Annotated in this window: 73 protein-coding genes, 1 tRNA gene, 1 other RNA gene, 1 pseudogene and 1 riboswitch (1 of these 77 running past the window's edge); of the genes and pseudogenes, 28 read left to right on the forward strand and 48 right to left on the reverse strand. The window is 63.3% G+C overall.

Features of this window, described 5'->3' with window-relative positions:
* The 3 genes from BN1121_RS03685 to argA form a co-directional block, all read right to left on the reverse strand.
* Positions 1 to 222: the 5' portion of an LTA synthase family protein gene (locus BN1121_RS03685; RefSeq protein ID WP_005360857.1), read on the reverse strand. The gene continues 2,016 nt to the left of window position 1, outside the view; 222 of the gene's 2,238 nt are visible here — the first part of the coding sequence; the start codon lies at positions 220 to 222; its stop codon lies off the left edge, out of view.
* A 117-nt stretch (positions 223 to 339) separates the two neighbouring features.
* On the reverse strand, positions 340 to 1,692 hold the full coding sequence (gene lysC, locus BN1121_RS03690) for a lysine-sensitive aspartokinase 3 (protein ID WP_005360859.1): 1,353 nt from the start codon (positions 1,690 to 1,692) through the stop codon (positions 340 to 342).
* Between the two features lie 82 nt (positions 1,693 to 1,774).
* Positions 1,775 to 1,964, reverse strand: a riboswitch (Lysine riboswitch).
* A 110-nt stretch (positions 1,965 to 2,074) separates the two neighbouring features.
* Positions 2,075 to 3,403 (reverse strand): amino-acid N-acetyltransferase, encoded by a 1,329-nt coding sequence (argA, locus tag BN1121_RS03695; protein ID WP_005360861.1) that lies wholly within the window; start codon positions 3,401 to 3,403, stop codon positions 2,075 to 2,077.
* Between the two features lie 146 nt (positions 3,404 to 3,549).
* Between argA and BN1121_RS03700 the strand changes: the two genes are divergently transcribed.
* Positions 3,550 to 3,903, forward strand: a complete 354-nt coding sequence (locus BN1121_RS03700; RefSeq protein ID WP_005360863.1) for a hypothetical protein — start codon at positions 3,550 to 3,552, stop codon at positions 3,901 to 3,903.
* Between the two features lie 67 nt (positions 3,904 to 3,970).
* Positions 3,971 to 4,606, forward strand: coding sequence for a peptide-methionine (S)-S-oxide reductase MsrA (msrA, locus tag BN1121_RS03705; protein ID WP_005360866.1), 636 nt, complete (start codon positions 3,971 to 3,973; stop codon positions 4,604 to 4,606).
* A gap of 185 nt (positions 4,607 to 4,791) precedes the next feature.
* Here msrA and BN1121_RS03710 read toward each other — a convergent pair whose 3' ends face one another.
* The 3 genes from BN1121_RS03710 to BN1121_RS03720 are packed head-to-tail and all read right to left on the reverse strand — an operon-like array spanning position 4,792 to position 5,994.
* Positions 4,792 to 5,127, reverse strand: a complete 336-nt coding sequence (locus BN1121_RS03710) for a DUF3802 family protein (RefSeq protein WP_005360870.1) — start codon at positions 5,125 to 5,127, stop codon at positions 4,792 to 4,794.
* Positions 5,128 to 5,161: 34 nt separating this feature from the next.
* On the reverse strand, positions 5,162 to 5,647 hold the full coding sequence (locus BN1121_RS03715) for a GNAT family N-acetyltransferase (RefSeq protein WP_043158159.1): 486 nt from the start codon (positions 5,645 to 5,647) through the stop codon (positions 5,162 to 5,164).
* Positions 5,641 to 5,994: an MmcQ/YjbR family DNA-binding protein gene (locus BN1121_RS03720; RefSeq protein WP_043158166.1), complete on the reverse strand. Its 354-nt coding sequence runs from the start codon at positions 5,992 to 5,994 to the stop codon at positions 5,641 to 5,643. The genes BN1121_RS03715 and BN1121_RS03720 overlap by 7 nt, the downstream gene beginning before the upstream one ends.
* 69 nt (positions 5,995 to 6,063) lie before the next feature.
* Between BN1121_RS03720 and BN1121_RS03725 the strand changes: the two genes are divergently transcribed.
* Entirely contained in the window at positions 6,064 to 6,846 is a 783-nt protein-coding gene (locus tag BN1121_RS03725; RefSeq protein ID WP_005360883.1) for an alpha/beta fold hydrolase, read from the forward strand.
* A gap of 53 nt (positions 6,847 to 6,899) precedes the next feature.
* Positions 6,900 to 8,222, forward strand: coding sequence for a GAF domain-containing sensor histidine kinase (locus BN1121_RS03730; RefSeq protein ID WP_005360888.1), 1,323 nt, complete (start codon positions 6,900 to 6,902; stop codon positions 8,220 to 8,222).
* A gap of 64 nt (positions 8,223 to 8,286) precedes the next feature.
* On the opposite strand, the gene BN1121_RS03735 is transcribed toward BN1121_RS03730, so the two are convergent.
* From BN1121_RS03735 to BN1121_RS03745, 3 genes are read right to left on the reverse strand one after another with little or no spacing between them, the layout of a single operon-like run.
* A complete protein-coding gene (locus BN1121_RS03735) occupies positions 8,287 to 9,336 on the reverse strand; it encodes a lipocalin-like domain-containing protein (protein ID WP_005360891.1) in 1,050 nt (349 codons plus the stop codon).
* Positions 9,333 to 11,753, reverse strand: coding sequence for an FtsX-like permease family protein (locus BN1121_RS03740; RefSeq protein ID WP_043597273.1), 2,421 nt, complete (start codon positions 11,751 to 11,753; stop codon positions 9,333 to 9,335). Before BN1121_RS03740 ends, BN1121_RS03735 begins: the two co-directional genes overlap by 4 nt.
* Complete coding sequence (locus BN1121_RS03745) at positions 11,750 to 12,418, reverse strand: ABC transporter ATP-binding protein (RefSeq protein WP_005358359.1); 669 nt, start codon at positions 12,416 to 12,418, stop codon at positions 11,750 to 11,752. The genes BN1121_RS03740 and BN1121_RS03745 overlap by 4 nt, the downstream gene beginning before the upstream one ends.
* Before the next feature lie 142 nt (positions 12,419 to 12,560).
* Between BN1121_RS03745 and BN1121_RS03750 the strand changes: the two genes are divergently transcribed.
* Together BN1121_RS03750 and nhaD are read left to right on the forward strand one after the other, a co-directional pair.
* Positions 12,561 to 13,028, forward strand: a complete 468-nt coding sequence (locus tag BN1121_RS03750) for a DUF4357 domain-containing protein (RefSeq protein ID WP_043157990.1) — start codon at positions 12,561 to 12,563, stop codon at positions 13,026 to 13,028.
* A gap of 125 nt (positions 13,029 to 13,153) precedes the next feature.
* Positions 13,154 to 14,587: a sodium:proton antiporter NhaD gene (gene nhaD / locus BN1121_RS03755; RefSeq protein WP_005358353.1), complete on the forward strand. Its 1,434-nt coding sequence runs from the start codon at positions 13,154 to 13,156 to the stop codon at positions 14,585 to 14,587.
* Here nhaD and BN1121_RS03760 read toward each other — a convergent pair.
* The 4 genes from BN1121_RS03760 to BN1121_RS03775 form a co-directional block, all read right to left on the reverse strand.
* Positions 14,568 to 16,199 (reverse strand): 6-pyruvoyl-tetrahydropterin synthase-related protein, encoded by a 1,632-nt coding sequence (locus tag BN1121_RS03760; RefSeq protein WP_005358350.1) that lies wholly within the window; start codon positions 16,197 to 16,199, stop codon positions 14,568 to 14,570. The two genes, nhaD and BN1121_RS03760, sit on opposite strands and share 20 nt — an antisense overlap.
* A gap of 51 nt (positions 16,200 to 16,250) precedes the next feature.
* The gene (locus tag BN1121_RS03765) at positions 16,251 to 17,438 is read right to left on the reverse strand and encodes a Bcr/CflA family multidrug efflux MFS transporter (RefSeq protein WP_005358346.1); all 1,188 of its coding nucleotides are present in this window, start codon (positions 17,436 to 17,438) and stop codon (positions 16,251 to 16,253) included.
* 32 nt (positions 17,439 to 17,470) lie between these two features.
* Positions 17,471 to 17,998, reverse strand: a complete 528-nt coding sequence (locus BN1121_RS03770) for a YqhA family protein (RefSeq protein ID WP_005358343.1) — start codon at positions 17,996 to 17,998, stop codon at positions 17,471 to 17,473.
* Positions 17,999 to 18,082: 84 nt separating this feature from the next.
* The gene (locus BN1121_RS03775) at positions 18,083 to 19,084 is read right to left on the reverse strand and encodes an L-threonylcarbamoyladenylate synthase (protein WP_005358341.1); all 1,002 of its coding nucleotides are present in this window, start codon (positions 19,082 to 19,084) and stop codon (positions 18,083 to 18,085) included.
* 96 nt (positions 19,085 to 19,180) lie between these two features.
* On the opposite strand from BN1121_RS03775, the gene BN1121_RS03780 reads away from it, so the two are divergent.
* On the forward strand, positions 19,181 to 20,077 hold the full coding sequence (locus BN1121_RS03780; RefSeq protein WP_005358339.1) for a LysR family transcriptional regulator: 897 nt from the start codon (positions 19,181 to 19,183) through the stop codon (positions 20,075 to 20,077).
* A gap of 5 nt (positions 20,078 to 20,082) precedes the next feature.
* Here BN1121_RS03780 and cyoE read toward each other — a convergent pair whose 3' ends face one another.
* Genes cyoE through BN1121_RS03800 form a run of 4 tightly spaced genes read right to left on the reverse strand, consistent with a single transcriptional unit; the run spans position 20,083 to position 23,057 of the window.
* Positions 20,083 to 20,982 carry a heme o synthase gene (cyoE, locus tag BN1121_RS03785; protein ID WP_156139390.1) on the reverse strand — a complete coding sequence of 300 codons (900 nt, stop codon included), beginning with the start codon at positions 20,980 to 20,982 and terminating at the stop codon, positions 20,083 to 20,085.
* Positions 20,982 to 21,947, reverse strand: coding sequence for a COX15/CtaA family protein (locus BN1121_RS03790; protein ID WP_005358329.1), 966 nt, complete (start codon positions 21,945 to 21,947; stop codon positions 20,982 to 20,984). Before BN1121_RS03790 ends, cyoE begins: the two co-directional genes overlap by 1 nt.
* Positions 21,944 to 22,411 (reverse strand): hypothetical protein, encoded by a 468-nt coding sequence (locus BN1121_RS03795; protein ID WP_005358327.1) that lies wholly within the window; start codon positions 22,409 to 22,411, stop codon positions 21,944 to 21,946. The genes BN1121_RS03790 and BN1121_RS03795 overlap by 4 nt, the downstream gene beginning before the upstream one ends.
* Positions 22,404 to 23,057, reverse strand: coding sequence for an SURF1 family protein (locus BN1121_RS03800; protein ID WP_231552994.1), 654 nt, complete (start codon positions 23,055 to 23,057; stop codon positions 22,404 to 22,406). Before BN1121_RS03800 ends, BN1121_RS03795 begins: the two co-directional genes overlap by 8 nt.
* 80 nt (positions 23,058 to 23,137) lie before the next feature.
* Between BN1121_RS03800 and BN1121_RS03805 the strand changes: the two genes are divergently transcribed.
* The gene (locus BN1121_RS03805) at positions 23,138 to 23,338 is read left to right on the forward strand and encodes a DUF2909 family protein (RefSeq protein ID WP_005358322.1); all 201 of its coding nucleotides are present in this window, start codon (positions 23,138 to 23,140) and stop codon (positions 23,336 to 23,338) included.
* 20 nt (positions 23,339 to 23,358) lie between these two features.
* On the opposite strand, the gene BN1121_RS03810 is transcribed toward BN1121_RS03805, so the two are convergent.
* Genes BN1121_RS03810 through coxB form a run of 4 tightly spaced genes read right to left on the reverse strand, consistent with a single transcriptional unit; the run spans position 23,359 to position 27,489 of the window.
* Entirely contained in the window at positions 23,359 to 24,228 is an 870-nt protein-coding gene (locus BN1121_RS03810) for a cytochrome c oxidase subunit 3 (RefSeq protein ID WP_005358319.1), read from the reverse strand.
* On the reverse strand, positions 24,225 to 24,764 hold the full coding sequence (locus BN1121_RS03815; protein WP_005358316.1) for a cytochrome c oxidase assembly protein: 540 nt from the start codon (positions 24,762 to 24,764) through the stop codon (positions 24,225 to 24,227). The genes BN1121_RS03810 and BN1121_RS03815 overlap by 4 nt, the downstream gene beginning before the upstream one ends.
* Before the next feature lie 4 nt (positions 24,765 to 24,768).
* Complete coding sequence (gene ctaD, locus BN1121_RS03820) at positions 24,769 to 26,343, reverse strand: cytochrome c oxidase subunit I (RefSeq protein ID WP_005358314.1); 1,575 nt, start codon at positions 26,341 to 26,343, stop codon at positions 24,769 to 24,771.
* 9 nt (positions 26,344 to 26,352) lie between these two features.
* Complete coding sequence (gene coxB, locus BN1121_RS03825) at positions 26,353 to 27,489, reverse strand: cytochrome c oxidase subunit II (protein WP_043157982.1); 1,137 nt, start codon at positions 27,487 to 27,489, stop codon at positions 26,353 to 26,355.
* A 337-nt stretch (positions 27,490 to 27,826) separates the two neighbouring features.
* Between coxB and BN1121_RS03830 the strand changes: the two genes are divergently transcribed.
* Complete coding sequence (locus BN1121_RS03830; protein ID WP_005358310.1) at positions 27,827 to 28,426, forward strand: Yip1 family protein; 600 nt, start codon at positions 27,827 to 27,829, stop codon at positions 28,424 to 28,426.
* A 173-nt stretch (positions 28,427 to 28,599) separates the two neighbouring features.
* On the opposite strand, the gene BN1121_RS03835 is transcribed toward BN1121_RS03830, so the two are convergent.
* Both BN1121_RS03835 and BN1121_RS03840 read right to left on the reverse strand, forming a co-directional pair.
* Positions 28,600 to 28,675 (reverse strand) — tRNA-Thr (locus tag BN1121_RS03835).
* Between the two features lie 89 nt (positions 28,676 to 28,764).
* Entirely contained in the window at positions 28,765 to 29,520 is a 756-nt protein-coding gene (locus tag BN1121_RS03840) for a phosphatase (protein WP_005358307.1), read from the reverse strand.
* Positions 29,521 to 29,709: 189 nt separating this feature from the next.
* Between BN1121_RS03840 and ylqF the strand changes: the two genes are divergently transcribed.
* Complete coding sequence (ylqF, locus tag BN1121_RS03845) at positions 29,710 to 30,648, forward strand: ribosome biogenesis GTPase YlqF (RefSeq protein ID WP_005358305.1); 939 nt, start codon at positions 29,710 to 29,712, stop codon at positions 30,646 to 30,648.
* A gap of 28 nt (positions 30,649 to 30,676) precedes the next feature.
* Here ylqF and BN1121_RS03850 read toward each other — a convergent pair whose 3' ends face one another.
* From BN1121_RS03850 to dinG, 3 genes are all read right to left on the reverse strand, one after another.
* Positions 30,677 to 31,573 (reverse strand): histone deacetylase family protein, encoded by an 897-nt coding sequence (locus BN1121_RS03850; protein WP_005358302.1) that lies wholly within the window; start codon positions 31,571 to 31,573, stop codon positions 30,677 to 30,679.
* 37 nt (positions 31,574 to 31,610) lie between these two features.
* On the reverse strand, positions 31,611 to 32,270 hold the full coding sequence (locus BN1121_RS03855; protein WP_005358299.1) for a YccT family protein: 660 nt from the start codon (positions 32,268 to 32,270) through the stop codon (positions 31,611 to 31,613).
* A 109-nt stretch (positions 32,271 to 32,379) separates the two neighbouring features.
* Entirely contained in the window at positions 32,380 to 34,452 is a 2,073-nt protein-coding gene (gene dinG, locus BN1121_RS03860; RefSeq protein WP_005358298.1) for an ATP-dependent DNA helicase DinG, read from the reverse strand.
* Between the two features lie 396 nt (positions 34,453 to 34,848).
* Between dinG and BN1121_RS03865 the strand changes: the two genes are divergently transcribed.
* Positions 34,849 to 35,880, forward strand: coding sequence for a porin (locus BN1121_RS03865; RefSeq protein ID WP_005358297.1), 1,032 nt, complete (start codon positions 34,849 to 34,851; stop codon positions 35,878 to 35,880).
* A 293-nt stretch (positions 35,881 to 36,173) separates the two neighbouring features.
* Here BN1121_RS03865 and BN1121_RS03870 read toward each other — a convergent pair whose 3' ends face one another.
* Complete coding sequence (locus tag BN1121_RS03870) at positions 36,174 to 37,688, reverse strand: HD domain-containing phosphohydrolase (protein WP_005358290.1); 1,515 nt, start codon at positions 37,686 to 37,688, stop codon at positions 36,174 to 36,176.
* 291 nt (positions 37,689 to 37,979) lie between these two features.
* Between BN1121_RS03870 and BN1121_RS03875 the strand changes: the two genes are divergently transcribed.
* Together BN1121_RS03875 and BN1121_RS03880 are read left to right on the forward strand one after the other, a co-directional pair.
* The gene (locus BN1121_RS03875; RefSeq protein ID WP_005358287.1) at positions 37,980 to 39,647 is read left to right on the forward strand and encodes a methyl-accepting chemotaxis protein; all 1,668 of its coding nucleotides are present in this window, start codon (positions 37,980 to 37,982) and stop codon (positions 39,645 to 39,647) included.
* Between the two features lie 98 nt (positions 39,648 to 39,745).
* Positions 39,746 to 40,972, forward strand: coding sequence for an ROK family protein (locus tag BN1121_RS03880; protein WP_043157980.1), 1,227 nt, complete (start codon positions 39,746 to 39,748; stop codon positions 40,970 to 40,972).
* Here BN1121_RS03880 and amrS read toward each other — a convergent pair.
* On the reverse strand, positions 40,959 to 42,026 hold the full coding sequence (amrS, locus tag BN1121_RS03885; RefSeq protein WP_043597284.1) for an AmmeMemoRadiSam system radical SAM enzyme: 1,068 nt from the start codon (positions 42,024 to 42,026) through the stop codon (positions 40,959 to 40,961). The two genes, BN1121_RS03880 and amrS, sit on opposite strands and share 14 nt — an antisense overlap.
* Before the next feature lie 53 nt (positions 42,027 to 42,079).
* Here amrS and amrB point away from each other — a divergent pair, with 53 nt between their 5' ends.
* Together amrB and amrA are read left to right on the forward strand one after the other, a co-directional pair.
* On the forward strand, positions 42,080 to 42,859 hold the full coding sequence (gene amrB / locus BN1121_RS03890; RefSeq protein WP_005358282.1) for an AmmeMemoRadiSam system protein B: 780 nt from the start codon (positions 42,080 to 42,082) through the stop codon (positions 42,857 to 42,859).
* Complete coding sequence (gene amrA, locus BN1121_RS03895; protein ID WP_005361431.1) at positions 42,837 to 43,436, forward strand: AmmeMemoRadiSam system protein A; 600 nt, start codon at positions 42,837 to 42,839, stop codon at positions 43,434 to 43,436. Before amrB ends, amrA begins: the two co-directional genes overlap by 23 nt.
* Positions 43,437 to 43,482: 46 nt before the next feature.
* On the opposite strand, the gene pflB is transcribed toward amrA, so the two are convergent.
* From pflB to sugE, 4 genes are all read right to left on the reverse strand, one after another.
* Entirely contained in the window at positions 43,483 to 45,765 is a 2,283-nt protein-coding gene (gene pflB, locus BN1121_RS03900) for a formate C-acetyltransferase (RefSeq protein ID WP_005361433.1), read from the reverse strand.
* A gap of 42 nt (positions 45,766 to 45,807) precedes the next feature.
* On the reverse strand, positions 45,808 to 46,656 hold the full coding sequence (gene focA, locus BN1121_RS03905) for a formate transporter FocA (RefSeq protein ID WP_005361436.1): 849 nt from the start codon (positions 46,654 to 46,656) through the stop codon (positions 45,808 to 45,810).
* A 365-nt stretch (positions 46,657 to 47,021) separates the two neighbouring features.
* The gene (gene ycaO / locus BN1121_RS03910) at positions 47,022 to 48,782 is read right to left on the reverse strand and encodes a 30S ribosomal protein S12 methylthiotransferase accessory factor YcaO (protein WP_005361439.1); all 1,761 of its coding nucleotides are present in this window, start codon (positions 48,780 to 48,782) and stop codon (positions 47,022 to 47,024) included.
* A 127-nt stretch (positions 48,783 to 48,909) separates the two neighbouring features.
* Complete coding sequence (sugE, locus tag BN1121_RS03915; protein WP_043158179.1) at positions 48,910 to 49,227, reverse strand: quaternary ammonium compound efflux SMR transporter SugE; 318 nt, start codon at positions 49,225 to 49,227, stop codon at positions 48,910 to 48,912.
* A gap of 312 nt (positions 49,228 to 49,539) precedes the next feature.
* On the opposite strand from sugE, the gene asd reads away from it, so the two are divergent.
* Positions 49,540 to 50,655, forward strand: a complete 1,116-nt coding sequence (asd, locus tag BN1121_RS03920) for an aspartate-semialdehyde dehydrogenase (RefSeq protein WP_005361446.1) — start codon at positions 49,540 to 49,542, stop codon at positions 50,653 to 50,655.
* A gap of 87 nt (positions 50,656 to 50,742) precedes the next feature.
* Here the strand turns inward: asd and BN1121_RS03925 are convergent, their stop codons facing one another.
* The 9 genes from BN1121_RS03925 to BN1121_RS03965 form a co-directional block, all read right to left on the reverse strand.
* Positions 50,743 to 51,336: an acetate uptake transporter gene (locus BN1121_RS03925; protein ID WP_005361448.1), complete on the reverse strand. Its 594-nt coding sequence runs from the start codon at positions 51,334 to 51,336 to the stop codon at positions 50,743 to 50,745.
* Between the two features lie 183 nt (positions 51,337 to 51,519).
* Positions 51,520 to 54,354, reverse strand: coding sequence for a DUF748 domain-containing protein (locus BN1121_RS03930; protein WP_005361451.1), 2,835 nt, complete (start codon positions 54,352 to 54,354; stop codon positions 51,520 to 51,522).
* Positions 54,355 to 54,382: 28 nt separating this feature from the next.
* Positions 54,383 to 55,144, reverse strand: coding sequence for a substrate-binding periplasmic protein (locus BN1121_RS03935; RefSeq protein ID WP_005361454.1), 762 nt, complete (start codon positions 55,142 to 55,144; stop codon positions 54,383 to 54,385).
* A 36-nt stretch (positions 55,145 to 55,180) separates the two neighbouring features.
* On the reverse strand, positions 55,181 to 55,576 hold the full coding sequence (locus BN1121_RS03940; protein ID WP_005361457.1) for a MerR family transcriptional regulator: 396 nt from the start codon (positions 55,574 to 55,576) through the stop codon (positions 55,181 to 55,183).
* On the reverse strand, positions 55,573 to 56,487 hold the full coding sequence (locus tag BN1121_RS03945) for a hydroxymethylglutaryl-CoA lyase (protein WP_005361460.1): 915 nt from the start codon (positions 56,485 to 56,487) through the stop codon (positions 55,573 to 55,575). The genes BN1121_RS03940 and BN1121_RS03945 overlap by 4 nt, the downstream gene beginning before the upstream one ends.
* The gene (locus BN1121_RS03950) at positions 56,488 to 58,398 is read right to left on the reverse strand and encodes an acetyl/propionyl/methylcrotonyl-CoA carboxylase subunit alpha (RefSeq protein ID WP_043597287.1); all 1,911 of its coding nucleotides are present in this window, start codon (positions 58,396 to 58,398) and stop codon (positions 56,488 to 56,490) included.
* Positions 58,395 to 59,213, reverse strand: coding sequence for an enoyl-CoA hydratase-related protein (locus BN1121_RS03955; RefSeq protein ID WP_005361856.1), 819 nt, complete (start codon positions 59,211 to 59,213; stop codon positions 58,395 to 58,397). The genes BN1121_RS03950 and BN1121_RS03955 overlap by 4 nt, the downstream gene beginning before the upstream one ends.
* A 10-nt stretch (positions 59,214 to 59,223) precedes the next feature.
* On the reverse strand, positions 59,224 to 60,822 hold the full coding sequence (locus BN1121_RS03960) for a carboxyl transferase domain-containing protein (protein ID WP_005361858.1): 1,599 nt from the start codon (positions 60,820 to 60,822) through the stop codon (positions 59,224 to 59,226).
* Entirely contained in the window at positions 60,822 to 61,958 is a 1,137-nt protein-coding gene (locus BN1121_RS03965) for an isovaleryl-CoA dehydrogenase (RefSeq protein ID WP_005361871.1), read from the reverse strand. The genes BN1121_RS03960 and BN1121_RS03965 overlap by 1 nt, the downstream gene beginning before the upstream one ends.
* 155 nt (positions 61,959 to 62,113) lie before the next feature.
* On the opposite strand from BN1121_RS03965, the gene BN1121_RS03970 reads away from it, so the two are divergent.
* The 9 genes from BN1121_RS03970 to ffs all read left to right on the forward strand — a co-directional run bounded on the left by BN1121_RS03970 (position 62,114) and on the right by ffs (position 71,172).
* Complete coding sequence (locus BN1121_RS03970; protein WP_005361877.1) at positions 62,114 to 63,628, forward strand: CoA-acylating methylmalonate-semialdehyde dehydrogenase; 1,515 nt, start codon at positions 62,114 to 62,116, stop codon at positions 63,626 to 63,628.
* A gap of 9 nt (positions 63,629 to 63,637) precedes the next feature.
* A complete protein-coding gene (locus BN1121_RS03975; RefSeq protein ID WP_043597293.1) occupies positions 63,638 to 64,795 on the forward strand; it encodes an acyl-CoA dehydrogenase family protein in 1,158 nt (385 codons plus the stop codon).
* Positions 64,796 to 64,805: 10 nt separating this feature from the next.
* Complete coding sequence (locus BN1121_RS03980) at positions 64,806 to 65,576, forward strand: enoyl-CoA hydratase (RefSeq protein ID WP_043597334.1); 771 nt, start codon at positions 64,806 to 64,808, stop codon at positions 65,574 to 65,576.
* Positions 65,577 to 65,591: 15 nt separating this feature from the next.
* On the forward strand, positions 65,592 to 66,698 hold the full coding sequence (locus BN1121_RS03985) for an enoyl-CoA hydratase/isomerase family protein (protein WP_005361894.1): 1,107 nt from the start codon (positions 65,592 to 65,594) through the stop codon (positions 66,696 to 66,698).
* 9 nt (positions 66,699 to 66,707) lie between these two features.
* Entirely contained in the window at positions 66,708 to 67,604 is an 897-nt protein-coding gene (mmsB, locus tag BN1121_RS03990) for a 3-hydroxyisobutyrate dehydrogenase (RefSeq protein WP_005361896.1), read from the forward strand.
* A gap of 2 nt (positions 67,605 to 67,606) precedes the next feature.
* Positions 67,607 to 68,362, forward strand: coding sequence for an SDR family oxidoreductase (locus BN1121_RS03995; RefSeq protein ID WP_005361897.1), 756 nt, complete (start codon positions 67,607 to 67,609; stop codon positions 68,360 to 68,362).
* A gap of 310 nt (positions 68,363 to 68,672) precedes the next feature.
* The gene (locus BN1121_RS04000; RefSeq protein WP_005361899.1) at positions 68,673 to 70,109 is read left to right on the forward strand and encodes a basic amino acid/polyamine antiporter; all 1,437 of its coding nucleotides are present in this window, start codon (positions 68,673 to 68,675) and stop codon (positions 70,107 to 70,109) included.
* 59 nt (positions 70,110 to 70,168) lie between these two features.
* Positions 70,169 to 70,957 (forward strand): sulfite exporter TauE/SafE family protein, encoded by a 789-nt coding sequence (locus BN1121_RS04005; protein WP_043597296.1) that lies wholly within the window; start codon positions 70,169 to 70,171, stop codon positions 70,955 to 70,957.
* A 118-nt stretch (positions 70,958 to 71,075) separates the two neighbouring features.
* An RNA gene (gene ffs, locus BN1121_RS19195) (signal recognition particle sRNA small type) lies at positions 71,076 to 71,172 on the forward strand.
* A gap of 151 nt (positions 71,173 to 71,323) precedes the next feature.
* Here ffs and BN1121_RS04010 read toward each other — a convergent pair.
* The 3 genes from BN1121_RS04010 to BN1121_RS04020 all read right to left on the reverse strand — a co-directional run bounded on the left by BN1121_RS04010 (position 71,324) and on the right by BN1121_RS04020 (position 74,650).
* Positions 71,324 to 72,499, reverse strand: coding sequence for a winged helix-turn-helix domain-containing protein (locus BN1121_RS04010; protein WP_043597299.1), 1,176 nt, complete (start codon positions 72,497 to 72,499; stop codon positions 71,324 to 71,326).
* A gap of 100 nt (positions 72,500 to 72,599) precedes the next feature.
* On the reverse strand, positions 72,600 to 73,589 hold the full coding sequence (locus BN1121_RS04015; RefSeq protein ID WP_043597303.1) for a DUF2955 domain-containing protein: 990 nt from the start codon (positions 73,587 to 73,589) through the stop codon (positions 72,600 to 72,602).
* The gene (locus tag BN1121_RS04020) at positions 73,586 to 74,650 is read right to left on the reverse strand and encodes an HlyD family secretion protein (RefSeq protein ID WP_005361555.1); all 1,065 of its coding nucleotides are present in this window, start codon (positions 74,648 to 74,650) and stop codon (positions 73,586 to 73,588) included. The genes BN1121_RS04015 and BN1121_RS04020 overlap by 4 nt, the downstream gene beginning before the upstream one ends.
* Before the next feature lie 108 nt (positions 74,651 to 74,758).
* Between BN1121_RS04020 and BN1121_RS04025 the strand changes: the two genes are divergently transcribed.
* Positions 74,759 to 75,655, forward strand: coding sequence for a LysR substrate-binding domain-containing protein (locus BN1121_RS04025; protein WP_005361557.1), 897 nt, complete (start codon positions 74,759 to 74,761; stop codon positions 75,653 to 75,655).
* 51 nt (positions 75,656 to 75,706) lie between these two features.
* Here the strand turns inward: BN1121_RS04025 and BN1121_RS04030 are convergent, their stop codons facing one another.
* The 4 genes from BN1121_RS04030 to BN1121_RS04045 form a co-directional block, all read right to left on the reverse strand.
* A complete protein-coding gene (locus BN1121_RS04030; RefSeq protein ID WP_005361559.1) occupies positions 75,707 to 76,693 on the reverse strand; it encodes an alcohol dehydrogenase catalytic domain-containing protein in 987 nt (328 codons plus the stop codon).
* Between the two features lie 54 nt (positions 76,694 to 76,747).
* Positions 76,748 to 77,854, reverse strand: a complete 1,107-nt coding sequence (locus BN1121_RS04035) for an alkene reductase (RefSeq protein ID WP_005361561.1) — start codon at positions 77,852 to 77,854, stop codon at positions 76,748 to 76,750.
* A gap of 139 nt (positions 77,855 to 77,993) precedes the next feature.
* On the reverse strand, positions 77,994 to 78,776 hold the full coding sequence (locus BN1121_RS04040; protein ID WP_005361562.1) for a hypothetical protein: 783 nt from the start codon (positions 78,774 to 78,776) through the stop codon (positions 77,994 to 77,996).
* Positions 78,773 to 80,071, reverse strand: a complete 1,299-nt coding sequence (locus BN1121_RS04045; RefSeq protein ID WP_005361564.1) for a sphingomyelin phosphodiesterase — start codon at positions 80,069 to 80,071, stop codon at positions 78,773 to 78,775. The genes BN1121_RS04040 and BN1121_RS04045 overlap by 4 nt, the downstream gene beginning before the upstream one ends.
* 412 nt (positions 80,072 to 80,483) lie before the next feature.
* Between BN1121_RS04045 and ydiJ the strand changes: the two genes are divergently transcribed.
* On the forward strand, positions 80,484 to 83,531 hold the full coding sequence (gene ydiJ, locus BN1121_RS04050) for a D-2-hydroxyglutarate dehydrogenase YdiJ (protein WP_005361566.1): 3,048 nt from the start codon (positions 80,484 to 80,486) through the stop codon (positions 83,529 to 83,531).
* Positions 83,531 to 83,744: pseudogene (locus tag BN1121_RS19900) on the forward strand (hypothetical protein); the annotation flags it as partial. The gene ydiJ and the pseudogene BN1121_RS19900, both read left to right, overlap by 1 nt.

Raw genomic sequence — 83,744 nt, forward strand, 5'->3', positions numbered from 1 at the left:
CACCACATACATGCCGCGCTCATCGCTCTTGTAGAGTAAGGACGCCTGCTCGAGACGAGCCACCTGAAGGGTACCGCTGTGAAAATCGATGGGCTCGAAACGGTTCAGCACGGCGTCGAGGCGCAGCCAGGGAAGCAGCAGGGCAAAGAGGAGCAACCCCCACAGCAGATGCAGCAGGAGTCGTCGCCTGTCGGCGTGATGAGTGGCAAACAGAGACCTCATGTGGCCCTATCCTTGAGCAACGGGAGTGGCCGATGGTGCGGCCAACTCCCTCTTGTTGTCAATTTTATGACCAGAAAATGAAGATCTGATTAACAGTTGATGGCGAAATCGAATGATTTAGCCGAGCAGACCCTGATGTAGCCGGTTGACCACGGCGGCGGCCTCTTCTTCGCCCACCAGGAAGCAGAGGTTGTGGGCGCTGGCCCCATAACAGATCATGCGAATGTTGTGATCCTGCAGGGTGGCGAAGACCTGGCTGCCCACACCATTGACCTCGCTCATGCGATTGCCGATGAGGGCCACCAGGGCGAGCCCGCTCTCTACCTTGACCTTGCACAGCTCGCCGAGCTCGGCCAGCACCTTGTCGCTCAGGGTCGCCTCCCCGTTGCTCTGGCTGCCGGTGTGATCCAGGGTGAGGGAGACGCTCACCTCTGAGGTGGTGATGAGATCCACCGAGATGCGGTGACGTGCCAAGATGCCAAATACCTCGGCCAGGAACCCGTAAGCGTGGAACATGTTGGGGCTGTGCAGCGTTACCAGCACCTGGTTGCGGCGCAGGGCCACGGCCCGAAACAGGGGGCTGCTGCGGGTGGTGGCGCGGATCCAGGTGCCCCCGGCGGCCGGCTCCCGGCTCGAGCCGACGAACACTGGAATGTCTCGGCGCACCGCCGGTTGCAGGGTCGAGGGGTGCAGCACCTTGGCGCCGAAGGTGGCCATCTCGGCCGCCTCGGCGAAGCTGATTTCGGGGATGGGTCTGGCCCGGGTCACCAGGCGCGGATCCGTGGTGTAGATGCCGGGGACATCGGTCCAGATCTCTATGCTGCTGGCATCGAGTGCCTCGCCGAGCAGGGCTGCGCTGTAATCAGAGCCGCCACGCCCCAGGGTGGTGGTGCGACCATGCTCATCGGAGCCGATAAAGCCCTGGGTGACCAGGATGGTATCGCCGAGCAGGGGGGCTATCTCCTGTTGGCAGAGCGAGCGGGTGGCATCGAGATCGACGCTTGCCTTGCCAAAGCGGCTGTCGGTGCGCAGCAGGCGGCGCACGTCGACCCATTGGGCCTTGGCGCCACGCTGGCACAGCAGCTCGGTGAAGAGGCGGCTCGACATCATCTCGCCACAGGCGATGAGGCGATCGGCCAGCTCCGCATCGGTGTGCAACCTGGCCTGGCGCGCCATGGCCTCGATCTCGGCCAGCTGGGCATAGATGGCCGCTTGTAGCTCGGGGTTGGGGGAGAGGGCGTCGAGAATACGTTGCTGGATCCCGGTCAGTTGGGCCAGCTGCGCGCCGAGGGCCTCGTCACCGAGTTCGCCCTGAGCCAGGGTGACCAGCAGATTGGTGACACCTGCGCTGGCACTGAGCACCACGACGCGGGTGGCGGGATTGGCGAGGACGATGTCGGCGCAGCAGCCCATGGCGGTGGCATCGGCGACACTGGTGCCGCCAAACTTGGCGACGTTGAGAACGGTCATGAAAACTCCTGTCTATATAAAAAAGCCGGTCCATCGGGCAAAGACAGGGGAAGCGGAAAAATGGCAGGAATAGGTCAACATCCCGGCCAGAAGCGCTCCACCTGAGAAGGGTAATCCCTCCACCGATGACAGCCCGGGGGATTCAGCCCCCGCAGCCGACGGGATGCACAACGGTATGCACTCCCATCTCGGCGTTGCTCCCCCTGACCCGGGATCGTCGGAGACCGAACTCCTCCCCCTGGTTGCCTGGGCAACGCTCCTCTTCTGGCTCCACCCCTTGGGCGGTGGAGTAATTAAACAAATACCCCGTCTTGGTCATCAGTGTCAATTAAGAATCGACAAACATCGAGGGTTCTTTTTTTACTCGTTTAATATCAACGTTCTACACAATATTCTTTAGCAAAATCTTGGAGCGGCGCTGCCAGTTGTAGAGACGCTGCTTGGCCACCGGCAGATCCTCTACCACCACGGGGTGGAAGCCGCGCTCCTGGAACCAGTGGATGGAGCGGGTGGTGAGCACAAAGAGGCGCTCGATCCCTTGCCGGCGAGCCTGCTCGCTGACCCGACTGACCAGCATGTCGCCTCTATGGCCGCTGCGGTAGTCGGGATGAATGGCCACGCAGGCCATCTCGGCCATCGCCTCGTCGGGAAAGCTGTAGAGGGCGGCGCAGCCGATGATGAGGCCATCGCGCTCGATCACGGTGAAGTGATCGATCTCCATCTCCAGCTGCTCCCGGGAGCGGCGCACCAGGATCCCTTCTTCCTCCAGGGGGCGGATGAGATCCAATATGCCGCCGATGTCGTCTATGGTCGCAGAGCGCGCCCGCTCGGCGCTCTCGCGCACTATCTGGGTGCCCACCCCCTCCCGGGTGAAGAGCTCCTGCAACAGGGCCCCGTCTTCGGTGTAGCTCACCAGATGGGAGCGCGGCACACCGCCGCGGCAGGAGGCGATGGCGGCGCGCAGATAACGGGCCGTGCCCGAGAGGTGGTCCCCCTCCTGCGCGAGCAGGGCCAGATGCTCTTGTGCCTCTTCGGGGAAGAGCTCGGAGATGGCATTGCCCCCCGCATCGAGCACTCCCTGATGGGAGCTAAAGCAGATGAGCTTGTCGGCCTTCAGGTCGATGGCGATCCGTTGGGCGACCTCTTCCGAGCAGAGGTTGAAGCTCTCTCCGGTGACCGAGCAACCGATGGGGGAGATGAGCACCAGATTCTGCTGATCCAGCTGGCGGCGGATCCCGTCGGTGTCGATGCGCCGCACCCGGCCGCTCAGGCAGTAGTCCACCCCTTCATCGACACCCAGTGGTTGGGCGGTCACGAAGTTGCCACTGACCACGCTGATGCGGGCACCCTGCATGGGGGTGTGAGCCAGCCCCATGGAGAGGCGGGAGGTGATCTCAAACTGCATGCCGCCGCACACCTGCTTGATGATGGCGAGGCTCTCCTCGTCGGTGACCCGGGTCTGCTTGTGAAAGTGGGGGGCTATCTGATGGCGGGCCAGCGCCTCATCGATCTGGGAGCGGGCACCAAAGACCAGCACCAGACGGATGCCCAGCGTCTGCAGCAGGGCGATATCGTTGATGATATTGCTGAAATTGGGGTGGCTGATGGTCTCACCCCCGGCCATCAGCACGAAGGTGCCCCCCCGGTGGAAGTTGACATAGGGGGTGGATTGACGGAACGCATTGACCAGATCGGGGTCCCTTTCACGCACAGCGGAAACCTTAAATAGAAAGTCACTAATGTGGTCAATATATGAAAATCAATTCACAAATCAAGCTTGTTTATTCTGTCTGAGCTCTTTATTTCTTCAGGTGCTAGGATGACGGCATTGCAACCCGCATCAGAGGGGTGGTTCAGATGACCCAACCGCATCTTGAGATCCCGGAACAGGAGCCCCTGGCCGCACGTTTGGCTCCCCAGCTGCTGCAACTGCTCACGGCCTATGGCGACGGGGATCTGGCCGCCTTCTCGGCCCTCTTGCCCCCCGACTTCGTGGCCGGGGAGTACGGCGCCGAGCGGTTTCACAAGGGGAGCCTCCAGTTTCGCGAGCGCTTTGGCCCCTGCCTTCGTCTCACCTTTCTCACCCGGCTGCGCCGGGGTCACGATACCCTGCTGCTCTGGAAGGGCGCCTTCTCGAGTTGCGAGGATGAGTTGCTGCTCCACCTCAAAATCGGGGGGGAGGAGCGCGTCGAAGGGTTTTGGATCGTCTGAACCCTCTTGATCCCAGGCCGGGCTCTCTCGTATTGTCGGGCGCTCATGGAGTCGTCAGGAGAGAGTAATGGACAAAACCTGCATGGTATCGCCCACCGAAGCCCTGCCGGGGCGCAGCGAGCCCCAAGTTGTCAATCCGGTACATTTTGTCAACGGACATGCCACCGTCGGGCCCTGGCCCGAGGGGATGGCGGTTGCCTGGTTTGGCATGGGCTGTTTTTGGGGTGTCGAGCGCCTCTTCTGGCCGCAGGAGGGAGTCTGGTCGACGGCAGTGGGCTATCAGGGCGGGATGACCCCCCATCCTACTTACCAGGAGGTGTGTAGCGGCCTGACCGGCCATGCGGAGACGGTGCAAGTGGTCTTCGACCCGGCCCGTATTCGTTACGGGGATCTGCTTCGCCTCTTCTGGGAGCATCACGATCCGGCTCAGGGCATGCGTCAGGGAGGGGATGTGGGCACTCAGTATCGTTCGGTTATCTTCTATGCCGACGAGAGCCAGCGGGCCGAGGCCGAGGCGAGCCTGGCAGCCTATCAGGCCGCGATGGTGCAGAGCGGCGATGGCCGAGCCATCACCACCACCATCGCGCCTCTGGCACCCTTCTACTACGCCGAAGAGTATCATCAGCAGTATCTGGCCAAGAATCCGGAGGGGTACTGTGGTCTGGGTGGCATCGGCGTCTGCTTGCCCCCGGGCCTACATTGAACGCTCACTGTACTGCGAGCAAAAAAATCAGAAATAAATTGAACTTCTTGTGGTCAACGTGCTCCAACCAGTTGAGCCCTCATGGATGAAGGCCCAGACCAGACACTTCTTGCCACACAAGATGACAGCAAGCCAGGCCGCCCAATGCAACGGGCGGCCTGTTTCTTTTGGGGATGGGGCGAAGATCAGCGGATGGCGCTGTCGAACAGATTCTTGATGAGGATGATAAATTCGATGAGGAACTCCCGCTGGGCGGACGTTGCCGGGCGCTCCCACACGGCGGAAAGCACCTCTTGCAGATCGGCCACCACGGAGTCGGCCTCGCGCATGATCACAAAGCGTATCTTGGAGTCGAGTTGGGGGTTCTGCTCGCACAAGGCGATCAGGCTCTCGGCCACCTGGTCGCTCACCAGGTGTTCGATGCTCTCACCGCCGGCCTCATCGCTCTTTTGCTCGAACAGCCCCAGGCTCTCGACCAGATACTCGATAAGCGCCAGATACCCTTCACCGTCTACAACCATTGTTGTGTCACTCAGTGTGTGATGGAAAATGAGGCTATTGTAGTGAGCCCACCGGGGATGACAATCGGTAACGCAGCCGATGGCGGGAAAAGAGTACCGAACCGCGCCGGACCTGCTCGATCGCCGTGACCTGAAAACCCAGTTTTAAAAATAGCCCAAGACTCAGCAGGCTGGCCTCGGTCTGCAGGGCTGGGAATCCCTGATGGCGGGCATAGGCGATCGCTTCGGTCACCAGATGCTCACCGAACCCGCGGCGCTGGTAAGCCGGTGCGACATAGAGAAGGCCCAGATGGGCATCTTTGGTCACGGTGACAAACCCCACCGGCTCCTGCCCAAGCCAGGCCACCCAACCCCGACTGATGGTCAGCTCGTTGACGAAGGCGGGGCTGCGGGCGCCGACCGCCCAGGCTTCGACCTGCTGTGGTGTGTAGTGCTCGGGTGCCGCCTGGCGCACCGCGTGCTCAAACAGGGCGGCGAGCCTGGGGTGATCCTCGGCCTGCATCCTCTCTATGGTTAGCATGGGGCCAGCCCTTGCAGGCGGCGGGGCAGGGTGGCGCGTACCCTCTGATAGGAGTGGTGTGCCCACTCCTGCCACAGTTCGTCGGCCAGGGTCTCCCGCAAGGTGACGCTGTTCCAGTGGCGTTTGTTCATGTGCCAGCCCGGGGTCACTTCGGGATGGATCTCGCGCAGCAGCAGCGCCAGCTCGGGATCGCACTTGAGGTTGAGCACCATGGGATGGGCCTCCCAGCGCAGCAGGGCAAACATCTTGCCGTGCAGACGATAGACCAGCACCTCAGGTCCGAAGGGGGTATCTTCGGTGGCGGCGGGGAGGCTTAGCAGGTGATCCCGCACGGCAGTGAGCGTTATCAAGGTTCGTTCCGGCTTTTCTGTTAGAATCGGCCACCCAGTATAACCCCGACAGAGGCGCATGCGCGGATGCTCTATCACAAGACCTATGAAGTTGGGCCCGACAGGCCCTGGGTTGTCTTCGTCCACGGGGCGGGGGGGAGCTCTAACATCTGGTTTCGCCAGCTCAAGGCGTATCGGGAACGCTTCAACGTGCTGCTGCTCGATCTGCGTGGCCACGGCCACTCCCATCGGTTGCAACAGGTGGTGCAGGGTAAATACAGCTTTCGGGCCGTGACCGAGGATATCGTCAGCCTGCTCGATCATCTGGGGATCCAGCGTGCCCACTTCGTCGGCATCTCCCTTGGCACCATCCTTATTCGCCATCTGGCCGAGCTCTGTCCCGAGCGAGTCAAGAGCATGGTACTCGGCGGCGCCATCTTGCGCCTCGATATCCGCTCGCGCATCCTGGTGCAGCTGGGGCGACTCGGTCAGCACATCCTGCCCTACATGTGGCTCTATCGCCTGTTTGCCTTCATCATCATGCCGCGGGAGCGCCATCGCGAGTCGCGCCTGCTCTTCGTGCGCGAGGCGCGGCGCCTGTGCCAGAAGGAGTTCAAGCGCTGGTTTCGTCTCGCCACCGAGGTCAATCCCCTGATGCGCTACTTTCGCGAGCGGCCGGTCTCGATTCCGACCCTCTACATCATGGGGGAGGAGGACTACATGTTCCTCGCGCCGGTGCGCGAGCAGGTGGCGCGCGATCCCTACAGCGAGTTGGCGGTGATCGAGGGGTGTGGCCACGTCTGCAACGTGGAGAGCCCGGAGCGCTTCAACCGCCAATCCATCGCCTTTCTTGCCGCTCAGGATGGGTGAGGGGCCTGCTCCCGGTCTATCTTATCCAGAGATGACTCTTTGGACGGCTCACCATGAGTGCCTCTTCACCCAAGTATCCCATCCACGCCGATATCGAGATCCCGCTTAACCTGAAGGCCTCATGGCAGCAGACCCTGGATCTCATCGCCCGTCTGTTTCAGGTGCCGGCCAGTCTCATCATGCGGGTCCATGCCCGGGAAATTGAGGTGTTCGTCAGCGGCCACCACCCGGATAACTGCTATGGCGAGGGGGCGCGGGAACATCTCGACTCCGGGCTCTATTGCGAGCATGTGATGGACACGCGCCGTCCCCTGATCGTGCCCAATGCCCTCAAGGATCCCCTGTGGGATCACAACCCCGATATCAAGCTGCAGATGATCTCCTACTGCGGTCTCCCCATCCTCTGGCCCGATGGCCATATCTTCGGCACCATCTGTGTGCTGAGCCGCGAGGAGAACCCCTATCCCTCTCCCTATCCCGAGCTGCTCGAGCAGTTTCGCGACAGCGTGCAGGCCAGCTTGCACATACTGCAGGACAACTTGCAGCTTGAGGCGACGCAAGAGGCGCTGGTGGAGCGTGGCGAGCAACTCTCTTTGGCCCTGCACTCCCTCAAGGTCCAACAGGAGGAGCTGCTCAATCATGAGAAGCTGGCCGCCTTGGGCGCCATGGTGGCCGGTGTCTCTCACGAGTTCAACACCCCCCTCGGCAATCTGGTGACCCTGCTGAGTACCCTGGGAGAGCGCTTCACCACCATGGAGAAGCAGCTCGAGAGCAAGGCATTGGCCCGCTCTCTGCTTGAAGAGTTTGTGGCGGGAGGACGCGAGATCTGTGCCGTGGCCGACAAGGAGCTGCATCGACTGAGTCGGCTGATTGCCGATTTTAAGCGGGTCTCCATCGAGCAGGTCTCCGAGCAGCGCCACCGTTTTGATCTGCGTGAACGGGTCGCCCAGCAGATCAGGCTCGACGCCCAGGAAGGGGGCGAGGTGCGCATCGAGAACCGCGTGCCGGAGGGGATTGAGTGTGACAGCTTCCCCGAACCACTGGGGCTCTTGCTGCACCATCTGCTGCAAAATGCGGTGCGCCACGGTCTGGTGGGCGTGCTCGATCCCGCGATTGTGATCGACGCCGAGGTGCGGGAGGGGCGGGTCGCGCTGACAGTTGAGGATAACGGCTGCGGTATGCCCTCTCAGGTGCAGGCGCACGCCTTCGATCCCTTCTTCACTACCCGCTTGGGGCATGGGTCGGGCATGGGCCTGGCCATCTCGCGGCGCATCGCCAGTGCCATATTGGGCGGGAGCCTGGATGTCACCCCGGCGCCGCGCTCCGGCTGCCGGTTTATCCTCTGTTTCCCCCTCTGTGCGCCGGGTCGCTTGTGACGGCGTGCCCCTGTGGCAGCACACGTTTAGGGTGTCACATTAGCGCCATCCCCCCGTTGCTTGCCTAATACCCGGTCATCTCCAGATAACCCAGGCCGCTGGCATCCCCCGAGACGCTCACCGCGCCCTCCCAGTAGTCGACGCGTCCGCTCATGGCCTGACTCGCCTGGCGGGCCCGGATGGTGAGGTTAAGATCCCCGGCCTCGAGTCGCCACTCGATGGGGTAGGCCTCCCCCTTGGGGCCGCGCCACACCTTGCCCGGGATAAAACTTATCTGCCCGGCCGGGATCTGCCGCTGGCGGCCGTCTCGCTCAATCACCACGGCGTAGCGGCTCTCGGGCTCAGTGTGCCCAGCCTTGGTGCGCAGGCGAAACAGCATCAGCTCGCGCCCGTCGTCAAGCTGCAGGGAGAACCAGTCCCACCCCGCCTGCCACTGGGCCAATACCGAGCTGCTCCACTCGTGATCGAACCAGCCCTGACCCTGCACCGCACGGGCCTCTCCGCCCAGGGTGAGGGTGCCGCGCAAGGAGAGCCTCGGGTAGGAGTAGTAGTAAGAGGCGTTACCCGGGCTCTTCTCGCTGTAGCCTCCATCCCCCTGCAGCACGGCGGGCTTGCTGGCGATCGCCTCCAGGTCCAGGGTGAAGGGGGCGGCGCTCACGGTCAGGGTTGCGGGGAAGAGATCGTCACCCCGGGCGATCAGCGCCCAATCCCGCAGCCAGTAGCGCCCGCGGCTTGCCCCGGCAAGGCCGGGCCCCTGGCGGCTGATGCGCTCGTCGCTCAGGTGACGGCCACTGGCCAGATCCGTGATGGCCGCCTGGGCCAGCCAGATCTGGGGAATGCGCCAAGGGTTGCTGGCCGCCTCGCCGGGTCTTATCCCCTGGCGAAACAGGGTCCATTGCAGGCCATACTCGCGCCCTTGCTCATCCTTGAGGTGGCCGGTGAGATACCACCACTCGGAGCGGTAGTCCGGGTGCGCCCCGTGATCGAGGGGCAGGCGCAGGGGATGCTCCCGGCTCGCCTTGCGAAAGCCGGTGGCATCCCCCCCCAGCAGGGAGCCGAGCTCGCTGGCCCAGAGGGGGAGGGCGCACAGCAGCAGGATCAGAAAGCGCGTCATGAGGCTCTTCTCGTCAGGTGCCAGGCCAGGGCCGAGGCGGCCAATGCCGACAGGGGGGCGAGCAGCAGGGCCAGGGCGGCGTGGGCGGGGGCCGGGGTGAAGGCGAGGCTCCAACCGAAGGCGCGGGGATTGACCACCTCGATCAGGATCCAGGCCAGGCCATAACCCACCGGCAGGGCGAGCAGGGCGGTGAGCAGCCCCAGCACGCCCCCCTGCCACAGTTGCAGGCGCAGCAGCTCCCCCCGGGTGAGGCCGAGGGCGTGCAAGGTCTGCTGCCAGGGGGCGCGGGCCAGCCCCTGCACCATGAAGGCGATGGCGACCCCGGCGAAGGCGATGGCGAGGATGAGCAGTTTGAGTAGCTCGGTCACCACAAAGGTCTGATCGAAGATGGCCAGCGCCTGGGTGAGGATCCCTCGGGCGGGCAGCAGGCGCACACCTTCCCCGAAGCGTGCCGCCAACTTGGCCTCTAACCCGGGTGGGGGGGCAAAGAGCGCCAGGGACTGGGGGTTCAGACCCGTCTGCCAGGGGCGCAGCAATTGCCCCTTGTCGCTGCCATAGTCCCGGTAGCTGCCGCAAAGGCGCAGGATGAGCCGACCGAAGGGACCCTCGATGTGCACCCTGTCTCCCACCTTAAGGTCGAAGCGTCGCAGCAGGGGCTCGCTGGCGAGGGCCTCGCCGGGGCCGGGCAGACGCCCCGCGAGCAGGGGATAGCCGCGCATCAGAGGCGGGATCATCTCCATGCTCGCCAACTCGATGGCCTGATCCCCGAGCAGGGCCGAGTCGACCCGGCGCCGGGAGAGCTGAAGCGATCCTTGCGCCTCGAGCCAGGGGATCAGGGTCGGCGGCAGGCTGGCATAGCCCCCCTGGGGGGCGCGAGGGGCCGTCACATAGAGATCGGCCGCCAGACGCTGGACCAGCCACTCTTCCACGCTCAGGCGAAAACTCGCCACCATGACGCCGATGCCGATGGCCGCCGCGATGGCGAGCTGCAGCGCCATCACCGCTACCGTATTACGCTCGCGCTCGAAGTCGAGTTCGCTCATGGCCAGGCGCAGCAGCCAGGGGCCGCCTCTGTGTCCATTTTTCGACTGCTGCCTGCGCCCGAGGTGGCGCAGTCGCCCCAGCAGCGGGGTGAGCAGATCCGGCAGCCACAGGGCCATGGAGAGCAGCCAGCAGGCCGAGAGCAGCAGGGCGCCGGGCAGGCCGCTCTCTTGCCAACCGAGCAGCACGCCGCCAAGCCCAAGCAGCATCAGCGCCATCCATCGGCGCAGGCGAGGCCGGCTCATCCCGGGGCCGGGTAGCTCCAGCTCGCGCAGGGGGCGGCGCAGCAGGCCATACCAGGCGGGAAGATTGGCGGCCACCACCCCGGCCAGACAGAGCAGCAGCGTCTTGATAAAGGTGAGAGGGGTCAGGCGCAGCAGATGGATTGGATTGGGGCCATAGAGGTCCCCCAGTGCCTGCCCCACCTGCCCCATCAGGGCGGCCGCCAGGGCCACCCCCAGCATCATGCCGAGCAGGGCGCCGGTCAGGGTGATGAGCAGCAGCTCGGTGGCGAGCAGGCGCAGCAGGCGCGTTGGCCCCAGCCCGACCGTGATGAGACGTGCCAGATGGGGGCGGCGCACCGAGAGCACGAAGCGCTGGGCGTTGAAGACCAGGAAGAGACCCACCGCCAGGGCCAGCAGGGAGAGGGCGGTGAGATTGAGGGCCAGGGCATCCCCGAGCCGGCTGGCATCGAGCTCGGGGCCGGTGCGCTCGAGGGCTTCGCCGGGAGCAAGCCGGGCCGTCAACGCCTTCACCCCGGCCTCGTCCAGCCGAAAGTAGGCCCGATCGATGCGCCCCTCGCGTCCCAGCCACTGCTGGGCCAGGCCGATATCGGTCACCAGCAGGTGATCGAGGGGGATCTCCCCCTCCTCGAGCAGGCCCGCCAGGCGCAGGGTGAGGCGACGCTTCTCGAGCCTGAAGGTGCGTGGCTGCCCGAGCCGCCAATCGAGGCGGGCTGCCTCTTTTCGGGCTATCCAGACCGCCTGTTCATCGTCACTGGCCGGCTCGGGGGCGCCGGATTGGATGAGGCGGCGCAATGGTCCGCCGAAGAGAGGGTCGATGCCGATCAGCTGAAACGGCTGGCCGGTCTCGTCGCGCAGCCAGGCGTGGATCTGGGGGGCGGCCTCGAGCCCCGGGAGGGAGGTGACCCAGGTGACGAAGCGCCGCTCGTCGATGCCCCCCTCGGGGGCCAGGCGCCAGTTGGCCTCTCCCTCTATCTGGGTGCGGGCCGCCACGAAGTTGGTGCGCGCGCTGTGGTTGATGAGATCGATAGCCACCACCAGTGCGGCCCCCAGGATGAGGCCAAACAGGCTCATCAGCAGCAACCAGGGATGGGTGCGATAGAGGCGCAGCAGGGAGCGCAGGGCCAGACTCATGGGCGCGGCTCGTGCAGGGCGCCGCCTTCCAGGTGCAGCACCCGATCGGCCAGGGCCCCATAGGCCGGGTTGTGACTGACCAGCAGCAGGCCGCACCCCTGCTCGCGTACCGCTGCCACTAGCAGATCCATCACCTGAGCGGCGTTGGCCTCATCCAGGCTGCCGGTGGGCTCGTCGGCCAGGATCCAGCGTGGGCGGTGGATGAGGGCGCGGGCCAGTGCTACTCGCTGGCGCTGCCCACCGGATAGCGTATCGGGGAAGCGATCGGCCTGGGTCGCCACGCCGAGGCGATCGAGCAGGGCCATGATGGCACCCTGAGCCACCGGCAGGCGGTTGACCTCGAGGGCCAGGGCCAGGTTCTCCCACACCTTGAGGGTGGGCAGCAGGTTGTATTCCTGATAGACGATGCCGAAGTGGCGACCGCGCAGGCGGGCCATGGGATCGGCGGCCAGGGTATCGAGACGGATCTCATCGAGGGTGATGGTGCCGGCGTCGGGCCGCTCGAGCCCGGCAATCAGGCGCAGCAGGGTCGACTTGCCCGAGCCGCTCTGCCCCAGCAGCAGGTGCAGACGGCCGGGCGCCAGCGTGAGGTCAAGCCCGGAAAAGAGGGTCAGGGGCTGGCGTTCGCTCTCGAAACACTTGCGCACGCCACTCAGGGTGATCATGGGGATATCCTGCCTGGTCAAGAGGTTACTACTATGCCAGTTGGTGACATGGGTGGCAAAACCAGAGGCGCTCGAGGCTGGATCCCCTCTGGCCGGGATGGTTAAAATAGAAGCCATTCTGGCTCAGGGGATCTCAGGGATGCTGTTACAGAAACAGGTGAGTTTCATCGTCGATAGCAAGGGCAACCGGCAGGCAGCCGTGGTGCCGATCGACATCTATGAAGAGTTGATGGCCCTGCAACGGGCCTTGGCCGAGAGTCGCCCCGGCGAGCGGGAGATCTACCACTTCTCGGTGAAAGGCGCAGAGGCGCAGGGTTACCCGGTGGGCAAGCGCCAGAGCCCGGGCTTCATGGTGCTGGCGGGCTCCACCGCCAATGGCGAGGATGCCGCCTCCCTGCGCGAGGCGGTGATCGAGCTGCGTGAGGAGCTGCTGGCCAAGGGGGCTCTCGAGCGTCATGAAGAAGGGTACCGTTTCACGGTGGATCAGCTCTTCAATAGCCCGAGTCTTGCCGCCAGCCTGGTGGCGGGCAACAACCGAAGTGGCCTTGACGCCTGGCACAACAGCAGCGGCCATACCCTCAAACAGTCCGGGTTTGGCAAGAAAGAGTGAGCAGGGGAGACCCTGCTTTTTTTGTTATGCCCCTCACTATTTGCTGAAACTTTGATTTGGAAGAAAAAACGGCCCTCAGCCGGTGCTAGCATCTTAGGCAATGACTCTTGTGCAAGGATGACCGTATGCCCCGTTTGCTGCTACCGCTTCTCTCTTTTCTGCTTATCACCCTCTGCCCGTCTCCCGCCCTGGCGGCCGTTGGCCCGCTTTCCCTGACCACGAGCACTGTGGGTATCGCCTGTCTGCTGCTATTTGTGCTGGCCTACCTGCTGGTGATGGCCGAGGAGTACATTCACCTGCGTAAGTCCAAGCCCGTGCTGATTGCGGCCGGCGTGATCTGGATTCTGATCGGGATCGTCTATACCCAGCAGGGGCAGAGCGTTCTGGTGGAGGAGGCGTTTCGCCACAACCTGCTCGAGTATGCGGAGCTGCTGCTCTTCTTGCTGGTGGCGATGACCTACATCAATGCCATGGAGGAGCGCCAGGTCTTTGATGCCCTGCGCTCGACCCTGGTGCGTGCCGGCTTCAGTTTTCGTACCCTCTTCTGGCTCACCGGTGGGCTCGCCTTCTTCATCTCTCCGGTGGCGGATAACCTGACCACAGCCCTGCTCATGTGCGCCGTGGTGCTCAAGGTCGCCAACGGGGAGCGCCGCTTCGTCAACCTGGCCTGCATCAACATCGTCGTCGCGGCCAACGCCGGGGGCGCCTTCAGCCCCTTCGGCGACATCACCACCCTGATGGTGTGGCAGGCGGGCAAGGTGCAGTTTGGCCAGTTCTTCACCCTCTTCATCCCGTCAGTCATCAACTTCCTGGTGCCGGCGCTGCTGATGAGCCTGATGATCCCCCGCCATGCTCCGAGCGCCTCGACCGAGCAGGTCTTCATGCGACGGGGTGCCCGCCGCATCATGGCGCTGTTCCTCCTGACCATACTGACGGCGGTGGCCTGCCATAACTTCCTGCACCTTCCCCCCGTGCTTGGGATGATGCTGGGCCTGGGCTACCTACAGTTTTTCGGTTTCTTCCTGCGCAAGACCTTCCAGCAGGCGGTGGAGAAGCGCCGCGCCCTCTATCAGCGAAACGGCGATCACGAGCGGTTGGAGCGTCTCGGCACCTTTGTTCCGTTCGATGTCTTTAGCAAGGTGGCCAAGGCGGAGTGGGATACCCTGCTCTTCTTCTACGGGGTGGTGATGTGCGTCGGCGGGCTTGGCTTTATTGGCTATCTGGAGCTGGTTTCCCATTGGCTCTATGGCTCGGGCGAGCCGACTCTGGCCAACGTGGCCATCGGCCTGCTCTCGGCCGTGGTCGATAACATCCCTGTGATGTTCGCTGTGCTCTCGATGCACCCCGATATGGCGGTCGGCCAGTGGCTGCTGGTGACCATGACCGCCGGTGTGGGGGGAAGCTTGCTCTCCATCGGCTCGGCCGCCGGTGTGGCCCTGATGGGGCAGGCGCACGGCATGTATACCTTCTTTGGCCACCTCAAGTGGTTGCCCGCCATCGCGCTGGGTTATGCCGCCAGCATAGGGGCGCACCTGTGGCTCAATAGCGCGCTCTTCTAGCGCGCCAGAGCAGCGCCCCCCAGAGTGCCCAGGCGAGGGCCGAGAGGAGATAACCGATCCGCTCGGGCCAGCGCATGGAGAGATCTAGTTTCAGTGTATGGGTCCCTTCGGGGACCCATACCTGTAACAGGCCTTGCCGGTTGGCACTCACCTCGAGGGGATACTCTCCATCCAACCAGGCCTGCCAGCCTGGATAATCATACTGATGCAGTACCAGCTTGGCTGGCGTCGGCGTGGTGACTGTCAGCGCCAGATGACGCGGTTGCCACCGACTGATGCGCCAGCTCACCCCTGCCTGTTCGCTCACCACGGGGGGCTGAAACTCCTGTTTCCAGGCCAGCAGGCTGGGGGAAAACATCCCTTTGGGAACCTGTTTGGGGCGATATTCCCGGGCACTGCGCTTACTGTCGAATTCGAAATCGAGAACTGCCGGGTTGGGGCTCCGGGTGAGTGGTGCGTGGCGTACATAATGGGTGCTGAGCAGCAGGGTGAGGAGCAAGGCCCCTCCCACCATCAGCCTCGAATAGCGCGGGGAAGGTGTCGCCAAAGCGACTACGGTGGCGGTGGCCAGGGTCAGGATCAGATTGGTGCGCCAGGGGAACTGTACCCGCTGTAGTGGCAACAACAGCTCCCAGAGCCACTGGCTTTGAGGGAGCATCATCATAAAGGCGAGCACACCGAAACAGCCCCAGAGGGGAAGCTCGGGGTGACGTGGTTCCTTCGCTCCCGCCCAGGCGAGTAGCAGCGTAAAGAGTGTCAGCAAGGTGAGCAGTGCCAACTGACCGCGAAAGCGCCAGTCATCGAAGGCCAGGGGAAGTCTGTCGAGAAAGTTACGACGAAAATCGAACATGCCACGCTGCATCTCGTCCATGGAGATAGCGCCCTGATCGAGCAGGGCCGGGGCGAGCAACAGGGCTGCCATCGCCAGTCCCAGCAAGGTTGCGCCAAGGGCGCTGGTGAGTGGGAACCTGCGGCGAGCGCGGATGGCCATGATCAGGGCGCGCAGCATGAGCAGGCCGATAACCAGCAGCAGACTCGGCAGGTGGCACAGAGCCAACAGGGCCAGCCCGAGTGCCATGACGGGAAGTGCAACAGGCTGTTTACCACGGTCCTGACCCAGCAGGATCAGGGGGAGCCAGACAAACGCCCACACCTCGGCTAGGGCGAAGCGGGCATAGAGATCGATGGCCAGATGATAGGGCAGTGCCATATAGACGAGGCTGGCCGCGAGGGCGCGAGCCGGTTTGGCCACGTGCTGAATCCACAGCCAGAAGGTGAAACCCGATAGTCCCAGCGCCAGGGTCGCGCTGGCGATGAGTGCGGTCATGGCATCGTGGGGCTGGGGGTTGGCGCCTCCCAGCAGGGCGCTCACATAGTAGGGCAGGGGAGGGTAGAAGAAAAAGGTGGGACTGCCAAACCCCCCGTTCATGGCCATCAGCCAGCGTGGGTAGAGCTCCCCTTGCCACAGTTGCAGGGCAAAGTAGTGGCCCGATAGCAGATGATGGAAGAGATCGTGCCCCTGGCTACCCCCTCTTAACCAGAGGGGGAGGGTGAGCAGCAGGGCCGTCAGGGCGATACCGCCCAGGGAAAGTGTCGTCCATCGCTTGCCCATCAGGATCTCTCTCGAACCGGTGTGGCAACAGTGTAGTCAAGGGCGGCGTGCTCAAACTGTCTCTTTGCGGCCAACCAGCAGGGCATAGCTCAAGGCCGAGAGCAGGCCGCAGCCGGCGATGCTCAGCGCCATTGGCAGTGGCGAGCTGGGGGGCGTCAGGTTGACCACTACCCCGACCAGAGCCCCGATCCCGAAGCGCAAGGTGCCGGCCAGGGCCGATGCGGTGCCGGCAGTCTGGGGAAATTGCCCCAGCAGGCCGGTCATGGCATTGGCCCCCACCAGGCTGATATGGCCCACATAGAGGACGACCGGGATCACGACCCCCCACAGGCTGCCGACCCCGCTCCAGCTGGCATAGACGAGGGCAAGCCCGGCCAGGGGGAGGACCAGCAGGCCATAACGCAGCATGCCCTCGGCACCAATCCCCTTCACCAGCCGGCTGTTGGCATAGGTGACCACCATCATCAGCAGAATATTGAGGCCAAAGAGCCAGCCGTAGTGCTCGGTGGGAACGCCGAAGTACTCGATGTAGACGTACGGGGAGCCACTGATGAAGGCAAACATCCCCGAGCTGGCAAAGGCGCCGCACAGCACATAGCCCATGGCCCTGGGGTTGCTCAGCACGCCGCCGTAGTTGCCAAGGATCTTGCCCAGGCGCAGAGGCTGGCGCAGCTCGGGTTTGAGGGTTTCGGGAATCGCAAACTGCATGGTGAGGGCGATCAGGGTGGCGCAGGCGAGCAGCAGCCAGAAGATGTGGCGCCAGTGGCCGGTCGTGGTGATGTAGCCTCCCAGCACGGGGGCAACCAGGGGGGCAAGGGTCATCACCAGGATGACGAAGGACATGGCGCGGGAGAAGGCATCTTTCTCAAAGAGATCGCGCAGCAGGGCGTTGACCACCACTGAGCCGGCGGCACCGCCGGCCGCCTGCAGCATACGAAAGGCGAGCAGCTCGGGCAGGCTATCGGCCAGGGCGCACCCCACCGAGGCCAGGGCAAACATGATGAGGCCCGCCATGATCACCGGCTTGCGGCCAAAGCTGTCGGCCAGCGGCCCGTAGAAGAGTTGGCCGATGGCAAAACCGCCGAGAAAGGCGCTGACGGTGAGCTGAGCCCCGTCGATGGTGGTGCCCAGCTCCCTGGCCAGGGTCGGAATGGCGGGCAGGTACATGTCGACCGCCAGGGGGGTGAGCCCGGCCAGAGCGCCGAGCAGGACGAAGAGAGTGCGATGGGAGAGTGTCATTAGGCTTCCAATTGGCTGGCGTGAGGGGGCGCTTATTTCGGGTGATGATCGGGGAGATCTGCTTTCTCTCCCCTGTCGTTATGCTCGGCCAACCGCTCCGTCACGGCATAGATGAGCGCCGCGGTCGAGAAGGCGAGAAAGACGATAACGGACCACTTCATCTCCCCCTCGTTCATCACGCCCTCCTCGAGGAAGGCCTTGAGTACCTCGATCCCCGAGATGGTGACCAAGGAGTTGATGACGATGAGCTTGAGAGAGACGAAATCGATGCGATAGAGCCAGTTATCCCCGAGGGAGGCGCGCTCCTGCGGGCTCTTGATAAATTGCACATAGCCGCACAGGGCCACCAGGATCAGCATCTGGGCCACCAGCACGAAGTCGACCAGGGTCAACACTCCGATGATGAGCTCGAGATAGGGCAGAGAGATGATGTTGGTGCACAGTTCGTAGAGCTTGATCCCGAACTTGACCATCAACAAAACGACACAGATCAGCATGCTGACGTAGAAGGGGAACATCATCAGGCGGCTGCCTGTCAGCATGACGTTGAAACGGCGCATAGGGGGCTCCTGCGGATTCGGACGGGAAAAGCATAACGACAAACCCGTCCGAATCAAACACGAAGCTGCTTTAGACGGGGAGCCTCACTCGAGCAGCATGGCCGCCCGGCGCAGGCGATCCTGTACTGGCCACCAGGGCTCACTCGGGAGGGGCTGCTCCAACCAGAGGGTCTCAAGCCCGAGACGATCCAGCTCAAACAGGGTGGCGTAGAGGGCCTGCCCGTAGCCGGCCGGATCGGCCGGCAGGCGGCGCAGCTGACCCAGCCCAGCCGGTGCCGCCAGCGCATCCGACCAGGTGATCAGGGCGCCTCTTGCCAGCGTCTGGGGGGCGAGCCGTGCCAAGTGCCGCTCAAGCGCCTCGGTCGGGGCCATCCAAAGGGGCGTGCCCGGGCGATAGTGGGCGGCCACGTTGCCTGGCACCACCACCGTATGTTCGCGCGGAGTGGCGACAGGCTGACCCAGTATGGTCTCGAGCGCCTCACGCCCCAATGGGCCGGCTCGCACTATGGTGGGCACCGGGCCCGTGAGATCGACGATGGTGGATTCGAGCCCGACCGGGCAGGGGCCACCGTCGAGGATGGCGGCGATGCGCCCGCCGAGCCCGGCTTCGACCTGCTCGGCGCTGGTCGGGCTCAACGCCTGGTAGGGATTGGCGGAAGGCGCGGCCAGCCCGGTGTCGAGGCGCTCGAGCAGGGCCAGCATCAAGGGGTGGGCGGGGACGCGCAGCCCTATGGTGTCGAGCCCGCCGGTCACCACGGGGGAGACCTGCTCGGCGCGCTTGAGCAGCAGGGTGAGGGGGCCGGGCCAACACGCCTGGGCCAGTTGCCAGGCGGTGGCGGGGATCTCGCGCGCCCAGCGCGCCATCTGACCTGCGTGCGCCAGATGAACGATGAGGGGATGGTCGCTCGGGCGTCCCTTGGCGCGAAATATGCCGGCAACGGCCTCGGGTTGTGCCGCATCGGCGGCCAGGCCATAGACGGTCTCGGTGGGCACGGCGACCTGAGCGCCCGAGCGCAACAGGGCGGCCGCCTGTTCGAGGGCGTCCGGGCAGGCTCCTGGCAGCATCAGGGTGGTGAATTGTGACATGGGCACTCCTTGAGAAGAGGGCGGGATTGTGCCCGAGCTTGAGGCTTAAGTTAAATAGATATAATGTCACAAAACATTCTGTTTTGATGAACGAAAATGGCACGCCTCAACTACCACCATCTCTACTACTTCTGGCAAGTGGCCAGGCACGGCCACCTCACCGACGTGGCCCGTCAGCTGCATCTCTCCCAGTCGGCACTCTCGGCCCAGATCCGGCAGTTGGAGCAGAACATGGGGTTCGCCCTGTTCGAGCGCAGCGGTCGTCGCCTTCACCTTACCGAGGACGGGCGCCGCGTTCTCGACTATGCCGACGAGATCTTCACCAAGGGGGAAGAGCTGGAGGGGGTGCTGCGTCACGGTTGGCAGCGGGGCCGTCAGAAGCTGCGGATCGGGGTGCTCGCCTCCATGTCTCGCAACGTCATCGAGGCCTTCATGGCCCCGCTGCTCGGGCGCAGTGACGTGCATTTCACCCTGCGTTTTCTCGAGCAGGGAGCCCTGCTCGATGCGCTCCTCTCCCACCGGCTCGATCTGGTATTGACAGACAGAGAGCCTCAGGGAGAAGGAGAAGCTGTATGGCAGAGCCAGCTTCTTGCCCGCCAGCCCCTGGCGGTGATAGGCCCGGCTGGCCGGCGTCCCCTCGGCCCTTTCCCGCGCGGTTTCGCGGATCGGGCGTGGATCCTGCCCGGGCGGGCCAGTGCCAGCCGTACCGCCTTCGATGCCTTCTGCGCCCTGCATGGTTACGAGCCCAGAGTGCAGGGAGAGGCTGACGACATGGCCATGCTCCGCCTTCTGGCCCGTGACAGCGGCGCCCTTTGCCTGCTGCCGGCCGTGGTGGTACGCGACGAGATCCGTGAGGGGCGACTCGAGGAGTACCTGAGCCTGCCCAATGCCTATGAGCACTTCTACGCAGTGACCCTGAGGCGGCGCTTTATGCCCGCCATACTGCCGGAGTTGCTGGGCCGGGCCGCGGCGGATTATCTGGGAGAGGCGTGAGGCGTCTATCCCAGCTGCCAGTACCAGTAGTGATCGGTGATCAGGGCGAGAAAGAGCAGCATCAGATGAGTGATGGAGAAACGAAACGCTCGCATCGCCGCTCCCGCGTCGGCGCTGACTTTTAGGCGCCATCCGAAGTAGAGAAAGCGCAGGTTGAGCAGCAGGGCGCTCACCAGATAGATGAGGCCGCTCATGCCGATGAGGTAAGGCAGCAGACAGATCAGGGTGAGTAGCAGCAGATAGAGCAGGATAAGATGCTTGGTGAAGTCGAGGCCGTGAGTGACCGGTAGCATGGGGATGTCGGCACGGGCGTAGTCGTCACGACGATGGATGGCCAGCGCCCAGAAGTGGGGGGGCGTCCAGGTGAAGATGATCATCACCAGCAGCCAGGGCTCTGCCGAGAGGGTACCTGAGATGCTGGTCCAGCCGAGCAGGGGGGGCATGGCACCGGCCAGCCCTCCGATCACTATGTTCTGGGGGGTCGAGCGCTTGAGCAGCAGGGTGTAGATCCCGGCATACCCCACCAGGCTCCCCAGCGTCAGCCAGGCGGTGAGGGGATTGACCCCCAGATAAAGTAGCCCGAAGCCGCTCAAGGCCAGGATGAGGGCAAACAGAGCGGCTCGAGAGGGCGAGACGCGGCCACAGGCCACGGGACGACGGCGGGTGCGCGCCATCAGAGTGTCTCGTTGCCCCTCTAGCAGATGATTCAACGCGGCGGCGGCGGCGGCTAGCAGCCCGATCCCGCCGAGGGCCGTGACAGTGAGGGGGAGGGAGGGCAGGGTGCTCTGGGCCAGCACCATCCCCACCCAGGCGGTGAGCAGCATCAGGGCGACCACCTTGGGTTTGGTCAGCTGCCAGTAGTCGTGCAGCACGTCGGTCGAGAGTGCGGTCAGCGAGAGTTGCATCATGACCTCCTGAGAGGAAACGAGGTGAGGCGGCGGCAGGTCACTGCGGTGGCGATCAGCAGGTGAACCGCTACCAGGTTGTGTGCCAGAGCGTTGGGCAGGGGCAAGATAAACACCACGTTGGCGATGCCGAGCAGCAGCTGGCACAGCAGCAGAGCCAGGATCAACGCGGCGCTCGCCCTGGCTCCCTGACTCAGTAGCCCCAGGGAAAAACCCAGCAGGGCCAGCGTCGCCAGCAGTGCACCCAGACGATGGCCGATGTGAATGGTCTGGCGCGCCTCGCGCCCGAGCACGCCAAACTCATAGCTCGCGTGCCCTAGCGGGAGGTGGAAGGCCTCTGTCAGTGAGAGTTGCTGATGCCACTCTCCCTGACAGAGGGGGAGCTCGCTGCAGGCCATGGCGGCGTAGTTGGCCGAGGTCCACCCCCCCAGGGCGATTTGTAGCAGCAGTGCCAGCAGAGCCAATGCCCCCAGTCTCTTGAGCCAGGGAGGCGCGGCGAGGGGGGATAGCGAGCGGGTGAGCGAGAGCCAGAGCAGGGTCAGCAAGGCAAAGCCCCCCAGCAGGTGGCCCATGACGATCAAGGGGTGAAGCGCTGCCGTGACCGTCAGCATGCCGAGCAGCGCCTGTCCCACAACCAGCAGCAGCAAGCATGTCGGCAGTGGCGGCAGGCGCCGTGCCTCGCGCCAACTCACGACGAAGAGCATCAACAGCAGCATACCCAGTGAACCAGCCGCATAGCGGTGAATCATCTCATTGCGCGCCTTGTGCGGTTCAAGAGGGCGCTCGGGGTGACTCAAGGCAAGTCTGGGAGCCTCTTCGGAATGAGGCAGGGTCAGCTTGCCGTAGCAACCGGGCCAGTCGGGACAGCCGAGGCCGGCATCGGTCAGCCGGGTGTAGGCGCCGAGGCCGATGACCAGGGTCGCCAGCCCAATGGCCAGGATGAGCAGGGTGCCGGTTCGGATCACTGGGCGGCCCTCCCGTAGCGCAGCAACTGTTGTACATCCTGTAGCACCGCCTTACCGAGGCGCGGCCAGCGCGCCTGCTCCTCGGGCAATGGATAGCCCAGCACGCCGAGCCCGGCTCCGTCGACGAGCACCAGGAGACCGAGGGGGCCCTCTGGCAGGGGAGGCTGGGTGCCGAGGGGGCGGCGCTGCAGAGTCAGCATATCGGCCTGCCGCCCGAGAGCCACTCTGATTCTCTCTTGCAAATGGGGTACCTCATCACACTGCGCCTGGCATGCGGCCGGGTAGAGATAAAGCAGTCGCCAACCAGAGGGGTCAGACGCAAGTAAAGGGGCGCTTTGGGGAAGCCAGGTGCCCTGATTGCGGGTGCCTGCGTGATACCACCCCATCACCAGTACCAGCTTGGCCAAGAGCAGAGGGAGCAGCAGGGTGAGCAGCAGGGCGAGGGGGGCTTTTTGTTTAAGCATGTGACCTCCGGGTCAAGGCGATACCACCGGCCAGTACTACCAGCGCCAGACCTAGCCACTGGGCCGCATAGGCACGATGGCGCTCGGGGCTCATCACGCTCGGCACATAGTGATAGCGAAACCCCGGGGTCTGCTGATAGAGCATGAGATTGCCCAAGGGCAGAGCGCTTTGGGCTCTTAGCTCCTCGGGGCGCACGGACTGAATACGGCTGGGATAGGGGCCAGGCTCGCGATTCTCACCCAGCAACAGCGTGGAGGAGGGGCGGCGTAACAGGCCATCGAGCGCCAGCGTGGCGGGGAGCTCAAGCGCCGGCCGCTCATTTCTGAGGGGGGGCGCCGGAGTCCATCCCAGATTGACCAGTAGCGCGGGCCCCCCCTGGGTTTGAACCGGGATGATCACGTCATAGCCGACGATGCCGTCGACCACCTGGTTATCGAGTAGCCAGAGATGGGGGGATAACCAGTCGCCTTGACCATTCAGCCTGAGGCCGTCGAGGCTATCCTCGCCCTTTGCCAATAGATCCTTGGCAGAGAGAGGGGCGCCCGAGTGGCTGGCCAGGCGAGCCAGCAGTGCCTCTTTTTCGCTCGCCCTGTGCCATTGCCATAGCGCCAGATGGAATAAAAGAGCGCTGACGATCAGTGTCAATAGAAGCAGCCGATGCCTAAGCTTGGATAATCGCATCGTGGGCAATGTCGTCAGCGACAATCGGATCACAGGAGGCCTCCATGCTCATCAAGTCCGTCGTGGTCGTGCTATTGCTGCTTATCCTGGGTCAGCTCCTTCAGGCTCTCTGGCTCATGGTTGCCGCCCGGCAGGCTAATTCCTTGCCTTTGGGGCGTCGGGTGCTGCTGTCTGCCCTGCTGGTACTACTGCTGGTGATTGCCCTGCAACTGGGTTGGATCACCCCCCACTATCGTCCCTACTAATACCCGCCTGTTGCGTCCGTTTAGAGCAGATAGACAAAGGTGAAGAGGCAGAGCCAGACCACGTCTACGAAGTGCCAATACCAGGCCGCCGCCTGAAAGCCGAAGTGATGCTCTGGCGTGAAGTGATCCCGCAGCACGATGCGCAGCCAGATCACCGTCAGCATGATGGCCCCCAGAGTCACATGCAGCCCGTGGAAGCCGGTGAGCATGAAGAAGGTGTTGCCATAGATGCCGGTGTCGAGTCTCAGCCCGAGCTCCCGGTAGGCGTGCAGGTACTCAACTCCCTGAAGAATGAGGAAGCCGGTTCCCAGCAGCAGGGTCAGTAGCAGCATGATCTTGAGGCGCAGTCGTTGACCTCTCTCCAGCGCCTGATGGGCAAACTGCAGGGTGACCGAAGAGGTGAGTAGGAGCAGGGTGTTGATAAGTGGCAGCCCTTGCCAGGGCATGGCCTGGGTCTGTGTTCCCCCCGGCGTCTTGGTCATGGGCCAATGGGCGGTGAAGTCGGGCCAGAGTAACTGGCCGGTCAGAACATGGTGCCCTTCTCCACCGAGCCAGGGCATGGCGATGAGGCGGGCATAGAAGAGGGCGCCGAAGAAGGCAAGAAAGAACATGATCTCCGAGAAGATAAACCAGCTCATGCCCTGACGAAACGAGCGATCCATCTGGCCGCTGTAGAGGCCGCCCAGCGACTCACCGATGATATGGCGAAACCAGCCCACCAACATCAGCAGCAGCAAGAGGGCGCCGGCCAGGAGCAGGTAGCGACCCATGCCGCTCTGCTGGTGAGCCAACTCGTTAACCAGGGTGCCGGCGCCCAGAGCCAGTAAGAAGAGGGCGATGGCGCCCACTATGGGCCAGGGGCTCTGCGCGGGAACATAGTAGCGGTTCATGGTTTCTTCACCTGTGCAGTGCTGATGTCATAGAGGGTGTAGGAGAGCGTGATGGTGTTGATCTCGGGCGGCAGAGCCGGGTCAACATAGAACTGCAGCGCCATCTCCTTGCGCTCTCCTCCCTTGAGAGTCTGCTGCTCGAAGCAAAAGCAGGCCATCTTCTTGAAATAAGCCGCGGCGGGCCCCGGTGAGACGGAGGGGACGGCTTGTCCCGTCATGGCATCAGGCGTCGGGTTGTAGGCTAGATAGTGGATGAGCCGGGTCTCACCTGGATGTACCGACACGCGGGTCACCCCGGGTTCAAATTGCCATGCCATCGGGGGAGCGGTATGAGCGAGAAATTCCACCCGTATCTCGCGGCGGTTGTCGACCTGACGCGTCGGTTGGCTGGCCGGGCGCGATGCCGTCTTGCCGTTGAGTCCGGTGGCCTGACAGAAGAGATCGTAGAGGGGCACCAGGGAGAACGAAAAGCCGAACATCAAGACGATGAGCAGTAGCAGTCGCTTGATAAGTGGCGCGTGATCGGGCGTCGTCATGGTGTCACTCTACCTTGGGGGGCGTGGTGAAACTGTGGTAGGGCGGTGGCGAAGAGAGGGTCCACTCCAGCCCCTCGGCCCCTTCCCAGACTTTTGCCGCAGCCGCTTTGCCCGAGCGAATACATTTAATGACCACCCAGACAAAGAGTAATTGCGACAGACCGAAGGCGAAGCCCCCTATGCTGATAAGCGCATTGAGGTCGGCAAATTGCAGGGCGTAGTCGGGAATTCGTCTGGGCATGCCGGCCAGTCCAACAAAGTGCATGGGGAAGAAGAGCAGATTGACCGAGACGAGGGAGCACCAGAAGTGCCACTGCCCGAGCCGTTCGTCATAGTGGTGGCCTGTCCATTTTGGTAGCCAGAAGTAGGCCGCAGCGATGAGGGAAAAAATGGCTCCGGTGACCAGAACATAGTGGAAGTGGGCCACCACGAAATAGGTGTCGTGGTATTGGAAGTCGGCCGGCGTGATGGCCAACATCAGGCCGGAAAAGCCGCCAATGGTGAAGAGCACGATGAAGGCGATGGCAAACAGCATGGGGGTCTCGAAGGTCATGGCGCCGCGCCACATGGTGGCCACCCAGTTGAAGACCTTCACACCGGTGGGCACCGCAATCAGCATGGTGCTGTACATGAAGAAGAGCTCGGCAACGACCGGCAGGCCGGTGGTAAACATGTGGTGTGCCCAGACGATGAAGGAGAGCAGGGCAATGCTGCAGGTGGCATAAACCATGGAGCGATAGCCAAACAGGGGTTTGCGGGCGAATGTCGGCACTATGGTGGAGATGATGCCAAAGGCCGGCAGGATCATGATGTAGACCTCGGGGTGGCCAAAGAACCAGAAGATGTGCTGAAACATCACGGGATCGCCGCCGCCCGCCGCATCGAAGAAGCTGGTGCCAAAGAATTTGTCGGTCAGCACCATGGTTACGGCAGCGGCCAGTACCGGCATGACGGCAAGCAGCAAAAAGGCGGTGATGAGCCAGGTCCAGACGAAGAGCGGGAGTTTCATCCAGCTCATGCCGGGCGCCCTCAGATTGAAGATGGTGACGATCACATTGATGGCACCCATGATGGAGGAGATCCCCATCATGTGAACGGCAAACACAAAGAGGGCCGTGCTGTTACCACTGTACTTGGTCGACAGAGGGGCATAGAAGGTCCATCCCGAACTGGGACCGCCACCATCCATGAAGAGGGTGAGCAGCAGCAGGCTGAAGGCGAAGGGGAGGATCCAGAAGCTCCAGTTGTTCATTCGCGGCAGCGCCATATCGGGGGCACCTATCATTATGGGAATGAGCCAGTTGGCCAGGCCGGTAAAGGCGGGCATAACGGCACCAAAGACCATGACGAGGCCATGCACCGTCGTCATCTGGTTAAAGAAGAGGGGATTGACCAGTTGCAGCCCGGGCTGGAAGAGCTCGGCCCGGATCACCATGGCCATAGAGCCGCCGACAAAAAACATGGTCAGGGAGAAGAGCAGGTAGAGAGTGCCGATATCCTTGTGATTGGTGGTGTAGAGCCAACGCAGGATGCCGGGTTGAGGATGGTGCCCCTGCTGATGTGAGATCTCCTCGCTCATGGTCTCTCCTTATTGTCCATCCTTGATGGCCTGCACCTCGGCAGGTTGGATCACATCACCCGTGCTGTTGCCCCAGGCGTTGCGCTCGTAGGTAATGAGGGCGGCAATCTCCTTACTGCCGAGCTGCTGGCCAAAGGCCTGCATCGCGGTCCCGGCACGTCCATGGAGCACCACTCTAATATGCTCTGCTCGGTTGGCGCTCCGGGTGGTGATTGGGCTGCCTTTGAGTGCCGGGAAGATACCGGGCATACCTGTTCCCCCCACCTGGTGGCAGGCGGCGCAATGACCATTGAAGAGGGTCTCTCCGAGGGCCATGGCCTCAGCCATGGTGAGCTGTTCGCTGGCCTGGGCCTGCTCTTTGGCCGCAGAGCTCGCCTGCGCCTCGCTCTGGCTGGCAATCCACTGCTCGAACTCGTCCTGCGGCTTGGCGATGACGACGATGGGCATGAAGCCATGATCCTTGCCGCACAGCTCGGCGCACTGTCCACGGTAGATGCCGGGTTTATCGATCCGGGTCCAGGCTTCATTGATATAGCCGGGATTGGCGTCTTTTTTCACTGCAAAGGCGGGAACCCACCAGGAGTGAATGACGTCATCCGAGGTGGTCAGCAGCCGGATCTTCTTACCCGTGGGTAGCGCTAGCGGGTTGTCTACCTCCAGCAGATAGGTCTCACCTTTCGCGGCCTGGCCGTGGATCTGCTCGGTCGGCGTCGAGAGGCGAGAGTAGAAGGCCACCGGGTGCTCGAGATACTTGTAGTGCCACTTCCATTGAGATCCAGTGATAAGCACCGTCAAATCCGCCCTGCTGGTATCGTCCATCTTCAGCAGCGTCGAGGTGGCCGGCGCCGCCATGGCAATGAGAATGAGCACGGGAATCGCAGTCCAGAGCAGCTCTATTCGGGTGCTCTCGTGAAAGTGGGCTGGGGTAGCTCCGCGAGAGCGGCGGTGGTGAATGATGGCCCAGAACATGACGCCAAATACCACCAGCGCGATCAGGCAGCAGATGATGAAGATGGTCATGTGCAGCTGATACACCTGCTGGCTGATCGCAGTGACCCCCTGGGTCATATTGAGTTGTATGGCCGCCGTCGGCATCGAGGCGGTCAGCAGGAGCCAGGCTCCCATGCCGATTCCTTTTTTCTTCACGCCGCCCTCCTGAGGTGGCGTCATCAGTTGAAACCACCGAAGAAGATCCCCAATCACCAGTCGGAAAATCGATAATTAAATCCAACCTACTGATATTTAAGATTTATTGGTTCTCGTAACATGTAAGTAAAGTATTAGTTCACTTTGAGGAAATCACCAATCGCTCAGCCGAAGACCCCCCGTGGTTGAGAGTGTTGATTGGGGTGGTCGTGGGTCGATACCTTGCAGGGTAGAGAAGTGCAGTCTTTATTTATGAAAACTGCACTCCGGGCGAGCCGGGTGTCAGGCGTCGTCCATTGGGATAAGGTCAATCCCGCTGTCGATAAGGAATGGAACCATGATCCTTAACCACCTCTGGGGGCTTTATGCTCACCCGAAAGATGAATGGCATGAGATAGACGAGCATCACGAGAGTTTTCGCAATAGCTTGAGCCACATCTTGATCGTGGCGCTGGTACCATCCGTTTGTGCTTACTATTCGGCCGTGCACATCGGATGGAGTATCGGGGTTGGCGAGCCCATTCGACTCACGGCAGAGAGTGCTATGCTGCTGTCGATCGCCATGTATATCGCTCTGGTTGCCGGGGTCTTCGCGCTAGCCTATCTCGCGCATTGGATGGGGCACACCTTTGGCTCTGACCCTACCTATACCAAGGCGCTCGAGTTGGCTGCATACACGTCGACCCCCCTCTTCATGGTGGGCCTGGCGGCCTTTTACCCGCATCTTTGGTTCGTCATGATGGTGGGTCTGGCGGGGCTGGCCTACTCTATCTACCTGCTCTACGTGGGGGTGCCGATCTTGATGCACATAACCCCGGAGCAGGGGTTCATCTATGCCAGCTCGGTCGTGACGGTGGGGCTGGTGTTACTGGTGTGTGTGCTAGCGGCGACCGCCATTCTTTGGGGGTCGGGTTTTGCTCCTGTCTTTACCAGCTAGCGTGTGTCATCGGAAGGCTTGGGTCCGGCAGCAGGGCGTTTGAGTCGTTTGATGAGCGTTGATCCGGGCTTCGGCCCGGATTCTTGTTACCTGCGTCGCTGGCATAGGCTAGGGTAGTCGCCCTTTAAAAACAAAGGGTTAGCCTCATTGAGAGACTAACCCTTTGTTTTATCTGGTGCCGGAGACAGGAGTCGAACCTGCGACCTTCGCATTACGAATGCGCTGCTCTACCAACTGAGCTACACCGGCTACGTGGCTAGATGATAGAAAAAAACCATTTTGAGTCAATGGGTTGTTTAAAAAAACTTGAGTCGTACCCGATTTTGGCGCGGTTTCACTCAGCCGTGTAAGGCGCGCAGCTCGTCAAACTCAGCGATGCGCGGATGACCCCGGCGCTCGAGGAATCCAAGTAAGGTATCGGGACTGCGAGCCAGCAGCCGTTCGGGGGGAAAGCCGGTCTCTTCCACCAGGCGATCACAATGTCCGAAATCGCCCAGAGTGAACGCGACATGAGAGTCAGAACCGAAGGCGAGCCAAGCGCCATGATCTCTGGCGGCTTCGACAATGGCGCGGCAATTGGACTCGCTGCCCCTGCGGGAGTGTTCGAAGGACGAGTTGTTGACCTCGAGCGCTACCCTATGTTCCGCCGCCGCCTTGACCACGGCATCGATGTCGATGGGAAAGGCGGGATTGCCCGGATGGCTGATGATGTCGACCCTGCCGCTGCGAATGGCGTTAATCATGGCCCGGGTGTGGCTGTCCCGATCGCGAGGAGGGAAGACGGGCTCATGGAAGCCGGCCATGATGAGGTCAAGCGTCGGGAGATAATGATCAGGAAAATCGATATCTCCGGCCTCATTTTTGATATTGGCCTCGATCCCGCGCAGTATACCGATCCCATCGACCACCCTCGGTAATACCCTGAGGTTGACGAAGTGCCAGTAGTGGGGCGCATCGGCCATCTCAGGGCCATGATCCGTGGTGGCAAACAGGGCTATACCCTTGGCCCGGGCCACTGGCAGATAGTCGTGAATGGTGCTGTAGGCGTGGGTGCTGGCAATGGTATGGGTGTGGGTGTCAACCAGATACTTCATGGGCGCTCCTCCGGAGTGAGCAGCCAGCATAACAAATCGACTCGGCGGGGACCATTGGCGCGCCTTGCTCCCCGTTCCGCTTTACCCAGGTTTCTCGTTAAAGGGTGATGAACCTTTTTCCGGGATCTCTACAAGTGGCGCAAACTTGGTTATCATGCGCGACCTTTGGATATCTGTTGGAGAGAAGCGATGTCGATTAACTGGTTCCCAGGCCACATGCACAAGGCGAGAAAAGAGATCGCCGAGGTGATGCCCCAGGTCGATGTCATCATCGAGATGATCGATGCTCGCATTCCTTTCTCCAGCGAGAATCCCATGGTGCCTGAGCTGCGCGGTGACAAGCCTGTCATCAAGGTGCTTAACAAGGCAGATCTGGCCGATCCTGCGATCACGGCCCTCTGGGTCGCCCATATGGAGAAAGAGACGGGGATCCGTGCCCTGCCGTTGACGCAGCAAAAGCCAGAGGAAATCAAGAGCCTGCTGGCGCTGTGCCACGAGATGGTGCCGGACCGTGACAAGGAGCTGCGCGGCGTTCGTGCCATGATCATGGGGATCCCGAACGTGGGCAAGTCGACCCTGATCAACACCCTGGCCGGACGCATTATCGCCAAGACCGGTAACGAGGCCGGGGTGACCAAGTCTCAGCAGCGCATCAAGCTCGATGGCAACATCATCTTGACCGATACCCCCGGCTTTCTCTGGCCCAAGCTGAGCCCGGCCTCCTGTGGCTATCGCCTGGCGGTGACCGGTGCCATCAAAGATACAGTGATCGACTATGCGGATATCGCGCTGTTTGCCGCCGAATACCTGCTCAAGGCGTACCCACAGCGCCTCATGGAACGCTACCAGTTGACCGAGCTGCCGGGCAGCGATATTGAACTGATGGATGCCATCGCCGAGCGGCGTGGCTGCATGCGTAAGGGGGGGGTATCCGATCTGCACAAGGTTTCTGAGATCCTGATCCACGAGCTGCGTATGGGGCAGCTTGGCCCCGTCACGCTGGAGACGCCCGAGATGGTGGGCCAGGAGCAAATAGAGGCAGAGCAGGAGGAAGCCCGCAAAGCCGCCGACAAGGCAGAGCGGGACAAGATCCGCCAAGCCAAGGCGCGCAAGCGTTACGGTAAATAAGAGACGGCCCGTGAGGGCCGTTTTGCTTTTATGAAAAGCAGGCGATCGCCTCTTCAAATAGGCTGCGATGCAGCGGTATGAGGGAGGGCCACTCCCGCCGGTAGCCGCCACCCGGCACGGCGGCGACGGGGAGGCCATGACTGTGGGCCATCTCGAAGACGGTGCGATCTCGCTGCCGGATCCCTTCGTGACTCAATGCCAGATAACCCAGCTCATCGTCCCGATGCACATCCACACCGGCCTGATAGAGAATAAGGTCGGGCCCGTAGAGGCGCAGTGCCAGCGCGAGCCCCTGCACCAGCGTTTCCAGATAAGGGCCGTCTTGCAGGCCGTCGGGCAGGGGAAAATCGAGGTGGGAGCTGGCTTTTCTACTCGGAAAGTTGCGCTCGGCATGCAGGGAGAGGGTGATGATATCATCTCTGCCCTGGCAGAGGGTGGCACTGCCATCCCCTTGATGAACATCGAGATCGCAGATAAGCACTCGCTGCGCTCGTCCCTCGGCAATCATCAGATGGGCTGCCAGCACCAGATCGTTGAAGAGGCAAAAGCCGCTGCCCATCGCCCTGTGGGCGTGATGATACCCACCCGATATCTGCAAGGCACACCCCTCCTCACAGGCCAGGCGCGCCGCCATCACAGTGGCTCCAACCGAGAGGCGGGTGCGCTCCATTAGCAATGGACTCCAGGGAAAGCCGATGCGGCGCAGTCTGAGGGGATCCAGAGTTCCCTGCAGCAGGGCATCCACATAAGCCGGATCGTGGATTTGCACCAGGGCGTCCCGGCTTATCGGCGAGGCTTGCTGCCAGTGCAGAGGAAGGCTCTGCAGGCTCTCATAAAGCGCCTGATATTTGGGCAAGGGGAAGCGGTGGTGCTCGGGAAGAGAGAGAGCCGAGTAGAGAGGGTGATAGAAGACGGTGGGGGTCATATATAAAGAAGAGGGGAGCCGTGGCTCCCCTTCGCGATCACTGCTGCTGGATAACCCAGATCTGGAATGCCTTGCGTGTTTCGGCATCGGCCTTGTTATACCAGCTCTGCAACTGGGTCAGGGCTTCCGGGTTGGCCATGGCCTTGGTGGGCGCGGTTTGCAGCGGCTCGCTGTTGGCGGCCATCACGGCGGCCGTGGACACCGCGACGGTTTTGGGCTGATTGAAGGCCTTGCCCATGGCGACCAGCTCTTGCTGATAGTCGCGGGTCAGTTGGAAGCCCTCTTGCTTGGGCATCACGAAGCGCTCGCTTTCAATACGCTGCCCGGTCACCTTATCCTTGAGCTGCACATCTTGCAGTTTCACGAACTCGCGAGCTTCGCCCTCGTTACGGGGCTTCTTGTAGTCCAGTACGATCTGTTGACCATCTTTTGATTCGAAGCTGAACACCAAGGGCTCGGCCGTGACGAAACGAGTGTCGGTGCGGTTGGAGTAGTTACCCTCGAAGGAGACCACCAGCTGGTGCTTGCCATCTTGCAGTTGCTGGTTTTTGCCATGTTCAAGCAGCTTGGCGCTGACGCTCTTGCCATCGATCAGTTCTACTACATAGGGCGCCTGGATATCCAGTTGAGCCGCGGCCAAGGCCATGTTGCCCCAAGCCAGAGCCGCTACGGTTGGCAGCAAAACGGTCAGTTTCATTCTATCTCCTTGAACCTTCAAAGGGTACAAACCTATAAACCAAGGGGCATTCTTGCAGGTTTGCCGCTATGCGGCAAGCCTGCCCAGAGCGGGCCTTGCTGCTGGTGCCTTACTCAATATGGCGCTTGAAGGGGGGGAGCGCATCGAGCAGCCCCTTGCCGTATCGTTTGGTCACCAGACGCCGATCCAATATGGTGACCCGCCCGGTATCGGCCTCTTTACGGATGAGGCGCCCGCAGGCCTGGATCAGCTTTCGTGAGGCCTCCGGCACCGTGACCTGCAAGAAGGGGTTACCGCCGCGCTTCTCGATCCACTCGGCGGTGGCTTCCTCAACCGGCGAGTTAGGCACGGCGAAGGGAAGTTTGGTGATGATGAGATTGGTGAGGTAGTGACCCGGCAGATCCAGCCCTTCCGAGAAGCTGCCGGTGCCCAGCAGTATGCTGGGGGTGCCTGCGTCGCAGCGCTGTCGGTGCAGGGTGAGCAGAGCATTGCGCGACGCTTCGCCTTGCACCAGCAGCGTTAGGCCCTGATCGCGCAGTCCCTCGGCCACCTCTTTCATCTGCCGGTAAGAGGAAAAGAGCAGCAGGCTGGCCTTCTGCCCCTTAAGCAGCTCGGGTAGGCGCTCGATCAGTTCGCCGGTAAAGCCGGGATCGCTCGGCTCGCAGCGCATCTTGGGAATAAGAAGCTGCGCCTTGTCATAATCAAAGGGAGAGCGCAGGCGCAAGTAACGGGTGCCATCATGGTGTTTAAGCCCCGCCTGATGACGGAAATAATCGAAACTCGAGAGGGCAGTGAGGGTCGCCGAGACCAGAACGGCCCCCAAGCATTTGGACCAGAGCCACTCTTCAAGCAGATAACCGACCTCGATGGGAGAGGCGTGAACCATCACCTCGCCGGCATCACTTTGGTATAACCAGCGCGCCAGCGGTGTCTTGCCGGGTGAGACCTCCCGGCTCATCAACTCCCACAGCTGGTTGAAATGCTCAAGACGCTGCAAGAAGAAGCCCGCCTCGGCCAGCAGGGGCTCAGCCTCTTTGCGCTGTATCTCCCCCTCACGCAGGGCCTCGGTGAGCGCCCCCTGTAGCCGATCCAGAGCACGCAGCGCCTGCTTGCTACCTTCTCGCAGATTGATGGCGAGCAGTGGAAGGGGCTCTGGCAGCTCGCCATCCACGAAACGATGATGCGATTCGGTGCCAAAGAGCTCGGGGTGCTGTTTCACCCACTGCTCTACGGCCTTGAGATCGGGCAAGAGTGAGGCGAGGGCATCCTGTAATTTCAGCTGGGGATCGAGCAGGCTCTCTTTATTGAGTCGTCGGCCTATCTTGCCGGCACTCTGGGCGAGCTTTTCCAGAGTCTTGCGTGTGCCACTCAGGTGGACGGCGGCCGCGCCGTGATCCCGGGCAACGTTGGGTAAATGATGAGCTTCATCAAGCACATAGAAGCACTCATCGGGGGGCGGCAATATGATGCCGCCGCCCATGGTGAGATCCGACAGGAGCAGCGCATGGTTGACCACCAGCACATCACACTCATCCATCTTGTCTCTGGCGCGGTGGAAGGGGCACTGCTGATGGTGGCTCAGGGCCTTGTTACAGGTGTGGCGATCGGCGGCGATCCGCTCCCATGCCGTGTCGGGAATAGGCTCGGGCCAATTATCCCGGTCGCCATCCCATTTGCCATCCGTGTAGCGATCCCACAGTCGTTTATAGAGCTGCTTGTCCTCTTCACTGGGACGAATGCTTGAGAGCTGCTCGAAGGCGAACTCCAGGTTGGACTCCTCTGTCCCCATGGCCCCCTGCTCGAGCAGATGCTCGCAGCAGTAGCGTTGGCGCCCCTTGACCAGCATAAAGCGAAACGGCACTGCGCAGTGTTGCAAGAAAAAGGGGAGATCCTTGTGGATCAGCTGCTCCTGCAGCGCCACAGTGGCGGTGGAGATGATGAGCTTCTTCTGTAGCAGGCGCGCCAGCGGGATGGCCCCCTGGGCATAGGAGAGGGACTTGCCGATCCCGGTGCCTGCTTCGGCCACCAGAATGCGGCGTGACTTGTCGTACTCCCCGCTCAGGGTTTTAGCAATTTCGGCCACCAGGAAATTTTGCTCGCGCCGGGGGACAAAACCCGGCAAGGCGTCGGCCAGCTGCCGGTAAGTGGTGCGGATGGCCTCTTTGAGACGGGGTGAGAGCATGGGACAAAATGCCGATTCTGTAACTGGGTGACACAGAATAGCGAAAGAGGGCACCTGAGCGCGAGTAGGTAGTGCCGAGAAAGGGCCGCGGGCTCCGCAGACCCCTCCCAATACATTGCGCTGCGGTAGTGCCGAACGGGGCAATAGTGTGTGCTCAGAGGGTGGCATGGCCAGCAAAAATGGCTAAAAAACGTTTGCCAATGGTTGTCCAAAGGATAATGGGATCCTGGTCACGTTTTGATATTGCAGACCATCGAGCCGGTAAAAAGTTCCCGGTTTTTTTATTGCGGATTACTAACCCCGGTGCTAGTCTCGGCTGCATAGTGACGCAGAGAACGTCGCTAACACAGGGAATAACAAAGACTTAGTGTTTAATTACAGTAGGCATTGGAAACTATGAAAAAGACAATTCTGGCAATCGCCATCCCGGCTCTGTTCGCCTCCGCTGCTAACGCCACCGTCGTTTATGACAAAGACGGTACTACCTTCGACATCTATGGCCGTGTTCAGGCTAACTACTACGGTGAGCACGACAACACTGATGCCGAGCTGAAGGGTACCTCCCGTCTGGGTTGGTCCGGTAAAGTTCAGCTGGACAGCATCTGGTCCGCCTTTGCCAAGACTGAGTGGCAAATCGAGGCTGAAAATTCTCGTGAAAAGACCAAGAAGAACAATCTGGACCCGCGCCACATCTACGTAGGTTTCGATGGTTCCCAGTACGGTAAGATCCTGTTCGGTCAGACCGATACCGCCTTCTACACCAACGTCGTAGAAAGAACCGATATCTTCAACGAATGGGGCTCCGAGGCTAACTTCTACGGTAGCCGTCAGGAAGGTCAGGTCATCTATATGGGCAAGTGGGGCGGTTTCTTCGCTAACGCCTCCTACCAGACCAACGATGAGAATGCATCACTGACCTTTGGCTCTGACAATAACGGCACCAAGTACGAGCTGGTTAACAGTAAGCTGGAGCACGGTTATGCCGCAGGTCTGGGCTATGACTTCGACTTCGGTCTGGGTCTGGCTGCCGCTTATGCCAAGAACGACTATCAGTCCAAAGGCACCAGCGTAACTGCTGACAAAGAAGACTGGGCACTGGTCGCTTCTTACACCATCGGTGGCTTCTACTTCGCCGGCCTCTACAACGAGAGCCAAATCTCCAGCGGCAGCCAAGAAGTTGACTTCAACGGCTACGAACTGGCTGCTTCCTACAACGTAGACGCCTGGACCTTCCTGACCGGCTACAACAAGTCCGAGATCGACGACGTCCAGAACTCTTTCGTTGCTAAGGGTGATCTCGCTGACTACACCTACCTGGGTGTTCAGTACTCCTTCACTCCGAAGCTGAAGGCCTACACCGAGTACAAGATCAACGGTATCGACAACATGGACGACGAGTGGACTGTCGCCATGCAGTACAACTTCTAAACGAAGCTGTCTGACGATAGTGAAACCGGGGCCTGGCCCCGGTTTTCTTTTTTTTCGCCTTTCCCATTTCAGCCAGTGTCTTCGCGGGGAGGAGGTCGGTCTGCGCTGCGCCCAGTGATTTGGTTCGTATCTGCCCACAAGGGGCCAAGCGGCCGGCTGAAAAGAGGAAAAGTTGTCCATACCCTGCCGGAACAGAGTAGAGGGCGGTTTGCTCATTGGCTGCAATGAGCCAGCTAAATGGGGGGCTCGTCTCTGGTTGAGAGTCTGCTCGTCATGCCGAGCAGACGGGGGGATTATTCACCCATATAGGTGTCGCGATATTGGTCTCGAATGGCCAGGAATTGATCCATGTTGCCCAACATCAGGTCCACCAGCTGCGGGTCGAAGTGTTTTCCTCGCTCTTCGGCGATCAGGGTGAGCACCTTGTCCAGTGGCCACGCCTTCTTGTAGCAGCGATCCGAGCCCAGGGCATCAAACACATCGGCCAACGCGACGATGCGCCCCTCAAGGGGGATCTGCTCAGCTTGCAGCCCTTTGGGGTAACCCGAACCGTCCCACTTCTCATGATGGCTACCCGCTATGGTGGCGCCAATCTGAAAGAGCTCGAGCTGGCTGCCTGAGAGCATGTCTTGCCCCAGCTGGGCGTGGGTTTTCATGATCTCCCACTCTTCCGGTGTCAGCTTGCCGGGTTTGTGGAGGATCGAATCTGGGATCCCGACCTTGCCGATATCGTGCAGCGGGGAGGCGCGTTTGAACATCTCACAGCGTTCCTCTTCCATACCGAGCAGATGGCAGAAGAGCTCGGTGTAGAGAGCCACCCGTTTTACGTGCAGTCCTGACTCTTTTGAACGAGTCTCAACCAGCTCGCCGATCCGATAGATGATCTCGCGTTGGTTATCGGCAATCACTTCATTGAGACGGATATTTTCCAGGGCGACGATGATGCTCTCGGTAAAGAGGCTGAGCAGATTGGTATCGACCTCGCTCAGATGCTGGCTACCTTCGATGTGAAACAACAGATGATGACGGCTGTTTTTGCAATAAAGCACCAGCTCCTCTTTCTCGTAGACATTGCTTTGGCTACGCATCGCCTGCTGCACGATCGGTGGAGCCTGCTCTATCTGCAGTGACAACAAGGTTGGCTCAAGAGATTGCAGCACCTCGTTGTCATGCACCTCGTAGGCGTGCTGCTTGGCGTCATAGAGGGCGGAGTCTTCCAGATTGAGCAGGGCCGTCAACTGCTCTCGTGCGCCATCGATGAAGTTGCGCAGGGCCCGTTTTTCGAAGATGCCACGGGATGCTTCAATCACTTTCTGCAAGCCACGACGGTTACGATCCAGAGTGCGGATATCCCGATAGGAGCGCAGGCTGGCGCGTAGCAGGGTACGCAGTTTTTGTGAGGTGAGTTCGGTCTTGTCTTTGTAGTCGTTGATATCGAAATTGGCGACCACATCGTCTTCCGGGGCCTGGCCTGGCTGACCGGTGCGCAGCACGATACGAATCATGCCGTTTTGAATCTCTTCTCGCACGTAGCGCACCACATCGAGACCGGCATTATCGGTTTCCATGACCACATCAAGCAGCAGCAGGGCAATATCGTCCTGCTGCGCCAACATCGACTTCGCCTCCTTGGCGCTGTAGGCGTGAAGTAGCTCCAGCCCTTTTCCATCGAACTCAAACTGCGAAAGGGTGATGCGAGTGACACGGTGAACCTCGGGCTCATCGTCTACTACCATCACCTTCCAGCGCCGTTTGTGCTCCGTCACCGGAGAAGCGTCATCTTCGATAATCAGGATATCGTCATCCATAGGCTTATCCAGCGTGATCCCTTGCCTATCCCATTTTCCCAATCTTAGGAAACTTATCAGAAAATAAAAATGGTCGGCGTGCAGCAAGAACGTAAAACGGGAGCAAGAGCAACTTGTAGCGGAAGGAGTGTGCATATCATGACCAATTATAAGGGCTAAGGAGCGCATCGGGTGACAGCGTATGGCTCTCAGCGGGGCTGATTGGCAGCGATGAGGCCGGGGAGACTATGCTCAGTGATAAACCTTAGGGTGATATGTCGCTGTGGAAAAGGAACAACAAGGAAGGCTGTAATGACACTCAAACAGAAGATCCTGCTGCTCGGCGCGCTGCCGGTGCTGCTCATGGCGGCAGCGATAAATATTAGCAACTACGTGATAGCGAAAAGCGATCTCGAGAGCGAGTTATCCCGCAATCGTGAGCAGGCCATCAAGGAGCGTAAGGCCCTGCTGGGCAGCTACATCATGTTGGCTCAGACCTCGATCGCCAAGACACTGGCCGAGCCCGATACCCCCGAAAGCCGGGAGAAAGTGAAAGAGATCCTGCGTGCCCTGCGTTACAGCAGTGACGGCTACTTTTTCATGTTTGACTTCGCCGGGGTGCAAGTCATGCATGCAGCCTCACCGGCTCTGGAGGGAAAGAACCGTTGGCAGGACAAGGATGCTCAGGGGAAGCTGCTTATTCAGGAGATCGTCAAGTCGGCGCGCATGGGTGATGGTTTCACCGAGTATTGGACCAACAAACCCTCGATTGGCCGTGATGCCCCCAAGCTCTCCTACAACGTGGTTATCGACAAATATCAGTGGGTGTTGGGGACCGGGTTTTACATCGACGACATCGACAATGAGCTGGCGGCGTTGCGGGCTCAGCGCGAAGAGGCGCTCTATGGGTCGATGGGTAGCAATGTCCTGCTGACGCTGCTGGTGTTGGCGGTCACACTGGCGACGACCCTGATGATCGGTAACCGAGTTGCCAAGCCGCTAGCCGATGCGGTCAGCGCCCTCAACGACATTGCCGCCGGGGAGGGGGATCTGACCCAGCGGCTCAAGGTGCAAAGCAATGATGAGGTCGGTCAGTTGGCCAGTGCCTTCAACCGGTTTGTGGAGCGGATACAGAATGTGGTGAGCCAGGTAGGGCGAACCAGCAATGAGCTCTTCGTGGCGGTGGAGCGATTGCGCGATCTCAGTGAACGCAGCGATCATCAGATGCAGGGCCATAGTCGCGAGACGGATCAGGTGGTCACCGCCGTGACCGAGATGAGCTCTACGGCTCAAGAGGTTGCCTCCAGTGCCTCCAATGCGGCGTCGGCAACCTCTGAGGCGGCAAGGGAATCTGATGAGGCGCGCAGTGTGGTCGATACGGCCATCTCCAGTATCAACCGCTTGGTCAGTGAGGTGCACTCTGCCTCCTCAGTCATTGAGCAGTTGGCCCATGAGACCGGCAAGATTGAGTCCGTGGTGGAGGTGATCCGCGGGATTGCCGAACAGACCAATCTGTTGGCGCTTAACGCCGCCATCGAGGCGGCGCGTGCGGGTGAACAGGGCCGAGGTTTTGCCGTCGTTGCCGATGAGGTGCGCTCGCTCGCCGGGCGCACCCAGCAGAGCACCAAAGAGATTAATGAGATGCTGCAGCGGCTGCAAAGTGGAGTGCGCCAGGCGGTGGAGGTTATGGGCGCCAGTGAATCCCGCAGCCAGGAGACAGTGGAAGAAGCGGCTCGGATCGCCGCCTCTCTCGATACCATGGTCAGCGCAGTATCGACCATCAACGACATGAACTTGCAGATAGCGGCGGCGGCTGAGGAGCAAAATGCCGTCTCAGAAGAGATAAACCGTAACCTGGTCGCCATACAGCAGATTGTCGGTGAGCTGACCGAGGTCGCACGCGATACCCACAGAACGACCCAGGATCTTGCGCATAATGGGGACGAGCTCAAGAGCCTTGTCGGCCAATTTCGCTACTGATCAGAGAGGCAACCGGTCCTTTGGCCGGTTGCCTGTTGGGGAACACGGCATAATGTGGGACAATTTGCTCCCACATCCTACTCATCTCTCCTCGGCCCATGAATGACTTGGTCAAAGGCAGCATCGATCTTATCCGCCAGCTCAACTATGGTCTGGTCTATGCCAGCCTGGAAGAGCACACAGAGCTGTCGCGCACCGATCTCTCCAGGTTGACGGGGCTTTCGCCTGCCAGCATCACCAAGATTACTCGCGAGCTACTCGATAACGAGCTGGTTGTTCCGTGTGGGGAGACCAGTGTCGGTCGGGGGCGTCGTCAGACCCTGCTGCGGATCAACGAACGCCGCTACCAGTTTCTCTCCATGCGTCTTGGCCGTGGCTACGTCGACATGGCCTTGTTTGATCTCTCCGGTCGCTCCTTGTCTCGGCATCGTCACCAGTTCAGTCAGAGCGAGCGGGAGGATCTTTTGGCGAGCCTCATTGCCGCCATTCGCCGTTTCCTGCCCGCCAAGGGGCTGCGTCTGGCGTGTGTCGCACTCTGCCTACCCGGGCAGGTGGAGCGCCATTCTGGCATGGTGCGTCACTTCCCCTATTACGATCTCCGCCACTGGCCGCTGGGCCCCACGCTGGAGGAAGCGTTTGGTGTGCCTGTGCTGGTCAGCGCCGATGTGCGTACCTGGATCCAGGCCGAGCGCGAGTGGGGGGCGGCCAAGGATTGTGCCGATGCGGTGCTGGTGTTTGTTCACAACGATATCGGGGTGGGCATGGTGGTCAATGGGCAGTTGATCGAGAGTGAAAATGCCATGCTCGGTGACCTCAGCCATCTGCAACTCGAGCCTTACGGACAGCGTTGCTACTGCGGCGGCTTCGGCTGCGCCTGTACTCTGGTCACCAATCAGGCTCTGGAGTCACAATACCGGGAGTTACGTGCCCGAATGGGGGACGCCGATTCACCCGCTCAGGTGACCATACGCGAGCTGTGCGAGCTCGCCCTCGATGGCAACAGCCTGTGCCAGCAGATCTTGCAGCAGGCCGCCAGCCGCTTGGCCAAAGTGCTCGCCAATCTCATCTGTCTGCTCAATCCCGGAAAGCTGCTACTCGGCGGCGAGTTGGCTCGAGCCGACCGACTGCTCTTCCCCATGCTGCACCAGTCCTTGGCCAGCCAGTTACCGGGGGATTATCTGGTGCGTCTGCAGATCGAGTCGACCCGTTTCTACGAAGACCCCACCAAGCCAACCTCGATACAGGTGCACAAGGCCTTGCGTGACGGCAGCCTGTTACTGGGGTTATTGCGTGGACATGACGAAGAGAGCATTACTCGAGGCTAACTCTGGCTCGCCGGGGCCCCCACTCCCCGGGGGGCTCCTCAACGTGTCCACTCAGGGCCTGTTGGCAGTGTATACAGCGGCCATCGACCAGATCCCACTGACCTAGCCGATATCGGTTGCGCTCGATGAGTCGGGCGCCGCACCCGCTGCAGTAAGTGCTCTCAGAGACAGAGCTTGGCATATTCCCCGTGTAGACATGGTGCAGGCCACTTGCCAGTGCAATCTCCCGTGCCCGGAGCAGGGTATCCAGTGGGGTGGCCGGTAGGTCGGTGAGATGGAAATCGGGATGAAACGCGGTGAAGTGTAGCGGAATGTGGGGGCCTAGCTCGCGAGCCACCCACTGGCTCAGCGCCATGAGGGTGGATTCATCATCATTATGACCCGGGATAAGCAGGGTGGTGATCTCGAGCCAGCATCGAGTCTGGTGACAAATCAGCTTCAGGCACTCCAGCACGGGTGACAAGGCTCCACCGCAGAGACTGTGATAAAACCCATCACTGAACCCCTTCAAGTCGATGTTGGCGGCATCCATGGCACCGAAGAGTGCCAGGGCCGGCGCCGGGTTCACATAGCCTGCGCTGACGGCGACGGCTTTGATCCCTCTCTCATGGCAGGCCTGCGCAACGGCCAGGGTGAATTCGAGGGAGATCACGGGGTCGTTATAGGTGAAGGCAACACTGCGGCAGCCATGGTTCAGGGCGAGTTCGGCAATCTGCTCCGGGGTGGCCCGCTCGCTGAGCAACTCTTCTTCCCGTGACTTACTGATGTTCCAGTTTTGGCAGTAGCGACAGGTGAGGTTGCAGCCCAGGGTGCCGAAGGAGAGAGTGGCGCTGCCCGGCAGAAAGTGGAACAGGGGTTTCTTCTCGATGGGGTCGATGCAAAATCCGCTGGTCTCCCCCCAGTGAGTCAGCACGATTTCACCTTCCCTGGCTTGACGCATATAGCAAACCCCGCGTTTCCCATCGCGCAACTGGCAGAATCGGGGGCAGAGGGTGCATTCGACCCGTCCGTCGTCCAATAGTCTCCAGTAGTGGGTGGGGTGAATATCCATCATGTACTCCTCGTCTCTCCTATTATTTTAGTGGGCCCAGCACGAGGAGCACGGCCATGAGCCAGATCCGGGCACCGGCAGTGGCCGGTTATTTTTATCCGGCCGAGAAGCAAGCGCTGCATTCTTGGCTCTGCACCCATCTCGACCCCTTACCCTTCTCGCATGTCTCCCCTCAGGCCCTGCTACTGCCCCATGCCGGTTACCCATATAGCGGAGCCCTGGCCGCGCAGGGGGTGGCGACATTGGCGCGACAAGGGATTACTCGGGTGGTGATCCTCGCCCCGGCGCACAGGGTGCCGCTGCGAGGCGTGGCGCTGCCTGATCGTGAATGTCAGGGCTTTCAAACTCCCCTAGGCGTCGTTCCACTGGCGATGGAGGCGCTGACGGCCCTCGCCAGGCACGAAGGGTTTATCTGGTCCGAAGAGGCACACCGGCAGGAGCACGCCATTGAGGTACTGCTGCCTCTGCTACAGCATCGATTGGTGCAGTTTGCACTGGTTCCCCTGGTGGTGGGCGATTGCGATGCCGCCTGGCTTGCGGCTCATCTTGCGTCTCTGCTCGATGAATCGACGCTACTCATCAGCAGCAGCGATCTCAGTCATTTTATGACTCAGGCCCAAGCCAGAGCCCTCGATGACAAGACACTGGCACAGGTGCTCTCCCTGATGCCAGGGGTCGGGCCGCGCCAGGCGTGTGGCTGCTTTGGCCTCAACGCCTTGCTGTTGCTGGCCAAAGCGCGTGGCTGGCGGGCGATGCTGCTCGGCCAGCGTGACTCGGGACAGGTAACGGGTGAGAGTGAGCGAGTGGTGGGTTATGGCTGCGTCGGATTCTATTGAGTTACCGGAACTGAGTCCGGAAGCCGAGCGGGCGCTGCTGAGGATTGCCCGTCTGAGCATCGCCAGCCGTTGGCAGGCGTCAGCCAGTGAGGCGCTCAGCCAGGCGATCAGCGCCATGCCACTGGCCGGTAACGAGCTTGCCTGCTTTGTCACCCTGCATAAGGCGGGGCGACTGCGCGGCTGCATCGGTTGTCTGACACCCCAGGGGCCCCTGTGCGAGGCATTGCCACGTTTTGCCCGTCTGGCCGCCTTCGACGATCCCCGCTTCTCCCCTCTGGCAGAGAGCGAGCTATCCATCCTGAGTGTGAGTATCTCTCTGCTTGGGCCTCTGGTACCCCTGGAGGTGACCGGACGCGCCGAGCTGTTGGCGACCCTGAGGCCGGGCCTGGATGGACTCTGGCTGACGGGGGGAGGGCGTAAGGCGACCTTTTTGCCCGCCGTCTGGCGTGAGCTGCCGGAGCCTGAGGTGTTCCTGGATAACTTGCTTCACAAGGGGGGCTGGCCGGCGGGGGGCTGGCCGGCGCAGATGTCGGTCTGGCGTTACCGTGTGCGGGAGTTCGGTGAGCTAGGGGGATAAAAAAAACCGGCGCACGAGGCGCCGGTTTTATCACTGAACTCATGAATTACATGGTGGCAGTGAAAGTACGGGTGATGACGTCCTGCTGCTGCTCCTTGGTCAGGGAGTTGAAGCGAACGGCGTAGCCGGAGACACGGATGGTCAGCTGCGGATACTTCTCGGGGTTTTCCATGGCGTCGAGCAGCATCTCGCGGTTCATCACGTTGACGTTCAGGTGTTGACCACCCTCTACGCTCTCTTCGTGGTGGAAGTAACCGTCCATCAGACCGGCCAGGTTGGCCTTCTGGGAGTCGATATCCTTGCCCAGTGCGTTCGGCACGATGGAGAAGGTGTAGGAGATACCATCCTTCGCGTAGGCAAACGGCAGCTTGGCGACGGAAGTCAGAGAGGCAACCGCACCCTTCTGGTCACGACCGTGCATCGGGTTGGCACCCGGGCCGAACGGTGCACCGGAGCGGCGGCCATCCGGGGTGTTACCGGTCTTCTTGCCATACACCACGTTGGAGGTGATGGTCAGCACGGACTGGGTAGCCACGGCACCACGGTAGGTCTTGAGCTGCTGAATTTTCTTCATGAAGCGCTCAACCAGGTCGCAGGCGATGGCATCGACGCGCTCGTCGTTGTTACCGAACTGCGGGTACTCACCTTCGATTTCGAAGTCGATGGAGATACCGTCTTCGTCACGCACCGGCTTGACCTTGGCGTACTTGATGGCAGACAGGGAGTCGGCGGCCACGGAGAGGCCGGCGATACCGCACGCCATGGTACGGTACACGTCACGATCGTGCAGCGCCATCAGGGAGGCTTCATAGCTGTACTTGTCGTGCATGTAGTGGATGATGTTCAAGGCAGCAACGTACTGCTTGGCCAGCCAGTCCATGAAGTGGTCCAGCTTGTCCATCACTTCGTCGTAGTCCAGGTACTCGGAGGTGATCGGTGCTGTCTTCGGACCGATCTGCATCTTGAGCTTCTCGTCCACGCCGCCGTTGATGGCGTACAGCATGGTCTTGGCCAGGTTGGCACGAGCGCCGAAGAACTGCATCATCTTGCCGACGATCATCGGGGACACACAGCAGGCGATGGCGTAGTCATCGTTGTTGAAGTCCGGACGCATCAGGTCGTCGTTCTCGTACTGGACGGAAGAGGTTTCGATGGAAACCTTGGCGCAGTACTTCTTGAACGCGGTCGGCAGCTTCTCGGACCACAGGATGGTCAGGTTCGGCTCCGGGGACGGACCCATGGTGTACAGGGTGTTCAGCATACGGAAGCTGTTCTTGGTGACCAGGGTACGGCCATCAACGCCCATACCGGCCAGGGTCTCGGTGGCCCACATCGGGTCGCCGGAGAACAGTGAATCGTATTCCGGGGTACGCAGGAAGCGAACCATACGCAGCTTCATGACCATGTGGTCCATCAGCTCCTGGGCTTCTTGCTCGGTGATCAGACCTTTCTGCAGGTCACGCTCGATGTAGATGTCCAGGAAGCTGGAGGTGCGGCCGAAGGACATGGCGGCACCGTTCTGGGACTTGACTGCCGCCAGATAGGCGAAGTAGGTCCACTGCACGGCTTCGCGGGCGTTGGTGGCCGGCACGGAGATGTCGCAGCCATACTTGGCGGCCATTTCCTTCATCTGACCCAGAGCACGATACTGATCAGAGATCTCTTCGCGCAGACGAATGGTAGCTTCCAGGTTGACGCCGTTTTCCAGATCGTCCTGCAGGGACTTGAACTGGGCCAGCTTGTCCTTCATCAGGAAGTCGATACCGTACAGGGCAACACGACGGTAGTCACCGATGATACGGCCACGGCCGTAGGCATCCGGCAGACCGGTGATGACGCCAGACTTACGGCAGTTCAGGATGTCTTTGGTGTAAACGTCAAACACGCCCTGGTTGTGGGTCTTGCGGTACTCGGTGAAGATCTTCTCGACCATGGGGTCCAGCTGACGACCGTAGACTTCGCAAGAGGTCTTGACCATCTTGATACCGCCGTTGGCGATGATGGCGCGCTTGAGCGGCTTGTCAGTCTGCAGGCCAACGATCTTCTCGAGGCTTTGCTCAATGTAACCGGCATCGTGAGCGGTAATGGTAGAGGGCAGGTCAGTATCGAAATCAACCGGCGCGTGAGTGCGGTTTTCGATCTTGATCCCTTCCATGACCTTGTCCCACAGCTTGGTGGTCGCTTCGGTCGCGCCAGCCAGGAAGGACTCGTCACCTTCATACGGGGTGTAGTTCTTCTGGATGAAGTCACGGGTGTTGACAGCGGTCTGCCATTCACCGGCGGCGAAGCCTTCCCATGCCTTTTGGAACTGTTCGTTAAGTTCTGCCATTTTCATTACCTCTCACGGTATTGATGTAGTCCGCAATCATCCTTAATGATGACGACGGAAGATAAACCAGTAAGTCAGACCAACCATGACGCCACCACCAATGATGTTACCTATGGTGACCGGGATCAGGTTGTTGAAGACAAAGTTGGATACGGTCAGGTCGGCAAACTTGGCCGGATCCACGGCGATTGCCTGCCAGAATTCGGGGCCTGCGATGGCGTGGATGACGATGCCGACCGGGATCATGAACATGTTGGCGATGCTGTGCTCAAAGCCGGAGGCGACGAACATGGCAACGGGCAGCAGCATGACGATGACCTTGTCGGTGGCGCTACGGGCACCGAAGGCCATCCACACGGCGAGGCACACCATCAGGTTACAGAGAATGCCCAGCGCGACCGCTTCGATGAAAGTATGGTGGATCTTGTGCTGGGCCACCTTCATGGCATTGAGGCCCCATTGGCCATCGGCTGCCATGTATTGGGAAGAGAGGGCGATCAGCGCCACCATGATGAGGCCGCCGACCAGGTTACCGAAGTAGACGATACCCCAGTTACGCAGCAGTTGGCCCCAGGTGATGCGGTTGGCCGCCTTGGCGACCAGGGTCAGGGTGGTGGAGGTGAACAACTCACCACCGAGCAGCACGCAGAGGATGAGGCCGAGGGAGAAGCACAGACCTCCCACCAGCTTGGTCATGCCCCAAGCAACGGAGCCTGCACCCGTGGTGACAGTGATATAGAAGATGAAGGCAATCGCGATAAAGGCGCCGGCCGTGATGGCCAGGGGAAAAGCCTTGTACGCAGGTTTGGTCGCTTTTCCATAGGTGATGTCTTCTGCCAGTGCGGCGATGGCTTCAGGCTTGAGACTATCGAAGGGGGATTCGGCTTTCAATTCAGTGTCACCCGAGAGTTGATGTCTGGTGAAATCATAGCAAAGGCCCCTGGCGTCAAAGTTGACCATGATCAATTTTCGCAAATCATTAATGTAATTTTACTACACAATTGAGCCTCTAATGAGGCCTTTCTGCGATGTTGAGTTGCTGATGAAACTAGTGGGTGGTTTTTCATAACCTCATGATTGGTAAGCTTTAAATTGGTAAGTGCTAATTATCGCTAAAAAAAAGTCGTGATACTTCAACAGGTTGCCATGTGCTGGTGGCTTAGCTCATAAGAGGTAATTATTGTTCTTTACCATCATTTTGTGATGGCGGACACAGAGTCAAGAATGAGAGAGGGGGCTGATGCCCCCTCTCACTATCATTGCCAGCTGAAGGCGCGCTTGGCGCGTTGCAGCTTCTCGTAGGCAGCCAGCAGCTTCTGGTGCAGAGGGAATTGAACCAGCGACTCGTCGCCGCTCTCGAGACCGTGGAAGCGCGCTTCACCGTTGGCGTGGCGCCATGCCTCCTGGAAGGCGGCTTCGCCGTACATGCGAGCGAAGACGGCAGAGTACTGCTCTGGCTCGCGCTCATCGTCGAGCAGCAGCTCTACCGAGCTCTTGAGGGCACGGTAGTAGTTGGCTCGCTCGGCAGTGAAGACCGACTGGTTGAACTCCATGGTCCAGTCGATCCACTCCAGCGCCGTTTCCAGTTCGCCGGCGGCCAGGGCCAGCATGGCCTTGAGCTCGCCCACCCGCAGGGTGTGCAGGGCGGTGCCCTTGGCGGCGGCGATGCCGAGCAGCTCGCGTACCCGGGTGCGCTCGTCGTGCCCTTCCTCTTCCAGCTGATCGTAGAGGGCCATGTACTGCTCGGCGTCCCACTCCAGAGACGGCAGGGCCAGGATCACCTCACGCAGGTGGGCGCCCATGTTGTTGTTGGCCAGCAGCAGATCCTCGGCCGGATAGATATCAGACATACCCGGCACCAGGATGCGACAGGCATAGACACCGAGGTGCTCGTAGTCGGCGATGTAAACCGGCTGCTCGAGCTCGTGGAAGATGCCGATCAGGTGGTCGAACTCCTCCTGGGTGGAGCCGGCGAAGTTCCAGTCGGCGAACTCGAAGTCGGCGTCTTTCTTGAACAGATCCCAGCTGATGAGGCCCGAGGAGTCGATGAAGTGGGTCTCCAGGTTGTGATGATCCGCCACCTCGTCGTTATCGAAGGCCGGCGGCATGAAGACGTCGAGATCCTTGAGGCCACGGCCCTGCAGCAGCTCGGTCACGGTGCGCTCGAAGGCCACCTCGAAGCGCGGATGGGCGCCGAAGGAGGCAAAGCAGGTGCCGTTCTTGGGGTTGAGCAGCACCACGCAGATGACCGGGTAGCGGCCACCGAGGGAGGCGTCATAGCTCAAGATCGGGAAGCCTTCGGCCTCCAGGGCATCGATGGCAGCCTTGATGCCCGGGTAGCGGGCGATCACCTCGCTCGGGATCTCCGGCAGGCTGATGGCCTCGGCGATGATCTTGTTTTTGACGTGGCGCTCGAATACCTCGGAGAGTCCCTGGGTGCGGGCCTCGGTCTTGGTGTTACCGGCGCTCATGCCGTTGGAGACGTAGAGGTTGCCGATGATGTTCATCGGGATATAAACGGTCTGGTGATCCGACTGGCGCTCGAAGGGCAAGGCGACGATGCCGCGCGCTTCGTTGTTGGACTGCAGATCCACCAGCATGTCGGCGGTCACTTCCCCTTCCGGGTTGTAGAACTTGCGGGTGAAGTCGTCGAGCAGACCCGCCGGCAGCTTGTCGCCCTCGATGGGGAACCACTTCTCGTTCGGGTAGTGGACGAAGTCGCCATTGGCAACCTCTTCACCCAGGTAGAAGTCGGCGAAGAAGTAGTTGGTGGAGAGTCGCTCGAAGTACTCGCCCAGTGCCGAGGCCAGGGCCGCCTTCTTGCTGGCGCCCTTGCCGTTGGTAAAGCACAGGGGGCACTCCTTGTCGCGAATGTGTACCGACCAGACGTTGGGAACGGGGTTGAGCCAGGAGGCCTCTTCGATGTCGAAACCCAGGGCCTGCAACTTGGTCTGGAAGCGCTCGATGGAGTCTTCCAGTGCCGCGTCCTTGCCGGGAATAAAGGTGTGGTCAGTCATCATTGTTGTTCCTGATTGGCTCATGTTTGGCCGCAGATAATAGCAGGAGCGAGCGGTGTTGGCAGGCCATTGCATAAGGAATTTGGTGCCCCGGTCGACGCGGCCGCCAGCCAGGATTGGCATAGAGTTATCCGGTGATGAATTTAAGCCCCAAGATGCCGACAACGATGAGCCCGACACAGACCAGCCGCGCCCCGTTGGCCGGCTCGTTAAAGAGCAGGATCCCGAGCAGCACTGTGCCGACAGCCCCGATGCCGGTCCACACCGCGTAGGCGGTGCCAAGGGGGAGATGGCGCACCGCCTGGGCGAGCAGCGCTATGCTCGCCCCCATGGCAGCCAGGGTCAGCAGGGTAGGAAGGGGGCGGGTAAACCCTTGCGTATATTTAAGGCCTATGGCCCAGGCGACCTCGAACAGGCCGGCGAGCAGCAGTATTATCCAAGGTATGAGAGTGTCATCGCCAAGGCCGGGTCGTCCCGGCGAAAGGAGAGCCGCCAGGGTCGTCCCCGGCGGGGCTGCATGCTGCCGCGAGGCCCCATTGTAGCCAAGCGCCACTCAGGGAGCCACTTTTTGCCCGGATCCCTGTCTGTTGCAGCGAGCGGTGACGATTATTGCAGAAATCGACTTGCGCGGCGGCCCACAATCCGTAATGTGGAGTGACGCATTTTTCGCAGCGCAGTTTTTGTTACCGCTCTGTTGCCAAAGGGGCTCAGGGCGTTTTTACAGAGCATTTCTCAGCTATCCAGGGTAGGAAATATCATGAAAAAAGTCGGTTTGGTCGGTTGGCGCGGTATGGTGGGCTCGGTGTTGATGAGCCGCATGCAGGAAGAGAAGGACTTCGCCCGCATCCAGCCCACCTTCTTCACCACCTCGCAAGCCGGCGAGGCCGCCCCCAACTTCGGCATCGATGCCGGCACCCTGCAGGATGCCTTCGACATCGATGCGCTCGCCAGTCAGGAGATCATCATCACCTGTCAGGGCGGCGACTACACCAAGGACGTCTACCCGCGCCTGCTGGCCACCGGTTGGCAAGGCTACTGGATTGATGCCGCCTCGGCCCTGCGCATGGAAAAAGACGCGGTCATCATCCTGGATCCGGTCAACGGCGACGTCATCGAACGCGCCCTGGACGAGGGCGTCAAGGCCTTTGTCGGCGGCAACTGTACCGTCAGCCTGATGCTGCTGGCCCTGGGTGGCCTGTTCAAGGCCGATCTGGTGGAGTGGGTGAGCGTGGCCACCTATCAGGCGGCCTCGGGCGGCGGCGCCCGTCACATGCGCGAGCTGGTTACCCAGATGGGGCTTCTGCGCGATGAAGTGGCGGTGGAGCTGGCCGATCCGGCTTCCGCCATCCTCGACATCGAGCGCAAGATCACCGAGAAGACCCGCTCCGGCACCCTGCCGGTCGATAACTTCGGTGTGCCCCTGGCCGGTAGCCTGATCCCCTGGATTGACACCGCCCTGCCCAACGGCCAGAGCCGTGAAGAGTGGAAGGGCCAGGCCGAGACCAACAAGATCCTCGGCATCGACGGCGCCCCGGTTCCGGTTGACGGTCTGTGCGTGCGCGTCGGCGCCCTGCGCTGCCACAGCCAGGCCTTCACCATCAAGCTGAAAAAGGATCTGCCGCTGGTCGAGATCGAGGCCCTGCTGGCCGCTCACAACGACTGGGTCAAGGTGATCCCGAACGAGCGCGACATCTCGGCCCGTGAACTGACCCCGGCCGCCGTCACCGGCACCCTGGCCATCCCGGTCGGCCGCCTGCGCAAGCTCAACATGGGGCCTGAGTACCTCTCCGCCTTCACCGTGGGCGATCAGCTGCTGTGGGGCGCCGCCGAGCCCCTGCGCCGCATGCTCAACATCCTTCTCGATCGCGGTTAAGTGAAACGGCCCTCCCCGATGGGGGAGGGCCATAGGCAACAAAAAGGGCTCCCAATGGGAGCCCTTTTTCATCTCGACGCTGTGTTATCAAGCTGCGGCTTTCAGCTCGGCAACCGGCTTGGCTTTCTCGCCAATCGGCAGCACGACGCGGCCAAACTGCTCGTTCAGCACGGTAGCCATGGCCAGATAGATGGCGCTGGCACCGCAGATGATCCCTTCGAAACCGGCGATGGTGCCGATCAGGGTGCTGCCGGTGAAGTCACGGGCGGCCAGCAGGAAGAAGAGTACGGTCAGGGAGGCGAAGACGAACTGTTTCACCTTGGGGAAGTTGACGGTGCCGCACAGCATGAAGAGGGTGAAGACGCCCCACATCAGCAGGTACCAGCCCATGTAGGCGTGGGGAGTGGCTTCGGCCAGACCCATGGTCGGCATGACGATCAGGGCAACCAGGGTCAGCCAGAACAGACCGTAGGAGGTGAACGCGGTCACACCGAAGGTGTTACCACGCTTGTACTCCATGATGCCGGCGATGATCTGGGCGACGCCGCCGTAGAAGAGCCCCATGGCCAGGATCATGGCGCTGATCGGGAAAAAGCCTGCGTTGTGGATGTTGAGCAGGATGGTGGTCATGCCGAAGCCCATCAGACCGAGGGGAGCCGGGTTGGCCAATTTTTCACTCACGGGAGCATCTCCAAAGGTGGGGGATTGATTAAAAAGTCGCGGGATTCTAGTCATGGCCTCGCGGCGAGACAAGGGGGAAAGCTCGGCTTTGATGAAAAAAAACAACAATATTGCAGAGGGAAAACGAATTGTTCTCCCCCTGTGTGCACACTGTTGCGCGTTTGATGTGAAAAGAGAGGGGTTTTAGTTGGACTCGGTCGAGAAGAAGACCCGGGGAGCCCCCTGCTCGCCCCCGATCTGGCTGTCGAGAACGAAGACCCGATCCGGCGGAATGTCGTAATCATCCACAAACATCGTCTTGATGGTCTGGGCGCGGCGCGTGGCCAGGCGGCGCAGGCTCTTGTCGCTCACCGCCTGTTGCGTCGCCAGAGTCTCGATCCCCCACCGCCAGGCGCCATTGCTGCCCGGAACCAGCTGGTGAGTCAGCGCCTGTGCGCCGAGCGGATCATTAAAGGTGCTTTCGAAAAGAGACTCCAGCGCCTCTTGCAGCTCGGGATCCTGACCTATCTCGCTCAAGGAGACGCTGCGCTCGAGCTCCTTGCCGAGCTGGTTCTCCAGCTGTTGGCGCTGCAGCGCCAACAGATCGCCTTTCCTGTCCACCTCACCGCGCAGGTTGATCCCGAGCTGGGGGCGCTGCCGCAGGGCACCGGCCAGGCTGGCGATACGCTCACGCTGGGCCGGCGCCAACTCGCTCTCCCCCGGGGTAAAGCGCACTTCCTCCAGAGACTCGCTGCTCCCCGCGAGGGAGGCGAGTAGGGAGAAGGGGGAGGTGACTGCCTTGCTCAGGGTGTTGCCGAGCACGTTCCACAGCAGGCTGCCTATCTTGAAGTCGGGTTGATTGAGGTCCCCCTTGACCTTGAGATCCAGATTAATGACTCCACTGGCATCCGAGAGCAGGGCGATGGCGAGCTTGAGGGGGATATCCATGGCCTGCGGGCTCTCCACCTTCTCACCGAGCTTGAGCTTGGTGATGCGGATGTCGTTGCTCCCCTCGAGCCGGCTCCCTTGCAGCTGATACTTGAGGGTCATCGAGACCTGGCCGCGATCGATGGCGTAGCCGGCATAAGTGGCGCTGTAGGGAGTAAAGGTGGTGAGCTCCAGGCTTTTGAAGCTGGCGACCAGATCCAGCACCGGCTCGTCGGCAAGCAGGTTGGCACTCCCCTCGATAGAGACGGGGGCTGTGCTGTCCACCTTGCCCTGCAGGCTGATCCGTGAGCGGCTGCCCGCTATGTTGCTGACGTTGCGGGTCACGCCGTTCAGGGCGGCGATATCGACCACAAAGTCGCGGCTCAGGCGGCGATCGGCGAAGCGCAGGTTGCCCTGTCGGGTCACCACCTCATCGATATGCAGGCGCGGGGTAGGGCCGGCATCCTCCCGGGTGTCGACGCCGGGGAGCAGCAGGGAGGCCAGGTTGGTGTTGCCCTCCTTGTCTATCTCGAGGCGGCTGAAGGGCTGCTCCAACATGACCCGACCTATTTCGCTTTTCATGCCGAGCAGATCTACCCGTATCGGTCCGGCCCGCAGCGACTGCCAGGCGAGCAGTCGCTGGTTGTCGCGCTTGTCCACCACCTTCACATCGTCGATGGCAAGCTCTCCTTCGAGGGAGGCCTGGCGCCAGCGCCCCGTGTTGTCTTGCTCCAGGTTCAGCCGCTGACGGGTGTTGAGTATCCCCGACTCGACGCGCAGCCTCAGATAGTTTTGTAGATAGGCCTGGGCCCAGCCGAGGGGGACTGCATCGAGCCCTATCGCGCCGCTCAGGCTGAGGGGCGAGAGCGTCAGCGAGCCCTCGAAGGATCCCTTGGCCTGGTTGTCGACGAGGGTCGAGAGGGCAAGCTGGCTCTGCTTGTCGAGTCGCTCCGAGAGGGGGCCCAGCGTCACATTCAAGGCCGAGATGGCGCGTTGCCTCGCCTTGCCCGAGCTCGACTCCCGCAGATCTACGCTGCCCTCTTTTATCTGAAGCCGCTCCAGCTGCCAGCGCCAGGGAGAGGGAGGCGTTTTGTCGCTTGTCTCTGCGGGGGGAAGCAGAGCCTGCAGGTCGGGTTGATAACGCTCATCGAGCGACACGGCCAGATGGGGGCGCTGCCAGCTGGCTCTTTTGATGCTGAGCCGCTGCTGCTGGCCATCGATCTTGATCCCCTCCAACGCGAGGGCGGCGAAGTCTAGCCACTGGTCGGGTCGCCCGGGCACGGGCTGGCTGCGTGCCAACCGGACCTTACCCAGCTGCACCTTGCCTCCCTCCAGCTTCCAGCCCACCTCGTTTACTTGCCAGCGGGCGGCGGCACTGAGCGAGCCCTGGGTGATCTTTGCCTTGAACCAAGGCTGCCAGAGCGGGGTAAAGGGGGCGAGAGAGAGCCCCTCGAGCCGGCTGTCACCACTCACCTCCCAGGGGGAGAGGCGCAGCTGCCCCTGGCTGTGCAGCGCCGCCCCGTTGAGGCGCGCGCTCAGGGTATAAGGCAAGGGTGCGCCGGACGTCAGGCTAAAGCCCGGCAGGGTCAGGTCGAGGGCATCCAGTGTGAGCGACGGATCCTGACGCGTTTTGGGCAGGTTACGGCCATCGCGGTAGTGGATTGCGCCACGTTGCATACTCAGCAACCCGATTTCCAGCTCGGGCGAGGGCGCCGAAGGCGAGGCACTCGCGTCGCCGGTGAAGGGCGCCAGCGCCGTCATCAGATTGAGGCTGGCATCACCGGTGCGAACCAGATGGAGGTCAGCCCCCTCGAGACGGATTGCCGTGAAGATGAGCTTTCCCCCCCGCAGAGAGTCCCACCAGGCGGGCTCGATGCTGAGGTTGTCCCAGTCGAGCAGAGGCGCGCCCTCCCTGTCCTTGAGGGTCAGGGCTGGCAAACCGAGGGTGTGCACCCCGAACTCGGGGACTTGCCACTCCAGTTGCAGACCGGTGCGCTCGGCCAGCCAGGGGGGAAGATAACGATGCAGGAGCGCGGGCGTCTGCCAGATCAGCAAAATGAGCAGTGTGAGCGGGATGAGGGGCCAGAAGCGGCGAAGGGTTGAAAACGACATGGATTCACTCCGGCCTGAGAGGGGGCCATTATCGCATCGCCATGGCGTTGAGGCCATAGGCTTGCCAGAGCCTTGCCAGCTCTCCCTTTTGCTCCAGCTCGCTCAGGTAGCGCTGTAGCATGGGCAGGCTGAGTCGTGAGCTGGGATGGAGCAGGGCCCTGAGCTGGTACTTCTGATCCCAGCGTTGGGAAATGAGCAGGCGATCCTTGAGCTCGGGGTGATGGGCAAGATAGCGCAGCAGATAGGCCTGGGTGATGATCCCCACATCGCCTCTCTCCAGCAGCAGGGCCTTGATGATGCTGACGTTATCCTTGACCAGCAAGATATCGTAGCGCCGCTGCAAGATGACGGGATCCCCTTCGAAGTCGGCAAAGCCGTAGTGATATCCTTTGACGCCAATGAGGCGCAGCTTGTCGATCCTGTCGAACAGGCGCTGGTCCCGCGTTGAATTGCTCAGTGCAACGTAGCGCTCGCCGTCATAGAGAAAAGGCGGTGAAACCATGATCCGCTCGCTGCTCCACCCCCAGTTGATGTCTTCGAACAGCATCATGTCGAAGCGCCCAAGTTGCAGCGCCTCGTAGCGGTTGGCACTCGAGGTGGGAACAAAGATGAAACGAAAGTCAGACTGTCCGGCATTGAGGGCGGCGATAAGATCCAGGGTCAGCCCCTGCCAGCCGCCGTCGCTGCGCTTCTCGACGAAGGGGGCAAAGGGATAGCCGCCGACCTTGATCTCGACAGTGCCCCAGGAGAAGAAGGCGCAGAATAAGCCCAACCCGATCAGCCACCTCATCCTTCATCCCCCCGCCGGCAACACTCTGAGCTTTTCCTAGCCGGCGCAGGAATTCAAGTCCTCCAGCGCCCTCTGGCAACGTTTTGCCGCGGCATCGAGCTCGGCCATCACCATGCGGATGTCCTCCATCTGCTGGTTCAGGGCACCTCGGCGCACGTCGATCAGCGCCAGCATGGAGTGTAGCTGGGTGCGGCTCGAGCGATCGGCGTCATAGAGTTCGAACAGCTCGCGCACCTCGGCCAGGCTAAAGCCCAGCCGCTTCCCCCTCAGGATCAGCTTGAGGCGGGTGCGATCGCGCTGGTCGTAGATGCGGCTCTGCCCCTCCCGGGTGGGGGTGAGCAGCCCCTCATCCTCGTAGTAGCGGATGGTGCGAGGGGTGATGTCGAACTCCTGGGCGAGCTGGGAGATGGTGTAGGTGATGGCACGTTTCATGAGATCACCTCCTGGCGCGCCTTGGCGCAGAGGGCGCGGCCGGTGCGCGATCCGTTGGGGCGCCCCAGCGCCCGACTGACCCACTCGCCGGTCGCGGCCAGGGACGGGAGACTGACCCCGCAGTCGAGCCCCAGCCCCTGCAACAGATAGACCACCTCTTCGCTGGCCAGGTTGCCCGAGGCCCCCGGTGCATAAGGGCAGCCGCCGAGACCGGCCACCGAGCTGTCGATGAGGCGAATGCCCCGCTCCAGCGCCGGCAGCAGGTTGGCCAGCGCCTGACCATAGGTGTCGTGAAAGTGCACCGCCACCTGGCCAGCCGGCACTTCTCCCAGCACGGCGTCGAGCATGGGGGCCACGCTGCCCGGTGTGCCGACCCCTATGGTGTCGCCGAGGGATATCTCGTTGCACCCCAGATCGAGCAGCCGCGCGGCGAGCTGGGCGACCCGCTTGGGCCGGGTGATCCCGTCATAAGGGCAGGCGATGACGGTGGAGAGGTAGCCCCGCACCCGGATGCCGTGGCGACGAGCCTCGCTCGCCAGGGGGGCGAAGCGGGCCAGGGACTCCTCCACGCCGACGCCTATGTTGGCTAGGGTAAACCCCTCGGAGCAGGCGGTAAAGAGGCCAATCTCCTGCACGCCGGCGGCGAGGGCGGCCTTGAGCCCCTGCTCGTTCGGTACCAGGGCGCCGAGGCGCAACCCGGCATGGCGAGGCAGGGCGGCCAGCAGAGCGGCCGAGTCGGCCATCTGGGGGACGCGCTTCGCAGAGACGAAGGCGGCCACCTCGATGCGAGTGAGGCCGCTGTGCCAGAGGCGTTCCACCAGCTCGACCCGCAGCGGAAGGGGGAGGAGATGAGGCTCGTTTTGCAGCCCGTCGCGGGGGCCCATCTCCACCAGAGTGACGCGATCGTTCATCTAGGCCTCCTCGAAACTGACCAGCGTCATGCCCTGGCTCACCTGATCGCCGTGGGCACAGTGAATGGCGGCGACCCGGCCCGCATCGGGGGCGCGCAGGGTGTGCTCCATCTTCATCGCCTCGAGCACCACCAGGGGTTGTCCCTTCTCCACCGGCTCGCCGGTGCGTACCAGTACCTCCACCACCATGGCGTGCATGGGCGCGATGGCGCCGTGCGCCGCTTCATCGTCGAGCGGGTCCAGGTCGGGTTGGCACAGGATGAAGGGGAAGCGCTCTCCCGCCAGATAGAGGGCCGTGCCGCGCCACTCCTGGGTGTGCCAGCGCCCGTCGACGAAGAGCTGCAACCGCTGCCCCTCACGGCGCCAGGGGAGCCACTGCCCCTGCCAGGCGACATGGCGGCGGCGATCGAAGATAAGGGTCAGGGTGCGGCGCGCCTCGCCCAGCTGCAGGGTGAGCAGTAGCTCCTCCTGCCCACCGAGTCGAAAACCGCGATAGCGCTGCCAGGGGTCGTTACCCTTTGCCTCTGGCATCAGCAGCAGGGCGGCGGCGAGCCAGGCGAGCTCATCCGGCGAGGTGCTGGTCGTCGGCAGGGGCCACTGGGTGTGATGGGTCATGGCCAGCACCTCAGGCTCACGGCACAGGCGTGCCAGCAGGGCGCCGTTGTGGCTCAGGGGGGTCAGGGTCAACGCATCCAGGGCGGCCCCCAGTTGGGCCAGGGCGTCGGCGCGATCCCGGCCGTGGGCGATCAGCTTGGCGATCATGGGGTCGTAGTAGGGGGTGATGGTGTCCCCCGTCCGCACCCCGGTGTCGATACGCACCCCGCCCGGCCAGTGGAGGGCCTCAATGGTGCCGCTGGCCGGCAGAAAACCGGCGGCCACGTCTTCGGCGTAGAGGCGGGCCTCCACCGCGTGGCCGTCGATACGTACCTGCTCCTGGGTCAGGGGGAGGGGATCCCCCTGGGCGACGCTCAGCTGCCAGGCCACCAGATCCTGACCGGTGACGCATTCGGTCACCGGGTGCTCCACCTGTAGCCGGGTATTCATCTCCATGAAGTAGAAGTCGTCACCACTGACCAGAAACTCCATGGTGCCGGCCCCCACATAACCGATGGCGCGGGCGGCGGCGACCGAGGCCTCCCCCATGGCCCGGCGCAGGGCATCGGGCAGGCTCGGCGCCGGGGCCTCTTCGATCACCTTCTGGTGGCGTCGCTGCAAGGAGCAGTCCCTGTCCCCCAGATAAATGGCGCGGCCATGGCGATCGGCGAAGATCTGCACTTCCACGTGGCGGGCCCGCTCGAGATAGCGTTCGAGCAGCACCCTGTCATCGCCGAAGGCGCTGGCCGCTTCGCGGCGTACCGAGGCCAGTGCCTCGGGCAGCGCCTCCAGGCTGTCGACCCGTCGCATGCCCTTGCCGCCACCGCCTGCCGCCGCCTTGATGAGCAGAGGCAACGGGATGTGGCGCGCTTCGGCGAGCAGGGTGGATTCGCTCTGATCCTCGCCGTGGTAGCCGGGCATCAGGGGCAGTCCAGCGGCGGCCATCAAGGCCTTGGCACCGGCCTTGTCGCCCATGGCGCGAATGGCGCTGGCCGGTGGGCCGACGAAGATCAACCCCGCTTGTTCGAGGGCCTCGGCGAAGCGGTCGTTTTCGGACAAGAAGCCATAGCCGGGGTGCACGGCATCGGCGCAGGCGGCGCGCGCCACCTCGAGGATCTTCTCGTGATCGAGGTAGCTCTCCCGGGCGGCAGCCGGCCCGATGGGCCAGGCCTCGTCGGCCAGCAGGGTATGCAGTGCCCCCTCGTCGGCCTCGGAGTAGACGGCGATGGTGTGGATGCCGAGGGCGTGGGCGGTGCGGATGATGCGGCAGGCTATCTCCCCGCGATTGGCGATAAGCAGGCGGCGGATCGGACTCATGGGTTCTCCTTGTCGGGGTCCTGATGGGTTCGCCAGGCGGGGCGACGCTTGTCGAAGAAGGCCTGCATCCCCTCCTGGGCCTCTTTGCCGACGCGCACCCGGGCTATGGTGTCGACCGTGATCTCCTCAAAGAGGGCCGGATCGAGGGAGAGGTGGGCCAGGAGCCGCTTGGTCTCCTTCATCGCCTCGGGCCCGTTCTGGCACAGGCGCGCGGCCCGCTGGCGGCCGTGGGCCAGCAGTTCGGCGGGGGAAGCGCTCTCCTGCACCAGCCCCAGGCGACAGGCGGTGATGGCGTCGAAGGGCTCGGCGCTCAGCATATAGCGCTGGGCCTGACGCACCCCCATGGCACGCAGCACATAGGGGGCGATCATGGCAGGCACCAGACCGAGGGAGACCTCGGAGAGGCAGAAGCGCGCATCCTCGGCGGCGATCGCCATGTCGCAGGCGGCGATGAGACCCAGGGCCCCCCCATAGGCCGCCCCCTGCACCAGGGCCAGGGTGGGCATGGGCAGGGAGTAGAGGGTGTGGAGCAGGCGCGCCAGCATGCGGGCGTCTTCCCGGTTGTGTTCGAAGTCGCTGTGGGCCTGGCTCTTCATCCAGTTGAGATCGGCCCCGGCGCAAAAATGGGCGCCCTCGGCGCGCAGGATAAGGACGTGGGGGCGGCGCTCGATAGGCTGGCCATGGGCGTGCCCGAGATCCTCGAGGGCCTCCAGCAGCTGCTCGATGAGCCGCTCATCGAGGGCATTGCGGCGCTCGGGGCGGCACAGGATGAGCTCGGCCACCGGGCCGTGCTGCTCCACTCTAAATCCGTTCATAGGGCCTCCTTTACATGCGGAAGATGCCGTAACGCTCGTCGCCCAGCGGACGCTGGCGGCAGGCGGCCAGGGCCAGGGCCAGCACAATCCGGCTGTCGGCAGGATCGATCACCCCGTCATCCCACAGGCGGGCGCTGGCGTAATAGGGGTGGCCCTGACGCTCGTACTGCTCGAGCACGGGGCGGCGAATGGCCTCTATCTCCTGATCCCCGGGGAGGCGCCCCTCGGCGGCCAGCTTGTCCAGGCGTACCTGGGTCAGCACGCCGGCGGCCTGCTCTCCCCCCATCACAGAGATGCGGCTGTTGGGCCAGCTGAAGAGGAAGTCGGGCTCGAAGGCGCGCCCGGCCATGCCGTAGTTGCCGGCGCCGAAGCTGCCACCTGTGATCAAGGTGAGCTTGGGCACCCGGCTGCAGGCCACCGCCGTGACCAGCTTGGCCCCGTGCTTGGCGATGCCGCCATGTTCGGCGGCGCTGCCCACCATGAAGCCGGTGATGTTCTGTAAAAACAGCAATGGGATGCCGCGCCGGTTGCAGAGCTGGATGAAGTGGGCCCCCTTCTGGGCGCTGTCGCTGTGCAGCACCCCGTTGTTGGCGAGGATCCCGACCGGCATGCCGCAGATGGCGGCGAAGCCGGTCACCAGGGTGGTGCCAAAGCGCGCCTTGAACTCGTCGAACGCCGAGTCATCCACCAGGCGGGCGATGATCTCCCGCGCCTCGACCGGTTTTTTGAGGCTGGTGCCCACCAGGCCGTAGAGATCCTCGATGGGGTAGCGCGGCTCGGCGTAAAGGGGCGGCTCACTGTCATCGCCAGGCAGATGGCTCACCAGGGTGCGGGCCAGGGCGAGGGCATGGGCATCGTCGCGGGCCAGGTGATCCGCCACCCCCGAGAGGGCGCAGTGCACCTCGGCACCCCCGAGCGCCTCGGCGCTGATCTCCTCGCCGGTGGCCGCCTTAACGAGCGGGGGGCCGGCGAGGAAGATGGTGGCCTGATTCTTCACCATGATGGACTCGTCGGCCATGGCCGGCACATAGGCGCCGCCGGCGGTGCACAGCCCCATCACCACGGCGAGCTGGGGGATCCCCTGGGCCGACATGCGCGCCTGGTTGTAGAAGATGCGCCCGAAGTGATCCCGGTCCGGAAACACCTCGTCCTGCATCGGCAGGAAGGCGCCGCCCGAGTCGACCAGATAGAGGCAGGGGAGGTGCAGCCGCTCGGCGATGGCCTGGGCCCGCAGGTGTTTTTTCACCGTCAGCGGGTAGTAGGTGCCCCCCTTCACGGTAGCGTCGTTGACCACCAGCATGCACAGGCGCCCCTCAATGCGACCGATCCCTGTGATGATGCCTGCGGCGGGCACCGGCTCGTCATAGACCTCATGGGCCGCCAGGGGGGAGAGTTCCAAAAAGGGGGAGCCCGCATCAAGCAGATGCAGCAGTCGCTCCCGGGGCAGCAGCTTGCCCCTGGCCTGATGGCGGGCGTTGTTGGTCGCGCCGCCCCCCTGACGCACGGCGGTGAGCCGGGCGTCGAGATCGGCCACCAGGGCCGCCATGGCGGCTTGCTTCTCCATAAAGTCGGGAGCGCGGGTGTCGAGGCTGGAGAGAAGGTGCGCCATCATGCCTCTCCCATCAGTTCCCGGCCGATGAGCCAGCGGCGGATCTCCGAGGTGCCTGCGCCTATCTCGTAGAGCTTGGCGTCGCGCAGCAGGCGCCCGGTCGGGTAGTCGTTGATGTAGCCGTTGCCCCCGAGCAGCTGGATGGCATCGAGGGCCATCTGGGTGGCGCTCTCGGCGGCGTAGAGGATGGCGGCGGCGCAATCCTTGCGGCTGGTGCGCCCGGCGTCGCAGTCGCGGGCCACCGAATAGACCAGGGCGCGGGCGCTGGCCAGACGGGTGTACATGTCGGCGAGCTTGCCCTGCACCAGCTGGAATTCGCCGATGGGTTGGCCGAACTGCTTGCGCTCGCGCACATAGGGGAGCACCACGTCCATGCAGGCCTGCATGATGCCCAGGGGGCCGGCGGCGAGCACGATGCGCTCGTAGTCGAGACCGCTCATCAGCACCCGCACACCGCCCCCCAGGGCGCCGAGCAGGTTGGCGGCGGGCACCCGGCATTGGTCGAACACCAGCTCGCAGGTGTTCGAGCCACGCATGCCGAGCTTGTCGAGCTTCTGGGCGGTGCTAAAGCCCGGGGTGCCCTTCTCCACGATGAAGGCGCTGATCCCCTTGGGGCCGGCGGCCGGATCTGTCTTGGCGTAGATGACGAATACCTCGGCATCGGGGCCGTTGGTGATCCACATCTTGTTGCCATTGAGAATGAAGTCATCCCCGTCACGCAGGGCGGTCAGACGCATGCTCACCACATCGGAGCCGGCGCCCGGCTCGCTCATGGCGAGCGCCCCCACGTGGCGGCCGCTCACCAGCTCCGGCAGGTATTTGGCCTTTTGCTCCGGCGTGCCGTGGCGGTGGATCTGGTTGATGCAGAGGTTGGAGTGGGCGCCGTAGGAGAGGCCCACCGAGGCGCTGGCCCGGCTCACCTGCTCCATCACCATGACGTGGGCGAGATAGCCCAGTGCCACCCCGCCGTACTCCTCGGCCACCGTGATGCCGTGCAGTCCCAGCTCGCCGAGCTCGGGCCAGAGATCGCGGGGGAACTGGTTGCTCGCGTCGATCTCGGCGGCGCGCGGGGCGATCCGCTTCTGGCAGAAGGCTTCCACCTGATCGATCAGGGGGGCGAGGCTGTCGTCATGCATGGGTTCTCTCTCCGTGAGTCATGAGGATGGGCGCCCAGGGTGACAGCCGGGTCTGAATGACCCCAACTGGTCCGTCCAATCCAAGGGTAAGTTTACGTTAGCGTAAACGTAAATCAGTTGTTAGTCTAAGGTAAATTTCCATGAGGAGCCTTGCCATGGCCAGTCCGTTACCTTCCCGTTTTGGCGACCTGCCCCTGCTCATCGGGGGGCATGCCGTGCCGTCCCAAAGCGATCAGTGGTTGCCCGTTCACAGTCCCCTCGACCAGCGCCTGCTGGCGCGAGTTCCCTGCGCCACCGGCGATGAGGTGGAGCTGGCCATCCAGAGCGCGGCCGAGGCCCAGCGCAGCTGGTCACAGGTGCCGGCTCCGGAGCGGGCGCGGGTGATGATGCGTTTCGCCCACCTGCTCAAGGAGCACCACGACGAGCTGGCCGAGCTGCTGGCCCAGGAGACCGGCAAGACTCTGGCCGACGCCAAGGGGGACGTGTGGCGCGGCATCGAGGTGGTGGAGCAAGCCTCCGGCGTCGCCAGCCAGATGATGGGGGAGACCCTGGGCAACGTGGCCCGCGGGGTGGATGGTCACTCCTGGATGCAGCCGCTCGGGGTGTGCGCCGGCATCACCCCCTTTAACTTCCCGGCCATGATCCCGCTTTGGATGTTTCCGCTGGCGATCGCCTGTGGCAACGGCTTCGTGCTGAAACCCTCCGAGCAGGATCCCCTCACTCCCATGCGCCTGGCCGAGCTCTTCAAGGAGGCCGGTGCCCCGGATGGCATCCTCAGCGTCATTCACGGCAAGGGGGAGCAGGTGGATCGGTTGCTTACCCACCCCCTCATCAAGGCGGTGAGCTTCGTCGGCTCGGCCCGGGTCGGGGCCCATGTCTACCGCACCGCCACCCAACACCTCAAGCGGGCCCAGTGTTTCGTCGGTGCCAAGAATCACATGGTGATCCTGCCCGATGCCAACAAGAGTCAGGTGCTGAGCAACCTGGTGGGGGCCGGAGTCGGCGCCGCCGGCCAGCGCTGCATGGCCATCAGCGTGGCGGTCTTCGTCGGGGCGGCCCGTGACTGGATCCCCGAGCTGGCCGAGGCGTTTCGCGCGGTGCGTCCGGGCCCCTGGAATGACGAGGGGGCGGCCTATGGCCCCCTCATCAGCCAGGGGGCGAAGGCGCGCGTGGCGGGTCTCATTGAGGCCGGCGTCCGTGAGGGGGCCGAGTGCCTGGTGGATGGCCGCTCGGTGGAAGTGCCCGGCTACCCCGAGGGCAACTGGATGGGGCCCACTCTGTTTCGCGGCGTGACCACAGAGATGGGGCTCTACCGGGAGGAGATCTTCGGCCCGGTGCTCGCCTGCATGGAGGTGGAGAGCCTGGAGCAGGCCATCGCGCTTATCAATGCCAACCCCTATGGCAACGGCACCTCGCTCTTTACCGGCAGCGGCGCTGCGGCGCGTCACTTCCGCCACGAGGTAGCGGTGGGCCAGGTGGGGATCAACGTGCCCATCCCGGTGCCGCTTCCCTTCTTCTCGTTTACCGGCTGGCGCGGCTCCTTCTACGGGGATCTGCACGCCTATGGCAAGCAGGCGGTGCGCTTCTACACCGAGACCAAGACGGTCACCGAGCGCTGGTTCGACGACGAGTCGGCCGTCGGCCCCAATCTCACCATCACCCTGCGCTGAGGAGCAGACATGGACTTTAGACCCACCGAGGATCAGAACGCCTTTATCGCGGCGGCGGCCGCCTTCTCCGAGGAGGCCCTGGCCCCCCACGCGGCGCGCTGGGATCGGGAGCATGAGTTCCCCATCGAGACCATCAAGGGGGCGGCCGAGCTCGGCTTCTGCGGCCTCTATACCACACCGGATCACGGTGGCCTGGGGCTGCCCCGCCTCGATGCCAGCCTGATCTTCGAGCAGCTCGCCATGGGTTGCACCTCGACCACCGCCTATCTCACCATCCACAACATGGTGAGCTGGATGCTGGGGCAGTGGCTGCCCGAGGCGACGGCCGCCGCCTGGGTGCCGCGCCTGGCGAGTGGCGAGCTGCTCGGCTCTTACTGCCTCACCGAGCCGGGGGCCGGCTCGGATGCCGCCGCCCTCAAGACCCGAGCGGTGCGCGAGGGGGAGGAGTACCTCATCGACGGCAGCAAGGTCTTCATCTCGGGCGCCGGCAGCACCGACGTGCTGGTGGTGATGGCCCGCACCGGTGGGCCTGGGGCGGGGGGGATCTCCGCCTTCATGGTGCCGGCCGAGACAAGGGGCGTGCGCTACGGCAAGGCCGAGGAGAAGCTCGGCTGGAACAGCCAGCCGACCCGCGAGGTGATCTTCGAAGGGGTCAGGGTGCCCGCCGCATTTCGCCTGGGCCAGGAGGGCGAGGGGTTCAAGTTCGCCATGCAGGCGCTCGATGGCGGGCGCATCAACATCGCCACCTGCTCTGTGGGTACCGCCCAGCGGGCCCTCGACGATGCGCTCGCCTATGTGAAGGAGCGCGAGCAATTCGGGCACCCGATCAGCGAATTTCAGAGCGTGCAGTTTCGCCTGGCCGACATGGCGACCGAGCTCGCCGCGGCGCGCCTCTTGGTGCGCCAGGCTGCGGCCAGACTCGACGCCCAGGCCCCAGACAAGAGCGCCTGGTGCGCCATGGCCAAGCGCTTTGCGACCGACATCGGCTTCAAGATCTGCGACGAGGCGCTGCAACTGTTCGGTGGCTATGGTTATACCCGCGATTACCCCCTCGAGCGCTACCTGCGCGATACCCGGGTGCACCGCATTCTGGAGGGAACCAACGAGGTGATGCGCCTCATCATTGCCCGCCGCCTGCTCAGCGAGCAGGGGCTCAGCCTGGAGTAAATGCCCCATGATGACAAGGATCCATGTGGAGTATCACGGTCACACCGCCCTGTTGACCCTGGACCACCCCCCCGCCAACACCTGGACGCTGCACGGATTGCAAGCCTTCGCCCACGTGTTGCACGAAGTGAGGAGCCGCCCCGAGGTGGTGGCTCTGGTGCTGAGCGGCAACGGTGACAAGTTCTTCTGCGCCGGGGCCGATCTCAAGCAGTTTGCCGGCGATGACAAGGGGTTGGCGCGCGAGGTGGGCGAGGTCTTTGGCCAGGCCTTCAACGCCCTGGCTACCTTCCCCGGCGTCACCATTGCCGCCATCAACGGCTTTGCCATGGGCGGTGGGCTCGAGTTGGCGCTCGCCTGTGACATCCGCATCGCCGAGCAGCAGGCGGTGCTGGCCCTGCCCGAGGCGTCGGTGGGGCTGCTCCCCTGCGCCGGCGGCACCCAGCGCCTCACCGAGCTGGTGGGCCCGGGCTGGGCCAAGCGCATGATCCTGTGCGGCGAGCGGGTCGATGCCTCGCTGGCCTACGAAATCGGGCTGGTGGAGCAGGTGGTGCAGACCGGGCACGGCGCCGATGCCGCCCGGCGCATGGCGGGTCACGCCGCCCAGCAGAGCCCGGCGGCCCTGCGTGCCTGCAAGGGGCTCATCGATCAGGGGCGCCGGCGTCCCCGTGACGAGGCGCTGCCCCTGGAGCGTGAGGCCTTCCTCACCCTGTTTGACGATCCCAATCAGCAGGAGGGGGTGCAGGCCTTCCTCGAAAAACGCCCGCCCCGCTGGCACTACTGAGACAAGGAGCGCCTGATGACCATCCATGTCAGCTATGTGCCGCTGCCGGCAGGAGAACGAGTCGGTGTCCTGACCCTCGACGCCCCGGCCTCTCTGAACGCCTTGAGCCTGCCGATGATCCGCACCCTGGCGCAGCAGCTGGGGCAGTGGGCCAGCGATCCGACGGTACGCGCCGTCTGGTTGGAAGGCGGTGAGAAGGCGTTTTGCGCCGGTGGCGATATTCGCTCCTTCTACCACTTGGCCCAGGAGCAGCCGGTGAGTGTGCTCGGGGAGTACGCCACCGATTTTTTCGAGCAGGAATATCGGCTCGATCACGCCATTCATACCTACCCCAAGCCCATCCTATGCCTGGGTCATGGCATCGTCATGGGCGGCGGCATCGGTCTGCTGGCGGGGGCCCGTTTTCGCATTCTGACCGAGCAGAGCCTGCTCGCCATGCCCGAGGTGAGCATAGGTCTCTACCCGGACGTGGCCGGCAGCTGGTTCCTGTCGCGCATGCCGGGGCGGCTCGGGCTCTGGCTCGGTCTCACCGGGGCCCGTTTTAACGGCAGCGATGCCCTGGCCCTCGGGATGGCCGATGCGCTGATCCCGGCGGCGCGCCGCGCTGAGCTCAAGGAGCGGTTGCAGGCGTTGGACTGGCGGCTCGAGGGGGAGGCGCTCGATGAGGCCCTCTTCGGCCTGATCGATCGCCTCGGGGAGAGGATGCCGGCGCCCGAGCCTCTGCTGCTGCCCCACAGGGAGCAGATAGAGACGCTGATGGCTGGCCGCTCCCTCGATGGGATCCTGGTGCGCCTGTTTGCCGCCGATCTTGCGCCCTGGCCGGCCTTGGCCTCCGCCCAGGCCAGCTGCCGTGGCGGCAGCCCCATCAGCCGGGCCATCGCCTGGCAGCAATACGGGCATGCCCGCCACCTGTCGCTGGCCGGGGTGTTTGCCGAGGAGCTCACCCTCTCGGTCAACTGCGTGCTGGAGGGGGATTTTCTGGAAGGGGTTCGCGCCCTGCTCATCGACAAGGACAAGTCCCCGCGCTGGCGTTTCGCCACTCAGGGGGAGGTGCCCGCCGACTGGCTGGCCGACATGTGGCGCTGGCGCAGCGGGGCCAATCCCCTGGCCCACCAGGCCTAAGGAGAGAGAATGAACATAGGTTTTATCGGTCTTGGTAACATGGGCGGCCCCATGGCCGCCAACCTGGTCCGTGCCGGGCATGAGGTTAGGGTCTTCGATCTGCTGGCCGAACATCTGGCCGAGGCGGCGGCCGCCGGCTGCATCGTGGCGGCCAACGCCCGCGAGGCGGTCGCGGACTGTGAGGTGGCCATCACCATGTTGCCGGCGGGCCAGCACGTCACCGGCCTCTGGCTCGGCGACGATCTGCTCGGTGCCCTGCCGGCCGGCGCCCTGGTCATCGACAGCTCGACCATCGACGTCGCCTCGGCCCGCGCCGTGGGCGAGGCGGCGCGGGCGCGCGGGCTGCGCTTTGTGGACGCACCTGTCTCCGGCGGCACCGCCGGGGCCCGCGCCGGGACCCTGACCTTCATCATGGGGGGCGAGGCGCCCGACGTGGAGGCGGCCAGGGTCGTGCTCGCGGCCATGGGGCAAAACCTGTTTCACGCCGGCCCCCTTGGCGCAGGGCAGATCGCCAAGATGTGCAACAACATGCTGCTCGCCATCCAGATGGCGGGCACCGCCGAGGCACTCGCCCTCGGGGTGCGCGAGGGGCTCGATCCCGCCGTGCTCTCGACCATCATGGGCAAGAGCTCGGGCAATAACTGGTGCCTCGAGCGCTATAACCCCTGGCCCGGTGTGATGGAGAGCGCCCCGGCCTCGCGCGACTATCAGGGGGGCTTCATGACCCGCCTCATGGTCAAGGATCTGGGGCTCGCCATGGCGCTGGCCGAGCACGCCAAGAGTCCGGTGCCGCTCGGCGCCGCCGCGCGCAACCTGTTCCAGCTCCACGCCCAGTGGGGCAACGAGGCCCTCGATTTTTCCAGCATTCAGCGGCTCTATCGTGGTCCCGAGCATAGAGAGGAGTAAGCATGGACATTCATGACAAGCTGATCGCGGTGACCGGCGCCGGCCGGGGGCTGGGGCGGGCCATCGCCCTGGCGCTGGCGGCCGAGGGCGCCAGGTTGGCGCTGCTCGACGTCAATCGCAGCGATCTCGAGGTGACCCAGGCCGAGGTGGAGAGCCGGGGAGGAGAGGCGCACCTGCTGCCCTGCAACGTGGCCGATGAGGCCGAGGTGGAGGGGGCCTTCGCCCGCCTCGGCGAGCTTGGCCCCCTCAGCGGGCTTATCAACTGCGCCGGGATCCTGCGCGACGGCCTGCTCGTCAAACGCCGCGACGGCCACCCCCTCGAGAAGCTGTCGCTGGCCCAGTGGCAGGCGGTCATCGACGTGAACCTCACCGGTACCTTCCTGTGTGGCCGCGAGGCGGCGGCCCTGATGAGCGGGACCGGGGGCGGCGTCATCATCAACGTCTCCTCCATCGCTCGCGCCGGCAACATGGGTCAGAGCAACTATGCGGCGAGCAAGGCGGGGGTGGCGGCTCTGGTGGTGACCTGGGCCCGTGAGCTGTCTCGCTACGGCATTCGCGTGATGGGCATCGCCCCCGGGGTGTTTGCCACCGACATGACGGCGGCCATGAAGCCCGAGGCGATGGAGCGGATGCGTCAGGCGATCCCGGTCGGCCGGCTCGGTGAGGCGGCCCAGATCGCCGACACGGTGCGCTTTATCCTGCATAACGACTACCTGAGCGGGCGCATGATCGAGATCGACGGCGGCCTGCGCCTCTGAATGACCATGGTAGGCGGCTGCATGGCCATGCAGCCGTTTCCCATGCCATCTCTGCGCTTAAATTACAACTGTGTGAAATGTCAGGCGATCTTGTCGAATTTGACCCCTGTCACAGGCAGGCGGAGTCATTGCTGTAAAATTGCGCCCGATCAAGCGCGGTTCGATTTGGTGTGATGACCGTTGCGGTCGGCATAATCATGCAATATAGTTGCCGCCCTTTTCACGGGCCCCGGAGCGGGGTTTGCCTTCTTCAGTGCGAGTGGATTGAATAGGAACGTCAATCGCTGCCACAGCAAGCAACGGGACAGAGATGGATAATAAACTGGGTCTTGGCGCCCTCGTCTCCCTGGTCATTGGCTCCATGGTCGGCGCCGGCGTCTTCAGCCTGCCACAGAATATCGCCTCCCATGCCGGCGTTGGCGCCATCGCCATCGGTTGGCTCGTCACCGGTCTTGGCATGATCTGCCTGGCACTGGTCTATCAGTCGCTCTCCATGCGTCGCCCGGATCTCGATGGCGGCATCTTCAGTTACGCCAAGGCGGGATTTGGCGACTTCATCGGCTTTAACGCCGCCTGGGGCTACTGGATCTGCCAGCTGCTGGCCAACGTCTCCTATGCCGTGGTGGTCTTCAGCGCCCTGAGCTACTTCTTCGACACCCCGGATCGGGTCATCTTCGGGGATGGCAACACGCCGGTTTCCATCGTATTTGCCTCCCTGCTCATCTGGTCGGTTAACGCCCTGGTGCTCAAGGGGGTGAAGATGGCCGCCATGGTCAACGTGGTGACCACCATCGCCAAGATGGTGCCCCTCATCGTCTTCTGCGTGGCGATCCTGCTCGCCTTCCACATGGAGACCTTCACCCTCGACGTCTGGGGCCAACAGACTCCGGAGCTTGGCTCCGTGCTCGAGCAGGTGAAGTCCACCATGAAGGTGACCCTGTGGGTCTTCATCGGCATCGAGGGGGCCGTGGTGGTCTCGGCCCGCGCCCGTCATCGCCGCGACGTGGGACGCGCCACCGTGCTGGCCCTGCTCGGCGCCCTGGCCCTCTACGTCATGGTGACCCTGTTCACCCTGGGCGTGATGAGCCAGCCGGAAGTGGCGGCCCTCAAGAACCCCTCCACCGCCCTGATCCTCGAGAAGGTGGTCGGTCCCTGGGGCGCCTGGCTGATCAACATCGGCTTGGTCATCTCGGTGATGGGGGCCCTGCTGAGCTGGACCGTGCTCGCGGCCGAGGTGCCCTATATCGCGGGCAAGACCGGCGTCTTCCCCGAGTGGTTCTCCCGAGAGAACAAGAACGGCTCGCCCCAGGTGTCGCTCTGGTGCTCCGCCGCCCTGGTGCAGTTCTTCCTCATCATCATCTACTTCCAGAGCTCCACCTATCTGGCGCTGGTGAACATCGCCACCGCCGCCGCCCTGGTGCCCTACGTCTTCTCCGGCGCCTACGGCCTCAAGCTGGCGCTCTCGGGACAGACCTACGAGGGGCAGCCGCACCAGCGCAAGCGCGACATGCTGCTGGCCCTGATCGCCACCGGCTACGGCTGCTGGCTGGTCTACGCGGCGGGGATCGAGTACCTGCTGCTGGTGGCCCTGCTCTATAGCCCGGGGATCTTCATCTACTGGAAGGCGCGTCAGCATCACGGCCTGCGCGGCATGAACCGCCTCGAGCAGGGGATGACGGCGGCCCTGCTCGGTTTTGCGGTGCTGGCCCTCTACAAGGTGGTGGACGGTACCATTCCGCTCAGTTAAGCGGCACAATGACGGGATGGCTGATGCCATCCCGTCTCGTTTGTGTGCAAGGAATCGTCATGCTGTTTCTCGGGTATCTGTTGCTGGGGGCCTGCGCCGGCTTGCTCGCCGGCCTGTTCGGTATCGGCGGGGGCCTCATCATAGTACCCGTGCTGGTCGCCACCTTCCGTCTGCAAGGCGTCGCCCCCGACGTCATCACCCATCTGGCGCTGGGCACCTCCATGCTCACCATGATCTTCACCGGCGTGAGCTCCCTGCGCGCCCATCAAAAACGCGGGGTGGTGGACTGGCCCCTCATCCGTCAGCTTGCCCTCGGCATGATCCTGGGGGGTTGGCTCGGGGGCCTCACCGCCAGCCAGCTGCCGGCGGCAACCCTCAATCTGGTCATCGGTGTCTTCGCCTGGACCATGGCACTGCAGATGGGGCTCTCCTTGCAGCCCAAGGGGGGACGTCCGCTGCCCGGACGGGCGGGCAACGGGGTCGCGGGTCTGGTGATAGGCTGGATGTCGGCCATCTTCGGTATCGGCGGCGGCTCGCTCACCGTGCCCTATCTGGCGTGGTGCAGCGTGCCCATGAGCCGGGCCGTGGCGGTGTCGGCCGCCTGCAGCCTTCCCATCGCCTTCTCGGGCAGCCTCTCCTACCTCTATGCCGGCTGGGGACGCACCGATCTGCCCGAGTGGTCGGTGGGTTATGTCTATCTGCCCGCGCTCCTGGGGATCGTGCTCACCAGCACCCAGTTTGCCCGCATCGGCGCCAGGCTGGCCCATCGTCTGCCCCCCAAGCGGCTCAAGCAGGGCTTTGCCTGCCTGCTGCTGCTGGTGGGGGCGAAATTTATGCTCTTTAGCTGATCTTTTGCGCCTGTCATGCCAACTTGCTGAAAAAGCAGACGAACGCGCCCGTTGAGGGCAAAAAGCCGTTGCATTGAAGGGGCGCTCTGTTAGACTGCACCGCGTTCGATGGTGGCCCCATTGGTCCTCTCGCATCGATAACCCGTCTACCTGGTCAGGTCCGGAAGGAAGCAGCCAAGGCGGGGGACTCGAGTGCCGGGATGTGGCTGGTGGGGCCGCCTCCATTTCTGGAATATCAATCGCTTATCTCCCCTTTTCCCTCTGGTCATCCACGCTGTGTGGACCAGAAGGCGTAGTCTGAAACGCTTCCGCTTTGCTCTCTCTTCTGTCTGTTTCTCAAGCCGACATTGGGCCATCGCCACCCCGCTATGAGATCCACTGCTGGCGGCTGTAGTGGCGTTTTAGCTGGGGGTCGCTGCAGCGCTCCAGCTTCCAGCGCTGGCAGCCGTTGAAGGCGGCGTAGTCGGCCAACGCCTGCTCGAGGGCCGGCAGGAAGTCGTGCAGCCGGCCATCCTCCTGATAGGCGGCGGGCTCCAGCACCAGGTTTCTCAGCAGCAGCTTGCCGCTGGCGCGCTCGGCCTTGACGTCGAGACGGCCGATGAAGTGCTCGCCCCAGAGCACCGCCAGGGTGTAGTAGCCAAAACGGCGCTTGGGCTCGGGCAGGTAGACCTCCAGCTGGTAGTCAAACTCGAACCAGTGGCGCAGCCGCTCACGCTGGATGAGCAGGTTATCGAACGGGTTGAGCAGCCACACCCGGTTGGGTACCTCGGTGGGGGCACAGAGATCGGATTCGAACCAGTAGCGCTCGCGTCCGGCGCTGAAGCTCTCGAGTCGACCCTCTTCCTCCATGGCCGCCAGCGCCGCCTTGAGGGGCGTCTGCACGTTGCGGCGCAAATACCCCATCTGCTTGAGGCTGCCATAGCCGTGGGCGGCGAGATAGCGCTCGGCCAGATGGCGGGCAAACGCCTCGTCATCGGGGGGGCGAGTGTCGATGCCTGCCGGCAGTACCCGCTCGGTCAAGTCGAACACCTTCTGAAACTTCTCCCGCCGCACCACCATCAGCGTCCCCTCCATGAAGAGTTGCTCGAGGGCCTTCTTGGCCGGCTTCCACTCCCACCAGCCCCCCTTGTGACCGGCGTGCTCGAAGTCGCTCGCCTTGCACGGGCCCTGCTCGCGGATGCGGCCGAGCACCTGATCCATCACGGCGCTTTCGCGCTCGAACCAGTGGCGCTGGCCATCGCGCAGGGCCAGTTTGCGCGGCAGGCTGAAGCGGTAGTCCTCCATGGGCAGGTAGGCGGCGGCGTGAGACCAATACTCGAACAGCTCGCCACGGGCGAGAGCGGCGTCGAGCTGCCCGGGCTGATAGCCCGGCAGGCGCGAGTGCAGCACATGGTGATGGGCGCGCTCGACCACGTTGATCGAGTCTATCTGCACGTAGCCAAGCCGCCGCACCGTGGCGAGCAGATCGCCCGGTGCCGTGAGCAGCCCCTGGCGGGCCAGGTTGATACGGCGCCATTCGAGGGGCGAGAAGGGACTGGTCATGGATCCTCCGTGTCGTGACCGCTTCATCATGGGGCATCTGGCAGCGCGGCGGCAAACCAGACTCAGGGGGGCTAATCGCGTTGAGCGGGGTGCCCTGTGGTCAGGATGCCTCCCTGAGGGCCGAAGCCGGATGCAGCAGCCGCATCACCAGGGCGCAGTAGAGCACGGTGAGCAGCACGGTCAGGAGGCGATCCCCCATGGCCATCAGGCTCTGGCTTGGCAACAGGCTGGCCAGCAGGGTCAGCAGCACCGTCATGGCGCTCTGGATGACGGGGATGGGCCAGCCGCAGGCCAGGCGCCCCGAGAGCCAGAGGCTGGCCGCCAGGGCGCAGAGCAGGGCGAAGGGGGGGCTGGGTAACAACCAGATGATCAGCACCAGGGGCAGGGCCACCAGGGCGCCCAGCAGGTTGGCGGTGAGCAGGGTGCGAGCATTGCTGCGGGTCAGGGTGGGATCATTGGCCCGCAGCAGATTGGCCAGGGTGGCGCCGATGAGGATGGCGCTCTGATCCTGCGCCGCGATGGCCAGGGCCACGGCCAACAGCAGGGCGGCGCTCTTGCCAAGCACCCGCCACGATGAAGGGGCGTTGGCCGTCGCCGGCGACGGGGCTGGCCAGCTGGGCCAGGGGCGCGGCCAGAGGGCGAAGGCGAAGAGAGTCCAGAGAACGGCCTTGACGATGGCACCGCCCATCAGGGGGGCGATGGCCAGGGGCCAGCCCGGATCGCTCGGCACCAGTACCAGGCTTATGGTGGTGACGATGAGGCCGAGCAGCCCCACCAGATCGGCCGGATCTCGCTCCAGGCGGGCAAAGAGGGCCACCACCAGCGCAATCATGGTCAGCCAGAAGGCGAAGAGGTTGCTGCCGGTCAGGCGGGCCATCAGGCCGATGAGGGCGCTGCAGAGCAGCACCACGAGCAGCAACTTTGCCAGAAGAGACAGGGGAGGGCGCCCCGGCATCAGCAGCAACAGGATAACGGTGAAGATGGGGGTGAGCATGGGCAGGCTTGTCCCGCCCAGCATCTCGGTGGTAAGCGCCACCATGGGGACTATCCCGAGACGCAGTGCCCCATGGCGCCATGTTTGCCCGCTCATGCGAGATAGGAGAGCTGGGCCAGTACGCGCAGCCAGAGGCCGCCAACCCACTCCATCCCGGCGCTCTTGCCCGGGTAGAAGAGCACGGTCGCCTGGGAGCCATAGCGCAAACCGCGCGGCAGCGGCTCGTCCAGCACCAGGGTGACGGGGAACTGGCGTCCGGCCTGTTTGCCGCTGGGGGCCATCAGCAGACCCGTGCTCTGATCGGTGCCCAGGCTGCCGGCACTGCCAAAGCCCAGGCTCTCGAGGCGGGCCTTGAAGACTCGCCCGGGCAGCACATCGAACAAGACCTCGGCCGGCTGCCCCGCCTTGAGATACTCGAGGGCGTTCTCATCGAGCATGGCGGTGATCCAGATTGCGCCTGTGTCGATAAAGGTCATGGCCGGGGTGCCCACGGCCGCATATTGGCCGGGTGCCAACTGGATATTGGTGATGGCGCCCTGATTGGGGGCCACCACTGTGGTGCGCATCAGATCCAGGCGTGCCTTGGCCAGGGTGGCCATCGCCTCCTTGAGGCGGGGGTTCTCCTCCCCCTGCGGACCCAGGCTCTGGCGGGCGCGCAGCAGATCGGCCTCGCTGGCAGTGAGGGCGGCCTCGGCCTGGGCCAGGGTGGCGCTGGCCTGATCCCGCTGGGCGGCTGACATGACGCCACGGCGCGCCAGCTCCAGCACCCGGGCCGCGTTGTCGGCGGCGTTATCGCGCGCCGCCTTGGCCTGCACCATGCGGGCCTGGGCGGTCTGCACCGCGGCGGTGTCGGCGCCGATCGCCTGCCCTACGCTCGAGACATGGGCCTCGGCCTGAGCCAGGGCGATGCGATAGGGATCCGGATTGATGCGAAACAGGGGGGCGCCGGCGGCCACCTGGCTGTTGTCGCTCACCTCGACGGCGCTCACCTTGCCGGCCACCTCGGGGGCGATGCGGATCAGAAAAGCCTGTACGCTGCCCTCCCGACTCAAGGGGGTGAGACGTTGGGCAAACAGCACATAGACGAGGACCACCAGGGCCAGGAGGACGAGGCTGAGGGTCAGGCGGCGAACGGGATCGCGATGGGGGGCATCCATGACGGCGAGCTCCTAGAGATGAGACGTGGACGGCAGGGGTGACGGCTTGTCATGACCCTGACTGAGGCGATATAAAGCCCTGATACTATTGCATGGAACTCCTTTTTGATGAAGATCCACTCCGATGAGCTGATGCTGTTCGTGGCCGTGGTGGAGGCGGGCAGTTTTCGCCAGGCGGCCGACAACCTCGGCATCGACAACTCTGCCCTCAGCCGGGGCGTGAAACGCCTCGAGCAAAAACTGGCCACCGTGCTGCTCAACCGCACCACCCGGCGCCTGGGCCTGACCGAAGAGGGGGCCTGGCTCTATCAGAAGGCGCTCACTATCATCGCCGAGATGGCCGAGGTGGAGGGGACGCTCCTGATGCGCCGCGAGCAGCCCGAGGGGATCCTGCGGGTCGACGCCGCCACTCCCTTCATCCTGCACCAGCTGGTGCCCCTCATCGGGCGCTTTCGGGCGCGCTACCCCGGCATCGAGCTGCAGCTGCACAGCTCGGAGGGCTTTATCAACCTGATGGAGCGCCGGGTCGATGTGGCCATCCGCATCGGCGAGCTGGAGGACTCCTCCCTGCGCGCCATGCCTCTCGGGCGCACGCGCATTCGCCTGCTGGCGTCGCCGGATTACCTCGCCCGGTGCGGGGTGCCCGGCGCCGTCACGGATCTGGAGCGGCACACCCTGCTTGGATTTATCGCACCCGATCACCTCAATCACTGGCCCCTTCGCTCGGCCTTGGGGGACCGCCTGCCGGTGACCCTCGGCCTGCGCGCCAGCAGCGGCGAGACCCTGCGCCAGCTGGCCCTGGCCGGGGAGGGGATCGTCTGCCTGTCCGACTTTATGACCGGCGAGGATAGGACCAGCGGGGCCCTGGTCGAGGTGCTGGCCAGCGCCAACAGCGGCGCCTCACGCCCGATCAATGCCGTCTTCTACTCCGACACCCAGCGCGATCCGCGCCTGCGTGTCTGGCTCGACTTTCTCAAATCCAGTCTCTCCCTCGGCGCCCTCTAGGGCACCTCGCGTCACCAGAGGCCACGCAGTGCGGGGGCTGGTTGCACGGGATCACAGCGTGAGCAGGAATTTTCGCCCGCGCCCCTGCTGCTTGGCCTCGGCCAGCGCTGCCGGCAGGGCGGTGAAGTTGCGCAGGGCCAGCGGGGCGGTCGGCATGGCGCCGCTCACCATGGCCGCGAGCATCGACTCTCCCGCCCGCACCAACTGCTGCCACTGCCGGTCCGAGCCATGGGCGTGCTGGGCGCCGAGGGCTATCTCGTGCAGGGAGAGGCAGCGGCTGAAGGGGGGGAGCGGGCTCTGCTCGATTCGCCCCAGCACCGCGACCAGATGACCGTAGTAGCCAAGGGCGTGGCACAGCTCGGCGGCCTGGGCGCTTGAGACCAGATCGATGGCGGCGTGGAACGGCTCGCCACCGTTGGCCGCCAGCAGGGTCGCCAGCCAGTTGGCGTCGTGGTAGTCGGCTACCGTGACCCCGAGGCGGCGCAGGGCCTCGTGATGGCGGGCCTCGGCCGAGGCAAACAGCCGGGCGCCGCGCTTGCGGCCCAGGGCGATGGCGTAGCGTCCCACGTTGCTGGCGGCGCCAGTGATGAGCAGCGCCTCCCCCTCCAGGGCGGGCAGCTTGGCCAGCGCCTGCCAGGCGGTGAGCCCGGGGCAGGGGAAGGCGGCGGCCGCCTCGTCCGAGAGGGCGTCCGGCACTGCCAGCAGGGCGCGCGCCGGGACGCAGGTGTGGCGGGCGAAGCTGCCGTGGCGGCGCAGATCCGTGTGGTAGGCGACCCGGCTGCCGAGGCGCAGGTGGCTCACCCCTTCGCCCAGGGCTGCGATCACCCCCATGCCGTCGACCCCGGGCACCTGGCCCGCCTGCCAGGCGCCGTGGCCCCACTCGATGAGTTTCCAGTCCACCGGGTTGATGGCGATGACGCGGTTCTCCACCAGTACCTCGCCGGGGCCGGGAGCGGGCAGGGTGAGGTCGGTCAGGGTCAGGGTGTCCGGCTCGCCCGGGGCGTGCCAGCACCAGCCTTGGGTGGTGATGGGGTGCATGCTCTCTCCTCGTGATAAGGCCCGCGGGCCTGCTGTTCATATCCAGTGAGCGTATCAGGCGGCCGAGCCATCGGCCTTGGGGTAATCGGTCAGTCCCTTGGCGTCGCCGCCAAACAGGGTGGCCGGATCGTGCTGGGCCCAGGGTTGATCGCGGCGGATCCGCTCCGGCAGATCCGGGTTGGCGACGAAGGGGCGACCAAAGCCCACCAGGTCGGCCCAACCCTCGGCGATGGCGGCGCGGGCTCGCGCCGCGTCGTATTTGCCGGCGTAGATGAGGGCGCCCGGATAGGCCGCGCGCAGAGCCTGCTTGAAGTCGCCCCGCATCATGGGAGCGTCGTCCCAGTCTGCCTCGGCGATGTGCAGGTAGACCACGCCGAGCTCGCCGAGCAGGCGCGCGGCGGCGGTGTAGGTCTGCTCGGGATCGGCGTCGACCGTGCCGTTGAGAGTGGTGAGTGGCGCCAGACGCACGCCGACCCGCTCCATGCCGATCTCGGCGCCGACCGCCTCGACCACCTCGCGCAGGAAGCGCAGGCGGTTGTCGAGGGCGCCGCCGTAGCGGTCGGTGCGGGTGTTGGACTCGGAGTCGAGGAACTGGTTGATGAGATAACCGTTGGCCCCGTGCAGCTCGATGCCGTCAAAGCCCGCCGCCATGGCGTTGCGGGCCGCCTGGCGAAACTCCTGCACCACGTCGGCAATCTCTTGGACCGAAAGGGCGCGTGGGGTCACTGTTTCCACAAAACCGGGGGCGCCCTCCTTGTCCACAAACACCCGCACCCCCTCGGCGCGCAGGGCCGAGGCGCTGACCGGCTGGGCGCCACCGATGTTGTCCGGGTGGGTGACGCGCCCCACGTGCCAGAGCTGGGCAAAGATGGCGCCCCCGTTGGCGTGCACCGCATCGGTCACGGTGCGCCAGCCGGCCACCTGCTCTGGGCTATGGATGCCGGGAGTCCAGGCGTAGCCCTTGCCGAGGGGGGAGATCTGGGTGCCTTCGCTCACGATGAGACCGGCGCCGGCGCGCTGGGCATAGTAGGTGGCCATCAGTTCGGTGGCCACGTCGCCGGGCTGGGCGGCGCGCGAGCGGGTCATGGGCGGCATGACGATGCGGTTGGCCAGGGCAAGCGGGCCGAGGCGCAGGGGGAAGAAGAGGGGATCGGGTTGCATTGGAAGCCTCGAGAGGTGTCAAACAGAGGGTCCCAGCATAGGTGGGTAGGCTGTGGTGAAAAAGGCCACGAAATACAAAGCAGTGCTGCATTATTCGCAGCAATACGCCGAACATGAGGGGGCCAGGCCCCCTCTCTGATCAGGGTTGCATGGGCGGGCGGGGCGTGAAGAAGTCACGCCGAAATCGCCCTATGGCCTCCTCTCGCTCGGCCTGCCAGCTCGCCTCATCCATGGCGTCCCGGCGCAGGGCTAGGCTCGCCTCCAGCTCGGCCAAGGCCTCCTGGTAGTGTTGGCGCTCGGTCCGCTGGGCCTGTTGAGTGGCCTCGAAGGCGAGGGTGGCCTCGGCCTGCTCCTTCGGCAGAAAATGGCGAGCCATCGGCGCCACTGGGTCATCGGGCCAGAGCTGGCGCGCCTGCTGCAGGCGGGCGGCGGGATTGAAGAGATCGGCGCTCAGCGCCGGCTCGTCCTGCACCCACCTGTCCTGCAGCTCGCTCAAGGCCGTCAGCCGCTCGACCAGGGGCAGCCCTTGGGTGGCCTCGGCGAGAGCATCCAGCTCCAGGGCGTAGCGCCCCTGCACCAGCAGGGCCGAAGGCTCGCCGCCGAGCAGGGCTGACAGGGTGGCCATCTTGTCGGCCAGAGGGGTGTCGCTGGATTGTGCCTCCTCGGCGAGGCGCTCCTCCTGCTCGGCGCTCAGGGCCGGCAGGGACGCAGGCGTGAGGGCCGAGGCTGCCGGGTCGATGGCGGGCACTGGTGCCGCGCCGGCCGGCCTGCCGGCCTCGCTCCTCGCAGGGATGAAGGGCTGAGCCTGCACCTCGGGCGCCGGGGCCGTGGACGCCGCACCGACCCGCGCCGGGCCGTCGGCCGGCCAGAGCAGCCAGACACCGACCAGGCAGAGGCCGAGGCCCGCCAGGCGCGCGTTCATCGGCTCACCTCGGCGTGGATCGGGAAGTGATCGGAGAGGTTGCTCTCGGGCCAGATCCCGGCGGCGCTGGTGCGCGGGATGAACACGGTATTGCGGTTTGCACTCGCCGGGGCGTGATCCTGGCTCACCATGACGTAGTCAAGGTACTCGACGTTGGTGCCGCCCGAGAGCAGGCCACCTGAGTAGGCGTTGACGCGGGGATCGAAGGTGGCGTCCCAACCGGCATAGCCAGGCTCATGGGCGTTGAGACCTGCCAGCATACCGGCGTAGTCGTCCGGGAACTTGCGCTTGTTGACGTTAAAGTCGCCGCCATAGAGCACGGAGTCCCCCTTGGGAATGGCCAGGCGCGCGGCGAAGTCGCGGATCTGGCGGAACTGAGTCTGACGGGTGGCGCGCGCGGCATCGGTGTCGAAGGCGGCGGTGTGGGTGGCAAACAGGTGCCAGGCCTTGCCCCCTTTGATCACCTCGGCGTAGACCACCCCCTTGTCGGCGAAGCAGTCGGTACCGGTGCAGTCGGGATAGACGAACTGGGCCTCACGCACTATGGGGTAACGGCTGACGATCACCACGCCGCCGTCGTGAATGTTGATGCCGGGCTTGTCGAGCACCTTGGTCTGGTAGGGATACTCCTTGGCGAGCGCCTGCAAGAAGGTGTCGCGGCGGCCATCGAACACCTCTTGCAGCAGCAGGGCGTCGTACCCTTTGAGATGCGATGGCAGCAGGGTCAGGCGCTCGCCGATGCTCTTGGCAATGACGGGAAGGGCCCAGATGTTATAGGTGGCGACCGACAGTCGCCCCTCGTCGGGTGACGGGGTGGGCGCGCTCTGGGGCGCCGTGATCTGATAGTCGAGATCGTCATAACGCCCGGTGAAGCGGGCGGCGAAGGCGAGCTCGCGGGCGCCGGGGAGACGATGGATGGTGCGATCCGACAGCCAGCCCGAGCGGGTCTCATCGGTGGCGCCACCGTGGCGCAGGGTGGTGTTCCACCAGGTACCGACCATCTCCTGACTCAGGGAGTAACGGCTGCCATCGGCGGCGGTGACCCGGGTCTCGAAGCGATCGATCTGGCCAGCCTTGACCCCCTCGTAGCGGTTGAAGCTCAGCACCATGGCGCGCTCCCAGGGGCCGAGCTCCTGACGGTGTTGAGTCCACTGGCTCCCCTCCTGCAGGGGGCCGTCGTGGCGCACCTCGATCTGCACCGGCTCGGGGCCGTTATTGGTGAGGTAGACGTCAGTGTCGGCCAGGGCGAAGGTGCTGGTGAGCAGCAGAGGCAGGGCTAACCGGGCGTGGTACATGAATGACTCCTTGTCGTCGGATGAAATGTGACCGTGTTATGCCGGACACAGGCGTCACTTCATTTACATATTTGTTACAACTCGGTGAAAGGCCCTATATGGGGGTCAGGGCTTGTGTGGCTGGCGGGGCGCGACCGTGCATCTGGTTGGGCCAGTCGGGGGGCGAGTGCCGAGCGGGGGAAGAATCAGCGGGAGTCCTGCCGCTGCCCTTGTCTTCCAAGGGGCAATCCGGCAGGGAAAGCGCTGACAGGCTTGATCCGGCCTTGGCCGTGACTGGTATACTGCCCGCCGACGAATAACAAGATGTGAGCGAATGTCGGACGGCGTGGATGCCGCCGCATTGTGGTCGCCGGAGCGCCGGCTGGAGCAGCATGTCGTCTGACATGGTCAAACAAGCAGGGAACAAGGATTCATGATCCCGAGACTCGATTATCAAGGCAGTGTGTCCCCCCTCGTCATCGCATTTTTGGATGCCCTGACGGCGAGAGGTTTTCAGGGGGATGTGGACAAGACCTATGGGGGTCGGCTCGCCATGGCGACCGATAACAGCGTCTATCAGGTGACGCCCCAGGCGGTGCTCTTCCCAAGGGACGCCGACGACATCAGCCACATGCTGACCCTGGCGCAGGAGTCCCGTTATCGCGAGCTCAGCTTCTCTCCCCGCGGTGGCGGCACCGGCACCAATGGCCAGTCTTTAAGCGCCGGCATCATCGTCGATCTCTCGCGCTACATGAATCGGATCCTCGAGATCAATACCGAGCAGGGGTGGGTGCGGGTGCAGGCCGGTGTCATCAAGGATCAGCTCAACGCCGCCCTCAAGCCCCACGGTTTCTTCTTCTCTCCCGATCTCTCCACCTCCAACCGCGCCACCATAGGCGGCATGGTCAACACCGACGCCTCGGGGCAGGGGTCGCTCGTCTACGGCAAGACCTCGGATCACGTGCTCGGTCTCAAGGCGGTGCTGGAAAATGGTGAAATCATCGCCACCGAACCCCTCAAGGGCGCGCGTCTCGCCGACAAGCTGGCCCTCGAGAGCCGCGAGGGGGACGTCTACCGCACCCTCTATCGTATCGGTCGTGAGCGCCGCGCCGACATCGAGGCGACCTTCCCCAGGCTCAACCGTTTCCTGACCGGTTACGATCTCAAGCATCTCTACGATCCGTCCGAGGATCTCCTCGACGTGAGCCGGGTGCTGTGCGGCTCGGAGGGCTCCCTCGGCTTTATCGTCGAAGCGCGTCTCAATATCACGCCGATCCCCCGTTATCGCACCCTGGTCAACGTCAAGTACGACAGCTTCCCCTCTGCGCTCAGAAATGCCCCCTTTATGGTGCAGGCCCAGGCCCTCTCGGTGGAGACGGTGGACTCCAAGGTGCTCAATCTTGCCAAGGCCGACATCATCTGGCACTCGGTGCGCAGCCTCATCGAGGAGGTGCCGGGCAAGCAGATGGACGGGCTCAACATCGTCGAGTTCGCCGATCTCGATGAAGCCGACCACGGCGCCAAGGTGACGGAGCTGTGCCGGCGCATCGACGCGCTGATGGCGCGCGGCGAGGCCGGCATCATCGGTTATCAGGTGTGTGACCATCTGCCGAGCATCGAGGCCATCTACGCCATGCGCAAAAAATCGGTGGGCCTGCTTGGCAACGCCGACGGGCGCAAGAAGCCGGTCGCCTTCACCGAGGACACGGCGGTGCCGCCGGAGTCGCTGGCGGACTTCATCATGGAGTTTCGTGCCCTGCTCGACGAGCACGGCCTCGACTACGGCATGTTTGGCCACGTGGATGCCGGCGTCTTGCACGTGCGTCCGGCGCTGGACTTGTGCGATCCCGAGCAGGAGGTGATGCTGCGGCGCATCTCGGATCGGGTGGTGGCGCTGACTGCCAAATATGGCGGCCTGATGTGGGGTGAGCACGGCAAGGGGTTCCGTTCCGAGTACGGCCCCGCCTTCTTCGGCGAGCTGTGGCAAGAGCTGCAGCGGGTCAAGGGGGCGTTCGATCCCAATAACCGCCTCAACCCGGGCAAGATCTGCACCCCCTTCGGCAGCCAGGCCGAGCTGGTGTCGGTGGATGGGCCCAAGCGCGGCAAGTATGACCGCCAGATCCCGCTGCCGGTGCGCACCAGCTACACCCGGGCGCTGGACTGCAACGGCAACGGCCTGTGCTTTACCTTCGAGACCGACTCCCCCATGTGCCCCTCGGTCAAGGTGAGCCGCGACCGGCGTCACTCCCCCAAGGGGCGCGCCGGCCTGATGCGCGAGTGGCTGCGTCAGCTCGCCCTGCAGGGGTTCGATCCCCTCGCCGAGGAGGTGGCCCTGCAGTCGGGCGGCGTGCGCTTCAAGCAGATTGTCGACAAGGTGCGCAACACCTGGGCCCGCTCGCGCGGTCAGTACGACTTCTCCCATGAGGTGATGGAGGCGATGGAGGGGTGCCTGGCGTGCAAGGCGTGCACCAGCCAGTGCCCCATCAAGGTGGACGTGCCGAGCTTCCGCTCCCGTTTCATGCAGCTCTATCACAGCCGCTACCTGCGCGCCCCCAAGGACTACTTCGTCGGCACGGTGGAGAGTTACACCCCCTGGATGGCCAAGGCGCCGCGTATGGTCAACTTCTTCCTGGAGAAGGAGTGGATGCAGAAGGCGAGCGAGAAGGTGCTCGGCATGGTCGACGTGCCCCTGTTGTCGGTGCCGACCCTGGCCGAATCGCTGCACGACAACAAGGCGCGCTACTTTGACTTGCCGGGGCTGGAGCGCATGAGCGCCGAGCAGCGCCAGAAGGTGGTGCTGATCGTGCAAGACCCCTTCACCAGCTACTACGACGCCCCCGTGGTGCGCGATCTGGTGCACCTGTGTGACAAGCTCGGCTATCAGCCTTATCTGCTGCCCTTCAAGCCCAACGGCAAGCCCCAGCACGTCAAGGGGTTCTTGCGTGGGTTTGCCCGCACCGCCGCCAACACAGCCCAGTTCCTCAATAAGGTGGCGCGCCTCGGGGTGCCGCTCATCGGGGTCGATCCGGCCATGGTGCTCTGCTACCGGGACGAGTATGCCAAGGCCCTGGGCGAGGCGCGCGGGGAGTTCAAGGTATGGTTGCCCCAGGAGTGGCTGCTGACCCTGCCGGCGCCCGAGGTCAGTACGGCGGCGGACGAGCCCTGGTACCTGTTCGGTCACTGCACCGAGAAGACCGCCCTGCCGGCCAGCACCCAGGAGTGGAAGCAGGTGTTCGAGCGCTTCGGCGCACGTCTCGAGGCGGTGGCGGTCGGGTGCTGCGGCATGGCCGGCACCTATGGCCACGATGCCCGCCATCTCGAGCATTCGCGCGCCATCTATGGGTTGAGCTGGGCCGAGCCTCTCGCGCGCTTGCCCAAAGAGCGCTGTCTCGCCACCGGCTACTCGTGCCGCAGTCAGGTGGGGCGCATGGAAGGGGAGAAGCTCAAGCACCCGCTACAGGCCCTGCTCGAGCGGTTGTGATGCTCAAACCCAACCGGCGCTTCGTGGTGCCCGAGGAGTACCGTCACGCCAGTTTCGTGCTCAAGGGGTGTAGCGAGGCTCAGGCCGTGGTGGAGTTTGTCATCCTGATGCGTGAGCGTGAGCGGCTGCACCAGCTGTTTCGCCCCGATGACCCCTGGCCGTCGGTGCGCTTCTCCCTGGCCCAGCACGAGGCCGATCTGGAGTGGCAGGTGG

The organism is Aeromonas diversa CDC 2478-85, from assembly GCF_000819805.1.
Classification (GTDB): Bacteria; Pseudomonadota; Gammaproteobacteria; order Enterobacterales; family Aeromonadaceae; genus Aeromonas; species Aeromonas diversa.

What these genes read in the sequence shown, in the direction of transcription:
- lysC (WP_005360859.1), bottom strand. Translation starts at nt 1,692, where the DNA reads ATGACCGTTCTCAACGTCGCCAAGTTTGGCGGCACCAGTGTCGCCGAT.
- BN1121_RS03740 (WP_043597273.1), bottom strand. Translation starts at nt 11,753, where the DNA reads ATGAGTCTGGCCCTGCGCTCCCTGCTGCGCCTCTATCGCACCCATCCC.
- BN1121_RS04025 (WP_005361557.1), top strand. Translation starts at nt 74,759, where the DNA reads ATGAAGATCCACTCCGATGAGCTGATGCTGTTCGTGGCCGTGGTGGAG.
- BN1121_RS03855 (WP_005358299.1), bottom strand. Translation starts at nt 32,270, where the DNA reads ATGAAACTGACCGTTTTGCTGCCAACCGTAGCGGCTCTGGCTTGGGGC.
- BN1121_RS04020 (WP_005361555.1), bottom strand. Translation starts at nt 74,650, where the DNA reads ATGGATGCCCCCCATCGCGATCCCGTTCGCCGCCTGACCCTCAGCCTC.
- BN1121_RS03770 (WP_005358343.1), bottom strand. Translation starts at nt 17,998, where the DNA reads ATGCGCCGTTTCAACGTCATGCTGACAGGCAGCCGCCTGATGATGTTC.
- BN1121_RS03810 (WP_005358319.1), bottom strand. Translation starts at nt 24,228, where the DNA reads ATGAACCGCTACTATGTTCCCGCGCAGAGCCCCTGGCCCATAGTGGGC.
- ctaD (WP_005358314.1), bottom strand. Translation starts at nt 26,343, where the DNA reads ATGAGCGAGGAGATCTCACATCAGCAGGGGCACCATCCTCAACCCGGC.
- BN1121_RS03865 (WP_005358297.1), top strand. Translation starts at nt 34,849, where the DNA reads ATGAAAAAGACAATTCTGGCAATCGCCATCCCGGCTCTGTTCGCCTCC.
- BN1121_RS03870 (WP_005358290.1), bottom strand. Translation starts at nt 37,688, where the DNA reads ATGGATGACGATATCCTGATTATCGAAGATGACGCTTCTCCGGTGACG.
- amrA (WP_005361431.1), top strand. Translation starts at nt 42,837, where the DNA reads ATGGCTGCGTCGGATTCTATTGAGTTACCGGAACTGAGTCCGGAAGCC.
- BN1121_RS03840 (WP_005358307.1), bottom strand. Translation starts at nt 29,520, where the DNA reads ATGAAGTATCTGGTTGACACCCACACCCATACCATTGCCAGCACCCAC.
- BN1121_RS03775 (WP_005358341.1), bottom strand. Translation starts at nt 19,084, where the DNA reads ATGTCACAATTCACCACCCTGATGCTGCCAGGAGCCTGCCCGGACGCC.
- BN1121_RS03730 (WP_005360888.1), top strand. Translation starts at nt 6,900, where the DNA reads ATGAGTGCCTCTTCACCCAAGTATCCCATCCACGCCGATATCGAGATC.
- ycaO (WP_005361439.1), bottom strand. Translation starts at nt 48,782, where the DNA reads ATGACTGACCACACCTTTATTCCCGGCAAGGACGCGGCACTGGAAGAC.
- BN1121_RS03850 (WP_005358302.1), bottom strand. Translation starts at nt 31,573, where the DNA reads ATGACCCCCACCGTCTTCTATCACCCTCTCTACTCGGCTCTCTCTCTT.
- BN1121_RS03715 (WP_043158159.1), bottom strand. Translation starts at nt 5,647, where the DNA reads ATGCTAACCATAGAGAGGATGCAGGCCGAGGATCACCCCAGGCTCGCC.
- mmsB (WP_005361896.1), top strand. Translation starts at nt 66,708, where the DNA reads ATGAACATAGGTTTTATCGGTCTTGGTAACATGGGCGGCCCCATGGCC.
- pflB (WP_005361433.1), bottom strand. Translation starts at nt 45,765, where the DNA reads ATGGCAGAACTTAACGAACAGTTCCAAAAGGCATGGGAAGGCTTCGCC.
- amrB (WP_005358282.1), top strand. Translation starts at nt 42,080, where the DNA reads ATGAGCCAGATCCGGGCACCGGCAGTGGCCGGTTATTTTTATCCGGCC.
- BN1121_RS03940 (WP_005361457.1), bottom strand. Translation starts at nt 55,576, where the DNA reads ATGAAACGTGCCATCACCTACACCATCTCCCAGCTCGCCCAGGAGTTC.
- BN1121_RS03965 (WP_005361871.1), bottom strand. Translation starts at nt 61,958, where the DNA reads ATGCATGACGACAGCCTCGCCCCCCTGATCGATCAGGTGGAAGCCTTC.
- BN1121_RS03815 (WP_005358316.1), bottom strand. Translation starts at nt 24,764, where the DNA reads ATGACGACGCCCGATCACGCGCCACTTATCAAGCGACTGCTACTGCTC.
- BN1121_RS03970 (WP_005361877.1), top strand. Translation starts at nt 62,114, where the DNA reads ATGGCCAGTCCGTTACCTTCCCGTTTTGGCGACCTGCCCCTGCTCATC.
- BN1121_RS04045 (WP_005361564.1), bottom strand. Translation starts at nt 80,071, where the DNA reads ATGTACCACGCCCGGTTAGCCCTGCCTCTGCTGCTCACCAGCACCTTC.
- BN1121_RS03985 (WP_005361894.1), top strand. Translation starts at nt 65,592, where the DNA reads ATGACCATCCATGTCAGCTATGTGCCGCTGCCGGCAGGAGAACGAGTC.
- BN1121_RS04040 (WP_005361562.1), bottom strand. Translation starts at nt 78,776, where the DNA reads ATGAACGCGCGCCTGGCGGGCCTCGGCCTCTGCCTGGTCGGTGTCTGG.
- amrS (WP_043597284.1), bottom strand. Translation starts at nt 42,026, where the DNA reads ATGATGGATATTCACCCCACCCACTACTGGAGACTATTGGACGACGGA.
- BN1121_RS03700 (WP_005360863.1), top strand. Translation starts at nt 3,550, where the DNA reads ATGACCCAACCGCATCTTGAGATCCCGGAACAGGAGCCCCTGGCCGCA.
- BN1121_RS04015 (WP_043597303.1), bottom strand. Translation starts at nt 73,589, where the DNA reads ATGAGCGGGCAAACATGGCGCCATGGGGCACTGCGTCTCGGGATAGTC.
- BN1121_RS03995 (WP_005361897.1), top strand. Translation starts at nt 67,607, where the DNA reads ATGGACATTCATGACAAGCTGATCGCGGTGACCGGCGCCGGCCGGGGG.
- BN1121_RS03930 (WP_005361451.1), bottom strand. Translation starts at nt 54,354, where the DNA reads ATGTCGTTTTCAACCCTTCGCCGCTTCTGGCCCCTCATCCCGCTCACA.
- BN1121_RS03960 (WP_005361858.1), bottom strand. Translation starts at nt 60,822, where the DNA reads ATGGCGCACCTTCTCTCCAGCCTCGACACCCGCGCTCCCGACTTTATG.
- BN1121_RS04010 (WP_043597299.1), bottom strand. Translation starts at nt 72,499, where the DNA reads ATGACCAGTCCCTTCTCGCCCCTCGAATGGCGCCGTATCAACCTGGCC.
- BN1121_RS03975 (WP_043597293.1), top strand. Translation starts at nt 63,638, where the DNA reads ATGGACTTTAGACCCACCGAGGATCAGAACGCCTTTATCGCGGCGGCG.
- BN1121_RS03805 (WP_005358322.1), top strand. Translation starts at nt 23,138, where the DNA reads ATGCTCATCAAGTCCGTCGTGGTCGTGCTATTGCTGCTTATCCTGGGT.
- BN1121_RS03830 (WP_005358310.1), top strand. Translation starts at nt 27,827, where the DNA reads ATGATCCTTAACCACCTCTGGGGGCTTTATGCTCACCCGAAAGATGAA.
- BN1121_RS03980 (WP_043597334.1), top strand. Translation starts at nt 64,806, where the DNA reads ATGACAAGGATCCATGTGGAGTATCACGGTCACACCGCCCTGTTGACC.
- dinG (WP_005358298.1), bottom strand. Translation starts at nt 34,452, where the DNA reads ATGCTCTCACCCCGTCTCAAAGAGGCCATCCGCACCACTTACCGGCAG.
- cyoE (WP_156139390.1), bottom strand. Translation starts at nt 20,982, where the DNA reads ATGCAACTCTCGCTGACCGCACTCTCGACCGACGTGCTGCACGACTAC.
- ydiJ (WP_005361566.1), top strand. Translation starts at nt 80,484, where the DNA reads ATGATCCCGAGACTCGATTATCAAGGCAGTGTGTCCCCCCTCGTCATC.
- nhaD (WP_005358353.1), top strand. Translation starts at nt 13,154, where the DNA reads ATGCCCCGTTTGCTGCTACCGCTTCTCTCTTTTCTGCTTATCACCCTC.
- BN1121_RS03880 (WP_043157980.1), top strand. Translation starts at nt 39,746, where the DNA reads ATGAATGACTTGGTCAAAGGCAGCATCGATCTTATCCGCCAGCTCAAC.
- BN1121_RS03745 (WP_005358359.1), bottom strand. Translation starts at nt 12,418, where the DNA reads ATGATCACCCTGAGTGGCGTGCGCAAGTGTTTCGAGAGCGAACGCCAG.
- BN1121_RS03950 (WP_043597287.1), bottom strand. Translation starts at nt 58,398, where the DNA reads ATGAGTCCGATCCGCCGCCTGCTTATCGCCAATCGCGGGGAGATAGCC.
- BN1121_RS03945 (WP_005361460.1), bottom strand. Translation starts at nt 56,487, where the DNA reads ATGAACGATCGCGTCACTCTGGTGGAGATGGGCCCCCGCGACGGGCTG.
- asd (WP_005361446.1), top strand. Translation starts at nt 49,540, where the DNA reads ATGAAAAAAGTCGGTTTGGTCGGTTGGCGCGGTATGGTGGGCTCGGTG.
- BN1121_RS03875 (WP_005358287.1), top strand. Translation starts at nt 37,980, where the DNA reads ATGACACTCAAACAGAAGATCCTGCTGCTCGGCGCGCTGCCGGTGCTG.
- BN1121_RS03735 (WP_005360891.1), bottom strand. Translation starts at nt 9,336, where the DNA reads ATGACGCGCTTTCTGATCCTGCTGCTGTGCGCCCTCCCCCTCTGGGCC.
- msrA (WP_005360866.1), top strand. Translation starts at nt 3,971, where the DNA reads ATGGACAAAACCTGCATGGTATCGCCCACCGAAGCCCTGCCGGGGCGC.
- BN1121_RS04000 (WP_005361899.1), top strand. Translation starts at nt 68,673, where the DNA reads ATGGATAATAAACTGGGTCTTGGCGCCCTCGTCTCCCTGGTCATTGGC.
- BN1121_RS03780 (WP_005358339.1), top strand. Translation starts at nt 19,181, where the DNA reads ATGGCACGCCTCAACTACCACCATCTCTACTACTTCTGGCAAGTGGCC.
- ylqF (WP_005358305.1), top strand. Translation starts at nt 29,710, where the DNA reads ATGTCGATTAACTGGTTCCCAGGCCACATGCACAAGGCGAGAAAAGAG.
- BN1121_RS03725 (WP_005360883.1), top strand. Translation starts at nt 6,064, where the DNA reads ATGCTCTATCACAAGACCTATGAAGTTGGGCCCGACAGGCCCTGGGTT.
- BN1121_RS03955 (WP_005361856.1), bottom strand. Translation starts at nt 59,213, where the DNA reads ATGAACGGATTTAGAGTGGAGCAGCACGGCCCGGTGGCCGAGCTCATC.
- BN1121_RS04035 (WP_005361561.1), bottom strand. Translation starts at nt 77,854, where the DNA reads ATGCAACCCGATCCCCTCTTCTTCCCCCTGCGCCTCGGCCCGCTTGCC.
- BN1121_RS03935 (WP_005361454.1), bottom strand. Translation starts at nt 55,144, where the DNA reads ATGAGGTGGCTGATCGGGTTGGGCTTATTCTGCGCCTTCTTCTCCTGG.
- BN1121_RS03760 (WP_005358350.1), bottom strand. Translation starts at nt 16,199, where the DNA reads ATGGGCAAGCGATGGACGACACTTTCCCTGGGCGGTATCGCCCTGACG.
- BN1121_RS04005 (WP_043597296.1), top strand. Translation starts at nt 70,169, where the DNA reads ATGCTGTTTCTCGGGTATCTGTTGCTGGGGGCCTGCGCCGGCTTGCTC.
- BN1121_RS03795 (WP_005358327.1), bottom strand. Translation starts at nt 22,411, where the DNA reads ATGCTTAAACAAAAAGCCCCCCTCGCCCTGCTGCTCACCCTGCTGCTC.
- BN1121_RS03710 (WP_005360870.1), bottom strand. Translation starts at nt 5,127, where the DNA reads ATGGTTGTAGACGGTGAAGGGTATCTGGCGCTTATCGAGTATCTGGTC.
- BN1121_RS03765 (WP_005358346.1), bottom strand. Translation starts at nt 17,438, where the DNA reads ATGACACTCTCCCATCGCACTCTCTTCGTCCTGCTCGGCGCTCTGGCC.
- BN1121_RS04030 (WP_005361559.1), bottom strand. Translation starts at nt 76,693, where the DNA reads ATGCACCCCATCACCACCCAAGGCTGGTGCTGGCACGCCCCGGGCGAG.